The sequence below is a fragment of the Desemzia incerta genome (genome assembly GCF_900115825.1).
Taxonomy (GTDB): domain Bacteria; phylum Bacillota; class Bacilli; order Lactobacillales; family Carnobacteriaceae; genus Desemzia; species Desemzia incerta.
The window spans coordinates 57,672-173,014 of the sequence record NZ_FOXW01000002.1 but is presented as its reverse complement, the minus strand read 5'-3'; the positions used below and the strand labels follow the sequence as shown (position 1 = coordinate 173,014).

At 37.4% G+C, this 115,343-nt stretch carries 108 protein-coding genes, 1 pseudogene and 2 other annotated features; of the genes and pseudogenes, 91 read left to right on the top strand and 18 right to left on the bottom strand.

The window, feature by feature from the left end; genetic code table 11:
- Positions 1–21 precede the first annotated feature (21 nt).
- From BM137_RS03470 to BM137_RS03425, 10 genes are all read left to right on the top strand, one after another.
- Positions 22–297, top strand: coding sequence for a post-transcriptional regulator (locus tag BM137_RS03470; protein WP_092479899.1), 276 nt, complete (start codon positions 22–24; stop codon positions 295–297).
- Between the two features lie 89 nt (positions 298–386).
- The gene (gene dinB, locus BM137_RS03465) at positions 387–1,529 is read left to right on the top strand and encodes a DNA polymerase IV (protein WP_092479767.1); all 1,143 of its coding nucleotides are present in this window, start codon (positions 387–389) and stop codon (positions 1,527–1,529) included.
- Between the two features lie 174 nt (positions 1,530–1,703).
- Entirely contained in the window at positions 1,704–2,387 is a 684-nt protein-coding gene (locus BM137_RS03460; protein ID WP_092479766.1) for a metal-dependent hydrolase, read from the top strand.
- A gap of 30 nt (positions 2,388–2,417) precedes the next feature.
- Complete coding sequence (locus tag BM137_RS03455) at positions 2,418–3,758, top strand: DRTGG domain-containing protein (protein WP_092479765.1); 1,341 nt, start codon at positions 2,418–2,420, stop codon at positions 3,756–3,758.
- 49 nt (positions 3,759–3,807) lie between these two features.
- The gene (locus tag BM137_RS03450) at positions 3,808–4,764 is read left to right on the top strand and encodes a DHH family phosphoesterase (protein WP_092479764.1); all 957 of its coding nucleotides are present in this window, start codon (positions 3,808–3,810) and stop codon (positions 4,762–4,764) included.
- A gap of 322 nt (positions 4,765–5,086) precedes the next feature.
- Positions 5,087–7,207, top strand: coding sequence for a transglycosylase domain-containing protein (locus BM137_RS03445; RefSeq protein WP_092479763.1), 2,121 nt, complete (start codon positions 5,087–5,089; stop codon positions 7,205–7,207).
- 125 nt (positions 7,208–7,332) lie between these two features.
- The gene (locus BM137_RS03440; protein ID WP_092479762.1) at positions 7,333–7,686 is read left to right on the top strand and encodes a YlbF/YmcA family competence regulator; all 354 of its coding nucleotides are present in this window, start codon (positions 7,333–7,335) and stop codon (positions 7,684–7,686) included.
- Between the two features lie 148 nt (positions 7,687–7,834).
- A complete protein-coding gene (locus BM137_RS03435) occupies positions 7,835–9,082 on the top strand; it encodes a metallophosphoesterase family protein (RefSeq protein WP_092479761.1) in 1,248 nt (415 codons plus the stop codon).
- Positions 9,072–11,927, top strand: a complete 2,856-nt coding sequence (locus BM137_RS03430) for an ATP-binding protein (RefSeq protein ID WP_092479760.1) — start codon at positions 9,072–9,074, stop codon at positions 11,925–11,927. Before BM137_RS03435 ends, BM137_RS03430 begins: the two co-directional genes overlap by 11 nt.
- Before the next feature lie 79 nt (positions 11,928–12,006).
- Positions 12,007–12,975 (top strand): 3'-5' exoribonuclease YhaM family protein, encoded by a 969-nt coding sequence (locus BM137_RS03425; RefSeq protein WP_092479759.1) that lies wholly within the window; start codon positions 12,007–12,009, stop codon positions 12,973–12,975.
- Between the two features lie 199 nt (positions 12,976–13,174).
- Here BM137_RS03425 and BM137_RS03420 read toward each other — a convergent pair whose 3' ends face one another.
- The 3 genes from BM137_RS03420 to BM137_RS03410 all read right to left on the bottom strand — a co-directional run bounded on the left by BM137_RS03420 (position 13,175) and on the right by BM137_RS03410 (position 15,179).
- Positions 13,175–14,125 (bottom strand): peptidylprolyl isomerase, encoded by a 951-nt coding sequence (locus BM137_RS03420; protein WP_092479758.1) that lies wholly within the window; start codon positions 14,123–14,125, stop codon positions 13,175–13,177.
- Between the two features lie 245 nt (positions 14,126–14,370).
- Positions 14,371–14,748, bottom strand: coding sequence for a YtxH domain-containing protein (locus BM137_RS03415; RefSeq protein WP_092479757.1), 378 nt, complete (start codon positions 14,746–14,748; stop codon positions 14,371–14,373).
- A gap of 2 nt (positions 14,749–14,750) precedes the next feature.
- Entirely contained in the window at positions 14,751–15,179 is a 429-nt protein-coding gene (locus BM137_RS03410; RefSeq protein WP_092479756.1) for an HIT family protein, read from the bottom strand.
- A 149-nt stretch (positions 15,180–15,328) separates the two neighbouring features.
- On the opposite strand from BM137_RS03410, the gene BM137_RS03405 reads away from it, so the two are divergent.
- From BM137_RS03405 to trmB, 5 genes are all read left to right on the top strand, one after another.
- The gene (locus tag BM137_RS03405) at positions 15,329–16,069 is read left to right on the top strand and encodes an ABC transporter ATP-binding protein (protein WP_092479755.1); all 741 of its coding nucleotides are present in this window, start codon (positions 15,329–15,331) and stop codon (positions 16,067–16,069) included.
- Positions 16,066–17,304, top strand: coding sequence for an ABC transporter permease (locus BM137_RS03400; protein ID WP_092479754.1), 1,239 nt, complete (start codon positions 16,066–16,068; stop codon positions 17,302–17,304). The genes BM137_RS03405 and BM137_RS03400 overlap by 4 nt, the downstream gene beginning before the upstream one ends.
- Before the next feature lie 80 nt (positions 17,305–17,384).
- Positions 17,385–18,260: a D-amino-acid transaminase gene (gene dat / locus BM137_RS03395; protein WP_092479753.1), complete on the top strand. Its 876-nt coding sequence runs from the start codon at positions 17,385–17,387 to the stop codon at positions 18,258–18,260.
- 301 nt (positions 18,261–18,561) lie between these two features.
- Positions 18,562–19,347 (top strand): phosphotransferase family protein, encoded by a 786-nt coding sequence (locus BM137_RS03390; protein ID WP_092479752.1) that lies wholly within the window; start codon positions 18,562–18,564, stop codon positions 19,345–19,347.
- A 130-nt stretch (positions 19,348–19,477) separates the two neighbouring features.
- The gene (gene trmB, locus BM137_RS03385; protein WP_092479751.1) at positions 19,478–20,137 is read left to right on the top strand and encodes a tRNA (guanosine(46)-N7)-methyltransferase TrmB; all 660 of its coding nucleotides are present in this window, start codon (positions 19,478–19,480) and stop codon (positions 20,135–20,137) included.
- Between the two features lie 73 nt (positions 20,138–20,210).
- On the opposite strand, the gene BM137_RS03380 is transcribed toward trmB, so the two are convergent.
- Entirely contained in the window at positions 20,211–20,549 is a 339-nt protein-coding gene (locus tag BM137_RS03380; RefSeq protein ID WP_092479750.1) for a PepSY domain-containing protein, read from the bottom strand.
- A gap of 185 nt (positions 20,550–20,734) precedes the next feature.
- Here BM137_RS03380 and pepA point away from each other — a divergent pair, with 185 nt between their 5' ends.
- The 6 genes from pepA to BM137_RS03350 all read left to right on the top strand — a co-directional run bounded on the left by pepA (position 20,735) and on the right by BM137_RS03350 (position 28,318).
- The gene (gene pepA, locus BM137_RS03375) at positions 20,735–21,814 is read left to right on the top strand and encodes a glutamyl aminopeptidase (protein ID WP_092479749.1); all 1,080 of its coding nucleotides are present in this window, start codon (positions 20,735–20,737) and stop codon (positions 21,812–21,814) included.
- 18 nt (positions 21,815–21,832) lie between these two features.
- A complete protein-coding gene (locus BM137_RS03370) occupies positions 21,833–22,144 on the top strand; it encodes a thioredoxin family protein (RefSeq protein WP_092479748.1) in 312 nt (103 codons plus the stop codon).
- Between the two features lie 27 nt (positions 22,145–22,171).
- The gene (locus BM137_RS03365) at positions 22,172–22,639 is read left to right on the top strand and encodes a universal stress protein (RefSeq protein ID WP_092479747.1); all 468 of its coding nucleotides are present in this window, start codon (positions 22,172–22,174) and stop codon (positions 22,637–22,639) included.
- Between the two features lie 5 nt (positions 22,640–22,644).
- Positions 22,645–23,253 (top strand): YtpR family tRNA-binding protein, encoded by a 609-nt coding sequence (gene ytpR / locus BM137_RS03360; RefSeq protein WP_092479898.1) that lies wholly within the window; start codon positions 22,645–22,647, stop codon positions 23,251–23,253.
- Positions 23,254–23,428: 175 nt separating this feature from the next.
- Positions 23,429–26,518, top strand: a complete 3,090-nt coding sequence (locus BM137_RS11445; RefSeq protein ID WP_244887636.1) for a DNA translocase FtsK — start codon at positions 23,429–23,431, stop codon at positions 26,516–26,518.
- 135 nt (positions 26,519–26,653) lie between these two features.
- Entirely contained in the window at positions 26,654–28,318 is a 1,665-nt protein-coding gene (locus BM137_RS03350) for an FAD-dependent oxidoreductase (RefSeq protein ID WP_092479746.1), read from the top strand.
- 55 nt (positions 28,319–28,373) lie between these two features.
- Here BM137_RS03350 and BM137_RS03345 read toward each other — a convergent pair whose 3' ends face one another.
- On the bottom strand, positions 28,374–29,774 hold the full coding sequence (locus BM137_RS03345; protein WP_244887635.1) for an FAD-binding oxidoreductase: 1,401 nt from the start codon (positions 29,772–29,774) through the stop codon (positions 28,374–28,376).
- A gap of 204 nt (positions 29,775–29,978) precedes the next feature.
- Positions 29,979–30,803: an aldo/keto reductase gene (locus BM137_RS03340; protein WP_092479745.1), complete on the bottom strand. Its 825-nt coding sequence runs from the start codon at positions 30,801–30,803 to the stop codon at positions 29,979–29,981.
- Positions 30,804–31,312: 509 nt separating this feature from the next.
- Between BM137_RS03340 and murC the strand changes: the two genes are divergently transcribed.
- The 18 genes from murC to lplA all read left to right on the top strand — a co-directional run bounded on the left by murC (position 31,313) and on the right by lplA (position 52,659).
- Entirely contained in the window at positions 31,313–32,644 is a 1,332-nt protein-coding gene (gene murC, locus BM137_RS03335) for a UDP-N-acetylmuramate--L-alanine ligase (protein WP_092479744.1), read from the top strand.
- Between the two features lie 218 nt (positions 32,645–32,862).
- A complete protein-coding gene (locus BM137_RS03330; protein ID WP_092479743.1) occupies positions 32,863–34,095 on the top strand; it encodes a carboxylate--amine ligase in 1,233 nt (410 codons plus the stop codon).
- A 166-nt stretch (positions 34,096–34,261) separates the two neighbouring features.
- On the top strand, positions 34,262–36,922 hold the full coding sequence (gene polA / locus BM137_RS03325; RefSeq protein ID WP_092479742.1) for a DNA polymerase I: 2,661 nt from the start codon (positions 34,262–34,264) through the stop codon (positions 36,920–36,922).
- Positions 36,923–36,951: 29 nt separating this feature from the next.
- Positions 36,952–37,806, top strand: coding sequence for a DNA-formamidopyrimidine glycosylase (mutM, locus tag BM137_RS03320; RefSeq protein ID WP_092479741.1), 855 nt, complete (start codon positions 36,952–36,954; stop codon positions 37,804–37,806).
- Between the two features lie 40 nt (positions 37,807–37,846).
- Complete coding sequence (coaE, locus tag BM137_RS03315) at positions 37,847–38,446, top strand: dephospho-CoA kinase (protein WP_092479740.1); 600 nt, start codon at positions 37,847–37,849, stop codon at positions 38,444–38,446.
- A gap of 212 nt (positions 38,447–38,658) precedes the next feature.
- Positions 38,659–39,126 carry a transcriptional regulator NrdR gene (gene nrdR, locus BM137_RS03310; protein WP_092479739.1) on the top strand — a complete coding sequence of 156 codons (468 nt, stop codon included), beginning with the start codon at positions 38,659–38,661 and terminating at the stop codon, positions 39,124–39,126.
- A gap of 24 nt (positions 39,127–39,150) precedes the next feature.
- A complete protein-coding gene (locus BM137_RS03305) occupies positions 39,151–40,599 on the top strand; it encodes a replication initiation and membrane attachment family protein (protein ID WP_092479738.1) in 1,449 nt (482 codons plus the stop codon).
- A 3-nt stretch (positions 40,600–40,602) separates the two neighbouring features.
- Positions 40,603–41,544 (top strand): primosomal protein DnaI, encoded by a 942-nt coding sequence (gene dnaI / locus BM137_RS03300; RefSeq protein ID WP_092479737.1) that lies wholly within the window; start codon positions 40,603–40,605, stop codon positions 41,542–41,544.
- Between the two features lie 483 nt (positions 41,545–42,027).
- Complete coding sequence (gene thrS / locus BM137_RS03295; protein ID WP_092479736.1) at positions 42,028–43,974, top strand: threonine--tRNA ligase; 1,947 nt, start codon at positions 42,028–42,030, stop codon at positions 43,972–43,974.
- A gap of 65 nt (positions 43,975–44,039) precedes the next feature.
- Positions 44,040–44,182, top strand: a sequence feature (ribosomal protein L20 leader region).
- Positions 44,183–44,210: 28 nt separating this feature from the next.
- Positions 44,211–44,735 carry a translation initiation factor IF-3 gene (gene infC, locus BM137_RS03290; RefSeq protein WP_092479735.1) on the top strand — a complete coding sequence of 175 codons (525 nt, stop codon included), beginning with the start codon at positions 44,211–44,213 and terminating at the stop codon, positions 44,733–44,735.
- A 23-nt stretch (positions 44,736–44,758) separates the two neighbouring features.
- Positions 44,759–44,959, top strand: a complete 201-nt coding sequence (rpmI, locus tag BM137_RS03285; RefSeq protein WP_092479734.1) for a 50S ribosomal protein L35 — start codon at positions 44,759–44,761, stop codon at positions 44,957–44,959.
- Positions 44,960–45,061: 102 nt separating this feature from the next.
- Complete coding sequence (gene rplT / locus BM137_RS03280) at positions 45,062–45,421, top strand: 50S ribosomal protein L20 (RefSeq protein WP_092479733.1); 360 nt, start codon at positions 45,062–45,064, stop codon at positions 45,419–45,421.
- Between the two features lie 197 nt (positions 45,422–45,618).
- Positions 45,619–47,292 carry a peptide ABC transporter substrate-binding protein gene (locus BM137_RS03275; RefSeq protein WP_092479732.1) on the top strand — a complete coding sequence of 558 codons (1,674 nt, stop codon included), beginning with the start codon at positions 45,619–45,621 and terminating at the stop codon, positions 47,290–47,292.
- A 129-nt stretch (positions 47,293–47,421) separates the two neighbouring features.
- The gene (locus BM137_RS03270) at positions 47,422–47,703 is read left to right on the top strand and encodes a DUF1232 domain-containing protein (RefSeq protein ID WP_092479731.1); all 282 of its coding nucleotides are present in this window, start codon (positions 47,422–47,424) and stop codon (positions 47,701–47,703) included.
- Positions 47,704–48,026: 323 nt separating this feature from the next.
- The gene (locus BM137_RS03265) at positions 48,027–49,109 is read left to right on the top strand and encodes a M42 family metallopeptidase (protein ID WP_092479730.1); all 1,083 of its coding nucleotides are present in this window, start codon (positions 48,027–48,029) and stop codon (positions 49,107–49,109) included.
- 99 nt (positions 49,110–49,208) lie between these two features.
- Positions 49,209–50,615, top strand: a complete 1,407-nt coding sequence (hemG, locus tag BM137_RS03260; RefSeq protein ID WP_092479895.1) for a protoporphyrinogen oxidase — start codon at positions 49,209–49,211, stop codon at positions 50,613–50,615.
- 219 nt (positions 50,616–50,834) lie between these two features.
- Positions 50,835–51,575 (top strand): MBL fold metallo-hydrolase, encoded by a 741-nt coding sequence (locus tag BM137_RS03255; protein WP_092479729.1) that lies wholly within the window; start codon positions 50,835–50,837, stop codon positions 51,573–51,575.
- A gap of 64 nt (positions 51,576–51,639) precedes the next feature.
- Complete coding sequence (gene lplA, locus BM137_RS03250) at positions 51,640–52,659, top strand: lipoate--protein ligase (protein WP_092479728.1); 1,020 nt, start codon at positions 51,640–51,642, stop codon at positions 52,657–52,659.
- A gap of 145 nt (positions 52,660–52,804) precedes the next feature.
- Here lplA and trpS read toward each other — a convergent pair whose 3' ends face one another.
- Complete coding sequence (gene trpS / locus BM137_RS03245; RefSeq protein WP_092479727.1) at positions 52,805–53,809, bottom strand: tryptophan--tRNA ligase; 1,005 nt, start codon at positions 53,807–53,809, stop codon at positions 52,805–52,807.
- 515 nt (positions 53,810–54,324) lie between these two features.
- Here trpS and spxA point away from each other — a divergent pair.
- The 4 genes from spxA to pepF all read left to right on the top strand — a co-directional run bounded on the left by spxA (position 54,325) and on the right by pepF (position 58,969).
- Complete coding sequence (gene spxA, locus BM137_RS03240; RefSeq protein WP_092479726.1) at positions 54,325–54,723, top strand: transcriptional regulator SpxA; 399 nt, start codon at positions 54,325–54,327, stop codon at positions 54,721–54,723.
- Between the two features lie 275 nt (positions 54,724–54,998).
- The gene (locus BM137_RS03235; protein WP_092479725.1) at positions 54,999–55,676 is read left to right on the top strand and encodes an adaptor protein MecA; all 678 of its coding nucleotides are present in this window, start codon (positions 54,999–55,001) and stop codon (positions 55,674–55,676) included.
- A 222-nt stretch (positions 55,677–55,898) separates the two neighbouring features.
- A complete protein-coding gene (locus BM137_RS03230) occupies positions 55,899–57,062 on the top strand; it encodes a competence protein CoiA (RefSeq protein ID WP_092479724.1) in 1,164 nt (387 codons plus the stop codon).
- 86 nt (positions 57,063–57,148) lie between these two features.
- A complete protein-coding gene (gene pepF / locus BM137_RS03225) occupies positions 57,149–58,969 on the top strand; it encodes an oligoendopeptidase F (protein ID WP_092479723.1) in 1,821 nt (606 codons plus the stop codon).
- A 134-nt stretch (positions 58,970–59,103) separates the two neighbouring features.
- Here pepF and BM137_RS03220 read toward each other — a convergent pair whose 3' ends face one another.
- Together BM137_RS03220 and BM137_RS03215 are read right to left on the bottom strand one after the other, a co-directional pair.
- Positions 59,104–59,742: a DsbA family protein gene (locus BM137_RS03220; RefSeq protein WP_092479722.1), complete on the bottom strand. Its 639-nt coding sequence runs from the start codon at positions 59,740–59,742 to the stop codon at positions 59,104–59,106.
- A gap of 179 nt (positions 59,743–59,921) precedes the next feature.
- Positions 59,922–60,521 (bottom strand): CYTH domain-containing protein, encoded by a 600-nt coding sequence (locus tag BM137_RS03215; protein ID WP_092479721.1) that lies wholly within the window; start codon positions 60,519–60,521, stop codon positions 59,922–59,924.
- Between the two features lie 162 nt (positions 60,522–60,683).
- Here BM137_RS03215 and yjbM point away from each other — a divergent pair, with 162 nt between their 5' ends.
- From yjbM to mgtE, 4 genes are read left to right on the top strand one after another with little or no spacing between them, the layout of a single operon-like run.
- The gene (yjbM, locus tag BM137_RS03210; protein WP_092479720.1) at positions 60,684–61,271 is read left to right on the top strand and encodes a GTP diphosphokinase; all 588 of its coding nucleotides are present in this window, start codon (positions 60,684–60,686) and stop codon (positions 61,269–61,271) included.
- A 45-nt stretch (positions 61,272–61,316) separates the two neighbouring features.
- Positions 61,317–62,129: an NAD kinase gene (locus tag BM137_RS03205; protein ID WP_092479719.1), complete on the top strand. Its 813-nt coding sequence runs from the start codon at positions 61,317–61,319 to the stop codon at positions 62,127–62,129.
- Complete coding sequence (locus tag BM137_RS03200) at positions 62,119–63,006, top strand: RluA family pseudouridine synthase (RefSeq protein WP_092479718.1); 888 nt, start codon at positions 62,119–62,121, stop codon at positions 63,004–63,006. Before BM137_RS03205 ends, BM137_RS03200 begins: the two co-directional genes overlap by 11 nt.
- 33 nt (positions 63,007–63,039) lie before the next feature.
- Positions 63,040–64,401 (top strand): magnesium transporter, encoded by a 1,362-nt coding sequence (mgtE, locus tag BM137_RS03195; protein ID WP_092479717.1) that lies wholly within the window; start codon positions 63,040–63,042, stop codon positions 64,399–64,401.
- 88 nt (positions 64,402–64,489) lie between these two features.
- Here mgtE and BM137_RS03190 read toward each other — a convergent pair whose 3' ends face one another.
- Positions 64,490–64,924 carry a GNAT family N-acetyltransferase gene (locus BM137_RS03190; protein WP_092479716.1) on the bottom strand — a complete coding sequence of 145 codons (435 nt, stop codon included), beginning with the start codon at positions 64,922–64,924 and terminating at the stop codon, positions 64,490–64,492.
- Between the two features lie 256 nt (positions 64,925–65,180).
- Here BM137_RS03190 and BM137_RS03185 point away from each other — a divergent pair, with 256 nt between their 5' ends.
- The 5 genes from BM137_RS03185 to BM137_RS03165 all read left to right on the top strand — a co-directional run bounded on the left by BM137_RS03185 (position 65,181) and on the right by BM137_RS03165 (position 73,014).
- Complete coding sequence (locus BM137_RS03185; RefSeq protein WP_092479715.1) at positions 65,181–67,316, top strand: type IA DNA topoisomerase; 2,136 nt, start codon at positions 65,181–65,183, stop codon at positions 67,314–67,316.
- Positions 67,317–67,446: 130 nt separating this feature from the next.
- Positions 67,447–68,481 (top strand): M42 family metallopeptidase, encoded by a 1,035-nt coding sequence (locus BM137_RS03180; protein ID WP_092479714.1) that lies wholly within the window; start codon positions 67,447–67,449, stop codon positions 68,479–68,481.
- A gap of 74 nt (positions 68,482–68,555) precedes the next feature.
- Positions 68,556–69,680 (top strand): AI-2E family transporter, encoded by a 1,125-nt coding sequence (locus BM137_RS03175; RefSeq protein WP_092479713.1) that lies wholly within the window; start codon positions 68,556–68,558, stop codon positions 69,678–69,680.
- A gap of 124 nt (positions 69,681–69,804) precedes the next feature.
- Positions 69,805–71,178, top strand: a complete 1,374-nt coding sequence (locus BM137_RS03170) for an FAD-dependent oxidoreductase (RefSeq protein ID WP_092479712.1) — start codon at positions 69,805–69,807, stop codon at positions 71,176–71,178.
- Between the two features lie 252 nt (positions 71,179–71,430).
- Positions 71,431–73,014, top strand: coding sequence for a peptide chain release factor 3 (locus BM137_RS03165; protein ID WP_092479711.1), 1,584 nt, complete (start codon positions 71,431–71,433; stop codon positions 73,012–73,014).
- Positions 73,015–73,143: 129 nt separating this feature from the next.
- On the opposite strand, the gene BM137_RS03160 is transcribed toward BM137_RS03165, so the two are convergent.
- Both BM137_RS03160 and BM137_RS03155 read right to left on the bottom strand, forming a co-directional pair.
- On the bottom strand, positions 73,144–73,419 hold the full coding sequence (locus tag BM137_RS03160; RefSeq protein WP_092479710.1) for a DUF1827 family protein: 276 nt from the start codon (positions 73,417–73,419) through the stop codon (positions 73,144–73,146).
- Positions 73,420–73,601: 182 nt separating this feature from the next.
- A complete protein-coding gene (locus BM137_RS03155; protein WP_092479709.1) occupies positions 73,602–75,833 on the bottom strand; it encodes an ATP-dependent Clp protease ATP-binding subunit in 2,232 nt (743 codons plus the stop codon).
- 229 nt (positions 75,834–76,062) lie between these two features.
- Between BM137_RS03155 and BM137_RS03150 the strand changes: the two genes are divergently transcribed.
- The 36 genes from BM137_RS03150 (at position 76,063) to cspD (ending at position 109,961) form a co-directional block, all read left to right on the top strand.
- Complete coding sequence (locus tag BM137_RS03150; RefSeq protein ID WP_092479708.1) at positions 76,063–76,251, top strand: hypothetical protein; 189 nt, start codon at positions 76,063–76,065, stop codon at positions 76,249–76,251.
- Between the two features lie 178 nt (positions 76,252–76,429).
- A complete protein-coding gene (locus tag BM137_RS03145) occupies positions 76,430–76,696 on the top strand; it encodes a phosphocarrier protein HPr (RefSeq protein ID WP_092479707.1) in 267 nt (88 codons plus the stop codon).
- Positions 76,696–78,417 (top strand): phosphoenolpyruvate--protein phosphotransferase, encoded by a 1,722-nt coding sequence (gene ptsP, locus BM137_RS03140; protein ID WP_092479706.1) that lies wholly within the window; start codon positions 76,696–76,698, stop codon positions 78,415–78,417. Before BM137_RS03145 ends, ptsP begins: the two co-directional genes overlap by 1 nt.
- Before the next feature lie 236 nt (positions 78,418–78,653).
- Positions 78,654–79,847, top strand: coding sequence for a glycosyltransferase family 4 protein (locus tag BM137_RS03135; protein ID WP_092479705.1), 1,194 nt, complete (start codon positions 78,654–78,656; stop codon positions 79,845–79,847).
- Positions 79,848–79,851: 4 nt separating this feature from the next.
- Positions 79,852–80,877, top strand: a complete 1,026-nt coding sequence (locus tag BM137_RS03130) for a glycosyltransferase family 4 protein (RefSeq protein ID WP_092479704.1) — start codon at positions 79,852–79,854, stop codon at positions 80,875–80,877.
- An 83-nt stretch (positions 80,878–80,960) separates the two neighbouring features.
- The gene (locus BM137_RS03125) at positions 80,961–81,830 is read left to right on the top strand and encodes an NAD(P)-dependent oxidoreductase (RefSeq protein WP_092479703.1); all 870 of its coding nucleotides are present in this window, start codon (positions 80,961–80,963) and stop codon (positions 81,828–81,830) included.
- 348 nt (positions 81,831–82,178) lie between these two features.
- Positions 82,179–82,412: a YkuJ family protein gene (locus BM137_RS03120; RefSeq protein ID WP_092479702.1), complete on the top strand. Its 234-nt coding sequence runs from the start codon at positions 82,179–82,181 to the stop codon at positions 82,410–82,412.
- A 379-nt stretch (positions 82,413–82,791) separates the two neighbouring features.
- A complete protein-coding gene (locus BM137_RS03115; RefSeq protein WP_092479701.1) occupies positions 82,792–84,309 on the top strand; it encodes a Mur ligase family protein in 1,518 nt (505 codons plus the stop codon).
- 165 nt (positions 84,310–84,474) lie between these two features.
- Positions 84,475–85,020, top strand: a complete 546-nt coding sequence (locus BM137_RS03110) for a YqeG family HAD IIIA-type phosphatase (protein WP_092479700.1) — start codon at positions 84,475–84,477, stop codon at positions 85,018–85,020.
- A complete protein-coding gene (gene yqeH, locus BM137_RS03105) occupies positions 84,998–86,131 on the top strand; it encodes a ribosome biogenesis GTPase YqeH (protein WP_092479699.1) in 1,134 nt (377 codons plus the stop codon). The genes BM137_RS03110 and yqeH overlap by 23 nt, the downstream gene beginning before the upstream one ends.
- 31 nt (positions 86,132–86,162) lie before the next feature.
- Positions 86,163–86,474 carry a ribosome assembly RNA-binding protein YhbY gene (gene yhbY / locus BM137_RS03100; RefSeq protein ID WP_092479698.1) on the top strand — a complete coding sequence of 104 codons (312 nt, stop codon included), beginning with the start codon at positions 86,163–86,165 and terminating at the stop codon, positions 86,472–86,474.
- A gap of 36 nt (positions 86,475–86,510) precedes the next feature.
- On the top strand, positions 86,511–87,155 hold the full coding sequence (locus tag BM137_RS03095) for a nicotinate-nucleotide adenylyltransferase (RefSeq protein ID WP_092479697.1): 645 nt from the start codon (positions 86,511–86,513) through the stop codon (positions 87,153–87,155).
- Positions 87,145–87,753 carry a bis(5'-nucleosyl)-tetraphosphatase (symmetrical) YqeK gene (gene yqeK / locus BM137_RS03090; protein WP_092479696.1) on the top strand — a complete coding sequence of 203 codons (609 nt, stop codon included), beginning with the start codon at positions 87,145–87,147 and terminating at the stop codon, positions 87,751–87,753. Before BM137_RS03095 ends, yqeK begins: the two co-directional genes overlap by 11 nt.
- A 10-nt stretch (positions 87,754–87,763) precedes the next feature.
- Positions 87,764–88,120, top strand: a complete 357-nt coding sequence (gene rsfS, locus BM137_RS03085) for a ribosome silencing factor (RefSeq protein ID WP_092479695.1) — start codon at positions 87,764–87,766, stop codon at positions 88,118–88,120.
- A gap of 1 nt (position 88,121) precedes the next feature.
- Positions 88,122–88,859, top strand: coding sequence for a class I SAM-dependent DNA methyltransferase (locus BM137_RS03080; protein ID WP_092479694.1), 738 nt, complete (start codon positions 88,122–88,124; stop codon positions 88,857–88,859).
- A 57-nt stretch (positions 88,860–88,916) separates the two neighbouring features.
- Positions 88,917–90,128 (top strand): nucleotidyltransferase, encoded by a 1,212-nt coding sequence (locus BM137_RS03075; RefSeq protein WP_092479693.1) that lies wholly within the window; start codon positions 88,917–88,919, stop codon positions 90,126–90,128.
- Between the two features lie 106 nt (positions 90,129–90,234).
- Positions 90,235–90,810 (top strand): YceD family protein, encoded by a 576-nt coding sequence (locus BM137_RS03070; RefSeq protein WP_223155920.1) that lies wholly within the window; start codon positions 90,235–90,237, stop codon positions 90,808–90,810.
- 51 nt (positions 90,811–90,861) lie between these two features.
- A complete protein-coding gene (rpmF, locus tag BM137_RS03065) occupies positions 90,862–91,041 on the top strand; it encodes a 50S ribosomal protein L32 (protein ID WP_092479692.1) in 180 nt (59 codons plus the stop codon).
- 152 nt (positions 91,042–91,193) lie between these two features.
- The gene (locus BM137_RS03060; RefSeq protein WP_092479691.1) at positions 91,194–91,568 is read left to right on the top strand and encodes a DUF3397 domain-containing protein; all 375 of its coding nucleotides are present in this window, start codon (positions 91,194–91,196) and stop codon (positions 91,566–91,568) included.
- 314 nt (positions 91,569–91,882) lie between these two features.
- Complete coding sequence (gene mraZ, locus BM137_RS03055) at positions 91,883–92,314, top strand: division/cell wall cluster transcriptional repressor MraZ (RefSeq protein WP_092479690.1); 432 nt, start codon at positions 91,883–91,885, stop codon at positions 92,312–92,314.
- A 28-nt stretch (positions 92,315–92,342) separates the two neighbouring features.
- Entirely contained in the window at positions 92,343–93,305 is a 963-nt protein-coding gene (rsmH, locus tag BM137_RS03050; RefSeq protein ID WP_092479689.1) for a 16S rRNA (cytosine(1402)-N(4))-methyltransferase RsmH, read from the top strand.
- Positions 93,306–93,333: 28 nt separating this feature from the next.
- On the top strand, positions 93,334–93,714 hold the full coding sequence (gene ftsL, locus BM137_RS03045; protein WP_092479688.1) for a cell division protein FtsL: 381 nt from the start codon (positions 93,334–93,336) through the stop codon (positions 93,712–93,714).
- Positions 93,711–95,870: a penicillin-binding protein gene (locus BM137_RS03040; protein WP_092479687.1), complete on the top strand. Its 2,160-nt coding sequence runs from the start codon at positions 93,711–93,713 to the stop codon at positions 95,868–95,870. Before ftsL ends, BM137_RS03040 begins: the two co-directional genes overlap by 4 nt.
- 93 nt (positions 95,871–95,963) lie before the next feature.
- Positions 95,964–96,929, top strand: coding sequence for a phospho-N-acetylmuramoyl-pentapeptide-transferase (mraY, locus tag BM137_RS03035; RefSeq protein WP_092479686.1), 966 nt, complete (start codon positions 95,964–95,966; stop codon positions 96,927–96,929).
- A gap of 27 nt (positions 96,930–96,956) precedes the next feature.
- Positions 96,957–98,336 carry a UDP-N-acetylmuramoyl-L-alanine--D-glutamate ligase gene (murD, locus tag BM137_RS03030; protein WP_092479685.1) on the top strand — a complete coding sequence of 460 codons (1,380 nt, stop codon included), beginning with the start codon at positions 96,957–96,959 and terminating at the stop codon, positions 98,334–98,336.
- 26 nt (positions 98,337–98,362) lie between these two features.
- Positions 98,363–99,451 (top strand): undecaprenyldiphospho-muramoylpentapeptide beta-N-acetylglucosaminyltransferase, encoded by a 1,089-nt coding sequence (gene murG / locus BM137_RS03025; protein WP_092479684.1) that lies wholly within the window; start codon positions 98,363–98,365, stop codon positions 99,449–99,451.
- Between the two features lie 30 nt (positions 99,452–99,481).
- Positions 99,482–100,384 (top strand): cell division protein FtsQ/DivIB, encoded by a 903-nt coding sequence (locus BM137_RS03020; RefSeq protein ID WP_092479683.1) that lies wholly within the window; start codon positions 99,482–99,484, stop codon positions 100,382–100,384.
- A gap of 181 nt (positions 100,385–100,565) precedes the next feature.
- On the top strand, positions 100,566–101,894 hold the full coding sequence (gene ftsA, locus BM137_RS03015; RefSeq protein ID WP_092479682.1) for a cell division protein FtsA: 1,329 nt from the start codon (positions 100,566–100,568) through the stop codon (positions 101,892–101,894).
- 41 nt (positions 101,895–101,935) lie between these two features.
- A complete protein-coding gene (ftsZ, locus tag BM137_RS03010) occupies positions 101,936–103,195 on the top strand; it encodes a cell division protein FtsZ (RefSeq protein WP_092479681.1) in 1,260 nt (419 codons plus the stop codon).
- A 3-nt stretch (positions 103,196–103,198) separates the two neighbouring features.
- Entirely contained in the window at positions 103,199–103,894 is a 696-nt protein-coding gene (locus tag BM137_RS03005; RefSeq protein ID WP_092479680.1) for a YggS family pyridoxal phosphate-dependent enzyme, read from the top strand.
- A gap of 23 nt (positions 103,895–103,917) precedes the next feature.
- Positions 103,918–104,403 (top strand): cell division protein SepF, encoded by a 486-nt coding sequence (locus tag BM137_RS03000; protein ID WP_092479679.1) that lies wholly within the window; start codon positions 103,918–103,920, stop codon positions 104,401–104,403.
- Between the two features lie 20 nt (positions 104,404–104,423).
- A complete protein-coding gene (locus tag BM137_RS02995; RefSeq protein ID WP_092479678.1) occupies positions 104,424–104,714 on the top strand; it encodes a YggT family protein in 291 nt (96 codons plus the stop codon).
- Between the two features lie 13 nt (positions 104,715–104,727).
- Positions 104,728–105,510, top strand: a complete 783-nt coding sequence (locus BM137_RS02990; protein ID WP_092479677.1) for a YlmH family RNA-binding protein — start codon at positions 104,728–104,730, stop codon at positions 105,508–105,510.
- Between the two features lie 34 nt (positions 105,511–105,544).
- Positions 105,545–106,240 carry a DivIVA domain-containing protein gene (locus BM137_RS02985; RefSeq protein ID WP_092479676.1) on the top strand — a complete coding sequence of 232 codons (696 nt, stop codon included), beginning with the start codon at positions 105,545–105,547 and terminating at the stop codon, positions 106,238–106,240.
- Positions 106,241–106,256: 16 nt separating this feature from the next.
- Positions 106,257–106,480 (top strand) — a binding site (T-box leader).
- A 91-nt stretch (positions 106,481–106,571) separates the two neighbouring features.
- Positions 106,572–109,364 carry an isoleucine--tRNA ligase gene (ileS, locus tag BM137_RS02980; protein ID WP_092479893.1) on the top strand — a complete coding sequence of 931 codons (2,793 nt, stop codon included), beginning with the start codon at positions 106,572–106,574 and terminating at the stop codon, positions 109,362–109,364.
- A gap of 396 nt (positions 109,365–109,760) precedes the next feature.
- Positions 109,761–109,961 (top strand): cold-shock protein CspD, encoded by a 201-nt coding sequence (cspD, locus tag BM137_RS02975; RefSeq protein ID WP_092479675.1) that lies wholly within the window; start codon positions 109,761–109,763, stop codon positions 109,959–109,961.
- Between the two features lie 115 nt (positions 109,962–110,076).
- Here cspD and BM137_RS02970 read toward each other — a convergent pair whose 3' ends face one another.
- From BM137_RS02970 to BM137_RS11365, 4 genes and pseudogenes are all read right to left on the bottom strand, one after another.
- Positions 110,077–110,325, bottom strand: coding sequence for a GlsB/YeaQ/YmgE family stress response membrane protein (locus BM137_RS02970; protein WP_092479674.1), 249 nt, complete (start codon positions 110,323–110,325; stop codon positions 110,077–110,079).
- A gap of 121 nt (positions 110,326–110,446) precedes the next feature.
- Entirely contained in the window at positions 110,447–111,673 is a 1,227-nt protein-coding gene (locus tag BM137_RS02965) for a toxic anion resistance protein (RefSeq protein ID WP_092479673.1), read from the bottom strand.
- Positions 111,674–111,690: 17 nt separating this feature from the next.
- A pseudogene (locus tag BM137_RS11370) lies at positions 111,691–112,140 on the bottom strand (5-bromo-4-chloroindolyl phosphate hydrolysis family protein); the annotation flags it as partial.
- A 12-nt stretch (positions 112,141–112,152) separates the two neighbouring features.
- Positions 112,153–112,398, bottom strand: a complete 246-nt coding sequence (locus BM137_RS11365) for a hypothetical protein (protein WP_244887633.1) — start codon at positions 112,396–112,398, stop codon at positions 112,153–112,155.
- A gap of 227 nt (positions 112,399–112,625) precedes the next feature.
- Here BM137_RS11365 and BM137_RS02955 point away from each other — a divergent pair, with 227 nt between their 5' ends.
- The 3 genes from BM137_RS02955 to BM137_RS02945 are packed head-to-tail and all read left to right on the top strand — an operon-like array spanning position 112,626 to position 114,167.
- Positions 112,626–113,195: an NUDIX hydrolase gene (locus tag BM137_RS02955; protein WP_092479672.1), complete on the top strand. Its 570-nt coding sequence runs from the start codon at positions 112,626–112,628 to the stop codon at positions 113,193–113,195.
- Positions 113,188–113,439: a cell wall synthase accessory phosphoprotein MacP gene (gene macP / locus BM137_RS02950; protein WP_092479671.1), complete on the top strand. Its 252-nt coding sequence runs from the start codon at positions 113,188–113,190 to the stop codon at positions 113,437–113,439. The genes BM137_RS02955 and macP overlap by 8 nt, the downstream gene beginning before the upstream one ends.
- Positions 113,440–113,477: 38 nt before the next feature.
- The gene (locus BM137_RS02945) at positions 113,478–114,167 is read left to right on the top strand and encodes a 5'-methylthioadenosine/adenosylhomocysteine nucleosidase (RefSeq protein ID WP_092479670.1); all 690 of its coding nucleotides are present in this window, start codon (positions 113,478–113,480) and stop codon (positions 114,165–114,167) included.
- Positions 114,168–114,222: 55 nt separating this feature from the next.
- On the opposite strand, the gene BM137_RS02940 is transcribed toward BM137_RS02945, so the two are convergent.
- The gene (locus tag BM137_RS02940) at positions 114,223–114,696 is read right to left on the bottom strand and encodes a GNAT family N-acetyltransferase (protein WP_092479669.1); all 474 of its coding nucleotides are present in this window, start codon (positions 114,694–114,696) and stop codon (positions 114,223–114,225) included.
- 29 nt (positions 114,697–114,725) lie between these two features.
- Positions 114,726–115,172, bottom strand: coding sequence for a DUF1694 domain-containing protein (locus BM137_RS02935; RefSeq protein ID WP_092479668.1), 447 nt, complete (start codon positions 115,170–115,172; stop codon positions 114,726–114,728).
- Positions 115,173–115,343 lie beyond the last annotated feature (171 nt).

The following is a 115,343-nucleotide window of genomic DNA, read 5'->3' as shown; positions in this document are numbered from 1 at the left end:
GAAATGAGGTGTAGAATGATAATGATGGATACTGAAAGTCAGTTTTCTCAGTATGAACCGTGGTTAAAATTAAAAGCAAAAGAATTGGACTACTTAGGTTACCCAGAAATCAAGGTTGAAGATTTATGGAACTACTTAGTAAAATTTTGCTGGAAAAGAAAGCAGCCAGAGCATTATCATGCTTGTGTACAGCAGATCATGGCTATCCAGCCCAATCATTATTTAGATTTTGCATCTCTGGAAGCACAAGTAAAAGTGTCTTCTTTAGAAGAAATGGATTTAAATGCTTTCTTTTAAAACATAACCAGGTCCGATCAAAAATGGTCGGATTTTTTGTTATCTAATTGCTTCAATGGAACGAATTACGTAGGAAGGAGTATTGAAGGATGGACATAGGGATCTTGCATTTTGATGAACCTCAGCGCGATACATCAAGAAAAATCATTCACATAGATATGGACGCCTTCTATGCTTCTGTGGAAGAACGAGAAAATCCCAGATTGAAAGGGCAACCAGTTATCATTGCACGACATCCAAAAGAAACTGGCGGTAAAGGGGTAGTGGCTACTGCCAATTATGAAGCTCGTAAATATGGTGTGCATTCTGCAATGAGTTCCCAAAAGGCTTATGAGCTTTGTCCCAATGGAATATTCATACCTGGGAATTTCGATCTCTATCGAGAAATATCTGCTCAAGTGCGAGAAATATTTAAGCGGTATACGGATATGATTGAACCTTTGTCTCTTGATGAAGCTTATTTGGATGTGACACAAAACAAAATAGATATGAAAAGCGCTACTTTATTAGCCAAAAGAATCCAGTACGAAGTTTGGAATGAAGTTCATTTAACTTGTTCAGCTGGTGTTTCATACAATAAATTCATTGCCAAATTAGCTTCAGATTACCAAAAACCTTCTGGTACTACGGTTATTCCGCCGGATGAGGCATTAGATTTTTTAAAAAATCTTCCAATAGAGAAGTTTTATGGAGTAGGGAAAAAAACCGTTGAACGAATGCATGAATTAAAGATTTTTACTGGAGAAGATTTGTATCAGTTAGACCAGATGGCGTTGATCCATTATTTTGGAAGAATGGGGTATTCGTTGTATCGAAAAGTTCGCGGTATCGATGATGCTCCTGTACGAGTTAGTCGAGAAAGAAAATCAATTGGCAGAGAGTATACGTACAATCAAGTGCTGCGAACAGACGAGGAAGTCATTGCTGAATTGAGAAGACTGTCTACGAAAGTCTATGAATCTCTCGTCAGTCATCAAAAGCACGGCAAAACAGTCGTATTAAAAATACGTTATGCAGATTTTGAAACGATTACGAAACGAATGACATTGCCGAATTATCTAATGAACGAAAAAGATATATTCTTTTACGCCGAAAGTATGTGGTATGAGATTGGGAAAATTGAAAATGAAGTACGTTTGCTGGGAGTGACCATCACCAATCTAGACCCTATTACTTTCGAAAATATTGTATTGCCATTATGGGAACAAGAGAATGATTCTAAAAGACCTTGAGACAAAGGATGACAAAAGAAGAATGAACTTTTTCTTCTTGACTGTGATCCCTTATCAAGGTTTTTTTTGTTTGTATTCTTCTAAAGACCTTTCTAGTTTTTACTACCATTGAATGGTATAATAAAAAAAATGATACAGTTAGTTGAAATCTGTACTACTAAGGAGAGGGAATTGATGAAGTTATCTTGGCATGGGCAATCTTGTATAAAGATAGTAACTGACTCAGGGCACTACATTCTTATTGACCCTTTTATAACTGGAAATAATATGAGCGACTTAGATCCAAATACAGTCGAAGCAGACGTTATCATTCTGACTCATGCACACGAAGATCACATTGGAGATACGGAACCGATTGCTCAAAGAACAGGTGCATTGATCGTATCAACCGTAGAAATCGCCGCTTTTTTTGAGGCAAAGGGATTGAAGACGCACGGGATGCAAATGGGCGGCAAGCATTTGTTTGAGTTTGGTGAAGTCAAGCTCACCCAAGCCATTCATGGTTCTTCTTATGAGATCGATGGAAAACCGTTTACCTTAGGTTTAGCAGCTGGAGTGTTGTTTACGGCAGATGGACAGACCATTTACCATGCAGGCGACACAGCATTGTTTAGCGACATGAAATTGATCGGTGCATATAAAAAAATTAATGTAGCATTTTTACCAATCGGAGACAATTTTACAATGGGGCCTGAAGATGCTGCAATAGCGGCACAATTTGTACAGGCAGAAAAAGTTGTTCCGATCCACTACAATACTTTCCCATTAATTGAACAAGACGGAAAAGGGTTTTGCGACAGTCTTCCAGAGGAACAAGGGTTGTATTTGGAAGTGGGACAAGAATTCGAACTCACATAAATCAGATTAGACATAAATAGGGGTTATCAAATGGCGACGAAGCACAATCAAATATTAAATCATATTGAAAATCTGCCTGTAGGGGCAAAAATATCGGTGCGTTCTATAGCTAAGCACTTAGGCGTCAGTGAAGGAACGGCATATAGAGCAATTAAAGATGCAGAAAATGAAGGGATGGTTTCTACTATCCAACGTGTAGGAACTATTCGTATCGAACGGAAAACAACGGACAGTATTGAAATCTTAACGTATGGAGAAACGGTCAATATCATTGAAGGTTCCGTACTAGGCGGAGAAGCAGGATTAGATAATCCATTAAGAAAATTTATTATTGGAGCCATGGAAGAAGAGGCTATGATTCGATACATTACTCCAGGTTCATTAATGATTGTAGGGAACCGGGAGAACGCGCAGCAATTGGCGTTGAAGCATGGAGCGGCCGTGTTGATAACGGGAGGTTTTGATGCCTCTCCGGAAGTCATCAGATTGGCTAACAGAATGAATCTGCCCGTTATTGGAACGAGTTATGATTCTTTTACAGTAGCTACTATGATCAATCGTGCTATGGCGGACCAACTCATCAAAAAAGAAGTTATGTTGATCGAAGACATCTTCATCCCATTGTCTGAAACCATCTACTTAACAATGGAAGACACGATCAAAGAATACCGAGATTTAAACAAACAAAGCCAGCATTCACGTTTTCCTGTTGTGAATAAAAATATGCGGGTTATTGGAATCGTTACGGCTAAAGATGTGATCGGTAAATCCGACACCGTTAAAGTTGAGCGTGTAATGACCAAAAATCCGGCCTCAGTCAAAACCCATATGAGTGTAGCCAGTGTAGCCCATTTAATGATCTGGGACGAATTAGAAGTGATGCCTGTGGTGCAAGATGATTTGACGTTGATCGGGATCATTTCAAGGCAAGATGTAATGAAAGCTATGCAAACTACTCAACGTCAACCGCAGATGGGCGCGACGATTTCGGATCAAATTGTTGAACAAGTCGAGAAAGTTGCAGAATTAGAATCTACAGACGATTCGCAAGAAAACGAGCTGTCTAAATACAGTTTCAGAGTCACTCCTCAAATGACAGATCCAGTAGGGAATTTGTCTATCGGAGTATTGAGCGAAACGATTTCTTATGTAGCTACGTTAAGCTTAGAAAGCATTAAAAAAAGAAATGCCGTAATTGAACAATTTAATTTGTTTTCCATCAAAATGATTCAAATGGGCAGCGAATTGATCATTAAACCGAAGCTGTTCGAAGTCGGTCGACGATCATCAAAATTAGATGTAGAAGTTTATCACGAGAATATTCTTGTGGCTAAAGCTGTTGTCGTATGCCAGATTATGCAACGCACTTAAAAGAGAAAATACTGTCTGGTGACTGTTCAGCAGACAAAGGAGAGAAAAAATGTCTAAATCAATTTATGCTCAGATTTTTGAAATGATCAAACAATACCAAACGATTATCATACACAGACACATGAGACCAGATCCGGATGCGATCGGTTCTCAAGCAGGATTAGCAGAATTGCTGAAAGCTTCTTTTCCAGAAAAGAAAATCCTGACAGCAGGAGAAACTGTTGGAGATCTTGGGTTTTTGGCTGAAATGGATAAAGTAGAGGATGCAGATTATTCTGGGGCATTAGTGATCGTAACAGATACGGCTAATACTCCGCGTATCAGCGACAAAAGATACTCATTGGGAGATGCCCTGATCAAGATAGATCATCATCCTAATGATGATTCGTACGGGGATATTGTATGTGTCAATACCGAAGCAAGCAGCTGCAGTGAAATCATTGCAGATTTTTACCTGAGCCATGAAAGTCAGTTGACCCTATCAAACGAGGCTGCACGATTGCTTTATGCAGGTATCATCGGAGATACTGGGCGATTTTTATACCCTTCAACGACACCAAAAACCATGCGTATAGCAGCTGCTTTAATGGAATATGACTTTGTACCAAATGAAATCAGCAACCAGTTGAACACGATGCCAAGAAAAGTAGCCCACTTGTCCGGATATGTATTGCAAAACTTGGAAATCAGTTCTACCGGGGTAGGTAAAGTCGTTTTAACAACGGACTTAATGAATGAATTTGGTGTGACCGATACAGAAACGGCTCAGATAGTTTCTTTGCCGGGTACGATAGATGAAGTGTTAGTTTGGGGGATTTTTGTAGAACAATCAGAAGGTTATTTTAGATGCCGACTACGTTCAAAAGGTCCGGTTATCAATGAAGTGGCTAAGCGTCATAATGGTGGAGGGCATCCTTTAGCCAGTGGAGCGAATGCCAAAGATTTGAATGAAGTAAATCAAATCCTCTCAGAATTTGAGGACTTAGCAAAAGACTGGGAAAAATAAAATAGTATAGGTACGGAACAAGTCAAGTTGTGGTAGAAAGAAGAGGAGAGGGGATCATCTGCCTCTTTTTTCTTTGTAACAGAAAGGTTTTGATTTTCTTAATTTTTTTGTCATAAATTAGTCAAGAGATTGAGATTGGTGGCATAACAGCAGGTTTATCTTCCTAGTACTGCATGGGCAGGCTCTATTAAATATAAAACCTCATTACTTAATGCACACCTCCTACTTGAGGAGGATGTTTTTTAAATTTGTTTTTGGTAAACTATTTTTGACTCATGGGAAACGAGCAGGCTAAAAGCGGATAGGAAATGAATAATAAGGAATGAATGAGATGGAAGAAAAATTAAAAATTTACTTAACTAAATTTTGGAAATGGATATCCCCTTATTTGATTCAACTTAAGAATCATTTTATTCGCATATGGAGAAAATTTCATATTGGGAAAATATTGATTTTATTGGGACTGATCATTTCTTTATTTGCAACGATTTCGTTATATATCTATGCAAAAGTAGAAGACGTGGAAGATTTAAAAGCAGGGATTGAACAAGTTACGACCGTTTATGATCGCAATGAAGAAGAAGCGGGGACTTTGTATTCTCAAAGAGGGTCTTATGTCTCTATCAAAGAGATGTCTCCTGAATTGATCAACGCTGTAATAGCAACAGAAGATACCCGTTTTTATAAGCACAAAGGATTTGACATCATTGGGATCGGTCGAGCGGCTGTCCAGTATGTGTTGAAAGGCGGTCAAATCAGCGGTGGGGGAAGTACAATCACGCAGCAATTGGCAAAAAATAGTTTTTTGACGTTAGATCAAACTTTGATCCGGAAGTTGAAAGAATTATTTTTGTCGATTGAGATTGAAAAAGAATACACCAAAGATGAGATTTTAGAAATGTATTTCAATAAATCTTATTTCGGAAACGGGGTTTGGGGCGTTGAAGATGCGGCTCATAAATACTTCGGCAAGTCTGCTGCTGAATTGAATTTGGCAGAATCGGCTACATTGGTAGGGATGCTGAAAGGACCTTCGAATTACAACCCGATCGATGACATGGAGAAAGCAATAGGCCGAAGAAACATTGTGTTAGATTTGATGGTAAATAATGAAACGATCACTCGAGATACTGCAGTTGCGGTCCAGCAAGAAAATTTAACCTTGGTCGACAATTACCAAGAATCAAATGGGTACAAATACCCGTATTATTTTGATGCTGTGATCAGTGAAGCAATAAAACATGGATTTACGGAAGAAGAAATATTAGGTGGCGGATATAAAATTTATACGTCATTAGATCAAACGTACCAACAAGAAATGGATCAAGTTTATGAAAAAGATGGGTATTTCGAAGATGCAAGTGACGGAACGTTATTGCAAAGTGCTTCAATTATGCTGGATTCTAAAACAGGCGGAGTCTTGGCCGTTATAGGCGGAAGAGGAGAGCATTCGTTTAGAGGTTATAATCGTGCTACTCAATCTACATTGCAGCCTGGATCAGTCTTAAAACCCTTGTCTATATACACACCGGCTTTAGAGAAAAATTACGACTTGGATTCTATTCTTCCAGATGAAGAAGGACTGAAATTCGGAGAAGACAATTATTCGGTTTCAAATGCAACCAACCAGTATTTAGGAGAAGTTCCTCTTTACAAAGCGGTAGCCGATAGTTTGAATGTTCCAGCAGTATGGTTGTTGAATGAGATTGGTTTGAACGCAGGAATCAAGAGTTTATCTAAATTTGGAATCAAAGTGACTAATGAAGAAGACAAAAATTTATCCGCTATTGCATTAGGCGGAATGGATAAGGGCGTTTCGCCATTAGATATTGCCAGCGCCTATACCGGATTAGCCAATGGTGGGATCCGTAGTAAAGGGTATTTCATCACAAAAATCGTTGATTCTACAGGAGCTGTAGTGGTGGACAACGAGAAGCCAAAACAAAATAGAGCAACCTCTCCAGAAGTGGCTGAAAAAATGACCAGTTTATTGATTGGCGTATTTACAAACGGTACTGGAGAGCGCAATAAACCAGCTGGCTATACGATAGCTGGTAAAACGGGAAGTACTCAGTTGACGTTTGAGAATGAATACAATGGAACTAAAGATCAGTGGACAGTAGGTTATACTCCGGACATCGTATTGACGACATGGATGGGCTTTGATCATACGGATGAAGAACACCACATGACGACCAGCAGTGCTGCTTTAGGTGTAGGTCCGTTGTTCAAAGCGCAAATGGAACAGCTGCTGCCTCAGACACCTCTAACAGCGTTTGAAACGAAGAGTGCTGAAACACTTGTAGCAGAAGAAAATCCGCAAGAGGATTGGAAAGAAGACATCAAAGAATCAGTTGATAACTTGAAAGAAAAAATCAACGATGGGGTTTCTACTCTAAAAGAAAAAACATCCGGTTGGTTGAATGGTGTCTTTGGGAATTAAACTCTTTTGAAGTATTAACTTTTTATGTGAAATAACCTCTATTTCTAGTGCAATGACTGTTGAAATGTTATAGTTAGTGAGATGTAACGGTTCACAATATTTTATCAGGAGAGTGATTGACTATTATGAGTACAAATGTTTATGATACAGCCAACCAATTAGAGAGAGAATTAAGAGAATCTGAAAACTATGTGCAATTGCAAAATGCATTATCAGCAATTAAATCAGATGCTGAAGCAAGCAGCGTTTTCCAAGAAGTTCAAGGCATCCAAATGAAATTGCAACAAAAACAACAAAGCGGTCTAGAAATCACTGAAGAAGATATCCAAGAAGCACAAACGATTTCTGAAAAAGCTGGCGAAAATGAAAAGGTTCAAAACTTGATGCAAGCTGAGCAACAAATCAGTTCTATGATTGATGATCTGAACCGCATCATTATGCAACCAATCCAAGATCTATACCAAGGTCAAGCTGAATAAGACCGATTTGGATTATAACTGTCCATTCAGTAAAAAGCTGTCTCTTATGAGACAGCTTTTTTTGCAGATTATTTTTCACTAAAAAGAACATATGTGCGCATCTTTTCTGTATAATAGATGTATATAAAAAAAGAAAGAGGTAAAGTAAATGGTGCGATTTATTCATGCAGCCGATTTGCATTTAGACAGTCCTTTTAAAGGAATCAAAAGCTTGCCTGCGTTTATCTGGGAAGCGATCTACCAATCAACTTTTCAAGCTTTGACTCGTTTAGTGGATTTGGCTATCAAAGAACAAGTAGACTTTATTTGCTTAGCCGGAGATATCTATGATGGCGAAGATCGCAGTGTAAAAGCTCAAGCTTATTTAAAAAAAGAAATGACACGTTTAAAAGAAGCGCATATACCTGTCTACTTAATCCACGGAAATCACGATTATATGGAGCAGCAAGGATTACACTTGGATATGCCAAGTAACGTGATGATTTTTAAAGAAACAGTCGAAACACTGTATCACGAAACGGATCAGCAAGAACGAATTGCATTGTCGGGATTCAGTTACAACAAACGATGGATAACAGAAAAGAGAATCGCTGATTATCCAGCAAGACGACCTGATGTAGATTACCACATCGGTCTGTTGCACGGTTATCAAGAAGGAAATTCCTCTGAACATGATCGTTATGCGCCATTTCATTTGAGTGAATTAAAGAGTAAACAATACGATTATTGGGCATTAGGACACATTCATAAACGACAGGTCTTGTCTGAGCGCCCTTTAATCGTTTACTCAGGAAACACGCAAGGAAGAAACCGGACAGAAAGTGGTCCTAAAGGGTGTTATATAGTTACACTGGAAAACCGCACTGAGGATACACAGTTTCATTCTTTAGCGCCGATTGAATGGGAAACGGTTGAAGTTACGCTAAAAGGCAAACAGACACTGCAAGAAGTCTATCACGTGCTGAATGAAGTCATTTCTCAGTACCAGCAATCTACCCATAGTACTCTGTTGACGATTGAATTGACGGATACAGAAAGTTTGATGGAAGGAGTCTTACGGAAACTTCATCAAGGAGACTTGCTGGAAGGACTGCAAGAAATAACTCATTCAACACCGTTTGTTTTTGTCCATCAGCTATCGATTCAACGAAAAAAAGAAGCGAATCTGCCTTCTTTGATTCAGCTGTTTCCTGAAGAATGGCATCAAACCATCATGGAGCTCCAAGAAGATGAACTGTTTAATGAAGTGACACAGAGCTTTTTCGATAGTCAAAGAGTTGAGGGAGTTCTGCGACCACGAAATGAAACCTACCGCAAGAAAATCGTTCAATTAGCTGAACAAGAGATACGTCAGCAATTGGGTGGTCCTGAAGGAAGTGATTTAAATGAAGATTAAAGAGATAGAAATATATGGTTATGGAAAATGGGTCGACAAATCATTCACCGATATCGGTTCGCTGCAAATTTACTACGGGAAAAACGAAGCAGGAAAAACAACGTTGATGTCATTTGTCCACAGTGTTTTATTTGGTTTTCCGACGAAACAAAGTTCTGAATTACGCTATGAGCCAAAAGAGAGCACACGATATGGAGGACGTTTGACCGTAACAGATACCCCCTATGGAGATGCAGTGATAGAACGAGTAAAAGGAAAAGCCAATGGAGATGTGACCGTTACGTTGAGCAGCGGGGTCGTAGGCTCAGATGAATTATTGGAAACCATTTTATATGGGATAGATAAAAAGACCTATCAAACCTTATTTTCTTTTGATTTGGACGGGTTGCAGCACATGCAAAAAATGAATCAAAAGAAATTGAACCGCTATTTTTTGAGTATCGGTACCTTAGGTAATGAGCAGTTGCTGCGTGTAGCCGATAAATTTGAAAAAAAAGCCAACGAATTGTATAAGCCGACAGGACGCAAACCCAAAATTAACCAAAAGATTCGACAAGTTGAAGCCAAACGAAAGCAAGTGCAAGCAGCTAAAGAAAAGAATCAGCAATATATGGAGTTTTATCAGCTTAAATCTGAATTAGAGGAAAAAATTCAACAAAGTAAAGATAAGCGGGATGAGCTGCAAGAAAAAATCCAAGACTATCAACGACTAAATGCGAATTGGAATCATTATGCAGAAATGCAGTCTATCCAGCAACAGATGACTAAAGAGAAATTGACGGAGTTGCCTGAAGAAGGGTTGTACCAACTCAATAATTTGCAAGAGCGTATTGGAGAAATCAAAGAGAAAATCACTGACATTCACGAGGAATTGCTGACGATTCAAAAGAAACAAGAACCTTCTAGAAAGTTGCGGTTCTATTTCAACAACGAGACCACAGTAGAAGAATTACTAGCAGAATTAAATGATATCCAACAACAGGCTATCGAACAAGAACAACTGCAGGTAGAAGTTCACCAACTGGAGCAGCAACTCATCCAGAAAAAATTTGATTTAGGTCTAGCTCCGGATAGTTCGATTCCTGAACCCTTGTCGGATCAGGTAAAACAGCGATTCTACGAATTGGAAGAGTTGATGAAAAGAGTTGAACAAGAACAAGCAGAGGCAAAAGAAAAAGAACAATATTTAAACTACCAAAACCAAAGTTTATTTCAGCAGTTGGATTCACTTGAGCAACGATTGTGGAGCCAAGAAAAGTTTCAAGATGCTGAAAAAGAATATAAAAAAAGAAATGTCGAAGAAACAGCATATACTACTAGCAGAGCGACATCGAACCAAGCTCTTAGCACTAAGAGCAAAAGTCCTGTTTTCCTGATATTAGGAGTTTTAGCTGTAGCAATCGGGTTGCTTATCCATAATATGATGGGATACGGGCTGATTGGCATAGGAATTTTATCGATAGTATGGGGATTGAAAAGAAAATCACCGACAGCTGTTGAATCATCGGTAACTCCATCTAAAACAGCAGATGACGAATTTTCCGCTAGTTCTTATGAAGAGTTTATCCAACAAAAGGAGCTCAAGAAACAATGGCGAGAAAAATTAGCTGAAAATGATCAAGTTACTTATGATCTCAATCAGATCAGAGAATTGATCGTTCGATTAGAACATGAATCGAACGAGCTGCAGAAAGAAGAGAACGGATTAAGAACTGAATATGGGTATCCTGCCTCTTTTTCTGTTGTTGGCAGCGGAATGGATGCAGATCCGTTTCAGTTTATAAGAGAGTTGAATGCGGATATTCGCTCGAAAGAAAAACGAATAGCGGAGTTGGAACAATTTATCGGATATTGGAGCGAAAAAGCGAGTCTGTTAGAGGCTGTCGTTTTCCTAGACTGGAATTCGTTACCCAGCATCATAAATGGGTTGGTAAATTATAAAGAAGAGGTAGCCAACGAGAGAATCCAGCGCAATCAGTTGCTCCAGTCAGAAAAGGAAGTTCACAACCGGTTGCAGCATTGGGATAAACAACAAAAAGAATTGGAGACACAGCGGATGGAACTGTTCCGTTCCATCCAAGTGAAAGATGAAGATGAATTCCGGAAAAAATACATCCTATTCCAAAATTTGACGGATAAAAAAGACCGGTTGAGTGTCCTTGAAACTCAATTGATTGATGATTTGAATTTGTACAATCAATTCAAAGATCAAGCAGAATTGACAGAAAGCATCCAGAAACATTCTCTTGCGATTGAAAATAGGAAACAAACCGAAGAAGAGATGCTGAATGAAAAAATCAATTATGAATTGTCTATGCAACGTCTTGAAGAAGGTGGAGAGTATTCTGTCTTGCTTCAAGAGATGAGTATTTTAGAAAATGAACTGCAAATGATTGTAGATGAATGGTCAAGTTATAAAGTTGCGTCTACCATGATTGAGAGAACATTGAATCTGGCTAAAAAAGATAGATTCCCTCAAACCATTATAGACACTGCAGCATTTTTCGCCTTATTAACCAGAGGAAATTACCAAAATGTTTATGTAGAAGAAGAACGACTTCTCGTACAACGTAAAGATGGGGCGTTGTTCGATGCAGCAGAGTTGTCTAAAGGGACTGCTGAACAATTATATGTTGCCTTACGTTTCGCCTTTGTGAAAAACACTAGTGATTTGGTCAAGCTTCCTTTGTTGATTGATGACGGCTTTGTCAATTTTGATTCTCAGAGAAAAAATGAAATGTTCGAACTGATGAATCAAATGAGTCAAACGACTCAAATCTTATATTTTACCTTTGATGAGACTATAGATCAAAGTTATCCACAAGAAACGATAGAAATGCTATAATGAAAGTGTTGAGTCGATGAATGGAAATTAGACGAGAAGAATGAGCTGAAAATGAAATAGTATTTAGAGGAGGGGCACGATGTCAGAAAAAAATTTATATGAATACAATGTTGATGATTCATTTGAGATATTTTTATTGGTCAAATCAGCTGAAGTACGAGTAGCGAAAAATGGGAAAAAGTTTATTGCCTTTACGTTCCAAGATAAAAGTGGACAAATGGACGGCAAATTTTGGGATGCTTCTTCAGAAGATATTGAGAAGTATGTCGCAGGTGCTATTGTTAAAGTGTCAGGAAAAAGAGAACTTTATCAAGGAAATCCGCAAATCAGAATTTTTAAATTGCGTTTAGCTTCATCTGGAGAGCCGGACAAAGCAGAGCAGTTTATTGAAAAAGCACCTATCAAGAAAGAAGACATGGTAGAAGAATTGAACCAAACATTATTCGAGATCACCAATGCTCATTGGAATCGAATCGTGCGTCACTTGCTGACGAAGTACCAAAAAGAATACTTTGAAGCTCCAGCAGCTAAAAGATTTCATCATGCATTCCATGGGGGGTTGGCTTTTCATACTTTGTCTATGCTGAGATTGGCAAAAACAGTAGCCAATCAATATGAGAACATCAATAAATCTCTATTGTATGCCGGAGTCATTATCCACGACTTAGGAAAAGTATTGGAATTGACGGGCCCTGTGTCTACAGAATACACCCTAGAAGGAAACTTGATTGGACATATTGTGCTGGTAGATGAAGAAATTTCTAAAGCTTGTGCGACGTTGAAAATCGATGAGCGTATCGAAGACGTGTTGTTGTTGAAACATATGGTTCTAGCACATCATGGGAAAATGGAATTCGGGTCGCCGGTTCAGCCAAAATTGAGAGAAGCTGAAATCCTTTATCATTTGGATCATTTAGACGCTACAATCAACATGCTGGATAACGCACTGAGTCGTACGGAACCGGGCAGCTTTACGGAGCGCATTTTCGGCTTAGACAACCGGTCGTTTTACAACCCTTCTCAAACAGAACCCATCGTAAATGAATAAAACGAAAAAAGGAGCTGGGAAATAATTCCCAGTTCCTTCTTCTTTTACGAATATTGCTTTCGTAAACGCGCTCAAAAAGGCAGCCCCGACATCCACTTCACGAATAATGTTCGAATGGTCTACGACCATCCTGTGCTTATTCGCTCCGGTGATTCGGGGCTAAACGCCTTTTTTCATGCTCTCTTTTTGATAGATTAAATTATTCTTCGCTAGACTCAGCAGGTTCACTAGATTCTTCAGCAGGTGCTTCAGTTGATTCACCAGATTCGCCAGATTCACCTTGAGCATCTTCAGGCAATAAGAAAGTATCCATTGTTCCTTTTAAGTCTTCATCATTGATTTGAATATTTGCATCTTGAAGAATAGTAGAAAGAATAGAGAATACATATTCGTCATTTGCTAATTTTTCATTGATGATATTTTCTTTTAGGACATCAGTTTCTTCTTCTAATGATCCTTTTTCAGGTTTTTCATCCATTTTAATTACGTGGAAACCATTTTCCGTTTGAACAGGTTCTTGAGTAATTTCGCCTTCTTCTAAAGCAAAAGCAGCTTCTTCGAATTCAGCAACCATTTGTCCAGTAGTGAAAGTCATTTGACCGCCATTTTCAGCTGAACCTGGATCAATTGAATTTTCTTGAGCTAGAGTAGCAAAATCAGCCCCATCGTTTAATTGCTCAATCAATGATTTAGCTTGATCTTCTTCAGCTACTAAGATATGAGAAGCAGTAACTGGTGGAACATAAGCTTCATATGCAGTTTTTAATTCTTCATCCTCAATTTTAGTATTGTCTTTAACAGCTTCTTCAACTAACAAGCTGTAACGGATCAAATCTTTGTATGAATCTGCTGTGTAACCAGAAGAACTCAATACGTATTCAAATGTTTCGGCGCCGCCGTATGCTTCAGCCTCTTCTTCAAAAGCAGTATCTACCGCTTTATCATCAACAGTTTCTCCATAAGATTCTGTTAATACATCGTTAATGATCATTTGTTGAAGGGTAGCTGCTCCTTGAGTTTCTTTCATTTCTTCGTATAGTTCATCTTTTGAAATTTTTCCTGCTGTAGAAGAAGCCACTGTATCATCAGCGCAACCAGCTAATGCTAGACCTGTTAAAATAGCTGTCGCTGTCAATAACATTTTTTTCATTTAAACACATCCGTTTCATTATTTTCGTCGTTAATCAAATTAACAACCTCGCTTACTAATATAACACAATCGATTTGATAAAAAAATCTCAACTCACAAGTTTTCGTTTAAAATCAATGAAAAATCACAAAAAACTCATACTCTTTCATTAAAAAGTCTTTTTTCAAAAACTTTGGGTACTTGTACATAAAAAAAGAATGAGACCAGAAAATAGATCTCATTCTTTCAATCTATAGTTATCTTGTTTAACTGGCAGAGCTTTTTTGATCTGCTGAGGAAGAAAACTGTTCTGTAACGTCTTGAACGTCTTCATTTAACTTGTTGGCTTGCTCTTGGATTCTACGTAATCTTGGTTCTGCTTCGTAAGAAAATTCTTGTACGGTTTCATTCATTTCTTTAGAAAAATCCGTTGCAAGAGATTTACCTTCATTTGTTAATTCTGAGATAGCACTTTTTAAATCTTTTACTTTATCTGTGACATCCTGTACAAGAACAGTAGTATCGTCTAAGTAGCTTTTCATTGCTTCTCTATTTTCTGTTCCTTTACGAGGTGTTTTCATTAAGCCGTAAGCACCGCCTACTAATGCTCCAAATAACATACCGCTTCCTAATCCTAATTTCATCTTTATTCCTCCATTCTGGTTTGAATCGCATTTTTAATAGTGTCTAATTCCTCAGGAGAGTGTTTTTGAGAATTGTCTCCGAACTCAACACTGAAAGTATCTGTTTCAGTGTATCGAGGGATTAAATGGATATGGCTGTGAAAAACAGATTGATACGCTAACTCACCGTTATTGTTCAGGATATTCATCCCTTTAATTGATGGATCTGAATCTCTAAGACCTCTAGCAATTTTAGGAATGCGAGAGAATGTCTGTGCTGCTAATTCTTCATCGTATTCATAAATATCGGCTACATGTTTTTTGGGAACGACTAAAGTATGCCCTTTAGTCACTTGAGTGAGGTCCAAGAAAGCGACAACTTCATCATCTTCATATACTTTTCTACTAGGTATTTCATTCTTGATAATCTTGCAAAAAATACAATCTTCCATTCAAATCCTTCTTTCCAACATCAGTATTTATAACATCTGGAATGTCAATTTCGTATAAGTCAAATGTATCATAAAAGCGATTTAATGTGAAATAAGAGGAGTGTCTTATGGTACAATAAATAAAATAATACAGCACAGGAGGCACCTGCATGAGTTTAGAAGTCACAAACGTAACTGGAGGGTACAACCAGTTTCCGGTATTAAAAGATGTATCATTTGAAATTGGCAACGGTCAATTGATTGGGTTAATTGGACTGAATGGGGCCGGTAAAAGTACTACTTTAAAACACATTATCGGTTTAATGGATCCTTTCAAAGGAGAGATCAAGATAGACCAGCTGACCATTAAAGAAAGTGCTTCTGATTATCGAAAAAAATTCGGTTATGTCCCAGAAACACCCGCCTTATATGAAGAATTGACTTTAAAAGAACATATTGAAGTGACGGCTATGGCTTATGATCTTCCAATGGAAGAAGCGATGAAGCGAGCAGACTACTTATTAAAAACGTTTCGTTTAGAAAAGAAACTGGACTGGTTTCCTGCGAACTTTTCTAAAGGAATGAAGCAGAAAGTAATGATCGTTTGTGCTTTCTTGGTAGAACCTAGTTTGTATATTATTGACGAGCCTTTTTTAGGTCTTGATCCGTTAGCGATCCACGCCTTATTGGAATTGATGCAAGAAAAGAAAGAAGCCGGGGCATCTATCTTAATGTCCACCCATATCTTAGCGACTGCTGAACGTTACTGTGATGGATTCATTATTCTCCATGAAGGAAAAGTACGAGCGGCTGGATCATTAGAAGATTTGAGACAAACATTTGAAATGCCTGAAGCAAACTTAGACGAGATTTATATTGAATTGACTAAAGAGGAAGGTCGTTTAGTATGAGTATCATCGATATATGGAAACGCCGAGTAACAGAACACCAAAAAAAGATGATGAAATATTTAAAATACGTGCTAAATGATCATTTTGTGATTGTTTGCTTATTCTTATTAGGAGCTCTTGGATATGCTTATTCTGAAATGCTGAAAAGTGTCTCCACCGATTTTGCTTATGGAAAAGTTTTGGCATGGATCGTTTTTTCGATCCTAATCTTTATCGGAAACTTAGCCACGCTTATTCAACCGGCAGACAGTGTGTTTTTATTGCAAAAAGAGGCCGAAATGGAAGGGTATTTTAAAAAAGCAAAAAGCTACAGCTTGATTCTGCCGTTGATTGTTATCGGGTTTATTTCAGCAGCGGTCATGCCATTATTAGTAGCGACCAGTTCGTTTGCTTTCTCCGATTGGATCGTATTTTTTGCTTCTATGGTCCTTATAAAAGAAGTCGAATTAGATGCTCAAATAGTCAAAATCAAACAAGTAGAAAAAAAAGAGCGGAATCTAACGACATTGATTGTAGGAATCTTATCCATTGTCAGCAGTTTTTTAGGGCTGTATGTCCACCCATTCGTTGGATTAGCAGGCGCTCTTATGAGCAGTGTGCTGTGGCATGGAAGAATCAATCGCTGGTTAAGAGTTTCTAGATACCAATGGGAGTTTTTGGTTCAAAAAGAATCGACTCGTTTAAAAAATATCTATCAGTTCATCAATTTGTTTACAGATATCCCTGCATTGAGAGGGACGGTCAAACGCAGAGCCTATTTGGACAACATCATGGGTCGAATGGAATTAAAACAAGACAACACGTATCTCTATTTATTCTCTAAAGCTTTATTGAGAGGGACAGAATACAGCGGTTTAGTCATTCGCCTAAGCTTGATCGGATTGGGAGTAGTGGCTTTAATAACGTATCCCATATTAGTGATTGTCATGAGTTTATTGTTTCTTTATCTGACAGGGTTTCAGTTGATTCCGTTGTATTACCATTACGATGATCATTTACTTTCTGTATTGTATCCCGTTGAAAAGAAACAGAAATTGAAAGCCATGCAGAAGATTTTGTTCACACTGTTAGTTGCTCAAAGCGGTTTATTTTTTATCGCTACTAGTCTGACCATGCCATTTCTCACTAGTTTAAGTGTATTTGGACTGAATAGTTTATTCAGTATCTTATTTAGTCAAGTCTATTTCCCGGCTCGAATAAAAAAGTTGTTGAATAATGAAAGAAATCTAGTCTGACTCGTTAAAAAAATAATGCATTCGTAAATAAAATTTGATAGTATAAAAAGGAAATAAATTTTCAGGGAGAAGGAAATCAAGTGAAAGTCATTTGGAATGATCAAATTGTCGATAGAACTGAAGTGAAAATCGATCTAGAAGATAGAGGTTACCAATTTGCAGATGGGATTTATGACGTGGTTCGAGCTTACAATGGCAAGTTCTTTACGTTGGATGAACACATCGATCGTTTCTTTTCTGGTATGAGCAAAATCGACTTAGAAGCCCCTTTTACTAAAGCAGAATTGAAAGAACGTTTAGCAGAATTACTGAATGTAAATAAAGTAGATACAGGGAATGTTTATTTCCAAATCACTAGAGGAATCGCTTCTCCTAGAGATCATGTTTTTCCTGAGCCGACTGTTGTTCCTCCAGTATTTACAGCATCGACAACAGTAGTACCTAGAAATGAAGAAAAGATGTCTAAAGGGATTACGGCAGCAGTCGTACCAGACACTCGCTGGTTACATTGTGACATTAAATCTATCAGTTTATTAGGGAATATCATGGCAAAACACACGGCTCATAAAAAAGGTTTTGATGAAGCCATTTTACATCGAGACGGAATCGTGACAGAGTGTTCGTCTTCTAATATGTGGATGGTCAAAGACGGAACTATTTATACGCATCCAGACGGAAACTTGATCCTTCCGGGAATTACAAAAATCGTTTTGCTGAGAGCCGCTGCTAAAGCAGGTATTCCAGTAATCGAAAAAGAATTTACGTTAGAGCAATTAAAAGAAGCAGATGAAGCTTTTTCTTCCAGTACAACTATTGAAGCTATGCCAATCGTTGAAATCGATGGCACAGCGGTAGGGACAGGTGAAAGAGGACCTGTCGTAGAAATGCTGCAACAGTTTTATATAAAAGAAATTGAAGCACAATGTGGAAGTATTATGGAGAATTCCTTAATCTAATCCTTTAAAATAAGTCCCTTACGATAGAAGTTGAGAAAGTAAAAGGCTTCTTGTGAGGGACGTTTTTTATAGAATGACCAATAATTGAATCGCAATTTAACAAATAAAACGAAAATTCGTCTAGTGGAAACCGTTGCATGAAGAGAAGTTCTGTAATTTTCAATTTGTTGCTTGACTGAATGTAGTTTTGTATCTAAAATAGATAACGAAGAGTAGGATGGATGTCTGAGCTGATATCTGTCTTTTTTTGTCCAAAGAGTAGATAGTTGCTTTTTAAATTATAGCAAGGAATGATTTTGGTATGGACTTAGAATATAATTCTGGATGGAAATTGCATCCAATCGGTGGTGACACTGGACAAGCTTATATGGGAACCAAGGCTGAGGAGAAGCTTTTTTTGAAGCGTAATTCATCACCTTTTTTAGCTGCGCTTTCTGTTGAAGGCATCACACCAAGATTGATTTGGACGAAACGTATTGGAAATGGTGATGTGTTAACAGCACAAGAATGGCTGAATGGTCGGACCTTGGAGAAAGAAGAAATGTCTTCTTTAGCTGTAGCTCAATTACTAAGCCGTATTCACAATTCTGAAAACTTACGAAGAATGTTGACTCGAGTTGGAGGTCAAGAGATCAGGCCAACTGATCTGATGCAAGATTATCAAAGGAATCTTCCATTGGATTTAAAAAATCATTCATTATTAGCTGAAGTATTTAACCACTTGATGCACACGATTCCTTTCACGGATTCGTCATTGTTGCGTGTCTGCCATGGAGATGTGTATCGTAAAAACTGGTTATTATCTGATGAAAATCGGTTATATTTAGTAGATTGGGATTCTGCCATGTTGTGTGATCCTGCTATGGACTTAGGTGTTTTATTATGTCAGTACATAGACAGATCATCATGGGAAGAATGGCTATCTCATTATGGAATAACGTTAACAGAAGAGTTAACAGAGAAAATGACTTGGTATGCAGCAATGAATTACTTATCTCAAATCAAGCAACACCATAAAAAAGCTCGGTTCCATAAAATGAATCAAGACATTATCCGATTGCAAGAATTGATGCAACATAAAAAATAAACGATTATAGAACTTATTTATCGTTATCATCATTCAATTATAGACAAATAAGAACGAAGGAGCCAAGACGATTACGTCCAGCTCCTTTTTCCTTGAAAACACTAATCTAAAAAAAGACAGGAGAAATACTATGCGTTTAAGAAATAAACCAGAGGCGCCAACTAAAATTGCCAGCTACCCTCAATACATCCCAGAGACTCCAGAGGATTGGAAAGGCAAATGGCAATCTCGTTTTAAAAATGATAACCCAATCCATATTGAAGTTGGGACTGGAAAAGGTCGTTTTATTTATGAAATGGCCAAATTGCATCCAGAGATCAATTACATCGGAATCGAAATTCAAATGAGTGTTATTGTCACAGCTCTAGACAAGTTGATTGAAAATGAATTGCCGAATCTTCAATTGTTGCAAGTAAACGGCGGAGAATTAACACAGTATTTTGCTGAAAATGAAATCAACCAAGTTTACTTGAACTTTTCTGATCCATGGCCGAAGAAAAAGCATGAAAAAAGACGATTGACGTATCAATCTTTTCTTTCTGTTTATGAAGAGATTCTTGTACCAAAAGGAGAAATTCATTTCAAAACAGACAACCAAGGATTATTCGAATATTCATTGGCTAGTTTTTCTCAATACGGAATGATCTTGAAGCAAGTATGGCTGCATTTACATGAGAGTGATTTCGAAGGCAATGTGATGACAGAGTACGAGGAAAAGTTCTCCAATAAAGGGAACCGTATTTATCGAGTGGAAGCACAGTTCAAAGATAAAACAGCAACAGGAAACTAAGCTTTTATACAAGGAAATCCCCACTTTGGAGATACTCTCCGAAGTGGGGGTTTTTTAAAGTCGTTAACGAGAATCATAGTCTATAAATATCTAATACAGTTCCAGTATAGGCATCTGCGAGAAATTCGTATTGAACCAGTTGGTTTTCTTCAATCCGAGAGATACCTCCGTAATAAACTTTTGTTTTTAAAGCAAATTTTTGCATCGGGACTTTTGTCAATTCGATCCAAGAACCTTCGATAGGGCCTTCTTCTAAAAAGGCTTTTTTGATGCGTTTCAGGATTTTATCTCCGTTCAACGGTTTATTTTTTTTCACATAACCATTTAGCAAGTACCCGCTAACTATTCCGGCGCCGAACAAGACACCTCCACAGACACTTAAGGTCGTGGAAAAACCATTTTTGTGTGTCATAAAGTTACCTCCAGTTTCAATTTGTCTATGAGTATAGTATAGCTTATTTCATGGAAAAAAAGAAATTAGATAGTTCTACCTTAAAATTGAAGAGGATATCAGTTATAATTGATAAGAAAGATGCAATATAGACTTGAAAGGGGGGAGCGGCACAACTCTATTCGTAGATGATGTGACTGCAATTTATGGAACAACAAACATTTGATTTAATCAAGAAAATGACGGAATTACAAGGAACGAGCGGATTCGAACACCGTGTTCGTAAAGAGCTGCGTAAGCAAATCGAACCTTATGTGGACGAAATCAAGCAAGATGGTTTAGGTGGGGTTTTTGGAATTCGAAAGAGTAAAACAGAAGATGCTCCAAGAATCATGGTAGCTGCTCATATGGATGAAGTTGGGTTTATGATTTCTCAAATCACCAATGAAGGTCTATTCAGAGTTGTCCCACTTGGTGGTTGGAACCCTTATGTAGTTTCAGCACAACGATTTACTCTTCAAACTGCTAAGGGAGACTATCCATGTGTGTCTTCTTCTGTACCGCCTCATTTGTTAAGAGGAACAGACGGTAAAGGCGGAGCACCAGATATAGCCGATATTTTGTTTGATGCTGGTTTTGACTCAAAAGAAGAAGCAGAATCTTACGGTGTACGTCCGGGTGATGCCATTGTTCCTGCTGTAGAAACGGTTAAAATGGCAAATGGCAAAAAGATTCTTTCTAAAGCTTGGGACAACCGTTACGGAACTACCGTTGTAGTAGAATTATTGAAAGAACTAGCTGGTGAAGCTTTACCGAATACCTTGATCGCAGGAGCAAATGTTCAAGAAGAAGTTGGTTTGCGCGGTACTAAAGGCGCTGTTAATATGCTGAAACCGGACTTGTTTTTTGCAGTAGATTGTTCTGCAGCAGATGACTTAACAGGTGACAAATCTAAATTCGGACACTTAGGAGAAGGATTCTTGTTGCGTCTGCAAGATCCAGGAATGATTACTCTTAAAGGAATGCGTGAATTCTTATTGGATACAGCTGAAACAAACAATATTCCTTATCAGTATTTTGTCTCTAAAGGCGGTACGGATGCTGGAGCGGCTCAAGTAATGAACAATGGGGTTCCTAGCGCGGTAATTGGAGTTTGCGCTCGTTATATCCATACTCATCAAACAGTCTTCCATATTGATGACTACGCAGCGGCTAAAGAAATGCTGACCCATATCGTACGTACACTAGATCGCAGCACTTTAGAAACAATCATGAAAAATAATTAAACGAAAAGAGCGGATTTTATGCAAAAATTAATGACTATTGAAGAATTTGAACCGTTAACCGCTAAAGGCAAGACAATCTTTTTCTTCACAGCAGACTGGTGCGGAGATTGTTCGTTCATCAAACCCGTTATGCCTGAAATCGTAGAAAACCATCCGGATATGACATTTGTTGAAGTTGATCGCGACAAGTTTATTGATTTATGCGGAGATCTTTCTATTTTTGGCATCCCAAGTTTTGTAGCTTTTGAAAATGGAAGTGAAATTGGACGCTTCGTTAATAAAGATCGCAAGACAAAAGAAGAAATAGAATCATTTATCTCAACATTATAGACTGAAAACTAAATTGGAGGGATTATCATGACAGAAGTTATTCAAGAATACAGAAGAGTTATGGTTGCAGTAGACGGAAGTGATTCCGCAGAGAGAGCTTTTAAAAAAGCCACAAGAATCGCTGTACGAAATCATAGTGATTTAGTAATCGCACATGTCGTTGATACCCGAACCTATAGTATGGGAATGCCAGCATTATATACTGAGGGCATTGTATCAGAATCAGAAGTAATGACTGAACAACTAGAAAAATACAAACAAGAAGCACAAGCACAAGGAGTCTCAAATGTCAGCGTAGAAATCGCAAAAGGGCACCCTAGAACCTTATTAGCTGAAGAATTGCCTAAACGTCATAAAGTAGATTTGATCATCGTCGGACAGACTGGATTGAATGCTATTGAACGTTGGATGATTGGAAGTGTCAGCGAGTATATTTTACGCACAGCTCCGTGTGACGTTCTGATTGTAAAAAATGAATTAGAAAATGAGGAATAATAATGATCGTAAGCAGTTATAACAAAGAAGGCGTTGGAGATACGTTACTCCTGATGCTGAAAAACAGTGAAAAAGAAGCCCAAGGTTTTGAACGCAAAGGGAATATCGCTCGTATATTCGATGCTGAATCAAACGAAACTGTAGGATACAATTTTTTTAATGTTTCTGAAACCATGACAATTGAAGGAAACGGTCCTGTAGTGCTATCTGAAAAAGATGTTGAACTATTGAATCAAGCGTTAGCCGAATCAGGATTTGAAGAAACACTAACGGCTGACAACACGCCTAAGTTTGTTGTAGGACATGTTAAAGAATGTGTGCCGCATCCTGACTCAGATCATTTGTCGATTACGCAAACTGAAATTGACAATGGTGAAGTAGTACAAATCGTTTGTGGAGCTTCAAACATTGCTGAAGGCCAAAAAGTAGTTGTCGCTAAAGTGGGAGCTATTATGCCAAACGGTTTAGTGATCTGGGATGGCGAATTACGTGGTGAACCAAGCTATGGAATGATTTGTTCAGCACGAGAATTAGAACTGGAAGATGCACCAAACGAAAAAGGAATCTTGGTTTTACCAGAAACTGCTGTTACTGGAGAAGCATTTAAAGGTTAAGATCAAAATTGTCATAGGCTGTCGACTAATGAATTTTAGTTGACAGCCTTTTTTATAGAGGAAAAAAGCAGTGAACTTAAAAAAATCGAATCAGAGAACTTTCGAACAAGCCTACTAACTATACTCAAATTATGATAAAATGGCTGAGTACCAAGTCAGAAGGAGGAGAGCGACTATGGCCAAATACCAAGGCCCAGTCTTTCATAGACGACTTCAATCAGAGAGAACTGTTCAGAAAACGACTCCTCGTGAAGTTAGAAAACAACAAGAAAAAAGTCCTACAAACGATATTCCGTTTTTTAAACACCATGAAGCTAAACCAGCCACTGAACCAACATTGTCTAAAAAGGGTTTGACTCATAAAGTCACCCCTTATCAAGAAGATCGAAGTTCAACACCATTTAAAGTAAAAAAAGTACCTTCTCCTTTTTATGGTTACCAAGAAAGAAGAGAAGAGAAAAAAGAATCCATTCAGTATGCAATCATTTATCAAAATCTAACAAAAGAACATGAAGACTTTCTCCTGTTTGAAGACTATTTGTCTGAATTAGGAAAAGAACAATTTGAACAAACGGACAGCAGTTCTGAACAAGAAGTGCTTGAAACTCCAAAAGCGGAAAAGGATCTTTTGCTGTTGGAGGAAAATGATGAAATCGACTTGAATGAAGAAATCACAGAAGACTCTTCAACCGTTGAAGACGACGCGTCAGACGAACTTTTAGTGCCTAAAGAAGAGGAAGAAGTGTCGAATGATTTTCTTGAAGAAGAATCATTTGTGTCTGAACAAGTTCCAGAAAACAATATGCTGAAAGAAACCAAAAAAAGAGGTTTATCTCGCTCTTTAGCAGGGATGATTCAAGAAGAGCAAGATGAGAGATTGAATAAAGGGAAAAACATCGCTCGCTATTTTGAGGAATCGAATTCAAGAGAAAACTCTCAACCTGCAACAATTTCAGAGTTGTTGGCAAGAGCTAATCAAGGTGAAGATCCTAAAGAATTGGAAGCTATTTTAGATACTCCGATGACGGCTGAAAATCAACCTGTTGCAACAAAAGTTGACACAGAATTTGAAGAAGAGGTTGTCGAGGAATCCATTCAAATCGCAGAACCAGCAGCAGAGGAAATCGCAGAATCAAATCAAGAAGAATCCTTTGATGACTCAGCTGCCTTTACTGAAAAGATTGAAAAAGTCCATCAAGAAGAAGAGGGAAATGAGCTAGAGTCGGTTATAGAAGAGCCTTCTCAAATGGAGACAGAAGTTTCTTTAGAAACATCAGCATTGGATGTTGAAGAAGTAGAGAATACTCCAATAGAAGTGGAACAAGAAGAATCAGCTAGCGATTCGACTGCTGCATATCCTGCCACAATCACTGAATTGTTGGCTCAGATGACTCAAGGTGGAGCGTATACGGATGAATTAGAAAGCTTATTGGAAGACCCAACTCCAGATTCTGCTGTTTCGAAAGAGGAATTTGTTCCATCAAAAGAGCCTGTTGTAGTGGATGCAGAAATCATTGAAGTAGAAGAAAACGAAACTGAACAATCCATCTTATTAGAAGAATCATCGAATGAGGTGAATGACCTTCAAGAGGGGAAGGAAGAATCTCCACTTCTTTTAGAAGAATCAAAAGCTGATGTGATGATCCCGGAAGATACAACCAAAGAAGATGAAACTTCACGTTCCATCGAGGATAGCTTTACTAATGAACCTGATACACTTTACACAGAACCTGAAGAGGCTCATCAAAGTGAAGTCATTGACCAAGAAGAAAACGAAGAAGAGAATCAAGAAATGGATACAGAAGAATGGAAACCTGTGGAAGGCAGATTAGCTGCAGAGAACCAATCCTTACACTACCAATTTCCTTCATTAGATTTGTTGAATGAACCGATTACTTTTGAACCGAATGCTATAGATGATTGGGTATTAGAACAAGCCGAGTGTTTGAACGAGACATTGGAAGCTTTCAATATTGAAGCTCAAGTTGTAGGATGGACGATAGGTCCTGCTATTACGCAGTTTGAATTGCAATTGGGTCGAGGCGTGAAAGTAAATAAAATCACGAATCTCTCAGATGATCTAAAACTGGCTTTAGCAGCTAAAGATATTCGAATAGAAGCTCCAATACCTGGTAAAAGTACAGTCGGGGTAGAAATCCCCAACTTGAAATCCCGTCCGGTTATGATCTCTGAGGTGATTGAAAGTGAAGCATTTGAAAACAGTGATTCCCCATTGACGATCGCAATGGGAGTCAACCTGGCCGGCGAAGCGGTTGTATCTACCATCGATAAAATGCCGCATGGTTTGATTGCAGGAGCCACCGGTTCAGGTAAGAGTGTCTTTATCAACTCTTTATTGGTCAGTTTGTTGTATAAAGCAACCCCTAATGAAGTGAAACTGATTTTGATTGACCCGAAAGCAGTTGAATTGGCGCCATACAATGATTTGCCGCACTTATTATCTCCTGTAATCTCGGAACCTAAAGCAGCAAATGAGGCGCTGAAATGGGCTGTAAATGAGATGGAAGAACGGTATCAGAAATTAGCTGCCGGCGGAGTTCGCAATATTGAGCATTTCAATAAAAAGGCTGAAGCAAGAGGGGACCATGCCTTAAAAATGCCTTACATCGTTATTATCATCGATGAGTTAGCCGACTTAATGATGGTAGCCAGCAACGAAGTCCAAGAGTCGATTGCTCGAATCACTCAAAAAGCTCGAGCAGCAGGAATCCATTTGATCGTAGCGACACAACGTCCGAGTGTTGATGTCGTGACCGGAACGATTAAAAACAATATTCCGACTCGAATAGCTTTCATGGTTTCCAGCCAAGTGGATTCCAGAACCATTTTGGATACAGGCGGAGCCGAAAAGCTGCTTGGAAGAGGGGATATGTTATTCCAAGGAAATGGTGCCAGCCAACCAGTCAGAATCCAAGGGACATATGTTGAGGAAGAAATTGACGGTATTGTAGATTTTGTAAAAGAACAACAAGAACCCAATTATCTCTTCCAATCAGAATCTCTTTTAGCCAAAGCTGAGGCGCTGGAAGGAAAAGACGAATTATTGGACGAAGTATTGCCGTTTATTATAGACGAAGGAACAGTATCGGCTTCTTCACTGCAAAGAAAATTCAAAATCGGGTTTAACCGAGCGTCAAACTTGATCGATGCATTAGAAAGCAAAAATTTAATTTCAGAAAATAAAGGGTCCAGACCAAGAGATGTGTTTTTAACAAGGTCTGATTATGAAGAAAAGTTTCTATAGATGAGTAAACGAGGATTCCCAATTTAAATGGGAATTCTCGTTTTCTTTTTGCATCAAAGTCCTTTGACAATAGCTGGAGACTCATTTATATTTGAAATATATGATATGGGATGAAAAGAAAAATGAGGTGCAAGAATGAGAATAGTGATTATTGGATCGGTGGCAGCTGGTACATCTGTTGCGGCTAAAGCAAGAAGAAATACAGAAGAAGCAGAAATCGTTGTCTACGATCAAGGAAAAGATATTTCGTATTCAGTTTGCGGGATTCCGTATCAAATCGGAGGAGAGGTTGAATCAATCGACACTTTGGTTCCTCGTAATGCAGAGTGGTTCAAAAAGAGATACGCTGTAGACATTTTTACAGAGCACCAAGTCACAAAAGTCAATCGAGAAGAAAAAAACATTATGGTCACTGATTTAAAAACGGGAGAAGTAAAACAAGATCATTATGATGTGTTGGTTTTTGCTACAGGAGCATCTCCTTTTACTCCGCCTCCGTTTGACCAAACGAGCTATGAGAATGTATTTCAAGTACGCAGTATTCAAGACAATCGTGATATCCATCAGTTTCTCTCTACCCATCAACCTAAAAAAGCATTGATTGTCGGAACCGGATTTATCGGTTTGGAATTGACGGAACAGCTGACTCACAAAGGACTTGAGGTGACGATCGTCCAATTAGAGGACCAAATCATGCCTTCGATGGACGCGGATATGACGTTTAGAGCGGAAGAATATTTGCGCACTAAAGGTATTATTCTTCACTTAGAGGATACAGTCAAAGAAATCCTAGGAGAGAAAACGATTGAAAAAGTTATTACTGCAAATGGAGCAGCTATTGATACAGACTTAGTGATTTTAGCTGCCGGAGTAAGGCCAAATACTCAGCTGGCTCAAGAAATCGGTGTGGCTTTAGGAGATTCTAGAGCTATTGCTGTGAACCGGAAAATGCAGACCAATATTCCTGATATATACGCAGTAGGTGATGCAGCAGAAAGCTTTTCAGTGATTACTGGAAAACCTGTTTATCGTCCGCTAGGTTCAACCGCGAATAAGATGGGCCGTATCGCTGGGGACGTGATAACCGGTGGGGAATTAGAACATAGAGGAGTGCTGGGAACAGGAATATTCCGATTATTTGATATGCAAATAGGACAAACCGGATTGACCGAAAAAGAAGCAACCAAGGAAGGTTACGAGATTGAAGTGCTTTTCAGTATCAAACCGGACCACGCCCAATACTTGGGTGGGAAGGAACTGACAATAAAGGCTATTGCAGATAAAAAGACTGGACGTCTGTTAGGTGCTCAAGCTATGGGGGAAAATGGAGTAGACAAACGAATTGACGTGATAGCCACAGCCATCAGTTTTGGAGCTAAAGCAGAAGATTTGTTTCATTTAGATTTAGCCTATGCACCGCCATTTGCTACGACAAAAGATCCTGTCCTGTATACTGGAATGGCTCTGGAGAATGCTTTGCATCGCAATCCATTGATCACCCCTAAAGAATTGATGGAAAAACAGCAGAACAATGTATCGATGCAGATTATTGATACACGCGGGAAAAAAGATTATGAGACATTACATGTAGAAGGTGCGATTCATATCCCGTTAGCTGAATTAAGAGAACGTTCAAAAGAATTGGATCCTCAACTTCCTACAGTTGCTTATTGCAATAAAGGTGTTACAGGAAATGCTGCTCAGAATCTTTTATTGAATAAAGGGTTTAAAGAAGTATACAATCTTTCTGGCGGCAATAAGAACTACCAACTGTATAAAAAAATGAAACAGCAAAAATAAAAGCAAAAAGAATGGAGACCAGAAATGAGGTCTCCATTCTTTTTTATACTTTAGATTAAAATAATTTTGTAGGATTCAAGCGATTTTCTGGATCAAAGACTGACTTGATCTTGCGCATCATTTCAATGTTGATATCAGCAGTCATTTCTTTGAAGTAAGGCTTTTTGATCACTCCAATACCGTGTTCAGCTGAGGGCAGACCGCCTAACTCGTTGATTTTAGCGTACAATTTGTGTAGAACGTCATCACGTTTCGTTTCCCATTCTGTTTGATCGGTGACTTTTCCTCGAGCTACACACGTATGTAAGTTGCCATCTCCTGCGTGTCCAAAACTGATCATACTTAATCCGCTTTCGGCTTCTAATTCTTTTGTGTATTGATATAAAGCAGCTAATTGATTGATAGGCACTACTTCATCCATCGTTACTTGCTCGGTGTAATTGACAACAGCTGTCAATAATGTGTCGCGTAAAAACCAAGCTGTTTTTTCATCGGCAGGGTCAGTTAAAGGTAATAATTCAACTAAGTTGTGTTGTTTGACCGTTTCTTCCAATAAAGTCATACGGCGTGCAATAGACTCACTGCTGTCGCCGTCAAGTGTCATCAATAGAAACGCTTGTCCATTTTGAACAGGGAAGAGCATGTTGTTTTCTCTTTCACTGATGGCGATTCCCTCTTTTTCGAAGAACTCCAAGGCAGTTGGATCCACACCATGTTTTAAAATATCCAATACTGCGTTAGTGGCATCTTGTAAATTTGAGAAGGCAACGATAGCAGACAGACTTGCTTTAGGAATAGGGATGACTTTTAGTTTTATTAATGTTGTGATACCAAGAGTACCTTCAGAACCAATGAACAAATCTTTCAAATCGTATCCAGAACTGCTTTTAATGTTTAAAGAGCCCAGTGTCATTTCTTCGCCATTAGCTAAAACAACATCCATTTCTCTTACATAATCTCGTGTAACACCGTATTTTACGGCTCTCATCCCACCAGCATTGGTAGCGACATTCCCTCCAATAGAAGAGTGTTTAGATCCTGGATCAGGCGGATAAAAATAGCCTTTCTTTTCGATAAATTCTTGAATTTCGCCCAGTAAGACTCCTGGTTCAACTGTTAGAGTAAGGGTTTCTTCATCCAGTCCGATGATGTGATTCATCAAATGAACGTCAATGACCAATTCACCTTTCATCGGTGCAGTAGCACCGGATAGTCCCGTTCCAGCTCCGCGAACGATGATTGGTAATTCTACTGATTGAGCAAATTTGACCAATTGAATGATTTCTTCTTTAGTTAGAGGTAAAGCAACAGCGTACACTTTGCCTGTTTCTTTAACGTACTCGTCAGATAAATAATCCTCCGGGATAGATTCTCCTACCAATAAACGATTCGGATCGGAAATGATGTCTGTTAATAGAGACAATTCTTTTTCAGGTATAGCACACACTTTATTCACTTTCAAAAAACTCCTTTCGAAATACATACTAAATGGCTTGGAAACCATTTCATTAACACTTTAGCAATCTGTTTTTGATCTGACAACTGCAAGTTGACGAAAAAACTCAAAAAGGTGATGTTTCTCATTTAAATAAGAAAAGAACTCACTGGAACAGAGCCAGTGAGTTCTTTCAACTTCTGCAAGTAAGGGTTTTTGTTTTGTCTACGATTGACGTACATCTTTAACAGCATCTAATAAAGCTACGTCTTCTTTTGATAACGTAAAGTCCAGCTGCATGTTTTCAACAATACGTTCTTCATGTGTTGATTTAGGTAATGGCAGAGTGTTTTTTTCTAAACAGTAACGTAAACAAATTTGAGCTGGAGTAACATCATATTTTTCTGCCAATTCAGTGATTTCTTTACCATTTAATAATTCACCTGTAGCAAGAGGTGAGTAAGCTTCTACAACAATGTTGTGTTCATGACAGAAATCGACTAATTCTTTTTGAGCTTGGTAACGACCAATGTAGAAAGGAATTTGGTTAGCCATCGGCACGATATCGCACTGATCAAGAATCGGTTGCAGATCTGAAATTTCGAAGTTGGACACCCCGATAGCCTTTATCTTGCCATCGTTGTACAATTTTTCCATTGCTTTCCAAGATTGTACGTTGCCTTCACTACAGTCTTTTCCTTTTTCTTCCCAAGGCCAAGGAGCATGGATCAGATATAGATCCAAGTAATCTACGCCTAATTTAGAAATTGTTTTTTCAAATTCTTCCAAAGTAGACTCGTACCCTTTAATGCTCGCACGTAATTTACTGGTAATGAATACTTCTTCTCGTTTCAAACCGAAATCTTTGATCGCTTTTCCAACGTTTTCTTCGTTTTGATAAGCAGCAGCTGTATCAATGTGGCGGTATCCAGTTTTTAAAGCAACAGTAACTGGTTCATACACCTCATCATTAGGAATCTGCCAAGTACCAAAACCAATATGTGGAATCTCTATACCATTGTGAAAAACAAATGTGTTCTTTTGAGCCATGCGAAAAATCCTCCTTTTAATGTGTTCGTTAACAATTTATACTTTACTCCAATGAAACGATTTTCGCTAGTATTTTACATAGTAGGAATGGAATTCATTTTGCATTAGAGACAGGCTGAAGCGCAACTAAAGATAAAATTGGTAGGAAAAAGCCTAAATAGAGCATAGTTGTTCATAGAATCGTCTTAACTCCGATACACATTTGCAATGAAGGCGGTTTATTATTGGGAAGACGTTACAACAATAAGTTTTTTAGTATTTTTGAGTTTCAGTCTGATTTAAATCGTGGTATACTGTATCCGTTCTGAGCCTATACAAAAGATAAGTAAGGCTTGATTTATGACAAGACAACCTATGGAAATCAGCTGAGGAATAGAGAGAATGTAAGGTGTGTTTTCTCAAAAGTTGATTTATTTTTCTATGTAAAAAAAAATGAGATGAACAAAAATCAAAGTGTTGGATCTGACCAGTTTTTATTAGTTGATTCACAGTATGGAGGATATGAACAGATGAATGAAGAAATGACGTATCATTTTGTAGGAATAAAGGGGTCTGGAATGAGTGCTTTAGCTTTGATCATGCATGACAAAGGCTTCAAAGTTCAAGGTTCCGATATTGAAAAATACTTCTTTACTCAAAAGAATCTTGAAGAATCTCACATTCCTATTATGCCTTTCGACAAACAAAACATTCAAAAAGGACAAATCATTATCGCAGGAAATGCTTTTCCAGACACACACGAGGAAATCGTTGCGGCAAAAGAACTTGGTTTAGAAGTCATTCGTTACCACGAATTCTTAGCTGAGTTAATTAACAATTATACCAGTATCGCTATTACAGGTTCTCATGGTAAAACGAGTACCACTGGTTTATTATCCCACGTTATAGGCAATATAGAAGAGACGAGTTATTTGATCGGAGATGGAACTGGGCACGGAGTACCTGATGCTGACTTCTTCGTGTTGGAAGCATGTGAGTACCGTCGCCATTTCTTAGCCTACAAACCAGACTACGCGATCATTACCAATATTGACTACGATCACCCTGATTACTTTACAAGTTTAGAAGACGTAGTAGATGCTTTTCAAACGTTGGCCAATCAAGTTAAAAAAAGCATTATTGCTTGTGGAGATGACGAACAGCTGCAAAAACTACAAGCAAGTGTTCCAGTTGTGTATTATGGCTTTGAAGACAACAATCAATTCCAAGCAAAAAATCTGACTCGTTCTACAACGGGTTCTGAGTTTGATGTTTATAATGACAATGAATATTTTGGTCATTTTGAGATTCCTACTTTTGGAAAACACAATGTCTTGAATGCTTTAGCAGTGATTGCGATTTGCCATTACGAGAACATTGATATGGAACAAGTAAAAGAGAATTTGATGACCTTTAAAGGTGTGAAACGCCGCTTTACAGAGAAAAAGATGGAAGATATGACGATCATTGATGATTACGCTCATCATCCTTCAGAGATTCGTGCTACAATTGATGCTGCTCGTCAAAAGTACCCGGATAAAGAAATCATTGCAGTCTTCCAACCTCATACATTTACGCGTACAGTAGCATTGATGAGTGAATTTGGAGAAGCTTTAAGCTTAGCCGATAGCGTTTATTTATGTGATATTTTCGGTTCGGCAAGAGAAGAAAAAGGCGAAGTCAAGATCGAGGACTTAGCTGCGAAAATCGAAAGTGGAGCGCCGATTCTTACAGAGGACGATATGTCTCCTTTATTGGCCCATCATGATGCAGTCGTTATTTTCATGGGTGCAGGTGATGTCCAAAAATTCGAAACAGCTTATGAAACGATTTTAAGTCAAACTTCTTTAAGCAATCAGTAAAATCAAATAAAAAGGGATAGAATTATCTATCTCTTTTTTTCTATCATCAAGATGAGATTATTTATGTAGTCAAAAGTTGCTTATCTTGACTGTTTTGTTAGCCTAATTTATAATTAGCAAGGTTAACGGACAAAACGAATTTAGATAAGCAACAGTTACATTGACGGAGAACTTACGCAAATCACCGTTTAAATATGCTAATAAGAGGAGAAGACAGAATGAAAGAAACTGACAAAAAAAAATTCCTTCCTATTATTATAGGTACCGACTTGAATTGCTATACCATGTCGATTTCTTTTCACGAAGAATATGGAATAAAACCAATTGTTGTAGGAAAAGCACCTATTCCTTATACAACAGGCAGTACGATCATCGAGAAATTTTATTATACAGATAAAATCGATGATACAGCTTTTTTTATCGACTACTTGAAGAAACTGGCTAAAGAATACCATCAATATTATGAAAAGCTGATATTGATTGGAACAAACGATACTTATGTCACTTTTATCATTAATAATAAAGAGGCCTTATCTGAAGATTTCGTTTTTAGCTACATTGATAAAGAGTGGGTTCCTAAATTATTCTTGAAAAAGAATTTTTACCAATTATGTGCAGAGCATGGTCTAGATGCTCCATTGACTTTCTTTTACTCTTGTAAAGACGAAACACCTTTTAATGAAAAAGTGCCTTTCCCATTAATTGTTAAGCCAAGTAATGGTATTGAGTACTACAAACATCCATTTGAAGGAATGCAAAAAGTATTCAAAGTAAATAATGAAGACGAGTTGCATCGTGTAATCAATAAAATCAAAAATAGTGGTTATACAGATGAGTTGATCATCCAAGATTACATTCCCGGAGATGATACTTACATGTGGGATGCTGTATATTATGCAGATCGTAAAGCGAGTCCACAATTGATCTCATTTGCGCAAGTGGTCCTTCAAGAACCGACTAAATCAGGTGTAGGGAATTATACCTCTTTGATCGTACGAGAAAACAAACCGATGATGGATAAGTTGGTCAAATTTATGCAAGCTATCAATTATACTGGATTTGCTAATTTTGATATCAAATATGATGAGCGCGACAATACGTTTAAAGTATTTGAAGTCAATATTCGTCAAGGACGTTCAAGTTACTACTTGACTCAGAGCGGACATAATATTGCCAAGATGATCGTTGATGACGTGATTTACCATAAAGAAAAAGAATTACAATATGTACAAAGCGATCATTTGTTTGCTGTGATTCCAAAAGGTGTTTTGAAACGTCATGTTTCGAACCCGGAAGTAGCCGCTGAAGTTCGAAAATTGATCAAAGAAGGCAAATACAAAAATCCTTTGTTTTACAGACATGATAAAGGATGGAAGCGCAAGGCGTTCATGACTTTACGTCAAATCAATTACTTTAAAAAATACAAAAATTTAAATTGGGAAAAGAACTAATCAAAAAGAGACTAGGAAACTGGTCTCTTTGTTTTTTGTCCTCGTGTAGATGGAGTACATGGTTCGATTCTCGCTATCTATTGTCATTTTTGATAGAATAATAAAGAGAAAAACTATATTGGCGCAGTAAAAAAGCAGCTAAATAACATTTATGAGGAGATATAAAATGGCTAAAAAAAATAAATTAGTACTGATAGACGGCAGCAGTGTGGCTTTCCGCGCATTTTTTGGGTTGCATGGTCAATTAGAGAAATTCAAAAATCATTATGGACTGCATACAAATGCACTGTATGGTTTCCATAATATGATCCAAAGCGTATTAAATACAGAAAAACCGACTCATGTTCTGGTAGCATTCGATGCTGGAAATACAACATTCCGGACAGAATATTTTCCAGAATACAAAGCTGGTCGTTCTAAAACACCGCGCGAGTTCACAGAGCAAATGCCGTACTTAAGAGATTTGTTGAAAGGATTCGGGATAGCACATTACGAATTAGCTAACTACGAAGCTGATGATATCATTGGAACTTTATCGGTACAGGCTGACCCAGAAAAATTTGATGTTGTAGTGATTTCTGGTGATCGAGATCTAACTCAATTAGCAAAAGAAAATGTTCGTGTAGATATTACGAAAAAAGGCGTTTCCGATCTGAAACCTTATACAGTGGAATCGATCAAAGAAGAGATGGGGATCACTCCTTTACAAATCATTGATATGAAAGGTCTGGCAGGAGACAGCTCGGATAATATTCCTGGTGTCACAAAAATCGGAGAAAAAACAGCTTTAAAATTATTAGAAGAATTTGGTTCAGTTGAAGGCGTTTATGAAAATATCGACAGCATGAAACCAAGTAAACGAAAAGAAAATCTGATCAATGATAAAGAAACAGCATTCTTGAGCAAACGTCTAGCAACGATTGATACGAATTCACCGCTTGAAATCGCTATTGAAGATGTAGAGTATAAAGGTGCAGATTTAAAAAAATTAGCCGAATTTTATAAAGAAATGGACTTCAAATCTCATTTGAGCAAATTAGACACTTCAGAATTAGATGAAGAGAAAGAAGCTAAGCGAACAGAAATCAATTTTGAAGTGGTGACAGAAGTTACCAGTGAGATGTTTACAGATGATATGGCTGTTTATGTACAGTTGTTGAGTGATAACTACCACACAGCTGAAGTGGTTGGTGTAAGTTGGGGAAATGAGGACCACATTTATGTAGGTGCCGCTGAAGACATATTAACGTCTCCTTTATTTAAAGAATGGGCAGAGAATGAGTCTCTTACTAAAGCTACATTTGATGCCAAACAAACGTACGTAGCATTGAATCGCTATGGCATCAAATTAGCAGCAGTAAAATACGATGTTTTACTAGAAGCATATTTGCTTGACGTTAAAGACAACTCTAACGATTTAGCTGCGATTGCAGAAGAATACAACTATCATGATGTAGCAAATGATGAAACTGTTTATGGAAAAGGTGCAAAAATTAAAGTCCCTGAGGACATCACGGAAATGCACACACATTTGGCACGTAAAGTGAAAGCAATTGCTGTTTTAGGTCCTGATTTAATGGAACAATTAGAGAATAATCACCAAAAAGAACTTTTTGCGGATATGGAGTTGCCGCTGGCTAAAATCCTTGCAGATATGGAAATACAAGGAATCACAGTGAACGGTCATCGTTTAGAAGAAATGAGAGAAGAGTTCTCTGCTCGGTTGAAAGAGATCGAACAAAAAATCTATGCTGAAGCAGGGGAAGAATTTAACATCAATTCTCCTAAACAATTAGGCGTGATCTTATTTGAAAAAATGGGCTACCCGGTTATCAAGAAAACGAAAACGGGATACTCTACTGCAGTTGACGTGTTGGAAAAATTGCAAGACCAAGCTCCAATCGTTGAATACATTCTAGACTACCGTCAAATTGCTAAAATCCAATCTACTTATGTGGAAGGATTGTTAAAAGTGGTTCGTGAAGATACAGGCAGAGTCCATACGCGCTATATGCAAACTATCGCACGTACTGGTCGTTTGAGTTCAGTAGATCCCAACTTGCAGAATATCCCGATACGCTTAGAAGAAGGGCGGAAAATCAGACAAGCCTTTGTCCCACGCGAAGAAGGGTGGAAAATTTTTGCTTCTGACTACTCTCAAATCGAATTGCGGGTATTGGCTCATATCTCTAATGACGAGCATATGAAAGAGGCCTTTATAGAGGAACAAGATATCCACACAAGCACAGCGATGCGTGTATTTGGTGTTGAAAAGCCGGAAGAGGTAACGTCTAATATTCGTCGTCGTGCCAAAGCTGTCAACTTCGGAATCGTTTATGGTATCAGTGATTACGGTTTATCTCAAAATCTTGGGATCACAAGAAAAGAAGCACAACAGTTCATCGATACTTACTTTAAAAAATATCCAGGTATCGAAACGTATATGCACGAGGTAGTTCGCGAAGCCAAAGAAAAAGGTTTTGTAGAGACATTGTTTAATCGCCGCCGCTATCTGCCGGAAATCAATTCGCGTAACTTCAACTTACGGTCTTTTGCGGAAAGAACAGCAATTAATACGCCGATTCAAGGAAGTGCAGCTGATATTTTGAAAGTAGCAATGATCAAAATTGCTCAAGCTTTAAAGGAGTCTGATTTAAAAGCTACTATGTTACTGCAAGTACATGATGAGCTGATCTTTGAAGCGCCTGAAGAGGAGATTCCAGCATTACAGAAATTGGTTGAAGATGTGATGGAACATGCGGTTGAATTAAATGTACCTTTAAAAGTAGAAAGCGACTTCGGTCAAAGTTGGTATGATGCCAAATAAGTTTTTTGCACGAATGGAGGAAATACAGGTTGCCAGAATTACCAGAAGTAGAAACGGTCCGTAAAGGGCTGGAAAACTTAGTAGAAAAAGCCGTTATTCAAGAAGTAGAAATTTTTTGGGAGAGAATCATAACTGGATCCAGAGTTGGCGAATCGTTTAAAAAAGCATTAGTCGGTGAACAACTACAACAAATTAGACGCAGAGGAAAGTTCTTGCTGCTGGATTTTGATCGCTATACACTTATTTCCCATTTGAGAATGGAAGGTAAGTATGAAGTGGTGCCCACTGATGAACCACTCAAATTGCATACACATGTCGTCTTTCATTTGAAAGATGGAAGAGATATCCGTTATTTAGACGTGCGAAAGTTCGGTCGTATGGAATTAGTGTTGCGGGGACAAGAAGAAACGGTTGCCGGGATTCAGCGTTTAGGTCCTGAACCTTTTGCAGATGTATTTTTGTTAGAACCTTTTCAAGCTAAACTAAGCAGAATCAAAAAAGCTGTCAAGCCTGCATTATTGGACCAAAACCTCGTAACGGGTCTGGGAAATATTTATGTAGACGAAGCTTTGTTTCAAGCTGGTATCCATCCTTTAAGACCGGGAAATTCTTTGACACCCAATGAAGCAGCTGTATTGCATCAATCTATCATCGAAGTGTTGGGAAAAGCTATTCAAGCTGGAGGAACAACGATAAGAACTTATTTAAATGCCTTAGGAGAATCAGGGAATTTCCAGCAAGATCTGAAAGTTTATGGTCAAACTGGAGAACCGTGTGTTCGTTGTGGAAACCCGATTCAAAAAACTAAAGTCGCTCAACGCGGGACACACTTCTGTGCTCATTGTCAAAAACTGACAGAAGAAAATGTATTACCTGTAATGTGATCTAAGAATGTACGTAAGCAGTAGGGATGGAGGAGCAGCGATGTCTCTTATTTTAGGATTAACAGGCGGAATTGCTACTGGAAAATCAACCGTCAGTAATCTCTTCAAAGAGAATGGGATTCCAGTAGTTGATGCTGATGTTGGAGCTCGGGAAGTCGTAAAAGCAGGGACCGAGGGTTTAAAACGAATTGAAGTAGTCTTCGGCCATCAAGTGATTTCAAACGGGCAGCTAGATAGAAAAGCTTTAGGCAAAATTGTCTTCGAGAATCCAAAGGAGTTAGAGAAACTGAATCGGATTCTGGGAGATTTGATCGCAGAGTGGATTCATGATGAAAAAGAACGGTACATCGAAGAGAATCATCCGCTGGTCGTTTTAGATATTCCATTATTATTCGAAAGTGGTTATCAGGAGGTGGTTGACCAAGTCATGGTGGTAGCGACTACTCCAGATGTCCAATTACAGCGATTGATGGAACGGGACCAAATTGATGAGCAGACAGCTCGCCAGAAAATAGCTGCTCAAGAACCGATCATGGATAAAATGTTAAAAGCCGATTTCGTGATTGATAATAATGGAACTAAAGAGAATACTCGAATACAAGTAATGAATTGGTTAGAGAAACAACATTTTTTACATTAAGACCAAAGACTAGCCCCGTAGATCGACAAACCATGCGGCTAGTCTTTTTGTATACTGTTAAAACGAAACAATTAGGAAATGAAATGATTATCCTTATATATTCAGCATTTAGAGTGTTTTTAAGCAACTAAATGTATGGTATAATAATTCATATAATAAGGCGAAATGCGAACTTTTTAATAAAAATACAGCTTAAAAAAGGATGATGAACAGTGCAATGCCCTCGCTGTCAAAATAATGGAACCAGAGTCGTTGACAGTCGTCCTGCAGACGAAGGACGAGCTATAAGACGTCGCAGAGAATGTGAATCGTGTCGATACCGTTTTACAACTTTTGAAAGAATCGAACGTGTTCCGTTATTAATCGTGAAAAAAAATGGAGACCGTGAAGAATTCAATCGCGAAAAGATCCTAAAGGGCATTATCCGGTCATGTGAAAAAAGACCTGTGCCTATGGACCAAATGGAGAAAATGGTCAATGAAATTGAAAACGAACTGCGCAATTTGGGAGAGAATGAAGTTTCTTCTACCGTTATCGGAGAACATGTCATGGAAAAATTAGCAGAGGTTGATGATGTGGCGTATATTCGTTTCGCAAGTGTGTACCGTCAATTTAAAGACATTGATGTATTTATGGAAGAAATGAAAGAGTTGGAACGAAAAAAAACCGAGAAGAAATAAATGGTACGAAGGGAGTAATCAAACATGTCGTATCCTTGGAAAAATCTTAGTCCAAAAGATGGGTTTATGGTAAGACAAAGTAGTTTGCTTTCGGATATCGACCAACAGATACTCACCTTTTTGTATCAACCTTTGATCGGATCGACGGCTTACAGTTTATACATGACTTTATGGACTGAAACAGAAAAAGACACCTATTGGAGTGAAGGAATTCTTCATGCAGAATTATTGGCTTTGCTGAATATTGGAATGCCTGAAGTGTATCAGGCTAGAATTCGGTTAGAAGCTATCGGCTTACTGAAGACATTCGTACAAACGGAACCTGAAAAATTGTATGTTTATGAACTTCAAAAGCCCCAATCCAGTAAAGCTTTTTTTGAAGAAGACTTGTTTAGCTTGTTATTATTGGAGAGGGTGGGCGAACGGAAATTTAAACAACTCAGAAATCGATTTTCGGTAGAACCTGTAGATCAAAACTCCTTTTTAGAGATCACAAGATCGTTCTTAGATGTTTACCATTTGAATACGAATCAAATAAAACAGCATGAAGAACTGTTCAAAACTTCAGGGACATTGATCGGTGATGCGTCGACGTCAAAAATTACTTTGGATTCAGATTCATTTGATTGGAACTTTTTCTTTAACAGTCTTAACCAACACTATGTCAATCGGTCATCAGTGACTGCGGATATCCGAGAAACGATCTTGACGCTGCATCATATGTATGGAGTAGATGAGTTGGCGATGCAGCAATATATATTAGAGGCATCCGATATCAACACAGGAACGATTGATGCTCGTTTATTAAAGAAAAACGTTGTGGATGATTTCCATCGCAAAACGAATGAGAAAGTACAGCTGAATGATGTGGTCCAACAAGAGATGGAAGAAATAGCTACTACACAAGTACAACATCAGCAAAACTTGAAGGGACAAGGCTTTTCTGATTACGATATTGCGATTATTGAATCCAGTCATCAATATTCTCCAGCAGAATTTATGAGAAGCATCAAAGAACAGAAAAACGGGTACATTTCTAAACCAGAAGAGTGGACGTTGGAAGACGTTGTTAAAAAATCTCGATTACCAAACGCCGTGATCAATATTTTGATCCATTATATTTTGGTCATACAAGGGAATGTGGTCTTCGAAAAGGGATTGGCTTATAAAATTTCAAATGACTGGGCTCAAAATAAAATCACGACTCCTGAAGCGGCTTTGAAAAAGGTGCGTGATATGTACCAAGAAAATGCGGATAAATATAAGAAAAACCAAGAGCGGAAACAAGCAGCCGGTTCTCGTTCAAACAACAGTTATTCGCGAAATAAACATACTGTCCGAAAAGAAAAACTGCCTGAATGGGCTAAAGAAGGATATAAAGCACCCGAAGAGACTGCAATAAGTCCAGAGGTTGAGAAACAACTTCAGGAAAGATTGGCACGTATTCGAAATATGCAAAAAGAAGGTGAGTAAAAAATGGATGATATAGGAAAGAGCCTGACAAAAATCATCAAGGAACGCAAATGGAATGAAGAATTCAATCAATTGATGAAAGAAGTCATGAGAGATCCGGATGTAGTCAGTTTTATCCAAGAACATTCTGAGATGTTGGATAACAGTGCGATAGAAAAAAGTGCTGCTAAATTATATGAATTTGTCAATGAAAAGAAAAAGTATCAAGAGAACAAAGAAAATCAATTGGCTCCAGGATACCAGCCTAACTTAATTATGAACCATCACTACATTGATGTAACCTATGTACCTACAGCTGAACTAGTAGCAAAACAACGGGAGAAAAGCATCAAAAACCTAATTCATTCAATGGATATGCCAAAAGGGATACGGGAAGCAACACTGGATGACTTTCAGAATACCTCCGAAAGATTGCAAGCTAAAATGGAAGCTATGGATTTTATTGAAGCCTACTTGACAGCTCCTAAAAAATTTCATCGCGGGTTGTATTTGCAAGGTTCGTTTGGTGTAGGGAAAACGTATTTGCTGGGAGCCATAGCACACGATTTAGCAGAGAGTGGATTCCCATCTACATTGATGCATTTTCCTTCGTTTGCAGTGGAAATGAAGCAATCTATTGGTGAAAACACTACCGGTGAAAAAATAGAAGCCGTTAAACGAGCTCCTATTTTGATGTTGGATGACATCGGAGCAGACTCCATGTCTAGTTGGATTCGTGATGATGTGCTGGGAGTTATTTTACAGTACCGCATGCAAGAACAATTGCCGACGTTCTTTTCGTCTAACTTAGATATGAAACAATTGGAAGAGCATCTGACGTTTTCTCAACGTGGAGAAGATGAGCCGTTAAAAGCTCAACGTATTATGGAAAGGGTGCGCTTTTTGGCGAAAGAAGTCACGATGCAAGGTGTTAATAGACGTCAGCAGCAATACGAAAATAATTAATCAATGAAAATCCGACTCCGAATCTGCTGGGTCGGATTTTTGTGTGCACAAAGAAAAAGCAGTTGAATCGCTAAAATTAAATCTGTCAAATCATTGTAGTACTCAAAAAATCTTCTCAAAAATGCTTGCGCCTAAACGGTAAACGTGGTTTAATGTATGTGATATAAAAATCGTTGAGAAAGACACCAATAGAAGCGGCACGTTTTACAGAGAGGGAAAGAATTGCTGAGAATTTCCTAAAATGGACTTGTATTGACCACTTTCGAGAGCGGATGTGAACTTACAGTAGCATCCAGCCGTTTAGCTAGCGTTATTTAGCCAAGAGAGCCTGATACCTACAAACGTAAGTGTTTGCGCTAAACTTGGGTGGAACCACGTAAATTTGACGTCCCATTTATGATTTGTATGAATCATAAATGGGACTTTTTATTTTTTCTAAACGTATTTCAACGAAATCTATTACAGGATATGGAGGAACGTATTATGTCAACGATTAACGTAACATTTCCAGATGGAGCAGTAAAAGAATTTCCTTCTGGATCAACAACACAAGAAATTGCAGCAAGTATCAGCAAAAGCCTTTCAAAAAAAGGACTAGCTGGTAAATTCAATGGTGAATTGGTGGATTATGATCGTCCATTGGAAGTTGATGGGAACATTGAGATCGTAACACCAGAACATGATGACGCATTGCAGATTTTGCGTCATTCTACAGCTCATTTAATGGCAAATGCTCTTCGCCGTTTATACCCAGATATCCACTTTGGTGTAGGACCAGCTATTGAGACTGGTTTTTACTACGATACAGATACGGAACAACCGATCACTGAAGAAGACTTACCTAAGATCGAAGCAGAAATGATGAAAATCGTTAAAGAAAATAATCCGATTGTCCGTAAACAAGTTTCTCGTGCTGAAGCATTAGAGTTATTTAAAGAAGATCCATATAAAGTGGAATTGATCACTGCGCTTCCAGAAGACGATATTATTACCGTTTACGACCAAGGTGATTTTGTAGACTTGTGCCGCGGAGTTCACGTACCTTCAACTGGACGTATTCAAGTCTTCAAGCTATTGTCTTTAGCAGGAGCTTATTGGAGAGGGAACTCTGACAATAAAATGATGCAACGTATTTACGGTACTGCATTCTTTGACAAGAAAGATTTGAAAGAATTCTTGCAAATGCGTGAAGAAGCGAAACAACGTGATCACCGTAAATTAGGAAAAGAACTCGACTTATTTATGATTTCGCCTGAAGTTGGTTCAGGTCTACCATTCTGGCTGCCAAAAGGTGCTACGATTCGTCGTACGATCGAACGCTACATCACAGATCGTGAAGTGAGTTTAGGCTACCAACACGTTTACACACCTATTATGGCTGATGTGAACCTATATAAAACTTCTGGTCACTGGGATCACTACCATGAAGACATGTTCCCGCCAATGGACATGGGAGATGGCGAAATGCTCGTTTTGCGTCCGATGAACTGTCCGCATCACATGATGGTTTATAAAAATGACATTCACAGTTACCGCGAATTGCCGATTCGTATCGCTGAATTGGGCCAAATGCACCGTTATGAAAAAAGTGGAGCATTATCTGGATTACAACGTGTTCGTGAAATGACATTGAACGATGGACATACATTTGTGCGTCCTGATCAAATTCAAGATGAATTCAAACGCACACTAGAATTGATGTTGGCCGTTTATGATGACTTCGATATCACTGATTACCGTTTCCGTTTAAGTTATCGTGATCCTAACAATACTGAGAAATACTTTGATGACGATGATATGTGGAACAAAGCTCAGACAATGCTTAAAGCAGCTATGGATGATATGGAATTAGAGTACTTCGAAGCAGAAGGCGAAGCAGCTTTCTATGGTCCTAAATTAGACGTTTTAGTAAAAACAGCTATTGGTATTGAAGAAACTCTTTCAACTATTCAACTAGACTTCTTGCTTCCAGAACGTTTTGATTTAACATACGTAGGTGAAGACGGAGAAAACAACCACCGTCCAGTTGTTATCCACCGTGGAATCGTTTCTACAATGGAACGTTTTGTGGCTTACTTGATCGAAGAATACAAAGGAGCTTTCCCAACATGGTTGGCACCAGTTCAAGCAACTATTATTCCTGTTAACTTGGATCTTCATACAGGATATGCTGCTGAAATCAAAGAACGTATGCAAAAATTAGGTATGCGAGTAGAACTTGATGACCGTAACGAGAAAATGGGATACAAGATTCGTGCATCTCAAACTCAAAAAATTCCATACCAAATCGTTGTGGGAGATAACGAGTTGAAGGATCAATCTGTAACTGTCCGCAGATATGGACACAAAGAAACTCATGTCCAAGGACTAGATGCATTTATGCAAATGATCGGTGATGAAATCAGAACATTTGGTAAAGTAACACGATAAATAGTTCTATCTTCGAAAAAGGTGTTGACATTCGGCTCAAATAATCATATAATATAGAAGTTGAGAAAACAAAGCAGAAGCACCCGCTTCTCGCCTTAGTTGACGAAAAGTCTCTGGGCTAGATATAAACGAAGATGTCTTACGCACGGCGTAAGTACGTATTTATTTATGGGCGGGTTCAGAAATGAACCCGTCTATTTTTCTGCTGATCTTTCTCTCAAATTTTACGGAGGTGAATGACCATAGCAAAAGATATGATGTTAAATGAAAACATTCGTGCACATGAATTGCGAGTTATTGGTAGCGATGGTGAACAAATTGGTGTGATCTCAAAAAGTGAAGCCTTAAAGATTGCTGAAGAAGCAAACTTGGATTTACTTGTTGTTTCTCCAAATGCAAAACCGCCTGTTGCTCGTGTAATGGACTATGGTAAGTATCAATACGAACAGCAAAAGAAAGAACGCGAAGCTCGTAAAAATCAAAAAACCATTAGTGTAAAAGAAGTTCGTCTAAGCCCAACTATTGATATTGGTGACTTTAATACGAAACTTCGTAATGCACGTAAGTTCCTTGAAAAAGGAGATAAAGTGAAAGCTTCTATCCGTTTCAAAGGACGTGCTATTACACATAAAGAAATCGGGAAAGAAGTTCTTGACCGTTTCTATAAAGAAGTAGCTGATATCGCTGTTTTAGAAACAGCAGCTAAAATGGAAGGTCGCAGCATGTTTATGATGTTAGCACCTCAAACTACTGATAAGTAAGAAGACTTTAGGAGGATATACAGATGCCAAAACAAAAAACACACCGTGGTTCAGCAAAACGTTTCAAAAGAACAGGTAATGGCGGATTAAAACGTCATCACGCTAAAACGAGCCATATGTTTGCAAACAAATCGCAAAAACAAAAACGTAAATTGCGTAAATCAGCAATGGTTTCAAAAGGCGATTTCAAACGTATTCGTCAAATGCTTTCACAAATGAAATAATTTATTTCATAACGATAAAAGGTTCTCTTGTAACAGAGAACAACTAAAATCATATTTTGTTAAGTTTTCCTAGTAAGGGATTGCTTAAAGGAGGAAATTATTATGCCACGTGTAAAAGGTGGATCAGTAACACGCCAACGTCGTAAAAAAGTTTTAAAATTAGCAAAAGGTTATTACGGTTCTAAAAATACTTTATTCAAAGTAGCTAACCAACAAGTAATGAAGTCTTACTTGTATGCATACAGAGACCGTCGTACTACAAAACGTAACTTCCGTAAATTATGGATTACTCGTATCAATGCAGCTGCTCGTATGAACGACATGAGCTACAGCACATTAATGCATGGTCTTAAACTTGCTGGAATCGATATTAACCGTAAAATGTTATCTGACATCGCTATTACAGATGCAGCAGCATTCACAGCTTTAGCTGAACAAGCTAAATCAGCATTAAACAAATAAATCGATTTTAAAAGTACCTTCGTTAAGAAGGTGCTTTTTTTTTTGTCTAATAAGCGTCCTCTAAGTGCTTGTTAAGATTTTTGAACTATTCAATAAAGCATTGTAAGCAGTAAAGTTTGATGATAATATCAATAGGTAGAGCAGAGGTGAACCAAGTAATTTAGTAAGGTAGCCTTTTAGATTAGGGAGAATGTAAAATGAGAAGCGTTAAAAAATTGAAAAACGTTCTTGTGCCGTTAGTTGCTGTACTGATTTTTATGGGAGCATGTGAGAAGCAATCTGGTAACCCATATCTAACAGAAGAGTATACGAACAGACACAATAACGAAAATGTATTAAACTTAACAGAGTCATCTGAAATACCCACAATGGATACGGTCATGCAGCGAGACATCGTTAGCGGAAACGTGATGAACAATGTTTTTGAAGGACTTTATCGACAAGGAAAAGACGGAGAGATCGTTCTTGGAATGGCAGCAGAGGAGCCTGTTATTACCGAAGATGGGCTGACCTATACATTTAAGATCAAAGAAGAGGCAGTTTGGTCAAATGGAGAACCGGTCACGGCCCACGATTTCGTATTTGCTTGGAGACGGTTAGTCGATCCTGAAACGAAAGGTGTTGGCAGCCATTTGATTCAAGATATCGTTAAGAACGCCAATGCAATCATATCCGGCGAATTGGATTCAAATGAACTGGGTGCAACAGCTTTAGACGATAAAACATTACAAGTAGAACTGACAAAACCGTTCACTTACTTCAGCAATTTGTTGACTCTTCCAGTTTTCTTCCCGCAAAAAGAAGAGTTTGTAATGGAAATGGGATATGAATATGCTAGGTCGAGTGAAACTCTCTTATATAATGGACCTTTTGTACTAAAAGAGTGGGATGGCACAGGGTTGAGCTGGGTATATGAAAAAAATGAACAGTATTGGGACCGCGACTCAGTTAATTTGAACACTATCAATGTTGATGTAGTGAAAGAAACTTATACAGCATTGAATTTATACAATAATGATTTAGTGGATCATATCATGCTGACTGGTGAATTCATTGAGTTAGAGAAGGATCATCCGGAGTTAGAATACATCCCAACCTCTTCGGTTTATTATTTGAAATTTAATCAAAACAAAGATGGTGAACCTACACCGTTGGCGAACGAGAATATTCGAAAAGCTCTTGCTAAAGCTATTGATAAATCAGGTTTTGTCGAAAAAGTTTTGCGCAACGGGTCAATCGAGGCAGATGGGTTAGTTCCTGAACGTTTTGCATATGACCCTGAGACTGGTACAGACTTTAGGAAACAAAACGGCTATTTAATGCCTTACAATAGACAAGAAGCAGTAGAGCTATTTAAAAAAGGATTAGAAGAATTGGGTGTAGACAAACTTTCATTAGAAATTATTGGGGACGATACTCAAGTAGGCAGAGATTCGTTGGTTTATCTGCAAAAAAACTTAATGGATGTTTTTCCTGAGTTGCAAATCAATATCTCTAATAAGCCTTTTTATGCTCGATTAACGGCAGACGAAGAACAAAATTACGATATTCAGTTAGCTGGATGGGGTGCGGATTATGCAGATCCAATCAACTTTCTAGGATTGTTTACAACGAACAATGGAAACAATAATACTGGTTTTTCAAGTGAAAATTATGATGCTCTCATTGCAGACGCTGAATCAGTTGAAATATCGCCGAGCCAACGATGGAAGTTATTGTTGGAAGCGGAAAAACAACTATTAAACGAAGGTATTATCGCGCCTATTTATCAAGAATATAAAGCTGTTTTACAAAAGGACAAAGTAGACGGCATTATTGCTCATCCTGTTGGAGCAGAGTACACCTACAAATGGGCCGATATCGTACAGTAACTTACTTTAAGTTCAAAAGTCATCCTTTAGTCTGATTATTTATTGTGTATAGTGACTTATAATAATGACATAGCAAAGAAACTGAAAACGTCTTTGTTGTAAAATATTATAGGCAAAGGACAATGTACAATGAAAATGAGAAAAAAAACGGTGAAGACTCCTGTAAACAAAATCAAGTCATTATGTCTGGCGCTGTTCAACTCTAATGTAAAAGGTAAAAAGAAACTTGCTGTATTAGGGATGATTCTTTACATCATCAGCCCAATAGATATCATTCCTGATTTTGTTCCACTAGCAGGTTACGCAGACGATATTTTATTGCCGATTCTCTTTTTGGTCATAGACAAAATGTTGAGTGACGAAACTCCATCAGAACATCCAACTCCTATAAAAGAAGCAGAAAAAGCTTAATGACGATACAGTCCGAAATGATTTTCTTATAAAGAGAAAATCATTTCGGACTTTTTTTTTAGAAATGAATAAAGTTTTCTTTCTTTACATCATAAAAAAGACAAATAAAGAGACAGAAACTAGAAAAAACTTTATAGTATAGAAGAAACGATTGTTTTTAAAAAGGTTTTAAATTGGAATCTAATTTGTTTCAAAAAATTGCCTATAAATTAGAACTAGATGTTCACAATTAAAGAAATTTAATTCAGTGGTATTTAACCAAAACGAAATAATACATGATATAATAAAGAGGATGATGTGAAAAACAGATGGAGGGGTCCAATTTGGAAAATACAGATATCGATTTTTTAAAAGAACTAACGGATGCTAAAGGAGTCCCTGGAAATGAGGGACAAGTTCGTAAAGTATTTAAAAAGTATGCAGATCCTATTGCAGACTCGATTACATATGATAATTTAGGCAGTATTATTGCTAAAAAAACAGGGGATCAATCAGGACCCAAAATTCTTTTTGCCAGTCATTTAGATGAAGTAGGCTTTATGGCGACTTCTATCACAGATGATGGTTTTATCCATTTTACTCCTCTAGGCGGATGGTGGGCAAATGTCATGTTAGCTCAACAAGTAGAGATCACTACAAGTTCTGGTAAGGTAGTCCATGGAGTTATTGGTTGTAAGCCGCCTCATGTTCTCACAAAAGAAGTACGTGAAAAAGCCTACGATATAAAAGATATGTTTATTGATATAGGAGCTGGAAGCAAAGAAGAAGTTGCTTCTTGGGGTGTGAAATTAGGAGATATGATTACTCCTTATACTGAGTTTAGAAGACTGAACGATTCGAAGTTTTTATTAGCAAAAGCTTGGGACAATCGTATTGGAACAGCTGTAACATTAAAAGTTTTGGAAAATTTGAGTCAATCGGACCATCCTAACATAGCTTATGGAGTAGGTAATGTCCAAGAAGAAGTGGGGTTAAGAGGAGCAAAAACAGCTACTCATTTAGTTAATCCTGATATTGCGTTTGCGTTAGATACTGGAACGGCTGGTGATACACCAGGTATGACAGCTAAAGAAGCAGACTCTAAATTGGGAGAAGGTCCTCAAATCATTTTATATGATGCTTCTATGGTTGCTCATAAAGGATTACGCGATTTTGTTATTAAAATAGCAGAAGAATTGAACATACCTTATCAGCTGACAGTCATAATGGGTGGGGGAACCGATGCTGGAAGTCAGCACGTTTCTCACAACGGAATCCCTTCTCTAGCTGTGACGGTACCGGTTCGTTATCTGCATTCTCATACATCCGTTATTCATGAAGAAGATTACATGAATACGGTAAAGTTGATGACTGAAGTCGTTAAACGATTAGATGCTGAAACAGTAAAAAGTATTACGTTCGACTAGTGAAAAATATGCATTAAAACTCTGAATAGTTAATAAAGTAAGTATTTTTAGAGAAGGTTGTTGGTAAATGAATTCGAGTTGTTGGCAGGTGATAATAGCATGAAGCGAGCAAAAAAAAGGATTGCAGTGATCGGTGGAGGTATAACGGGTCTGACGGCTGCTTATCGTATCAAACAGAAAATTGAGGCGGAAGATTTACCATTTGAGCTGATTATTTTAGAGAGTTCTCTTAGAGTCGGCGGTAAAATCTACAGTATGAAAGTAGAGAATCAATACCTGGATTTAGGTGCAGAATCTATTGATACTCGCTATCCAGAAGCCTTGGAATTAATTAAAGAATTGGGAATTGAAGACCAACTTGTCTATAGTGAAGGCGGTAAACAAGATCTATTCTACTATAATGAGTTGCACCATAATTCTTTTCCGACGTATAAAGGTATCCCGATGAACAAAATGGATATTTGGAAAAGTAAAATGCTTTCTTTTAACGGGAAAGTGGCTACGTTTAAAGATCGTTTCTTGCAGCCAGAGCAGTTAACAGAGGATATTGAAGTGAGCAGTTTCTTAAAGAGAAGACTTGGTGATGAAATTGTTGAGCTGATGTTAGAGCCTTTCTTTTCAAAAGTTTACGCCAACGATATTGATGATATGGGTGTTAGAGCTAATCGTGAAACGGTTTTTGAGTTAGAACAAAAGTATGGAACGATTGAAAAAGCCTTACAAGAGCATCCCGAACTAGAAGATCGTTCAGGAAATTATGCTACATTTGCTCATGGTCTTTCAGTATTAACCGATAAACTTGAAGAAATCCTAAAGCCTCATATCCAGTACAGTAAAAAGGTAGTTGAAATCAAACCTGGTGTAGAGAATACATACATTCTCAATATAAATCTTAAAGAAGAGGTTCGTGTAGGTGCGATTTGTGTCGCAACACCAACAACTGAGTATACAAAGCTGTTTAAAGATAAAGAACTGAATAAACAATTTTCTCAAATCAAAACCGCTTCTATTGGATATATTGTTTTTAGTTTTAACCCAGAATCGATCAAGAACTATCCTGATGGTTTTGGGATATTGACTCCTAGAAGAAATGATTCATTTGTTTCTTCCATTACTTTTCTAGGAAAAAAATGGCCAAGTTTATACGGCTCTAAAGAAGTGTTGCTTGGAGTGAATTTTGGTCGTAAAGGTGAAGACATGATTGTTTCGTTAAGCAATAAAGAGATCGAAGAAAAAATCTTAGCCGATTTAGAAATGATCCTTGGCGTAACAGAAAAACCAAATTATCGTATCATCAAACGTTGGCCAGACGCCATTCCTCATTTTTCTGTTCACCAAGAGCAGACGATGAAAGAAGTTGTTGGTCCAATGTTGGAAGAGAAATATCCTGGTGTCTTAATAGGCGGAAACGGTTTAGAAGGTTTCGGTTTAAACCACTGTATCAGACAAGGAAACGAAATTGGTGAACAGTTGGTAGAAGTGATAAAAAAACAGAATTGTCTTTAATACAAGATTGAAAGCGAGAAAACATTCAAATTTAACGATTTGAATGTTTTTTTTATTTCATATTTTTCTGAAATACTGTAAAGTAGTGTTTGTGAATTTAATTCTAAAGTAAGATTTTAGTTATGATAAATGAAACGAACAAAACCAAAACAAAGTGGTTGTTTGATTTTTAACCCCCACTGGACTAAAGTGGAGGAAAGAAAATTGGGAGGTAAGATGATGGAACTGACAATTTTAGGTTATTGGGGAGGTTATCCCACAAGAAATGGAGGAACCAGCTCTTATTTGATTGAATCTGATGGCTACCATTTATGGTTAGATGCAGGAAGTGCATCGCTGATTGCGTTAGAAAACCATATAGATCCATTAGATATAGATGCTGTTTTGATTTCTCATTATCATCATGACCATATAGCGGATTTAGGGGTATTCCAGTTTACTCGTCAATTGAAGGGGATAGGTGAGAACCGTGCCCCAATTGTACCTATCTACGGTCATGAGGAAGATAAAGAGAATTTTGATCGATTGACAATGGACCGCGTTTCAAAAGGAATAGCCTACAGAGAGAATGAGGCTTTTACAGTGGGGCCTTTTGAGATTACAGCTATGAAGACCTTGCATCCTGTACCTTGTTTTGCCCTTCGCATCGAAGAAGTCAATACGGGGAAAGTGTTGGTCTTTACAGCAGATTCAGGTTATCTAGAAGGCTTTATCCCTTTTTCAAAAGATGCTGATCTGTTGCTGGCTGATACAAATTTCTTTCATGGAATGGAGAATCATCGAGTGCATATGACAGCAACCGAGGTAGGGAGAATAGCAAAAGAAGCACAAGTTAAAAAATTAGTGTTGACTCATTTGCCCCAACAAGGTGATTTAGCTTTATTGAAAGAACAAGCTGCAGCAGAATTTGGTTCTCAAGAAGTCCTATTAGCAGAGAAGGATCTGCTGATTACCATTTGAAGCAACGGAATAGAGATTCATGAATTAGTAGGATGAAGTGATTATAAGAAAAGGGGAATGCAGTGTGTATTACGTAAAAAATGAGCGCAATGGAGAAGAAATAACAGATCCTAGATTAAATTTAGCGATTGAATATTATTTATTGAATGAAATTCATCTCGATGAACCGATTTTGTTGTTCTATATCAATGAGCCTTCCATTATAATAGGAAAAAACCAAAATGCATATGAGGAAGTAAACCGCGATTATGTAGAACAAAACAATATTCATGTCGTGCGTCGTTTTTCTGGCGGCGGTGCTGTTTACCATGATTTCGGAAATCTGTCTTTTTGTTTTATCACAAAAGATGATGGGGATTCTTTCCGTAACTTCAGCAAATTTACTGAACCGGTAATTACAGCCTTGCATAAAATCGGGGTCGAAGGTGCTGAACTAAAAGGACGGAATGATTTGCTGATCAATGGACAAAAATTTTCTGGTAATGCAATGTACTCCAAAAATGGGCGTATGACAGCTCATGGAACGATCATGTTTGACAGCGAAATCGATGCAGTAGTAAAAGCTTTAAAACCAAAAAAAGAAAAGTTGGAATCTAAAGGAATCAAGTCTGTTAGAAGTCGCGTAACCAACATCAAACCATTTATGTCTGATGAATTCCAATTTATGAATACGAAGCAATTCCGTGAAAGATTGTTATTGAACATTTTTGAAGTCGACTCTGTTGAAGAGGTTAAAGAATTCAAATTAACAGAAAAAGACTGGGATAAAATAGAAGAGTTCTCGAAACAATACACTGGAAATTGGGAATGGAATTATGGGAAATCACCCGACTTTGACATTGAAAGAAGTCAACGATTTGCTATAGGATCTATCGATGTGAAATTGAACGTTGAAAAAGGTATCATCCAAGACATCAAAATATACGGAGATTTCTTTGGACTAGGAGAAATTTCTGATGTGGAAGAAAAATTAACCGGCATTAAATACGAAGCAAAAACGATTTCCGCAGCATTTGATGAAATAGACATCAAGAAGTATTTTGGAGATATTACTAGAGAAGAATTAGTCCATTTGATTTATTAAAAAAAGGACTGAACAAAGTTTACCGCCCAAAAATTGGGCATGACTTTGTTCAGTCTTTTTTATTTTGAAACAAGTGTAACTTTTCTGTGTTTGTTCACCCTTGATTGCTGTGGATTAATGACACAGATCTTTTTAATAGCGATTATTATCTTTTTCTGCCTAATCCAACAGCATTTTTCATTTTTCTTAGAGTTTTGTTTGCTACTAATCTTGCTTCTTCAGCGCCTTTGTCTAAAATAAGATCTAATTCTTCTGATGCCAATAATTCATCGTGTCGTTGTTGGATAGGTTCTAAAACAGCCACAACAGCTTCAGCTAGATCTTCTTTAAATTGACCATAACCTACACCTTCATAGCGTTTAACGATGGTATCGATAGATTCGTTTGTGAAAGAAGAATAAATTGTCAGCAAATTAGAAACTCCTGGTTTATTTTCCTTGTCATATTCAATAACACCACTTGAATCAGTAATAGCACTCTTGATTTTTTTTCGTATTACTTTAGGTTCATCCAACATAGAGATAAATCCTTTTTGGTTTTCATCTGATTTGCTCATTTTTTTGGTAGGATCTTGTAAGCTCATAATTCTACCACCTGCTTCAGGAATATGCACTTCAGGCAACGTTAAAATAGCGTTATTATTTCCATAACGATTATTAAAGCGTTCGACAAAATCGCGAGTTAATTCTAAATGTTGTTTTTGATCTTCCCCTACAGGAACTAAGTCGGCTTGGTATAAGATGATATCCGCTACCATTAGTGGGGGATAAGTTAGTAATCCGGCAGATACACCAGCTTTTCCATTTTTAGCGGATTTGTCTTTGAACTGAGTCATTCGTTCGAGTTCCCCAATCGTGGTGTTGCATTGAACGATCCAAGCAGCTTCTGCATGAGCAGAAACTTCTGATTGAATGAATACTGTAGCTTTCTCTGGGTCTAATCCAATAGCTAAGTATAAAGCCGCTAAACTCTTTGTTTGCTTTCTCAATTGCAGGCGATCTTGAGGAACTGTTATAGCATGTTCGTCTACAATGCAATAGAAGCAGTTAAATTCTTCCTGTAAAGGAATGAATTGTCTCATAGCTCCAATATAATTTCCTATGGTAGGCGTACCACTAGGTTGAATACCTGAAAAAATAGTTTTTGTCATTTCTTACACTCCCTGTATCTATACAATTCTTGCTCCCTAGATATCATAACAAAAAAAGAGCCGTTTGTTATGAAAAATAGGAAATATTTGCTTAAAACCTTGAAAATTTAGGTCTTTCCTTAAATAAAAGGAAAAATTATTAAAACTTGTTAGGTGTCTACTATTTCGAAAAAAATGATAAGTGAAAATGGAAATTGTTTTAAGAAAGTTGACATTAAAGGGTTTTCACTAAAAAGGCGGAAAAAGTTCAGAATGTAATAATAACTTATTTATAATTATTATAAATATACACAAGTATAAAATAACGTTGATTTAAAAAGGTTTGCAGATTATTATTGTGAACGGAATAATAAAAGTGACTAAAATATACAAAAATAATAACTAAATTTGACAAAAAAATGTCAAAAAGGGGTAGACTTTGTATAAATCATTCGTTATAATAATCCTTGTAAGTTAGCAAGTGATACATCAACCATTGATAAAAAAACTAGCTCATTACAAAGGAGAGAATACATATGGTTACTTTATTTACATCACCAAGCTGCACATCATGTCGAAAAGCGAGAGCGTGGTTAGAAGAAAATGATATTCCTTATGTAGAAAGAAATATTTTTTCTGAAGGGTTAACGATTACAGAAATCAAATCCATTTTACGTATGACAGAAGACGGTACGGAAGAAATTATTTCGACTCGTTCAAAAGCTTTCCAAGAATTAAACATCGATTTAGACGATATGAATTTACAAGAATTATACGATGTGATCCAAGAAAACCCTGGTTTATTACGTCGCCCTATCATGGTAGACGAAAAACGTCTGCAAGTAGGTTACAATGAAGATGAAATTCGTCGTTTCTTGCCAAGAGAAGTTCGTGCATTAGAGTTACAAAAAGCACAACTAATAGCAGGAATTTGAACACAAAAGGTTAAGCAAAGGTTAACGACTCAAAGAAATGTCGTATCCATAAACATTGAGTAATGAAGTTGATTTTTACTGTTTGTCTAAAAGCGAAAATTTAACAGAGCTTGAACCAATAATCTTGGTCCAGCTCTATTTTTTTACCCTCCAGCTAGTAGTTTACAGTTTTTTGGCTTTACATTTAAATAATTTCCTATACAATAAATCTATAGATATAAATGAGCTTTTAGCTAGCAATTCAATGGAATTGCATAGAAAGTAGGTGCAGGACTATGGAAATGGAACGTATTAATGAAGATACCATTCGAGTAGAAATTGATAATTCTGATTTAGAAGAAAGAGGAATTAAATTTTTAGATCTCTTAGGAAACCGTAAACAAATTGAAAATTTCTTTTATAGTATTTTGGAAGAAGTAGATATTGATGAACAGTTCCATGAATCTGATGCCATAACTTTTCAAGTTTTACCTAAAGGAAATGGACTTGAATTATTTATTAGTAAAGAAGGCCCTTCTGCTGACCATTTGGACTTATCTGATGCTGAAAATTTTAGTAAAGATGAGATAACTCAGTACATTCAAGACCGAATTACTTCTGATAATCAAAATTTAGATACTGATATGGATGAAATCGATATGTATTTAGGTGATCCATCAAATCAAACGAAAGAATTGGTTGTGGAATTTGAAGATTTTGAAGATCTAATCAGTTTATCAAAAATATTGTATTTGAATAACGCTGTGTCAAATGTTTATTATTACAACAATCGCTACTATTTAGAAATCGTCCTCTTCGTAGATGGGGCGCAAATCTTCAATATGGAACGCGAAACAGCTTTAGTGCTGGAATTTGCTAAGAAAACCAATGTAACCAGTGGTATTCTTGAAGAGTACGGCAAATCAATCATTGAAAGAAGTGCATTAGAGACACTTCGCTACTTTTTTAAGTAAACTAGAATACTATGTGCAAAACACCTGATGAGAATTTGTTTTCTCATCAGGTATTTTTGTGTATAGAAAATCAAGGGGTCTTCTCTATACCGCCTCCTAAAAGCATGAGCGTCTTTCTTTATATATAATTAAAAATTGTCAAAATATCATTTTTTATAAGAAAAGTCTATTTTTTTGCGCATATTATCCATAAGGAATCATGATGAATAAGGAGTGATAAGGATGTATGTAGCTTTAACGGTTAAAAATGAACACATTACTGCTGACCAAATCAATAAAGGGAATAACCAGGAGGTGCAACACGTTTATTTCTGTCCAGGTTGTCATGAAAAAGTATTTTTAAAAAGCGGCAAAGTTATTCAAGCGCATTTTGCTCACTTCAGACATAGCAACTGTTCGCTTTTTTCAGAAGGAGAGACTCAAGAACATTTAGCAGGAAAAAAATTATTATTTGAATGGTTCTCAAATGAAAATATTCCTTGTCAATTAGAAGCCTATTTGCCGGAGTTGCATCAAAGACCGGACTTATTGATTTGGCCAGAGGCAGACCGACCGATAGCGATAGAATTTCAGTGCAGTCCGTTATCATTTGAAAAAATGTTGGAGCGAACAGAAGGGTATCGAAAAAACGGGTATGAAGTTCTATGGATTGCCGGCAGCAAATTTCAATTAAAAAGACAGGTGACTCCTTTTCAACAACTATTTCTGAGACATCATCCACTTTTAGGGATTTATTTTATTTGTTTAAGAGAAGATAAACAGTTATTCGAAATCTATGCCAATATATCCGTTGACCAGCCAGGCGGTTCGGTCAGAAAAAGGGTAATGCTCGTTGATTTGGCCGGATTAAAAAAATGGTTCGATATGTCCGAATCAACGGTTCCAACAAATGAAATAACCCATAATTTTTCTTACCAAAAAAGCCATGAATACTTAATAAAAGGAAGACTCTATCAAAATCCAAAGATGGTCGAATTTCAAAAATATATTTATTATCATGGATATTCACTGATTTCCCTACCTAAAGAAGTATACATACCTGTAGAGAATGAATGGATCATTAAAACGATCCCACATTTCTGGAAAATGATTCTTCTAGAATGGATAAAAGAAAAGGGCAGCGGAAAAATATTTTCAAAGGAAGAATTGGATACAAAAATAGAGGATATGAAAAAAAATAAAGAATTCCATTTTTGTCTTTTACCTTTTATTGAAAATACAATAAAGGAAAAAGTGTTCTATTCTTATTTATCAAAACTGGAAAAACAGACTGTTCTTACTTCGTTGAATGCAAGGGAATGGCGGATTAATAATCTGCCTTATACATACAAATACGAAAGTGAGAAACTAGACGAATTTGAAAAATTGGACAAAAAAGAGCTGTAAAACAGAAAAAAATGCAGCTCTCACTTTTTTTATGTGAAAATTATGTTAAGATTAGAAAGTGATGAAAATTTAGGAGGTTATGTGCTATGAGTGAATCAAACAAATTACCAAAACGACATGAAGTACCAGAAGAACTGACTTGGGATCTAACAGTTATTTTTAATTCAGATGCTGAATTTGAAAAAGCCTACCAGGATGTTGAAGGAAGTTTAGCTAAAATAACTGGGTTTAAGGGTAAATTGCAAGAAGGTGCAACAACATTCCAACAAGCTGTCGAAACGTTATTAGATGTTTCTAACAAACTTGAAACAGTCTATGTATACGCTCATTTAAAAAATGATCAGGATACAGCTAATTCTACCTATCAAGGTATGTATGATTCAGCTTCTTTATTGGCAGCCAAATCTGGAGAAGCAATGGCTTGGTTTGAACCAGAAGTACTAGAAATTCCTGAAAATCAACTAAACAGTTATTTTGAAGAAAATAAAGAACTAGCTGTTTACCGTCACTTTATCGATCAGATGACTGATAACCGAGATCATATTCTATCTGCAAATGAAGAAGCTTTATTAGCAGGAGCTAGTGAAATATTTGGGGCTTCAAGCAAGACGTTTAGTGTGTTGAACAATGCAGATATCCAATTTCCTACTATAAAAGATGAAAACGGCGAAGATGTCCAACTATCTCATGGGGTATTTGGAGAATTGCTGGAAAGCACAAATCGTTCGGTACGTGAACAAGCTTTCAAAAAACTTTACAGTGTATATCAAGGATTAAAAAACACCTTTGCCAGTACGTTGGGATCAAATGTGAAATACCATAATTACAATGCGAAAGTGCACCATTATGGCTCTGCCAGAGAGGCTGCTTTAGCAAATAATCATATTCCGGAATCAGTTCACGATAATTTGATTGAAGTGGTAGCAGAACATTTGCCATTGCTTCACCGTTACGTAGCCCTTAGAAAAGAATTGTTGGGAGTAGACGAATTGCATATGTATGATATGTATACACCAATCACAGGAGAAGCTGGGATCAAGTATACATATGAGGAAGCCAAAGAGGAAACGATGAAAGCTCTTCAACCTCTTGGAAAAGAGTATGAGGCTGTCTTGGAAGAAGCTTTTGAAAACCGCTGGATCGATGTGGTTGAAAATACTGGAAAACGAAGTGGAGCTTACTCATCCGGAGCTTATGCGACCAATCCTTACATTTTATTGAATTGGCACGATTCTTTAAACAATTTGTATACGTTAGTGCATGAATTAGGGCACAGTGCTCACAGTTACTTTACGAGAAAAAATCAACCATATGTATATGGAGATTACTCTATTTTCTTAGCGGAGATTGCCTCTACAACTAATGAGAACATCTTAACAGAATATCTGCTGCAAACGGTAACGGATCCAAAAGTACGTGTGTACATTTTAAACCATTATTTGGATGGGTTTAAAGGAACTATTTTCCGTCAAACTCAATTTGCTGAGTTCGAACACACAATACATGAAGAAGCTAGAAAGGGAACTCCTTTAACAGCAGAGTTTTTAACGAACTATTATGGAGAACTAAATGCTCGTTATTATGGCCCTGCAGTAGAAAAAGATCCCGAAATTGCTTACGAATGGTCTCGCATTCCTCATTTCTACTACAATTATTATGTGTATCAATATTCAACAGGATTCTCTGCAGCTACTGCTTTAGCAGATAAAATCATGAGTGGAGAAGAAGGCGCATTAGATAAATACCTAACGTATCTAAAATCTGGTAATAGCGACTTTCCGATTGAAGTTATGAAAAAAGCTGGCGTGGATATGACAGAAAAAGACTACATTGAAAAAGCTATGGCTGTCTTCGAAAGACGTTTGAACGAATTAGAAGAATTAATAAAAGAAGTAAAAGCAGACTAAACTTAGCCATTAAAAGTGGTGTATAAAAAAGAGATGGACACTGTTGTCCATCTCTTTTTTTTGTAGTTGGTTATAAAACAAGTTAAACCATAAAAAAAGACTTCTTAAAGAAGTCTTTTGATGTAGCCTGTCGGTTAATTTAACACTCTTAATGTTGGAAATACATTTTTTTTCATCACTGTGTCTAGTTGGTTAGGAGAGATGTCATACAAGTTATTTAGTAAAGAATAAGAAACTTCATGTTCTAGTAACAAACCATACTCATACAATGATTCATTGAACATCACACAAGAAGGTGCAGTTTCAACTTTCATGTCTCGCGCTACTTTTTGATCAGCTGAGAAAGCCGTTTTTGCAAAATCAGATTGTTTATCGTCGAAAAACATAGGAACATCGATTTTTGATTTTTCAGCCATCTCTACAAGTAATTCTTCAGAATAAGTGCGACCTTGATTCAATACAGCATCTTGCAAATTCAATAAGAATTTGCGGCCTTTTTTCTTTCCTTGCATAGAAGCAGCAATAAAAGATAAAGACATATCGTAAGTTTGAGCAAATAATTTATTTCTGGTTGTTAAATCTGTTTCTGAAAGATTATGTTTATACATAAAATGGTTAAAGCTAGATAAATTCAATAATGGCATGATTTGGATAGAAACTTTTTCTTGTCTGGTTTCAGCAAAAGCTAATATGTTTTGCAAATTTTCAAAACTTTCTTTTTCTAATGGATTAATAAATAAATAAAACTCGATTATTTTTTTTGTAGTAAGCATGTCGTCACCTTATATAGTTTATTTTTTTGTTTTAGTTACCTCAACTCTTTGTGGCAACATAGACACTTTATCAAAAATAGACGAAAAGTGATAATGGACTGAATCAAAAAATGGAAAAAAAAGACAAGCTTGTAACAAACTTGCCACAAATTTTACAAAAACCCCGGAAAAACAGCCTTTTAAGGCTTCACATTTCGTTCGTTTTCGTCCATTGCCTCTTTCATACGCGCTATTTTATTTTTTCCTATTCTTCTTGGGATTGCGTATTTTTCTAAAAACTGATTGAAAAAGTCTAACCCTTCATGATGATCTTGTGCTTCAAATTCTAATTCATAATCTAATTTTCCTGCATAGGTACTTTTATCAAGAACAACCAGACCTTCTGGTACGGATGTTTCGAATCTTACAGTCTTTAAAGAACCAATAATGCGTAAATCTTCTATTAAAATGTTCATTTCTGTTAATTTTCTGCCTACCATACCATCCTTTTTGATGGTGCTGCCAGCTAAATAAGCATGTGCTTCCTCTAATGTCATCTGGTCGGTTGTCTCCAACAAATGCAGTCCAAGAGGAGTTTTTAAGGTCAACTCAGCTGATTGGGGCAGCAATCTGATTCTCAATCCTGAATTCAGTTTTCTTAACCGACTATCTGCCGTATCAAAATAATGATTTTCTTGCGAAAAAAAGTCTTTTTCGCGCGCATTGAAAATATTCAGCAACTCATTATATTCTGATTTGCTTAGTAGATTTTTGAATTCTATTTCCAATTCTTCGCTCATACGATTCTCTCCTTAATGACGATTCCTTTTTATTGCATCTAAAGTATTTTACCATAGTTCAGCCTTACTTGAAGTTTCTTCTTTGTTTTAAAATGTGTTAAACTAGTACTATTGAGAATTAGAAAGTAAATCGATAAGAAATAGGTAAAGAAGGTTGCAGCTATGATTGAGAACTGGTCAGAATTTTTATCGCCTTATTCACAAGCCGTAGAAGAATTGAAAGTGAAATTAAGAGGGATACGCAGACAATACCATACAGAAAATATACACAACCCTATTGAATTCGTCACAGGACGAGTCAAACCTATAGACAGTATTTTAGGAAAAATGGTGTTGCGGGATATACCTTATGAAAAACTTGAAGATGAAATGCAAGACATTGCTGGATTGCGTATTATGTGCCAATTTGTAGATGATATAAGAGACATAGTGGCATTGATCCAAAAACGAAATGATATGAAAATTGTTGAAGAAAAAGATTACATTTCTCATAAAAAAGATAGTGGATACCGTTCGTATCACATCATCGTAGAATATCCGGTGCAATTGATAGATGGCGAAAAAAATGTGTTAGTGGAAATACAAATCAGAACATTAGCCATGAACTTTTGGGCAACGATAGAGCATTCGTTGAATTATAAATACCAAGATGATTTGCCGAAAGATTTAAGAGTTCGTCTCGAAAGAGCAGCCGAAGCAGCTTTCAGGTTGGATGAAGAGATGTCTCAGATTAGAGAAGAAATTCGTTAAAAACGAAGGAGAAAGTAAAATGGCAGAATCAGGAGGAGGCTAACCGTGAGAGTAGGAATAGTGAGCAATGATAGTGAGAAATCAGTTGCATTAGTAAAGCAATTTCGAGAAACCGCACTTCAAGCTGGTTTGACTTTAGACAATAAGAATCCAGATGTTGTCGTTACGGTAGGGGGAGACGGAACGTTGCTCTCTGCTTTTCATCGTTACGCCCATTTATTGAACCAAGTACGCTTTGTAGGTGTTCATACTGGGCATTTAGGCTTTTATACAGACTGGCGAGATTACGAGATTGAGGAGTTGGTCCAAAGTTTAGTAAGAGATAAGGGTGAGAGTGTCAGTTATCCTCTATTGGATGTGTCTGCAATTTATCAAGGAAGAAAAGAACCTGCCCATTTTCTTGCACTAAATGAATCGACGATCAAACGATTGGATGGAACGATGGTTTGTGACGTATACATCAAAGATGAATTTTTTGAACGTTTTAGAGGAGACGGAATGTGTATTTCAACTCCAACAGGCTCTACAGGATATAATAAATCCGTAGGCGGCGCTGTTATCCATCCGCGAATCAATGCTCTTCAAATCGCAGAAATTGCCTCAATAAATAATCGAGTTTTTCGTACATTGAGTTCACCGATGATCATCCCTACTGATGAATGGTTGACTTTGAGACCCGTAACCTCTGAAGGATTTGTCTTAACCATCGATCATTTGACATCCTCAGAAAAAAATATTGTAGAATTATCTTATCGTGTAGCGAAAGAACGAATCCATTTTGCTCGATACAGACATACCCATTTCTGGAATCGTGTAGAAGCAGGTTTTATAGGAGCGAATAAACAGAATGATCTTTAAATGGCAATACGAAAATGAACAATTGATACAAGTAAAATCTTTTTTAAAACAACAGGGCATTTCTAGAGGTTTGTTAGCACAAGTAAAGTTTCATGGCGGAAAAATAGAAGTGAACGGTCATGAGGTAAATGCTGTGTATAAATTAGGAAAAAATGATATAGTAAAGGTTACTGTCCCAGATGACGAAGGTACACCTAATATTCTTCCTTCGGATTTGCCAATCGATATCGTTTTTGAAGATGATCATTTTTTGATCGTCAACAAACCAGCTGGAGTAGCGTCTATCCCATCAAATGTACACCCAAAAGATACGATGGCTAATCGCGTGAAAGGCTATTTTATTCAAAAACAATATTCCAACAAAGTCATTCATATAGTGACTAGGCTGGATAGAGATACATCCGGCTTGATGTTTTTTGCTAAGCATCGTTATGCCCACGCACTGATCGATCAAGCATTGAGAGACAAAGAAGTCATCAAAAAATATACAGCTGTCGTTTCGGGTCGGTTAAAACAGGCTCATGGATATATTGATGCGCCTATCGCTCGGACAAGTGATTCAATCATCACGAGGAGAGTCCATGAAAGCGGAAAAGCAGCTTTAACTGAATATTGGGTGAAGAAAGAATATTCAGACAGTTCGCTGGTAGATATTCAATTGCATACAGGCAGAACTCATCAGATCCGTGTTCATTTTAGTTGGATGGGACTCCCGCTGATCAGCGACACTCTTTACGGCGGAAAAGAAAATCCATGGATCAAGCGCCAAGCTTTGCATTGCCGTGAGCTGACATTTCACCATCCATTTTTAGAGAAGTCAGTCACGATCACCGCTGAATATCCTGAAGATTTCCAAGCTTGGAAACAACAACAATAAACATGCGTTACCTAGTAGAAAGGAAGAATTTTCGTGAATGATAACTCAGAAAAAATCGAAGACAAATTACAATTTTTAAGAGAATACTTAATAGCTGGGGATATCAATAATTTCAGAAGGTACTTTCTTTCGCTACATACTTATGATCAAGGGCAATTCTATTTGTCATTAGCCAATGAAGAGAGAAAGAAAATCTATGCGTTTCTTTCGCCAGAAGAAATGGCTGACTTGTTCGATACCATCGAAGAAGATGAAGAATTCATCGAAGACTATTTACAAGAGATGAATATCCAGTATGCAGCAGATATGTTAAGTGAGATGTACACAGATAATGCCGTAGATATTTTAAACCAGTTAGAGCAAGAACAGCAAAAAGAATACTTAGATCTGATGCCTTTAGATGAAGCAGAAGAAATCAGCGATCTGTTAGTCTATGAAGACAACACCGCTGGATCAATCATGACGACTGAATTTGTTTCTATCGCGGCAGGATTGACGATCAAAGAAGCTTTATTAGAAGTGAAAAGACAGTCTGAAGAAGCAGAGACAATTTATTATCTATATGTAGTAAATTCGAAAAAACAACTTGTAGGAGTTTTATCCTTGAGGGATTTGATAACTAGAAAAGATGATGAGTTAGTAGAAAACGTTATGGGCACCAGATTGATTTCAGTCCATGTGACTGACGATCAAGAAGAAGTCGCTCATACTATTCGGGACTACGACTTACTGGCTGTTCCGGTTATAGACTTAGTGGACCGTTTAGTCGGTATTATTACGGTTGATGATATTATCGATGTTATTGATGAAGAAGCAAGAAGCGACTATTCTGGTTTGGCCGGGGTAGACGTGGATGAAAGATCAGAAAATCCTTTTGTGGTGGCTTCTAAGAGGTTGCCTTGGTTAGTAACATTGTTGTTCCTTGGTATGGGAACTTCAACATTAATCAGCAATTATGAAAATATGGTCAGTGAAGTCAGCATATTGGCCGTCTTTATATCTTTGATTACAGGAACTGCTGGGAATGCAGGTACTCAGTCACTAGCGGTAGCCGTTCGAAGACTAGCAGAAAAAGAAGATAAAAGCAGAACGATTGGGCGGATGATTTTAGGAGAACTCTCATCTGGATTGATTACAGGTTTAGTGACTGGGATAACTGTTTTCTTGCTGGTAGGAATATGGCAATCTAATATGGTTTTAGGGTTGGTTATCGGTGTAGCCATGTTATTTGCCATTACAATCGCCAATTTGGCGGGAAGTTTCATCCCTGTTTTGATGGATAAATTAGGTTTTGATCCTGCAGTGGCTAGTGGACCGTTCATTACCACTTTAAGCGATTTAACGAGTGTGTTTATTTACTTCAATATCGCTGCTTATTTTTTAACAGCCTTATAGACATGATGCTTTTTGATAAAAAATTAAAGCGAAAAAAGGAAGCTGAGACTGTCTCAGCTTCCTTTTACTTTATCGAATCATCGTCAACTCACAATTGTTTTGCCATTGCATGATGAGGTATCCCTGCATCCATAAACCCATTTGGATCTGTAATAATAAAGCCTAATTTTTCATAGAATGGAATGGCGTAATCTTGAGCTTCTAAGATCATCGCTTTTCCTTCAAGAGAAGAAACATATCTTTCGACTTCTTGCATAAGCTGCATACCGACTTTCTGGCCACGTAATTCAGAGTCTACCGCTACGCGTTGTACCTTGTAAGTATGGGGACTTTTTTCATAAATACGTGCAGTAGCGATAGCATGTTGATGGTTGTATCCAACAACATGGATTGTTTTACTTTCCAGTTCGTCGATTTCCAATTCTACCGGTACTTTTTGTTCTTCTACAAAAACTTTTGTCCGTAGAGCTAAAGAGTCTTTATAGATAGAAGATTCAATATCTGTTGTCCATTCAAAGTTCATTTGCCCTGCCTCACTTTTTTCTATTTGATAAATAGAGTAACATAAGGAAAGTAAAAGAACAATTTCAAAGTGAAATGAGCGAAGATCATATGATTCATAATCAATGCTATTATTTTAGTAAAAAAGCAGTTTTTATAAAAAAAGCCGCCGTAAATAAAGTATTATATAAGTAATGAATCTTTTTGATGAGTGCAATAAGGTCACTCAAATGGTGACGTAAGTAGATTAAAATTTCCAATTGAAGGTAGTGAGAAGTATGAAAAAAGTCGTCCTGGCAGAGAAGCCTTCCCAAGCACAAGCTTATGCTGAATCCTTTGGGAAATATACTAAAAAAGATGGTTATATCACCTTGTCTGCATCAAATGAGTTTGTCATCACCTGGGGATACGGACATCTGATCGAATTAGCCCCTCCGGAGACCTATAAAAAAGAATGGAAAAAATGGAGCATGAAAGAACTGCCTATTATCCCAGAAAATTTTCGTTTTAAAGTAGGGGCTGGAAAGGCGAAACAATTTACAGTGGTAAAAAAATTGTTAAAAGAAGCTGATGAAATCATTATTGCTACAGATAGTGATCGAGAAGGAGAAAATATTGCCCGATCTATTATTCATCAAGCGAAGGCCGAGAATAAAATCATTAAACGGCTGTGGATCAATTCACTGGAGACGGAAGAAATTCAAAAAGGTTTTGCTCGATTAAGAGACGGTAAAGAATTTTATTCTTCTTATATCGAAGCTCAAACAAGGCAGGTTAGTGATTGGCTTGTAGGCATCAATTTGTCTCGCTTTTATACCTTATCTTTACAAGCTAAAGGAATCAATGAAGGAGTTTTTAGCGTAGGTCGTGTACAGACTCCAACATTGTATATGATTTATCAACGGCAAAAAGAAATCGAAAAGTTTGTTCCACAGCCGTTTTTTGAATTGCACGCAGAAGTTACAGCTGAAAAAGGTGTATTTCAAGCAAAATACCATAAAAAATTCTCATCCAAAAAAGAACTGTTAGACGTGATTCAAAAACATGGCTTATCAGCACACAACTCCGGCAAGATAACAGATGTAGAGACAAAAAGAATCTCTCAACCATCACCTTTATTATTTTCATTAAGCGACTTGCAAAGTTTGATTAACAAAAAATATAAAATCAGTCCTTCTGATACATTGAAACATGTTCAGTCGTTGTATGAAGCCAAATTATTGAGTTATCCCAGAAGTGATTGCAGACACATCACTGGGTCTGAATTTGCTTATTTGCTGGAAAAGAGAAAAGACTATGAGCAGTTGCTGAACTATAAAATAGAACAGCCGAATACGAGTAAGAGAAAACAGTATGTGGACGATTCAAAAGTCCAAGAACATTATGCTATTATCCCGACTAAGAAAATACCTGCTCAAAAGCAACTAGATAAATTGTCTGCTATACAAAAACAAATTTACTATACTGTTTTAAAACGGACGCTAGCGATGTTTGAAACGAACTACGTGTATGATGAAACGAAAGTCACAGTTGACATCAAACAGCTTGATTTCGTGAGTAAAGGAAAAGTGGTCTTAGAAGATGGGTGGAGAAAACTAGAATATGCGTCTACTAAAAAAACAAGTAAAGATGATCAGGTGGAACTCCCGCCATTAAAGAAAGACGAACCAGTAGAAACTGAATTGAAAACGTCAAAAGGAATGACCACACCGCCTAAGTTTTATACAGAAGGTACACTCATCACAGCAATGAAAACGTGTGGAAAAGAATTAGACAATGCGGAAGAAAAAGAGATCCTAAAAGAAACAGAAGGAATTGGAACAGAAGCGACTAGAGCAAACGTTTTGGAGACGCTAAAACACCAACAGTATATTGACGTTAAAAAGAATACGGTTACGGTTACCGCGAAAGGTGAAATCTTATGTGAGGCGGTAGAAAATACGTTGTTAAGCAGTCCAGAAATGACTGCGAAATGGGAAACCTATTTGAAAAAAATCAAAAGTGAAGAAGGAACTCAAAAAGCTTTTTTGGCCAATATAGAACAGTTTATTCAACACACATTGACTTCAGCTGTTGAAACGTTGAATACACATGATTGGTCTGACAAAGCGACTGCGGGAAAAACTGACAGAGAGCCTATAGGTATTTGTCCTAAGTGCAGACAAACGATCATCGATAAAGGGAAGATTTATGGCTGTACGGGGTATAGCAAAGGTTGCGGGTTCTTGATCCCCAAAAAGTTCGTAGGTAAGACACTCTCACCGGCAACCGTCAGAAAACTACTGGAACAAGGAGAAACGCAAGTGTTAAAAGGATTCAAAAAGAAAAGTGGTCACTTGTTTTCAGCAGCCTTGATGATAAATGAAAAGCAAGAATTGGCTTTTAAACCATTTGATAAAAAAGAAACAAGCTAAATTTGTTTGGGAGATCAAGTAGTCTGAAGGGGAGATACTATTTTCGGACTACATGTATACCGTCTTTCTTTCTCTAACACTTTAGCTTATACTGAAAATAATAAAAAATAGAATAGAATGGAGCAATAGGATGACTGAGCAAACAATCGACAAAGTGAAACAGTTAACGAATATCCCTTCCCCAACAGGAAATACGTATGAAATCATTTCTGTGATCAAAGAAATGATGGAAAAAGAAGGATACACACCTGTAATCAACCGCAAAGGCAGCTTGATGATAACGGTTGAAGGAGAAAACACAGAACAAGAGAGATTTATTACAGCCCATGTTGATACATTAGGAGCAATGGTACGAGCTGTCAAACCAGATGGAAGATTAAAAATCGACTTGATTGGAGGGTTCCGCTTCAACGCGATAGAAGGAGAGTATTGTACGATCCATACTACGAGAGGTGAGACCTATAAAGGAACCATACTTATGCATCAAACTAGTGTGCATGTCTATAAAGATGCTGGAGAAGCTGCAAGAAATCAAGATAATATAGAAGTAAGAATCGATGAAAAAGTTACTACAGCGGAAGAAACTAAAGCATTAGGGATTTCTGTAGGAGATTTCATCAGTTTTGATCCGCGTACGGAAATTACAGATTCAGGATTTATCAAATCACGTCACTTGGATGACAAAGTGAGTGTAGCTATTTTGCTGCAATTTCTATCAAAAATAGTCAAAGAAAAGATCACTCTTCCGCATACGACACATTTCTTTATTTCAAATAATGAAGAAATCGGATATGGCGGAAACTCCAATATCTCAGATAAAGTTGTTGAGTATTTAGCGGTAGATATGGGAGCTATGGGAGATGACCAGCAAACAGATGAATATTCCGTTTCGATTTGTGTAAAAGATGCCAGTGGGCCTTATCATTACCAATTCAGAAAGCAATTGACTCAACTGTGTGAAAAGCATCAAATTCCTTATCAATTGGATATCTATCCTTTTTATGGCAGTGATGCTTCAGCAGCGATGAAAGCCGGGGCAGACGTTCGTCATGCTTTAATTGGGGCTGGAATTGATGCCAGCCATGCGTACGAAAGAACGCACAACGATTCAATCAAAGCCACTGAAAATCTGGTAGAACGCTATTTGTTATCTATCATCGAGTAATTGAATTTTGTACTATTTTATATCGCCAGTAGTTAGATCAACCATTATGTTTTAAGAAAGAGGAAAAAAATTAAATGAATAAACTTAAGGACTCCCGATTAATGTTTTGGTCTGTATGGTTGTTAGTCGTCGTAACAACCTTCTATATCATGACCCAGATCGATTTCGTGTTTTATCCCGTAACAACGTTTATCGCGACATTGTTTTTACCCATTTTAACCGCTGGTTTTTTGTACTATCTATTGAATCCTATAGCTTCCTTGCTGGAAAAAATCAATATCAAGAGGAAAATTGCTGCTCCCATTGTGTTATTGGCGTTCATTAGTGTGGTAGTGATTTTAATTTTGACGTTGATACCAGCTATTGTTACTCAAGTAGCGCAACTATTAGAAAGTCTGCCTAAAGTTGTCTCTGACCTTGAAACACAATTGACAAAATGGGAAGAGCAGCAATGGTTTCAAGAAATCAACGTAGACGAATTGATCGATTCGTTTGGATTAAGCATCAAGAACGTCTCGAATTTCCTGATTACCAATGTTACTTCTAGTCTGAGTTCTTTAGTAGGCATAGTGGCAAATACAGCTATTTTCGTAGTAACTGTTCCAATCATTTTGTTTTACATGTTCCGGGATGGTGAAAAATTGCCTCAAGCGATTTCTCGGTTCTTGCCTGCAGAATACCGAACAGAAATGATCGGCTTACTAGGTCAAATGAATCAAACGATTTCTTCTTATATAAGTGGGCAAGCTTTAGTTTGTTTATTTATTGGTATCTTTACTTATCTAGGCTATATGCTGATCGGTTTGCCGTATGCTTTACTGTTTGGATTGATTGCTGGGGTAACCAACATTATTCCTTATTTAGGACCATTTATTGGAGCGGCTCCGGCAGTTGTCTTGGCCTTAACGATCTCTCCGGTTCAAGCAGTAAAAGTAGCTTTAGTGGTTCTGGTGATTCAACAAATCGAGAGCAATTTGATTTCGCCGAATATTATTGGTAAATCTTTGGATATCCACCCATTAACAATTATCATCATCCTTTTGGTCGCAGGAAACTTAGCAGGAGTCTTGGGAATGATTATGGCCGTTCCTACGTATGCGGTAACAAAAACGATCATCATCTACTTACACAACATGTATAAATTGAGAAAAGAGTTCAGATACGCAAATTTGAAAAAAAATGCACGAACTTCTGACTAAAACCATTGACAAGTTTGTGAAGAGTGTAGTATTCTATGAGCTGTGCTTAAGAATAATAAATGTTCTTAACATAAAATACCGTTGAAAATGATCCGTATAAGTGATCTAAATAGGAGGATTCATAGTGAAAGTAGTCGTTGTAGGATGTACGCATGCTGGAACATCAGCAGTAAAAACAATTCTTAATGAGCATCCAAATACTGAAGTAACAGTTTTTGAACGAAATGATAATGTGTCATTCTTATCATGCGGAATCGCATTGTATGTTGGTGGCGTTGTGAAAGATCCAGCAGGTTTATTCTATTCAAATCCTGAAGAATTAACTGAAATGGGCGCAACTGTGCACATGGAACACAATGTTACAAATATCGATACTGTTGCTAAAAAAGTTACTGTAGAAAATATGCAAACTGGTGAAGTCTTTGAAGAATCATACGACAAATTAGTGAATACAACAGGTTCATGGCCGATTGTTCCACCAATCTCTGGTATTGAGTCTAAAAACATTTTATTATGTAAAAACTACAACCAAGCTAATGAAATCATTCGCCAAGCAAAAGACAAACAAAAAGTTGTTATTGTTGGTGGAGGTTACATTGGTATTGAATTAGTGGAAGCTTTTGCTGAATCTGGAAAAGATGTTACGTTGATTGATGGATTAGACCGTATTTTAAACAAATACCTAGATCCAGAATTCACAGATATCTTAGAACACGATTTGCAAGAACGTGGAATCAAATTAGCACTAAACCAAACTGTAAATGGCTTTGAAGCGAATGAAAATGGAGAAGTAACTAAAGTTGTCACTTCTGAAAATTCATTTGAAACTGAAATGGTTATCATGTGTGTTGGTTTCCGTCCAAACAATGAATTGTTAAAAGACAAAGTAGATATGTTGCCAAATGGCGCTATTATTGTTGATGAATACATGAGAACAAGCGATAAAGATATTTACGCTGCTGGAGACAGCTGTGCAGTTCATTACAATCCAAATGGTGGATCTGCATATATTCCATTAGCAACTAACGCTGTTCGCATGGGAACTTTAGTTGGTAAAAACATTGTTGAACCAAGTGTTAAATACCGTGGAACACAATCTACATCTGGATTGTACTTGTTCGGTTTCAACATCGGTTCTACAGGAGTAAACGTAAACAGTGCTTCTCATTTCGGATTAGATGTTCGTTCAGTTGTAGTTGAAGACTACTACCGTCCAGAATTCATGCCGACAAATGAAAAAGTATTGATGAAATTAGTTTATGAAGTTGGAACAAACCGCATCGTTGGTGGACAAGTAATGTCTAAATATGACATCACTCAATCAGCTAATACATTGTCATTAGCTGTACAAAACAAAATGACTATCGAAGATTTGGCATATGTTGACTTCTTCTTCCAACCAGTATTCGATCGTCCTTGGAACTACTTGAACTTGCTTGCACAAGCAGCAGTAGAACAAGAAAGAAAAATCGCAACAGGTACAGAAGTAACTGTTTAATCCTTAATTTAAAAAGAAAAAAATGACTGGAGTCTTACTTCAGTCATTTTTTTGTTCTTAAGTTTTTATTTTCCTCACATCGAAGCTATTCTAGGATTTAGATTTATCTCGCTCTCGTTTTTAAATTATGTTATAATTAATTAGTTGTAGATAGTAAAGCTTGATTAGTGCAGAAAAGATTCTTAAGGATGATTGAATCAAGAGATTCTGCTTATATAAAAATTAAAAGAAATTTAAAAGAGGGATTTGAATATGAAGCAAACATTAAAAGAAGAAGTGGCATCTCGTAGAACTTTTGCGATTATTTCTCACCCGGATGCTGGGAAAACGACGATTACCGAGCAATTATTGCTTTTCGGTGGAGCGATTCGTCAGGCGGGTACTGTAAAAGGGAAAAAATCTGGAAAATTTGCTAAATCAGACTGGATGGAAATTGAAAAACAACGTGGGATCTCAGTAACCAGTTCAGTGATGCAATTTGATTATAGCGGCAAAAGAATCAACATTTTAGATACTCCTGGACATGAGGATTTTTCTGAAGATACTTACCGTACTTTGATGGCTGTGGATAGTGCAGTAATGGTTATTGACAGTGCCAAAGGGATTGAGCCGCAAACAAAGAAATTATTTAAAGTTTGTCGCATGAGAGGTATTCCTATTTTTACCTTCATCAATAAATTAGACCGGGATGGAAGAGAGCCGTTAGATTTGATTGATGAATTGGAAGAAGTGTTAGAAATTGATGCTTACCCAATGAATTGGCCGATTGGTATGGGGAAAGGTTTATTAGGATTATACGACCTTTATAATAATCGTGTAGAAGTGCATCGCCCTGAAATCAATGGCTTAAATGGCGAATCTTATGCTCCATTAGATGAAGATGGGGAGATCATTGGAGATCATCCATTAAAACAATACAGCTTATATACGCAAGCACTTGAGGATGCCCAATTGTTAAGTGAAGCTGGAAATGAATTTTCGAGAGAAAAAATTCAAGCCGGAGAATTGACGCCTGTATTTTTTGGTTCTGCATTGACCAATTTTGGTGTGCAAACATTTTTAGATACTTATCTAGAATTTGCGCCTGGTCCATCTGCTCATGAAACAAAAAATGAAGAACAAATAAGTCCATCAGAAGAAAAATTTTCTGGATTTGTCTTTAAAATTCAAGCGAATATGGACCCAGCTCATAGAGACCGAATCGCATTTGTACGAATTTGTTCTGGTAAGTTTGAACGTGGAATAGATGTCACTTTAGCAAGAACCTCTAAGAAAATGAGATTGTCTAATTCGACACAATTTATGGCTGAGACACGCGAGACAGTAGAGCATGCTGTTGCAGGAGATATCATTGGGTTATACGATACTGGAAACTTCCAAATTGGAGACACGATTTACGAAAACAATTTAAAAATTGAGTTTGAAGATTTGCCCCAATTTACTCCTGAATTGTTTATGAAAGTTTCAGCTAAAAATGTAATGAAACAAAAATCATTCCATAAAGGTGTTCAACAATTGGTGCAAGAAGGTGCTATTCAATTGTATAAAACATACCACACGGAAGATTATATTATCGGTGCTGTTGGTCAGCTGCAATTCGAAGTGTTCCAACACAGAATGCTAGGTGAATACAATTCAGAAATCATTATGTCTCCAATGGGGCATAAAATCGCTCGTTGGATCGATGTCGATGATTTAGATGAGAACATGTCGTCTAGTCGAAACATCCTAGCGAAAGACCGTTTTGGCAACCCGTTGTTCTTGTTTGAAAATGAATTTGCAATGCGTTGGTTCTCAGACAAATATCCCGATGTTGAATTAAAAACATTGTTGTAAAAAAATATAAAAAAATGACCGCTGAATCATTCAGCGGTCATTTTTTTATGAGTGGAATGAGACAGTCAACTTAAACAAATGAAAATGAATGCTGGCTTCTGTCTGTTGGGATTATACCGATAAATAAGGTCAGCGTTTAATAGAAATTTCTACGAGATGCGGAGCTTCAAAGATTTCTACCTCGCTTGGATCGGCTTCTAAAATACGTTCAATAGCGTATTGGATTTCAGTACTCTTTATATTTCGTTTCTTATTTTCAAGAATAACATCTTCATGTGTAGGCGCGCCGGAGAAAATTACTGTGGTGGGACCTAATGAAAAGACTTTTATAAAAACGGCATCAGTATTTTCTAACTGACTACTTACTAAAAGAGAATGGCTATTGGTTACATCGATTAGTTTCATGTTGTCCACCTCGTTCTTCTTTAAAATTTTATTATTTGGTTTTATTATAAACCTCACGAAACCTTTTTTCAAAATATTATTTACTATTTGAAAGAAAAAATGCCCTTTGAAGATAAGAAGTCTTTATTCTTACTTCAAAGGGCACGGTATTGAAAACCTATAGTGAGAAGTTGTATCAAAAATTATTCTGTTGTCTCTGATGAAGAATCTTCGCTTTCTTCTCTGACCTCAACGATTTCTTTTTCCTTTATAGTGATTTCATCTTCTTCAATCGTACAAATCAAGTCTTTAGCATTTGGATGATCCAAATAGAAATCAGCTACACGGTCTTCTATTTGTTCTTGGATCACTCTTCTTAGCGGACGAGCGCCCATCTTAGGATCATATCCAAGATCTACTAATTTTTCTTTCGCTTGTTGATCGACATCTAAGGTGATGCGTTGATCTTGAAGCATGCGATTCACATCTAGAATCATCAAATCAACAATACGTAGCAAGTTTTCTTTACTCAACGTATTAAATTCGATGATGCCGTCAAAGCGGTTGATAAACTCTGGTTTGAAGTAGTCTGTTAAATGGTTCAAGACTGAACTTCGGTTTGCTTGATTAGTAGCCGCAAATCCGACACTAGCCTCAACTTCGCCTTGTCCAACATTACTTGTCATGATAATGATCGTATCTTTAAAGCTTACAGTTCTTCCTTGTGCATCCGTCAAACGACCATCGTCAAGAATTTGCAAGAACATGTGCAATACATCTGGGTGAGCTTTTTCAATCTCATCCAACAACAAAATGCTGTATGGGTTACGGCGAACTTTTTCAGTTAATTGACCAGCTTCTTCGTAACCAACATAGCCTGGAGGAGAACCGATCAATTTAGAGACACTGTGTTTTTCCATGTATTCACTCATGTCAAAACGTACATATGAATCCTTGCTGCCGAACAATTCAAATGCTAATTGCTTAGCTAATTCTGTTTTTCCGACACCAGTTGGTCCGATAAACAAGAATGAACCAATAGGTCTGCCTTTTTTATTGAAACCAACGCGGTTTCTGCGGATAGCTTTAGCAATTTTTTCAATAGCAGCATCTTGACCGATGACATGTTTTTTCAAGTCAGTATCTAAGTTGCGCAATTGAGTTTGTTCTTTTTCTTTTAAGTCACCAACAGGGATGTTTGTTTTTAATTCAATGATATTGATCATATCTTGCTCAGTAACGACCGGTTTTTCTGAATCTGGTTGTTGTTGATCTCGCATTGCTGCGTATTTAGCAGCTTGGTCTCTATAAAATGCAGCTTTTTCATAGTCTTCATTTTGCAGAGCAGCTTGTTTTTCTTGAGCAGCTTCAGCAATTTTTTCTTCTATGATCTGCGGATCAATAGTTTGGATGGTCAGGTTCTTCTTAGAACCAGATTCATCTAACAAATCGATTGCTTTATCCGGCAAGAAGCGATCCTGAATATAACGGTCAGATAAGTTGATTGCGCTTCGTATAGCCTCATCTGTATATTTTACTTGATGGTATTCTTCGTATTTCTTTTGAATCCCTTTTAAGATACTAAAGGTCTCATCAAGGGTAGGTTCATCTACACGCACTGGTTGTAAACGACGCTCTAAAGCACCGTCTTTTTCGATCGAACGGTATTCTCTTAGCGTGGTAGCACCAACTAATTGAAGTTCGCCTCGAGCTAGGGCAGGTTTTAAAATATTCCCTGCATCCATACTGCCGTCTGCACTACCTGCGCCTACGATTTCATGAATCTCATCAATAAACAAGATAATGTTATTATTTTGCTTCAATTCATTCATCAATTGTTGCATACGCTCTTCAAATTGACCACGAATACCCGTTCCTTGTACTAATGAAGCAACATCTAAACGGATGACTTCCTTGTTCATTAATTTTTGAGGAACATCGCCGTCTACGATTTTTTGCGCTAAACCTTCAACAACAGCGGTCTTACCAACACCAGGATCACCGATCAATACAGGATTATTTTTTGTACGGCGGTTCAAGATTTCTAATACTCGTTCGATTTCCTGGTCTCTGCCGATAACTGGATCAATGGCTCCTGATTTTGCTAAGTCGGTCAAGTTAGTACCGTATTCTCCCAGTAAACCCGATTTTCTTCTGGTTGGAGGCTGATTGCCTCTGCCGCCTCCAGTTTGAGTAGGAGGGACGTCAGAATTAGGATATTCTCTTGTTCCGCCTTGCATAGAACGGAATAAATCATCTAAATTTCCAAACCCAAAAGGATTTTGAGGTGGGCGGTTATTTCCCATTCCGCGAGCTTGTGCGTTTTTCAATTCTTGGTAGCAGTTTTGGCATAGGTCTAATTGACCTTTTTGACCATTCATACTAGTATACAAATGAATAGTAGCTTCATTTTGATGGCAATTTTGACATAACATAATTTACACAACCTTTCAAAGATTGATTCATCAGCCAGACGTGAATTTGACTTTGTCTGACCTTTATGAATTTATTATACACTGACCATTCCTGACTTTCAAGTTTTTTTCTCGTGAAAATTAGTTGCCTGCTGCATAAATAAGTTTTTATTTACAAAGCTAAGATACAACTATTTTCTGTTTTATGAAAGTGATACACTAGACACAACAGAAAAATGAGGTGGTTAAGTTGACTAAAGAAGAAATGCAGCAAAAACTTTTTGCATTAAGTAATGGGGAAGTGGAAAAAATCATTATTCCAAAAGATGAGTTCATGATTTTTTTAGAAGCATGGAATCAGCATCCAGAAAAAAATAACGTTATAGGTGAAGCTGGATTAGGTGGAAACGTTGTCTATAGACGTAAAACGAGAGAATAGATTAAATTTATCTCCGATTTAGCGTTTACAATGTAAAAAGAGTTGTGAAATGATTGAAAAAATGGTAATCTAATTTTTGAAAGGGTTATTTTTAACTATGTCTTTTACTGTTTAACAGTATTATAGATGAAACTGACTCTAAATAAAAAAATATTTGAAATAAAGGGGAATAACCATTATGGAAAAACGCGAATTTCATATCGTAGCTGAAACAGGAATCCATGCACGTCCAGCTACATTATTAGTACAATCAGCAAGCAAATACAACTCAGATATCAACCTTGAATACAAAGGTAAATCTGTAAACTTGAAATCAATCATGGGCGTTATGTCTTTAGGTGTTGGCCAAGGCGCAGACGTTACGATTTCTGCTGAAGGAGCAGACGAAGCTGAAGCAATTTCTGGAATCGCAGAAACAATGAAGAAAGAAGGATTATCAGAATAATGGTAGACGTACTGAAAGGGATTGCAGCTAGTGATGGTATTGCTATTGCAAAAACCTATATGCTTATCGAGCCGGATTTAACTTTCACCAAAAAATCAGTTGAAGATTCAGAGAGTGAAATTCAACGTATTACTGATGCATTGGCTAAAGCTAAAGAAGAGTTGAGCTTGATTCGTGAGAATGCAGCGAAAAGTTTAGGCGAAGAAGAAGCTCAAGTTTTTGATGCGCATTTGATGGTCCTTTCAGATCCTGATTTGATTGGAACGGTCGAAAGCAACATCAAAGACAACAAAGTAAATGCTGAGAGTGCGCTTCAAGAAGCTACTGATACATTTATTTCTATCTTTGAAGGAATGGAAGACAATCCATATATGCAAGAACGAGCAGCTGACATCAAAGATGTTCGCAAACGCGTTTTAGCTCATTTATTAGGTGTGAAATTACCTAGTCCTTCAACAATAGATGAAGAAGTGATTGTGATCGCACATGATTTAACACCAAGTGATACTGCTCAATTAAACCGTAAATACGTTAAGGCTTTCGTAACTGATATCGGAGGTCGTACTTCACATTCTGCTATTATGGCTCGTTCTCTTGAAATTCCAGCTATCGTTGGTTCAAAAGATATTACAAGTCGTGTAGTAGATGGGGATGAAATCATCGTTGACGGTTTAGAAGGTCAAGTATTCATTAAACCAGATGCTGACACAATCAACACTTACTCTGTAAAAGCTGAAGAATTTGAAAATCAAAAAGCTGAGTGGGAAAAATTAAAAGAAGAAGATACTGTAACAGCCGACGGGAAACACATTGAATTAGCTGCGAATATTGGTACTCCTAAAGATTTAGACGGAGTTCACAATAACGGAGCTGAGGCAGTTGGCTTGTACCGTACTGAATTCTTGTATATGGACTCATCAGATTTCCCAACGGAAGATGATCAATACACAGCTTACAAAACAGTGTTAGAAAGTATGGGAGAAAAACCAGTCGTTGTTCGTACAATGGACATCGGTGGAGATAAAGAACTTCCTTACTTAGATTTACCTCATGAAATGAACCCGTTCTTGGGATATCGTGCAATCCGTATCAGTTTAAATGAATCTGACATGTTCAGAACACAATTGCGTGCTCTATTACGTGCATCAGTTCATGGCAACTTGCGTATCATGTTCCCAATGATCGCTACTTTAGGCGAATTCCGTGAAGCTAAAGCTATTTTATTGGAAGAAAAAGAAAACTTGATCAAAGATGGTGTTGAAGTTTCTGATTCTATCCAAGTTGGTATCATGATTGAAATTCCTGCTGCAGCTGTAATTGCAGACAAATTTGCTAAAGAAGTAGATTTCTTTAGTATTGGAACGAATGACTTGATCCAATACACAATGGCTGCTGACCGTATGAATGAGCGCGTTTCTTACTTGTATCAACCTTACAACCCTTCAATCTTACGCTTGATCAAGAATGTTATTGATTCAGCGCATAAAGAAGGCAAATGGGCTGGTATGTGTGGAGAAATGGCTGGGGATCAAACGGCTGTTCCATTATTATTAGGTCTTGGTTTAGACGAGTTCTCAATGAGTGCATCAAGTGTGTTAAAAACACGCAGCTTAATGAAAACATTGGATTCAACAAAAATGGCTGAATTGGCAGACAGAGCAATCAATGAATGCGACACTGCTGAAGAAGTTGTTGGTTTAGTTGAAGAATATCTAAAATAAAACCATAAAGATAATAATTATAAAACACTTGGTTTAGGAATTCCTAAACCAAGTTTTTTTTTGTATAAAGTGCTTTTTCTACTGCTAAAGATGGATTATTTCTTTATCCATCTATGTTAAGGTAAGATTATGATGAGCAATCCATCAAAAAACAATGAAAATGAAATATTTACTTTATTTGCACTGTTTTTTTTACTGAAAATCCGTATAATCTTATTAAAGGAGTGAAAATAAAAATGAGAATAGGAATTTTCACTGATTCGTATTTCCCCCAAGTCAGTGGGGTAGCGACATCTATCCAAACATTAAAGGAAGAATTGGAAGCTCATGGACATGAAGTAGTAATTTTTACAACGACAGATCCTAAAGCTGATAAATATGAACCGGGTATCGTGCGATTTGCTAGTATTCCTTTCTTTTCTTTTAAAGATAGACGTGTGGCTTTTCGCGGCATGTTGACTGCATTGAAAAAATCCAAAGAGTTGCGCCTTGATTTAGTTCATACGCATACTGAATTTAGCTTGGGGTTAACTGGCAAATACGTAGCGCGGCAACTGGGGATTCCTTGCGTGCACACGTATCACACGATGTATGAAGACTATCTGCATTACGTGGCTAAAGGGAAAGTTTTGCGTCCATCACATGTAAAAGTCGTTTCCAAATATTTTTGCAATCAAACGGCTGGAGTAATTGCTCCAAGTGAAAAAGCCAAAAATAAATTGTTGTTCTACGGCGTAAAACAAGACATCCGAGTGATCCCTACAGGTGTCAATTTGGAAAAATTAAGAGCCCCATCAACACGAAATATTCGCGAAGAATTGGCTATTGAAGAAGATGAATTGGTGTTGTTATCTTTGAGTCGTTTAGCGCATGAAAAAAATATAGAGGCTATCTTAAAAGCTTTTCCGACTGTGTTAGGCGAATATCCGACCGCTAAATTAATTGTAGTTGGCGACGGGCCTATTCGTAGTGAATTGGAGCAGTTGAGTGAGGCGTTGAACATCGCTCCATCTGTTCGTTTTACTGGAGAAGTCCATGTAGATGAAGTGAATGCTTACTATCAAGCTTCGGATTTGTATGTTAATGCTTCTACATCTGAATCTCAAGGTCTGACATACATTGAAGCGATCGCTGCTGGAACAAACATTGTAGCTAAGTCTAGCCCTTATACGGATATGTTGATCTATAGCGGCAAGCTGGGTAAAACATACCGGTATGACGAAGAATTAGGTCAGACGGTTCTAGACTATCTAAAGAATAGGGATGCTCAAAAAAGTAACCCTATAGATCGTAAAAACTTGCTTCAATCGATTTCGTCAACGGTGTTTGGTGAAGAAGTCCTGAAATATTACCGAGAAGCGATGCAATCTTATCAGCTGGAAAAACCGGTTGAGCCAAAATATTACCGAAAATCAGTTAGGAGAGGTTAAAGTCATGCTTCATATAAATATGTTTTCTTCTGCTGATAAAGTAAAAGGTCAAGGTGTAGGCAGTGCTTATATTGAATTGCTGCAATTGTTAAAAACATACCATAAAGATTCTATCGATCTTTCTATCAATCGGTTTTCGAAATCAGCTATCAGCCATTATCATACAATCGATTTACATTTTTATATCAGCACTTTTTTTAGGAAGCGATTTGGAAGAAGAATAGGTTATGTTCACTTTTTGCCTTCCACACTAAAAGGCAGTATTCATTTGCCAAAACTCATAGAAGAAGTATTTTATAAATACGTCATATCTTTCTATAAAAGGATGGACCATCTAGTAGTGGTTAATCCTATTTTTATTGACGAGTTAAAAAAATACGGCATTGCGGAAAACGATATTACATATATTCCAAATTTTGTAGCGGAAAAGGACTTTTTTGTCTATTCTTCTGAGCGAAAAAAACAGGCGAAAGAAAAGTTGGGAATCAAACCTGACCGATTTGTAGTATTTGGAGCCGGACAAGTCCAAGAGCGAAAAGGCGTATACGACTTCGTAAAACTAGCTGAAGAAATGCCTGATGTTCAGTTCATTTGGGCAGGAGGATTTTCATTTGGGAAAATAACAGACGGGTATGAAAAGTTTAAAAAAATCATGGACCATCCGCCTGAAAATCTGCTCTTTACCGGCATACTCAACCGAAGTGAAATGCGAGACTATTATAATCTAGCTGATGTCTTTTTATTACCGTCGTACGAAGAGTTGTTTCCAATGTGTATTTTGGAATCTTTAGCATGTCATACACCTGTTGTGTTACGTGATCTGCCATTGTATGAACCAGTATTAAAAGGCTACTATCACCCTGCTGCAGATAAAACTGCGATGAAAGAAACGATTGATCGACTAAAACAAGATGAAGATTTTTATCAAAGCGTAAAGAAAAAAGCGGTTGAAGGCAATGCTGCTTATTCAGAAAAGCGCTTGGCTCGCATATGGTTAGAGTTTTACAGCCAGCAGGACCAACTTCAGTAAGAAAGTCTGCAGCGCTTTTCGCAGTGTTCTATTGAATCCGTGTTATACTACTACCAAGGGATAAGAGGAGGAGATAAGTACTTATGAAAAAAAGAATTGGGTTTATTGGAACGGGTGTTATGGGGACATCCATTGTTAAACATTTATTAAAAGCTGGCCACGAGGTACAAGTCTACAACCGTACCAAAAATAAAGCGACTGAGGTCATAGAGTTGGGTGCGAAATGGAAAAGTACTCCAGCTGAAGCAGCGCAAAATGCAGATCTGGTCTTTACTATTGTGGGTTACCCATCCGATGTGGAAGAAGTTTATTATGGAGAAAACGGAATTTTCCAGACCGCTGCGTCCGGGCAAGTGTTGGTCGATATGACAACTAGTACACCGACATTAGCGAAAAAGCTCTATGAAACCGGTCAAGAAAAAGGTATAGGTATTTTAGATGCACCGGTCTCAGGAGGAGATTTAGGTGCGAAAAACGGAACTCTGACCATCATGGTAGGCGGAGACCAAGATGTATTTGAAAGACTGGAACCCATCTTTAATTTATTTTCCAGCAAGGTCAATCTTCAAGGACCGGCTGGCAGCGGACAACATACTAAAATGGCTAACCAGATCATGGTTGCGGGCACGATGACAGGCATGACAGAATTGTTAGTGTACGCAAAGGCAGCTGGATTAGATATTGAAAAAGTAGTCGATACTGTTGGAGGCGGGAGCGCCCAAAACTGGTCATTGACCAATTATGCTCCACGTATTTTAAAAGAAGATTATTCTCCTGGATTCTTCGTTAAACACTTTGTTAAAGATTTAAAGATAGCTTTAGAAGAAGCGCAAAGAATGAACCTGAATTTACCTTCTACAGCCTTAGCAGAAAAACTCTATGAAGAATTGGAAGGTAAAGGTAAAGGGAATGACGGTACACAAGCATTAATCAAACTATGGTGGGAAATGTAAAGATATTGAGAAAAGCGTCAGCAGTCATTTTTTTTCTGCGGGCGTTTTTTTTGTGCAAAAAACTGATCGGGGTCCTCTTGTGAATCGAATGTATTCAACAAGTACAGCAGATAAGAAACAGTTTTCTCATTTTTTTGTCATGTTATTTTCAACTTTTTTACTGAAAGATATCATTTTTTTATCATAATTAAAGAAAAGAAGGGTTTGTCAGTAAAGTAAAAAAGCTTTGTTTATAGGAATACTCCAAAGTGCTGGATTTTTTTTTTGTAAAACAGAAGTGAGTATAGTGTTATTTACATTGAAATCTGTTAGAATAGTACTGAGTCAAGTTTGAAAGGGGCACGAACCATGAAGTCTTCACAATTAACTGCCATTATACGCAGATTAGAAGCTATGCAAGAAGGATCAGATGGAGAAGTACAAGTCCGTCGCTTTGAAAAAGAAGGCGCTGAGCGTTGTCTGATCAATTATGATGGTAAATCAGGAGTTTATGAACTAGAAGAAATAGCCACTGGTCAAGTTTATCAATTTGATGATATTGATATTGTAGCCATAGAAATATTTGAACTACTTCAAGATTAAGCAATCAACCGATGCAGAAATAGTGGTATTTCTGTGTCGGTTGTTTTATTTTGTCTAAAATAATGGAAAATCCCTTTCGGACATCCGCTTGGTGTTTAAAAGGGCAGTTCAGCATGCTCCGACATATTGACAGGCTAAAAAGCAAGATAAGGCTGAAAAGAATATCCTTAACTAATTTTCAAGTAAATAATAAAATATTTTGTTATAATAAGGAGAAGTTTGTTAGACTTAATATGTCTGGAGATTAGAAGAAGTAGATATCTATCATTTTAATGGAACATTGAAACAGGTAGGAGATGCTGATGAGGTTTTGGTATGAAAAAGATTCGATTGATGTACTAAAATCAGCCATTAGCTGAATAAAGGGAGATATGGAAACATGAGAACTTTAAAAGTACAAGACTATATTGATCAATTAGTTGAACAGGATATTTTAGTCAATACAACGGTTGTTCGAGATTCTGCTATTGCTAACAGCGCTATTTTGCAAATGACATATGATTCACGAGAAGTTAGTGAACCTTCTTTGTTTATCTGTAAGGGTGCTACGTTTAAAATAGAATATTTAAAACAAGCCGTATCTTATGGAGCTGTGGCTTATGTCAGTGAAGTAGACTACGGTATAGATGTACCAGTTATATTAGTAAAAGAGATACGCGAAGCTATGGCGGTGTTAAGTTCTCTTTTCTATGACTTTCCTGAAGAGCAGTTGACGCTGATAGGGGTAACAGGAACAAAAGGAAAAACAACTACTACAAATTTTATGCGTTCTATTTTAGATGACTATTTAGTAGCTAACCAAAAAAGAACATCTGGTTACTTTTCGTCTGTTGAAAATTACGATGGAGTCACAAAAGCACCTTCACGCATGACGACTCCTGAAGCCATGGTCTTGAAACAAAATTTCAGAACAGCTGTAGATTCTGGAGTCGAGTTTTTTGAGATGGAAGTCTCCAGTCAAGCGCTAAAATACGATCGTACTAAAGGGTTAATGTTTAAAATTGGTATATTTTTAAACATTTCTGAGGACCACTTAAGTCCAGTGGAACACAGTGATATGGATGACTATCTAAATTCAAAATTATTATTATTTAAACAATCTGAGACGGTTTGTTTAAATTTAGATACGGATTATTTTGAACGAATCGAAAAAGCTTCTCGCCAAGCGAGTAATGTGATCACGTTCAGTCAGCGAAATGAAAAAGCAGATATTTACGGCTTTAATGTACAAAAAGAGCACAATCATATCACATTTGATGTTCGCACGCCGACATACACTGAAAAAGTTTCTTTAGGAATCGCAGGACTGTTTAATGTGGAGAACGCATTAGCAGCTATTGCGGCAATGTATGTCTTAGGAATTCCTATAGAATACATTAAGTCAGGATTGCTAAAGGCACGAGCTAAAGGACGTATGGAGTTGTACACCAGCCAAGATAAAAATTTGGTTGGGATAGTAGATTATGCCCACAACCGATTGAGCTTTGAGGTATTGTTTGATTCATTGAAACAAGAATATCCGCACCACAAACTGATTTCAGTATTTGGGTGTCCTGGAGGTAAAGCTTACAACCGACGAAAAGAGATGGGAGAAGTAGCCGGTAAGTTTTCAGATAAAGTTTATATTACTGAAGACGATCCTGCTAATGAACCACTTATTGAGATATGTGAGCAGGTCGCTGAAGCTGTAATTGCTGAGAATGGTTGTTATGAAATCGTTGAAGATCGGGCTGAAGCTATTCAGAAAGCTATGAGTCATGTTGATGGACCTACAGTTGTAGCAGTCGTAGGTAAAGGCGCAGAAACGAATCAACGTGTCGGGAATGGGTATGTAGATTACGAAGGTGATACTTTCCACGTGATCAAAAGTTTAGAAAGATACAATAAAGAGCGTTAAACAAACTGAGATGGCCTTTCTTCCTACAAATAGATTGATGCTTATTGGAAGGAAGAAGATGTCTAGAGAAAATTGATATTCTCAGCTTTTCGCGTATAATAAAAACATAGAATACTATGGGAGTACTCAATACAGTGCTCCCATTTTAATGAGTAGGGAGATGTTATGTTAAATATATTTAAACCTACCTGGATGGTAGAAGCAATCTATCAGATCACTCCGGAGCAGTTGAGAGAGCACAATATAAAAGCCGTTTTGACAGATTTGGACAACACACTGATCGCTTGGAACAATCCAAATGGTACGGAAGAATTGATTGCTTGGATTCAAGTGATGAAGGAAGTAGATATACCAATCATTATTCTGTCGAACAATAGTGATGAACGTGTCAAACGTGTAGCAGAATTATTGGGTGTACGCTATGTTCCTCGCGCTATGAAGCCTTTATCAAAAGGGTTTAATGAAGCTGCTGAGGGGCTGAAATTGCCTAAGGAACAGATTTTAATGGTAGGAGATCAAATCATGACAGATATTTGGGGAGCGAATATCGCCGGTATCCGTAATGTGCTTGTCAAACCCATTCTAAACTCTGATGCATGGAATACGCGCATCAATCGCTTTTTTGAATTGCACATTATGAATTATTTGATCAAGAAAGACCCAGATATGAGATGGAGGACATCAATACATGACAAAGACAGAGTTAAATAACGAAGAAGAGATTCGTTGTATTGGCTGTGGTGCAATATTACAGACAACAGACAAAACTAAACCTGGATATACACCTGCAGCAGCTTTAGAGAAAGGTTTAGAAACGGGAGAAGTTTACTGTCAACGTTGTTTCAGATTGCGTCATTACAATGAAATACAAGACGTTCATTTGACAGATGACGATTTCTTAAAATTACTAAACGAAATCGGCTCTAAAGATGCCTTGATTGTAAACGTAGTAGATGTATTCGATTTTAATGGAAGCGTCATTCCGGGGCTGCATCGATTCGTTGGGAAAAACCCTGTATTGCTTGTGGGGAATAAAGTGGATCTATTGCCTAAGTCGCAAAAAAGAGGCCGTTTGACTCAGTGGTTGCGTGAAAGAGCGCATGAAATTGGTTTACGTCCAGTAGATGTAGTCTTGACTAGTGCGATGAAAACTAACGAAATAGATGAGTTGAAAGAAGCCATTGAAAAATACCGTAATGGAAAAGATGTTTATGTAGTCGGTGTGACCAATGTTGGGAAATCAAGTATCATCAATCAAACTATCAAAAGTTCGGCAGGGGTTCAAGATTTGATTACTGTTTCTCAGTTTCCAGGTACTACATTAGATCAAATCGAGATTCCTTTAGACAACGGCAAAGCTTTGATTGATACACCGGGAATCATCCATCGTCACCAAATGGCTCACGTATTAGGAGCGAAAGACTTGCGATTGATCGCACCTAAAAAAGAAATCAAACCGAAAGTCTATCAATTGAACGAAGCACAAACCTTGTTTTTTGGTGGAGTAGCTCGTTTTGATTTCATCAAAGGTGAAAGAAGTTCCTTTACTTGTTACGTCTCAAATGATTTAACTATTCATCGGACAAAATTGGAAAAAGCGGATGAATTGTATGCAAAACAAAAAGGAGCTTTATTGCAGCCGCCGCGCATGGAAGAAAAAGATGCTTTTCCTGAGCTGGTTCGTTTTGAGTTCTCAATCAAAGAAAAGTCAGACATTGTTTTTGCCGGTTTAGGATGGATCACTGTAGCCAAGCCAGGTGTAGTGGTAGCCGGATGGGCGCCTAAAGGCATCGATGTTTTAATCAGAAAGTCAATTATTTAATGTCAATCGAGTATAGAAATGGAGAGTTACTATGAACTTATCAGGTAAGCAAAAAAGTTTTTTAAGAAGCAAAGCACATCATTTGAACCCTATTTTTCAAGTAGGTAAAAATGGGATGAATCCAGAAATGTTAGTACAGATCGGGGAAGCTTTGGAAAAAAGAGAATTGATCAAAGTCTCGTTATTGCAAAATGCAGATGAAGACGTTTCTGAAGTTGCAGAAGCAATCGAACAAGCAGTCCACTGCGAAGTCATCCAAAAAATCGGTCGTGTGATCGTGTTGTTTAAACCATCTTCACAAGAGAAATACCGCAAGATCTCATTAGATATCCCTAAAAAATAATCTTTAGAGTTTACAGTAAGAAGGAGTGGAAGTTGTGTGAGAGAGTCATTTTTTTCTGGGAAACAAACTCAAGTTTTAAGTGAAGTATTAACTGAAACGGAAACAAAGAAAAGAGTGGGTATTCTTGGAGGAACATTCAATCCTCCACATCTGGCACATTTGGTTGTTGCAGATCAAGTATGCCAACAATTAGGGTTGGATAAAGTCTACTTTATGCCGACTGCTAATCCTCCTCATGTGGATGCTAAAAAAACCATTGACGCTAAACATAGGGTAAATATGGTGAAACGAGCTATCTCAGACAATCCTCAATTTGATATTGAAACGATTGAGGTTGAGCGTGGCGGAAAAAGCTACACTTACGATACGATGTTGGAATTGATTCAACGTCATCCTGATACAGAATATTATTTTATTATTGGAGCAGACATGGTCAACTATTTACCTAAATGGTACAAGATTGACGGATTGATGCAGCTGGTTCAGTTTGTAGGAGTAAAACGTCCAGGATACGTGATCGATACTCAATATCCTTTGATATGGGTAGATGTTCCGGAAATAGAAGTGAGTTCTACTTCAGTTAGAAAAAACATTGCCAGAGGCTGTACAGTTAACTACTTAGTGCCGGCAGCAGTTTTAGACTATATTCAACAAGAAGGGTTGTATAGAGATGAAAAGTGAGGTTGATGAGCTGATCTATTCAAACCGCTACTTCGCTCTGACCCGTGAAGAATTGAAGGGACAAGCAAGGATTCAAATGAGTGCTAAACGCTTTAAGCATGTGTTGGGAGTAGAAGCAGCAGCAGTCCGATTAGCTGAACAATATGGAGCATCCATAGAAGCAGCTAGTATTGCAGCACTATGCCATGACATGGCAAAAGAAAAACCTGACCAAGAGATGAAAGAGTTGATCAAAGAAACTGGATTGCCCAGCGAAATGATAGATTATGGCAGCAACATTTGGCATGGACCTTGCGCAGCGGAAATCGTAAAAAGAGAGTATCATCTTTTTGATGAGGATATCTTAAACGCTATTCGTTACCATACGGTTGGCAGAAGTGAAATGTCTTTACTAGAGCAAGTGATTTATGTAGCTGATTATATCGAAGCTGGAAGACAGTTTCCAGGTGTGGAAGAAGCTCGCCGCTTGGCTGACGAAGACCTAGAAGCAGCGGTATCATTCGGAACGCAGCAGACGTTAGCTCATTTGATTCAAACAAAGAAAAAGATTTACCCAAGAGCCGTAGCTACTTACAATAGATGGGTAGCTGACAAATAGGAGGAAAAACATGATTGAAACAAATATGGAATTATTAAAAACAGTAGTTAAAGCGGGTGACGATAAAAGAGCTGAAGATATTATGGCGATGGACGTTGCAGGAATCTCTCTTTTAGCCGATTATTTTGTAGTGATGCACGGAAATAATGATAGACAAGTTGCAGCTATTGCTGAAGGAATCGTAGACAGTGTAGAAAAAGCTGGATACACAGTGAAACACGTAGAAGGAAAAGACTCTGCTAAATGGATTTTGATCGATTTAGGAGATGTTGTCGTTCACGTATTCCATTACACAGAACGTTCATTCTACAACTTGGAAAAATTATGGAGTGACGCACCACTAGTTGATATTTCTGGAATGATGTAACATGAGTTACAACATTTTTGCCCAAGTGTATGATGATTTGATGGATGAAGAATTGTATGATCAGTGGGTCTTATTCACGAAGAAAAATCTTGTCGAACATCATCAAAATGTACTAGACCTAGCTTGTGGAGCAGGTCATTTGGCCATTAAGATGCAGCAAGAGGGGTTAAAAGTTACAGGGTTGGATTTGTCTGCGCAGATGTTGGAAATAGCTGAAAAACGCTCAAAAGAAGCTGGAACAGTTATTCCATTCGTGCAAGGAGACATGACCGATTTAACAGCTTTGGAGCAATTTGATGCCGTTACGTGTTATTGTGATTCGATTTGTTATTTGCCTGATGAAGAATCTGTTCAGACTGCTTTTAATCAAGTTTATCAACATTTGACGGAAGATGGGGTGTTTCTATTTGATGTCCACTCTGTTTATCAAATAGATGAAATCTTTCCTGGCTATACCTTCAATGATCAAACAGAAGAAGTGAGTTTTCTATGGAAAAGTTTTGCGGGAGAGTATCCGCATTCCATTGAACACGATTTAACTTTTTTCGTTTATCAAGATGAGATAGATTTATACGAACGATTCGATGAAACTCATAAAGAGCGGACATATCAACTACAGACTTACGTTGATATGTTGAAGAAAGCTGGATTTGCTTCTATAGAAGTATCGGCTGAGTATGGAGAAGAAGAGATAACAGAAGAGAGCACACGATGGTTTTTTGTTTGTCATAAAAAATAATCAACAGAGCTTTAGAAATAAGATAGAAGACGACAGTTTAGAAAGGCAGACGATCTAGTGAAGAGTTGCGGCATTATTGCAGAATACAATCCCTTCCATAAAGGACATCAATATCAGATAGAAGAAGCGAAGAAAAAAACTTCCGCTGACGTCATGATTGTTGTAATGAGCGGTAATTTCTTGCAACGGGGTGAACCCGCCATAGTGGATAAATGGAAGCGAGCAGAAATGGCTTTGGCTTCAGGAGCAGATATTGTGATTGAGCTGCCTGTAGCGTTTAGTGTGCAGCCGGCAGATTATTTTGCTAAAGGTGGAGTAGCCCTGCTGCAAGAAATGAGATGTGATGTGTTGTCTTTTGGTACAGAAAGCGGAACAGCAGAAGAATTTCAACAATTTGCAGCTGATTGGCTCAAAAATGAAGAACAAATCGAAGCAGCATTTCAGCAGTTCAAAAATAACGGCGGCACTTATTCAGAGCAGATGCAGCAAGCAGCAGAGTCTGTCTTATCAAAACACAGCCTTGACTTGCAGTTGCCCAACACTATCTTAGGGTTGGCTTATGCCAAAGAAAACAGCCGATACCGTCATCCTATGTTATTGGAACCTATCCAACGTCTCGGAGCAGGTTACCATGAGAAACAGCTCCAAAAAACGTCTTTTCAAAGTGCTACAGCGATTCGAAAACAGCTTCTCGAACAACAGATTTCCGGTCAGATATCCAATGTTGATAAACAAGCACTCAAAGCGGCAGTTCCAGCTAAAGTGTTCAACATATTGGTAGATAGTCAGCTTGTCGACTGGAATGCCTTTTGGCCCTTTTTAAAGTACCAACTGATCGTCCAATCAGAAGAACAATTGAGACAAACGTATCAAATGAACGAGGGTATTGAATACCGATTGAAAGAGTTCGTCACACAAGCCGAGAATTTTGAGCATTTTGTAGAATTGGTGAAAACCAAACGCTACACATGGGTTCGGTTGCAGCGGTTGTTCACTTATGTCTTGCTGCAATTCACAAAAGATATTGCAGACGAAGCTCTAGATGGACCAAAAGCGATTCGAGTTTTGGGTTTTTCCGCCGCTGGTCAGCAATATTTAAGCCAGATCAAAAAGAGTGTTTCGATTCCGATCATTAGTCGTTTGCATCAAAAGAATAAGGATTTGTGGGAAATAGATATTCAAGCAGGAAAAATTTATCAACTAGCAACTGGAGAAGTAACGAAAGAACAAGATTTTCATCGTTTGCCTTTGCGAAAAGTGGAAGCATAAACGCATGAAATCAATCAAAAAGAACTTAGAGGTGTAAGGTAAAATATCTTGACAAAGGTTTTTATCACTAGTATAATAAATTTTGTTGCTTTAGGAGTGAAGAGAAATGAAAATGAAGTGGTCACTAAACGAATTAAAACGATATCTAAATGAACCTTTTGTCTTTAATGATGAGGTGGATTTAAAAGAATCCTTGTTAAAAAGAGAAAGTGAAATATTAGACGTTTCACCGATTCATTTGGATGGAATCTTAACTGTTAATGATGATGAATTGATTCTTCATATGAATGTTTCATTACAATTAACACTTCCTTCTGCAAGATCACTAAAACCTGTATTATTTCCAATGGAATTTGTGATAAATGAAGTGTATATTCCAAAATCAGCATCTAATGAAACTGCTGCTAGAGAAGATGAAGTTGTGATTTATTTAGAACATGACTGGATCGATTTAGCAGAAAGTATCGAGGATACGATTTTGCTTAATCTTCCTCTTCAAGTATTTACTGAAGAAGAAAAAGAAGCAGAAGATATGCCAAGTGGAAATAGTTGGAAAGTAATTTCAGAAGAAGATTACTATTCAAAAGAAAAAAAATCTGAAGACGCTATTGATTCGCGTTTTGCGAATCTGAAAGATTTTTTTAAAGATGATGAATCTAATAGTAATCCAGATGAAGACTAACTTGTTTCATGTTAGTTAAAAATGAAACAATTGTTTAAGGAGGTGTATAGAATGGCAGTACCAGCAAGAAGAACATCAAAAGCTAAGAAAAACAGACGTCGTACTCACTTTAAATTAGAAGTTCCAGGTATGAACGCTTGCCCTAATTGTGGTGAATTGAAAAAAAGCCATCACGTATGTGCATCATGCGGTTTCTATGATGGAAAAGAGGTATCATCTAAAGAAGCATAATAACTTTCTGTTATTGCGCTCTTAAGATAAAAATAATCTTGAGATTTTCTCAGGATTATTTTTTTTGCGAAGTTTCAACTAATTTGTTAGAGTAATAAAGATGAAAATAGTGTACAATTTGAATAACTTATTCATAGATGGAGGGCAAGTAAATGGTGTTGGATTCAGTATTTGTTATGCGAATCGTGTTATTTTTAGTACCGATTCTTTTATTCCTATTATTCAATAAAAAAATCAATCGACATTTTCGAAGACAACGTCTGACTCTCAAGCTGGCAGACTTGCTTGTTCCTTACTTAATAGTAGGTATTCATATATTAAGTATGCTGACACTTGGATTGACTGTTTTCCCATACTTTTTAATCTTTATTTTTTCCTTAGCAATAGTCTTGCTCTTGTATTTAGCTGTGAAAAAAGGCGAGATTCTATATGGGAAGTTTTTTAAGAGCTGGTGGCGCTTTGTTTTTATTAGTTCCATCATTACATATTATGGATTAGCAGCTACAAGCATTATCATAAGTGTTTAGAAAGCGAAGAACGATGAGATCTTAATCTCATCGTTCTTTTTTTGTATCCTAGAAACGGAAAACCCACCCCATATTATAGACTTATTTTCAAGAAAATTGCTCTATAGACCAAAAGGAAAATAATTAGAAAAAGTAATCAGTTTGTTACAAATGAAATGTAGGAACATTTTAATTTTTAAGTGTTGCCACGCCAGTAATGACAACGGTTTATGAGATATGAAAAAAAATCACAAAAATTTCGGAATGTGGTGGTGGAAAGTGGGGGATTGTGGTAGACTGAATTTAAATAGGGATGATAGGGGTGACCAAAGTACATGCTTATCGGTGAATATCAGCACAATATTGATGCAAAAGGCCGGTTGATCATGCCAGCTAAATTCAGAGATGACTTAGGCGAGAGATTTATTATTACTCGTGGGCTTGATGGCTGTTTATTTGGTTACCCGCAAGAAGAATGGTCTGAACTAGAAGAAAAGCTAAAACAATTACCGCTTGCTAAAAAAGATGCACGTCAATTTACGCGTTTCTTTTATTCCGCCGCCACAGAATGTGAGTTGGATAAGCAAGGCAGAATCAACATTCCTCAAAACTTAAGACAATACGCAAAATTAGACAAAGAATGTCACGTTATAGGAGTATCGGAACGGATCGAAATTTGGAGCAATGAAAGATGGAGCCAGTATGCTGTTGAAGCAGAAGAATCCTACGAAGACATTGCTGAAAGTATGATCGATTTCGGATTTTAACCGATAAGAAATTGAAAGGGAGATATAGATGCCAGAATTTAAACACGAAACAGTCTTACTACACGAGACGGTAGATGGATTGTCCATTTCTCCTGAAGGAACATATGTCGATTGTACCCTTGGAGGAGCTGGACACAGCGAATACCTGCTCTCTCAATTAAATGAAAAAGGGCATTTATATGCTTTCGATCAAGATGAAACAGCCATTGCTAATGCAAAAGAAAAGTTGAGCCATTATGTAGAAAAAGGAATGGTAACGTTTATCAAGTCGAATTTCCGTTATATCACAGAAGAATTGAATGCTCTTGGCGTTCATTCGGTGGATGGGATTTTATACGATTTAGGAGTATCTTCTCCGCAGTTGGATCAAGCCGAACGAGGCTTCAGCTATCATCAAGATGCACCTTTAGACATGAGAATGGATACCCAATCTCCGTTAACTGCAAAAGAAGTAGTTAACGACTGGCCTTACGAGAAATTAGTCAAAATCTTTTACCGTTACGGAGAAGAAAAATTCTCTAAACAAATCGCACGCAAAATCGAAAAAGCCAGAGAGACAGCTCCAATTGAAACGACGGGCGAACTAGTTGAATTGATCAAAGAAGCTATTCCAGCACCTGCTCGCAGAAAAGGCGGTCATCCAGCCAAAAGAACCTTCCAAGCAATCAGAATAGCTGTAAATGATGAATTAGATGCTGTGGAAGAGTCTTTAGAAAAAGCTATTGATCTATTAAATGTGAATGGAAGAATCAGCGTGATCACTTTCCACTCTCTAGAAGACAGAATTGTCCAATCCATATACAAAGATCGTGCCAGAGGACCTCAATTGCCGCCCGGATTGCCGGTGTTGCCTACAGAATATATGGCAGAATTGAAAATCATTACACGTAAGCCTATATTACCTAGTGAAGAAGAACTGGAACAAAACAACCGAGCTAGAAGTGCAAAATTAAGAATCGCAGAGAAACAAGTTAAAACAGAAAGCAACTAATTACTTAGATGGGAAAGGAAGTTATTGTATGGCAGCAGAAAATAATTTAGCAAGGGATTTACATAGCGTAATGCCTCAAACAGCACCGCAAGTCCAACCTAAACAACAACCTATTCAGACTCCTGAGCCAAAACAACAGCGTCATTTAAAAGTTGAAAAGGTATTATTAGTTGTGGCTAGTATGATCATCTTTGCTTTAGGAGTAGCTTGTGTGTCGTTGGAAATCATGGTTGCTACTGCGAACAGAGAAGTGCAAGATACAAATCGAGCTATTGAAGAAGTTGCGGTTATGAATACTAATTTAGAGCAAGAAGTACAAGAATTGTCACGTTACGATCGAGTGTATGAAATTGCTAAAGCTCACGGGTTGGAAATGAATGAAGAAAATGTTAGGAATGTTACGAAATGAAAAAAAGAAGTCCCTTAACAAATAGAAAATTAATTGCCATTTTCTTATTTTTTGGATCTATCTTAGCATTTGTCATATTTGCTGGACGATTCTCATATATAATGGTCAAAGGGGAAGTTAACGGGGAAAATTTAGAGACCAATGTGAATAATCTATATACAAGAAGTAGTGTCCTTGAAGCTAACCGTGGTACCATCTATGATGTAGGGGGGAATCCGGTCGCTATGGATGCTACTTCTTATTCATTATATGCTGTACTGACAGATGAGTGGTCGAATAATAAGAAAAATCCTCAACACGTAACCAATAAGCAGAAAACTGCTGAGATCCTAGCCCAATACATTTCAATGAGTGAAGAAGAAATCTTCAAGAAGTTGAGTCAAGATTTGAGCCAAGTTGAATTTGGGACAGCAGGGAAAAATTTATCCTACGAAATCAAAAGCGACATCGAAAAACATGATTTGTCAGGTATCTTTTTCAAAGAGACTCCTACTCGGTTGTATCCCAACGGAATATTCTCTTCTCATTTAGTTGGTGTAGCACAGCTTCCGACAACTAAAGAAGGTGAAGTAAAAGTCGATGAAGAAATGGTCGGTATTATGGGGATCGAACAAGCTTACAATGACCAATTGACTGGAACGGATGGAAAATTAAAATATCAAAAAGATAGTTTCGGTTACGCATTGCCTAATGAAGACGCTGAGGTGATTGATCCAGTTGATGGAATGGATATTTATCTGACGCTAGACAAACGTATGCAGGTTCTGTTAGAAAGTTTGATGACGGAAGTAGATGAAAAATACAATCCAGTGGCTTTGACAGCAACGCTGATGGACCCGAAAACAGGTAAAATCATAGCGACTTCTCAGCGACCTTCTTTTAATGGAACGACAAAAGAAGGTATCAGTGATTTATGGATGAACTTACTAACCGAATACACTTATGAACCGGGATCTACTTTAAAAGCCTTGACGTTAGCTTCCGCCATAAACGAAAAAGCTTTTGACCCTAACGCTTATTTTGAGTCCGGTATGATCAAAGTGTCCGGGATACCTATTCGAGATGTCAATCGTACAGGATGGGGGACGATCACTTATTTAGAAGGACTGGCTCGTTCCAGTAACGTTGCGTTTGTAAAAATTGTCGAAAAAATGGGTGCAGATGTCTGGAAAGAGTATATGGATGCTTTTGGTATAGGAAAATCAACCAATTCAGGATTGCCTCATGAAAATAAAGGTTCAAATAATTATAAGAGAGCTATTGATCAAGCAAATACGGCTTTTGGACAAGGATTGACCGTCACGCCGCTGCAAATGATGCAAGCCTTTAGTGCTATTGCAAATGGTGGACAAATGATGAAGCCTCAATTTATTGATAAATATGTTGATCCCAATACGGGAAAAGAAACCATCGTAGAGCCGGAAGTAGTTGGGAACCCTGTTTCAGAAGAATCTGCTCAACAAACGTTAGAATACTTAAAAGAAGTTGTGTATAACGAGAATGGGACGGGGAAAAAGTATGCAATCGATGGATATGAGATTGCAGCTAAAACCGGGACCGCTCAAATTTACAACCCTAAAACGAAGAGCTATTTCAGTGGGGGGCACAATTTCTTATATTCAGTAGTTGGAATGGCACCAGCTGATGATCCTGAACTAGTGTTGTATATCACAATGGAACGTCCTACAATCACTGATTACACGGTTGCTCCTTCTGATGCTTTAGCTTCAATTTTTAATCCCGTGATGAAGAGGGGATTGGAATACCTGCATTTGAACGATACTGCTCAAGAAGCATTAGACAATCAAATCAAGATGCCTAAAGTAACCAGCGAGCCTAAAAATGACGTGTTAACAAAATTAGAAGAAATGGGTTTGAACGTGACCGTTGTTGGAAATGGTGATACAATAGTACAGCAATTGCCATTGACTGATGAAGTGATCATTGATGAACAACGAGTCATTCTGATGACAAATGGAGCAATGACTATGCCTGATATGACGGGATGGTCGAAAAACGATGTGTTGAAGGTTTCTGAAATCACAGGTATAGAATTTACCTTTGATGGTGATGGTTACGTTACGCAGCAAAGTTTAGAACCTAATGCTCTTTTGACAGAAGAAAGTCTAATTGAAATCAAACTGGAATCTCCTTAATCATAAGGAGATTTTAGTTGTAAAGTAAACAGGTCTTGACTTCGTAGCAGGAAAAAGGCAATCTGTTAAAAAGTAAAAATTAGGAGCGATCATATGCAGTGGGAAGAAATGCTGATTTCAGCAGTAAGCAGTTTTGCAATAACAATAATTTTAATGCCTTTTATCATAGGGTATTTTAGAACAAAACAATTAGGACAGACAACTAGAGAAGAAGGTCCGACATGGCACGAAGTAAAAACAGGAACTCCAACAATGGGAGGAGTCGTCTTTTTGATTTCTGCCAGTGCAACGATTATATGGACAGCCATCTGGCAGAATGCATTTACAGTCAGTTTAGGCTTGTTGGTATTTATTCTGATGTTATATGGATTATTAGGATTTTTAGATGATTACATCAAATTGATCAAAAAAAGAAACTTAGGTCTTACGTCAGCGCAAAAATTCATCGGCCAAGTAGTAGGCGGAGCTTTATTCTACATTGTTTACCGAATGCAAGGATTGCCTAGCGAGTTGAATTTGTTTGGATTAGCTGATGTGAGTTTAGGCTGGTTTTATGGGTTAGTCATCATTTTTTGGCTGGTTGGATTTTCAAATGCAGTCAACTTGACAGATGGATTAGACGGGCTGGCTACTGGAACAAGTATCATAGCGTATTCAGCATATGCAATAATAGCGTTCCACCAAGAACAAATAGATGTATTAATCTTTTGTTTAGCAGTAATCGGTGGGTTAATAGGATTTTTAGGGTTCAACAAAAAGCCTGCGAGAATATTTATGGGTGATGTAGGTTCATTAGCACTTGGTGGCGGACTTGCTGCTGTATCTGTATTATTGCATCAAGAATGGACATTATTGTTGATCGGCCTGATTTTTATCGTAGAAACCTTATCGGTCATTTTGCAAGTGGGATCGGTTAAGTTAAGAAATAAACGTGTATTCAAAATGGCGCCTATTCACCACCATTTTGAAATGAGCGGCTGGAGCGAATGGAGAATCGTCATTACTTTTTGGACGATTGGTTTACTAATGGCCCTAATTGCTTTATGGATCGTACTTTAACAATTAAACAGCAATGGAGGATTTTGGGTGAAAAATGTAACGACATATAAAAATAAAAAAGTATTAGTATTAGGTTTAGCCTTAAGTGGTGTGAATGCTGCAAAACTTTTGCACAAATTAGGCGCATTGGTCACGGTTAATGACTACAAAAGTTTTGAAGACAATACTGAAGCACAAGAACTTTTAGAAGATGGGATGCGAGTAGTAACAGGAGGGCATCCAGTCGAGTTATTAGATGAAGACTTTGAATTTGTAGTGAAAAATCCTGGAATTATGTACAATAACCCAATCGTTGCTAAAGCAATGGAAAAAGGCATTCCGGTACTGACAGAAGTTCAATTGGCTTATGAAGTGGCGCAATGTCCTATTGTAGGAATCACAGGAACAAATGGAAAAACAACCACAACGACGATGATCGCTGATTTGTTAAACAGCAAACAACAGCGTGGGAAAGCCTACGTGGCAGGGAATATAGGAACTCCTGCGAGTTTAGTGGTTCAAGATGTAGCCGATGAAGATGCTATTATTATGGAATTATCCAGTTTCCAATTATTAGGTACAACGACGTTTAAACCACATATAGCGGTAATCACCAATATTTATTCAGCTCACTTGGATTATCATGGAACGAGAGAAGAATATGTGGCAGCTAAAATGCAAATCACAAAAAATCAAACCGAAGAAGATTATCTAGTCGTAAATTGGGATCAACCGGAGTTAAGAGAATTGGCACTTGCCAGCAAAGCTACTGTTATTCCTTTCTCGAGACAAGAAATGGTAGAAAACGGCGTATTCCTTAGTGGAGAGACCATTTACTATTTAAATGAACCAATCATGAATAAAAAAGATATCCTAGTTCCAGGAGAACACAATCTGGAAAATGCCATGGCAGCTATTGCAGTTGCTAAATTGATGGGACAAGAAACACCTGTCATCAAAGAAGTGTTAGCGTCATTTGCCGGCGTAAAACATCGGACTCAATTTGTTAGAGACTATAAAGGCAGAAAATTCTATAACGATTCAAAAGCAACGAATACATTAGCAACCATTAATGCTCTAAATGGATTTACGCAGCCAGTAATTTTGGTAGCTGGTGGATTAGATCGTGGAAATGATTTTGATGATTTGGTGCCGCATCTCAAACAAGTCAAGGGGTTAATCGTTTATGGTGAAACGGCTGCTAAGTTGACTCAAGCTGGAGAAGAAGCTGGTGTACCATCGATTGTAACCGTGCAAAATGTTGAAGCAGCAGTACCAGTCGCTTATGACATGAGTGAAGAGGGAGATGTTGTTCTCTTGTCGCCAGCATGTGCTAGTTGGAATCAATACCGCAGTTTTGAAGTGCGGGGAGATGCGTTTATCGACGCCATTGAACAACTGATTGCCAATATAGAAGAGGGGGAATAGACCTTTTACACAGGTCTTACATTTACATGAAAGTACTATTATCAGGCGGAGGAACAGGAGGCCACATTTATCCTGCTTTAGCCTTAATGAGAAGATTAAAGAGTATCGATCCCACTACAGAGTTTTTATATGTTGGAACAGAGCGTGGATTGGAGAGTACGATCGTGCCAAATGCTGGCGTCCCTTTTAAAGCTATTAAAGTAGAGGGGTTCAAGCGTTCTTTATCCTTAGATAACATAAAAACTGTTCAACTGTTTTTACAAGGAATTTTTAAAGCTAGAAAAATCGTTAAAGAGTTTGCACCTGATGTAGTGATTGGTACTGGAGGATATGTGTGTGGTCCAGTAGTGTACGCAGCAGCGAAACTAGGGATTCCTACAATCATCCATGAACAAAACAGTATAGCTGGTGTAACAAACAAATTCTTAGCTCGCTACGTGGACAAAATCGCCACTTGTTTTGAAGAAGCACAGTCAGAGTTTGGTAAAAATTCTTCTAAAGTAGTTTATACAGGTAATCCTAGAGCTCAAGAAGTAGCTGGTATTCAGCCGTCTGATGCTTTGAAAGAATACAATCTTAAACCTGGAGTTCCAACTGTACTGATTTTTGGAGGCAGTAGAGGAGCGAAAGCAATCAATACGTCTTTTGTTGAGGCAATACCTGCTTTTTCCAAGAAAGACTATCAAGTATTATTTGCGTCTGGAGAAGTCCACTACGATACAATAGTCGAACAAATTGGAGAAGCGACTGAAAACATTTCAATTGTTCCTTATATCCCTAATATGCCAGAAATATTTGCCAATGTTTCAGTAGTAGTTTCTAGAAGTGGTGCAACGACACTAGCAGAAGTTACTGCACTGGGGCTTCCTAGTATCTTAATTCCAAGTCCAATCGTGACTAACGATCATCAAACAAGCAATGCGAACAGTTTAGTGAAGCATGATGCGGCTAAAATGATCGCTGAAAAAGATTTGACTACAGAAACATTCATTCAAACGATTGATGAATTGATGAATGATCCAGAAAAAAGAATAGAAATGTCTCGACAAGCTGAAAAAATCGGAGTTCCAGATGCTGCAGACCGATTGATTCAAGTAATCAAAGATATTGTCTAATCAAATCCATTGGAAGGAGGATGATCCAAGATGAATTCATTCAAAAAAAATAAACCCAAAATGAATAGCAATTTTCCTGGAGACTCCTCCTTGAACAATGCAAGAAAATCTTCTAATTCTGCGCGCAGTTTGGAAGAAAATTTACCCAAATTGAAAAAACAGCGCCGAAGTAAAATGTATCGACGGTTGATTCCGTTACTTTTGCTGTTTTCATGTGCAATCTTAATTGTCGTATATTTCATTTCTCCGTTAAGTAAAGTAGGCACAATTTCGGTGGATGGAAGCAAAAACGTGACTGATCAACAAGTGATCGACTCTAGTCAACTGTCATCTGGAATGCCATTGTGGACTACTTTATGGAATGATGAAGAAACAGAAAAAGCTGTGTTGGATATTCCTCAAGTAAAATCAGCTGATGTAAAACGTCAAGGGTGGAACAATATCGTGGTTACAGTAGAAGAATACAAAATGATCGCCTATTCTCATATAAAAGATGATTATTTCCCGATATTGGAAAACGGAAAGATTGTAAATGAAAGCAAGAAAGTCTCAATGGGCAACAATCCCATCTTCAAAGATTTTTCAGAAGGTAAAGCATTGGATATATTGATCGAGCAATATAAATTGCTGAATACCAGTGTACAAAACGGTATCTCTGAGATTGAACATACTCCGACGGAAACAGATGAATATTTAATCAAAATTTATATGAATGACGGAAACCAAGTAGTAGCTACATTGCCCAGCTTTGCTGAGAAAATGAATTATTATCCAGATATGGTGCAAAAAGTTGGAGACCAAAATGGTCTGTTCAATCTTGAAGTTGGGGGCTATTTCACACCTTTTGAATCTGACACATCTGATTCAAAAGAAAAGTCTGCAGAAGAAAATCCTGAGGTTTCTCAAGAGATTGAGGAAGTGGTCGAAGAATGAGATAAGTATCAAATGAAATTCTTAGACTCTTAAAAAAATAAATCAAGATTTTTTTTAAAATAATCAGTAAACTAAAGGAATAGCTTCAAAAAATAGCGTAAAGTATGGTAGAATTGATTTTGTATAAATCATCATTAAAAATAGATAAAAGTTGAAATTTAAAGCTAGGAGGTTTCAATGTATGAGGAATTCTGAGATGTATGTTAGTTTAGATATTGGAACCACTTCAATAAAGGTTGTTGTAGCCGAGTATATTAATGGACAAATGAATATTATTGGAGTTGGAAATGAAAAATCTGAAGGTCTAAGCAGAGGTATCATAGTGGATATCGATAAAACTGTGGAATCTGTGAAGAAAGCGATTAAACAAGCAGAAAAAAAAGCTAATGTTGATATTCGCAACGTTATCGTAGGAACTCAAAGTACATCTACAGAAATTGAAACCTGTCATGGAATGATTGCAGTATCAGGTGAAAATAAAGAAATTACAGACGAAGATGTACGAAATACGATCAGCGCAGCAATGGTCAAATCCGTTCCTCCAGAACGTGAAATATTGGCTATTATTCCAGAAGAGTTTATCGTAGATGGATTTGATGGTATAAAAGATCCTAGGGGAATGATCGGTGTCAGACTTGAAATGCATGCCACAATGATCACTGGACCTAAAACCATTGTACATAACATTAAACGTTGTGTGGAAAAAGCGGGATTAAACATTGAAAACATTGTTCTCCAGCCTTTGGCAGCCAGTAAAGTAAGTATGTCAAGCGGTGAAAGAGATTTTGGAACGATATTGATTGACATGGGAGGCGGCCAAACTGCTGCTTCAGTTATTCATGACAATCAATTGAAGTTTTCATTTGTTGATCCTGAAGGTGGAGAATATGTCACAAAAGATATTTCCATTGTATTGAATACAAGCTTAGAGAATGCCGAAAAAATAAAGCGTGACTTTGGTTATGCTACTTCTCTTGAAGCTTCAGAGGATGAGGTCTTCCCGGTCGAAGTGGTCGGTAAAACAGAACCAGTAAAAGTGAATGAATTGTATTTATCTGAGATTATAGAAGCTCGTCTGGTCCAAATATTTGAGACTATAAAAGAAGAGTTGGACTCAGTCAGAGCTAGAGAGCTGCCTGGGGGTATCGTTTTAACTGGAGGAGCATCTTCTATACCAGGTATGGTAGAATTGGCAAAAGAGATATTTGAAGTGAATGTAAAATTATACATTCCAGATCATATGGGAATCAGATATCCTTCCTTTACAACCGGTATTGGGTTGATCGAATATCAAGCAAAACTAAATGATATTCAAAAGATTGCCAACCAAACTGCAACAGGATTCAATCAAAATCCTTCTTTTTCACAAGAACAGACAGTTGTTCCAATGTATGCAGAAGAAGATGCAGGGGAATATGTTGAAAAGAAACAAGTAGTTAAAAAGCAAAAGAACCAAGAAGAAAGCATGTTTTCAAAAATGAAAAAAATGTTCAATAACTTCTTTGATTAAACTAAAAAAATGAAACCAATCAGATAGTAGGAGGAAACAAGATGGACTTAGAATTCGATACAGCACCAGTAAGTGGAGCTGTCATTAAAGTAATTGGTGTGGGTGGAGCAGGTAACAATGCAGTAAACCGTATGATCATGGATAACGTAAAAGGCGTGGAATTTATTGTAGCCAACACAGATTTACAAGCTTTGGCAAATTCAAACGCTGAAACAAAAATTCAACTTGGACCTAAACTGACACGTGGTTTAGGAGCAGGGGCAAATCCAGATATTGGCCATAAAGCCGCTGAAGAAAGTGCAGAACAAATCGCAGACTCTCTAAAAGGAGCAGATATGATCTTTGTTACTGCAGGAATGGGTGGAGGTACTGGTACAGGTGCTGCACCTATCGTTGCTCGTATTGCTAAAGAGCAAGGAGCTTTGACTGTTGGAGTGATTACACGACCATTTTCATTTGAAGGACCAAAACGTGGCCGTTTCGCTGCTGAAGGTTTAGCTCAAATGAAAGAATACGTAGATACATTAGTAACGATTTCAAACAACCGTTTATTAGAAATCGTGGACAAAAAGACACCTATGTTGGAAGCCTTCCGTGAAGCAGATAATGTATTGCGTCAAGGAGTACAAGGAATCTCTGATTTAATCACTTCTCCTGGATACGTAAACTTGGACTTTGCGGATGTTAAAACCGTAATGGAAAATCAAGGATCTGCTTTAATGGGTATTGGTACAGCAAGCGGAGAAAATCGTACTGTAGAAGCAACTAAGAAAGCTATCTCTTCACCATTGTTAGAAGTTTCTATTGATGGAGCAGAATCAGTATTGTTGAACATTACAGGGGGATCAGATTTGACATTATTTGAAGCGCAAGATGCTTCAGACATTGTTTCAGCGGCATCTACTACTGAAGTGAATATTATCTTTGGTACTTCAATCAATGAAGAATTAGGAGACGAAGTTGTGGTAACTGTTATTGCTACAGGAATCGATACAACGGAATCAGACAAGCGGTTAGCTCAAAACACGCGCAATCGTGTTCAACCATCTTCAAATCGCGGACAACAAACCAATGACTCAAACCGAGAAACGAGAGAAAAAGATCCGTTTGCTGATTGGGATATCCGTCGCGAACCGAATACACGCAGCCGTACAGTACAAACAGAAGAGCCAGCTTCTTTCAATGAAGAGGATAATCATGATTTCAATTCATCAAACCGAGAGACAGCGCCAGAAGAGAAAAAAGAAATGCCTCAAGACAGCCTAGATACACCTCCTTTCTTCAGAAGAAGACGGAAGTAAAAAATGAACACCATTGAACAAAATGTTCACAGCATAGAAGATCAACTAGGAAAATCACTTAGAGAAGCTCAACGTGATAGAGTTGGTCTTCGTGTTGTAGTCGTAACAAAATATGTATCCATTGAACAGGCTAAAGAGGTAGTATCATTAGGTTACAAAGATTTGGGAGAAAATAGACCAGAAGGTTTGATCGCGAAACAAGAAGCTTTACAAGACGACAGTATTGTCTGGCATTATATTGGATCACTTCAGACTAGAAAAGTAAAAAAAGTGATCAATCGTATTGATTATTTACATTCTTTAGATCGTATGTCTTTGGCGGAAGAAATAGAAAAACGAGCTGAAAAGCCTGTTTCTTGTTTCGTACAAGTGAATGTAGCTGGAGAAGACTCTAAAAGTGGTTTTTCTCCTGATGAAGTGATGGATTTCATTCGTTCTTTGGCACAATTTGAAAAAATAACTGTTATTGGTTTGATGACGATGGCTCCTAAAAATGCTGATACACAAACTATTCGAAAAACATTTAGTGAGTTAAAACAATTGCGAGACGAAGTTCAATTGCTCGGGTTGTCCTACGCTCCTTGTACGGAATTAAGTATGGGGATGAGTCAAGACTATCCAATCGCTATAGAAGAAGGTTCTAATTTTGTCCGTATTGGGTCAGCTTTTTTCAAAAATACTACTGTTGACGAAGATTAATTTTTGAATGAGGAGGGTTTACAATGGGAATGATAAACCGATTAAATGATTTTTTTGGGCTGGGTGATGAAGAAGAAACTTTTCAAGTCGAAAACAATGCACAAGAAAATAATGAGATGAAAAATAAACAAAAACCTCAGTTTCCAAACAGACAAGGAAGTAATCCGGCGATGAATACACGAAGAGAAGTTAAGAAAAACAATAATGTAGTTGCTTTGAGCCAAGTTCAACAACAAGGAAAAATCATCGTAGTTGAACCAAGAGTCTACTCGGAAGTAAAAGATATTGCAGATTTACTGTTGTCGAATCAATCTGTTATTTTGAACTTTAGCCGTATTGAAAAAAGCGAAGCCAAAAAAATAGTGGATTTTTTGATGGGAAGTATCTATGCCATTGAAGGAGACATGCAACGTGTTGGAAATGAAATTTTTCTTTGCACACCAAAAAATGTTGAAATCGATGGTGTGTTAGAACAAACCAACACCTTTGATGATCTTGAGATTTACTAAAAGAGAGGAAATACCATTCAGTGTTAAACTTACTATTTGTACTTCATGATGTATTATCTGCTGCTCTAGAAATTTATTCCGTATTACTGATTATTTATATACTGATGTCTTGGTTTCCGAATGCTTATCAATCTACTTTTGGGCAGTTGTTGGCTCGAATTTGCGAACCTTATTTGGAAATATTCCGCAGATTCATTCCGCCAATCGGTATGATCAGTATATCTGGAATAGTAGCGTTATTTGTATTGAATCTGGCAAGTTCAGGTTTAGATAGTATCTTCGTGTTCATTTATCGATTAATACTTTCATAAGGGGTAGGTCACAATGATTGAAAATGTTTATCAGCATTTCCGAAAAGATGAAATACCTTTTATTGATATGGTAATGGATTGGGTCAGAGAAGTTGAGGACCAATATACACCGGTACTGACAAATTTTTTAGATCCTCGCCAATACTATATATTGGAAACGATCATCGGTAAAAGCAGTGAAATCAAGTTGCATTCTTTTGGAGGATACGAATCCTCTGAGAGAAACCGAGCATTTATTTGTCCGACTTACTTTGAACCGAAACAAGAAGATTTCAATATCCGCTTGTATGAAGTAAAGTACCCAGCGAAGTTTGCCACCATGTCTCATGGGAAAATATTGGGTACTCTGCTTTCTACCGGTATGAAAAGGGAATATTTCGGAGATATTATTTCGGATGGAGAGAGATGGCAATTTTTTATTGACGACTCTATCGAGAACTATGTGGTCTCTCAAATCGATAAAATTGGGAGAGTCGCTGTTCGGTTAGAAGAAAGACGCTACACCGATATGATCGTTCCTAAAGATAGTTGGACGATTGTCCACGATACCGTTTCATCTATGCGTATTGATGTGCTTGTTTCAAGTATTTTCAAGATTTCTAGACAACGTGCCAAACAAATGATAGAATCAGGGCATATTAAGGTCAATTGGACTGAAATGCAACGTCCGGATTTTGTGTTGGACTTACAAGATATTGTTTCAGTTCGCGGGTTTGGACGTTTCCAAATACAAGAAATTGAAGGAAAAAGCAAGAAAGACAAATGGAAACTTGAATTAGGCGTTTTATTTAAATAACAGACTAACAACTTTACTATTGGAGGTGTCAATAATGGTACTAACACCATTAGATATACATAATAAAGAATTTCCGGTCAAAATGCGTGGTTACGACCAAGATGAAGTAAATGATTATTTAGATCAAATCATCAAGGATTACGAAGCCATTTTAAAAGACAAAAAAGAATTGGAAAAGAACTTGAAATTTGCTGAAGAAAAAGTGGCTTATTACAATAATCTTCAAGAATCTTTGAATAAATCCATTATTGTTGCTCAAGAGGCTGCTGACCGTTTGAAAGAAAACTCTGATAAAGAAGCAGCTATCATCATTCAAGAAGCTGAAAATAATGCAGATCGCTTATTGAACGATTCCGTTGAAAAAGCTCGTAGAATCACTGCTGAAACAGAAGAATTGAAAAAACAAAGCCGTGTATTCAAGCAACGTCTTCAATTGATGATTGAATCTCAATTGGAAATGGTAAAAAACAACGAATGGGATGAGTTGCTGAAAAGCGATGTAGAAGAAGTTATCGAAATTCCAACGGTTAAAGAATTTCTGAAAAAGACAGAAACTAATGAGAAACGGTTGCCAGTAGATGTCGAAAAAGCTATAATAACAGATGATGATTCTGAAAGAACGGAATCCATTGAAGTTCATTCTGAGACTGTTTCAGAAAAAACTTCGTCTGAAACAGATGAAGCGGACTACGAAGAAGGCAACATGCCTGCTGTAGAAATGCCTTTATAATCAACCATTTGAATAATGAATAGCGAAGATTGGAACAGAAAGCGACAGTAAGTATACTTTTCAGCGAGTTAGAGATAGTGTAAGTCTAACAAGTCCCTGCTGTCGTAAGATCCTCCATGAGTATTGATTCGAACTAGGAGTAGAATCAATCGTGTGATTGGCGTTAACAATTACTAGAGGAGAAAAGAGGGAACTCTTTTCTTGAACTATGGGTGGTACCACGAAGATTTCGTCCCTTTTGGGAGGAGGTCTTTTTTTTATGCTCCAAAAGTTAGGCAATGGTGTTGATCAAAGGAAACAAGGAAAAACAAAGAAGAGGGGAATTCTTACAATGAAAATGAAAGAAACATTGAATTTAGGAAATACTAAATTCAAAATGCGAGGAAACTTGCCAGTACGAGAAGTGGAATGGCAACAAGAGTGGAAAGATGCTGGTGTATATGAAAAACGTCAAGAAAAAAACTCAGATAAACCAACTTTTATCTTGCATGATGGACCTCCATATGCAAACGGCGATATCCATATGGGTCACGCTTTAAACAAAATTACAAAAGATATTATCATCCGATCAAAAAGCATGAGCGGTTTCCGTTCTCCTTACGTTCCTGGATGGGATACACATGGACTGCCTATTGAACAAGCTGTCACAAACAGCGGTGTGAAACGGAAAGAAATGTCGGAAGCAGAATTCCGCAAGATTTGTGAGGAGTATGCTTGGAAACAAATCAACCAACAAAGAGAAGATTTTAAACGTCTTGGAGTAGCTGGTGATTGGGACAATCCTTATGTGACTCTAGATCCTAAATTTGAAGAACAACAAATTCGTTTATTCGGACAGATGGCGGAAAAAGGATACATCTATAAAGGTTTGAAACCTATTTACTGGTCACCATCTAGTGAATCTTCATTAGCTGAAGCTGAAATTGAATACCAAGATGTTAAATCACCAAGTATCTATGTTTCTTTCCCAGTTGTTGACGGAAAAGGAATTTTAAATGGTGACACATCATTCGTGATCTGGACAACTACACCATGGACGATTCCAGCAAACTTAGCTATCGCTGTGAATGCAGATTATGTGTACTCTGTAGTTGAAGTTGATGGCAAAAAATATGTATTGGCTAAAGACTTAGTAAACGATGTAGCAGCCACATTAGGTTGGGAAAATGTTGAAACCGTATCTGAAGTGAACGGAAAAGACTTAGAATTGATGACAGCACAACATCCATTGTATGATCGTACATCTCTAGTAATTGTGGGAGATCACGTTACACTAGAAGCCGGTACTGGTTTAGTTCACACGGCTCCTGGACACGGGGAAGATGACTATATTGCAGGTCAAAAATACAAACTAGGTGTTCTTTCTCCTATTGATGATAAAGGATGTTTCACTGATGAAGCACCAGGCTTAGAAGGTGTTTTCTATGATACTGCCAACAAACAAATTACGGAATGGCTTGAAGAAAAAGGAAACTTGTTGAAAATGAGCTTCTTTACACATAGCTACCCTCATGACTGGAGAACAAAAAAACCAGTTATTTTTAGAGCAACACCTCAATGGTTTGCTTCAATCGATAAATTCCGTCAACAAATTTTAGATGCTATTGAAAATGATGTAACGTGGTTGCATCCATCAGGAAAACCAAGATTGTACAATATGGTTCGAGACCGCGGTGATTGGGTTATTTCACGTCAACGTGTATGGGGCGTGCCTCTGCCGATTTTCTATGCTGAAAATGGCGAACCGATTATTACTCCAGAAACCATTGATCATGTGGCTTCATTAGTGAGTGAGCATGGATCGAATGTGTGGTTTGAACGGGAAGCAAAAGATTTATTACCAGAAGGCTTTACGCATCCAGCTAGTCCAAATAATGAATTTACTAAAGAAACAGATATCATGGATGTATGGTTTGACTCAGGATCATCTCATGCAGGTGTATTGAAAACTCGTCCAGAGTTATCATTCCCAGCAGACATGTATCTAGAAGGCTCAGATCAATACCGAGGCTGGTTTAACTCTAGTTTGACAACCTCTGTGGCGGTTAACGAAGAAGCTCCTTACAGAAGCGTCCTTTCTCAAGGTTTCGTAATGGATGGAGAAGGCCGTAAGATGAGTAAGTCTATCGGAAATGTTATTGTTCCAAATAAAGTAATCAAACAAATGGGTGCAGATATTATTCGTTTGTGGGTTTCAAGCGTTGATTACGAATACGATGTGCGCGTCTCAGATGATATTTTGAAACAAGTATCTGAAGGTTACCGTAAAATACGTAACACGATGCGTTTCTTAATGGCTAATACATCTGATTTTGATCCTGCAGTCAATGCCGTTGCTTACGAAGAGTTGAATGCTTTAGACCAATATATGTTGATTCGTTTCAACCAAATCGTAGAAAAAATCAAACATTCTTATGAAACGTATGATTTCAAGGGGATTTACCAAACAGTAATGAACTTCTGTACAGTTGATTTGTCTCAATTCTATTTAGATATTGCTAAAGATATTGTTTACATCGACTTAGAAGATGGACACGATCGTCGTGCTATGCAAACAGTCTTTTACGATATCTTAGTGAAGATGACAAAATTATTGACACCAATCCTTCCGCATACTAGTGAAGAGATTTGGAAACTCCTTAAAGAAGACGAAGAATTTGCTCAATTGGCAGAATTACCTGAAGTAGAACGTTTCAACAATCAAGAAGAAGTGTTAAAAGATTGGAAAGCATTCATGAATGTGCGAGATGAAGTATTGAAAGCTTTGGAAGAAGCACGTAATGAAAAAATCATTGGTAAGTCATTTGAAGCAAAAGTAACTCTTTACCCAACAGCAGAAGTAAAAGAGTTGTTGAATAGTTTAGACGCAAATATTGGGCAATTATTGATCGTTTCTGATTTAGAAATTGCTGGTGATTACGAGTCAGCACCTGAATCAGCTCATAAATTTGCAGATGTAGCTGTTTCTATTGAACATGCACACGGAGAGACGTGTGAAAGATGCCGCATCGTCAGTGAAGAAGTGGGATCATTTGAGGAGGCTCCAACACTTTGTGGTCGTTGCTACCATATCGTGAAGGAACACTATCCAGAAGCGTTAATACCTGAAACAGAAGCAGAATAGACCAGTAAGCTCCATTAAACAGTTCAATCTGTTTGATGGAGCTTTTTTATTGAGTACGAAAGTGAAAAGAGGGCAATTAATTTGAGGTAGGTGGTGAATGAGAACTATTTTGATAGAACGTTTCCAAAGTAGTTGAAAACTCATAATCAATAAAAAGCTGTTGTTCGCTGTTAAAATGCAGATGATAGCCCTTGCAAATAAAAAACAACTGCGTTATAATTGAAAATGTAATAGATTTTGTTTTTAAAAATGAGAAAGTTGATTTTATGTCACATCAATAACTAATCAAGAACGACGTTTATATTTGTATAAATGCACTTTGATCGTTGAGTTACATAAATAGACCTCTATAGAAAAAAGATCTGTTGCAATAAGATATAGTGGAGGTAGTTAGTTATGGAAAAAGGAACTGTAAAATGGTTTAACGCTGAGAAAGGTTTTGGATTTATCGAAGTTGAAGGCGGAGACGATGTATTCGTACATTTCAGCGCAATCACTGGCGATGGTTTTAAAACTTTAGAAGAAGGACAAGCGGTAGAATTTGAAATTGTTGAAGGCAACCGTGGACCTCAAGCAGCTAACGTTGTTAAATTATAATTAAAAAATCAAAAAGAATGGAGACTTCATAGTTTCCATTCTTTTTATCGTTTTACATTAAAATAAAAAAGATATACTCCGAAGAGTATATCTTTTTTATTTTATTAGGGAACAATTACCCTTTGCGTCTTCCAGTAATGAAAGAGAAGATTAATATTAGAACGATAGCACCAATCAGCGCTGGGAAGATGTAAAATCCTCCGATATTCAAACCCCATTGTCCTAATAATGATGTACCTAACCAAGATCCGATAAATCCAGCAATGATGTTACCAACGATACCAAACGGTACGTCGCGTCCAACGATCATCCCAGCAACGGCTCCTAAAATACCACCAACGATTAATGACCAAATAAATGACATAAGTTCCACTCTCCTAAGAAATAAAGTATTTGTAATGAACTATTACAATACCTAGTATAGACACTAATTGTTCAAAGTTCAAAGGATATGCTCACATCACATGGAAAGGGGAAGAAAAAAATTAATCTTTACTTGTGATTTCTAGTAATTGATCGCGCAGAGTAGTCTCCATAGTGGTTAACTCACGTTCTGCTTCTTTACGTTTGATACGGCCTTCTTTTTGGATTTCCAAAGTTTGTTGCAGCGTATCGATCAGGTCAGTTTGAGTTTTTTGCAAGGTTTCTAAGTCAATAATACCTCGTTCATTTTCTCTAGCTGTTTCAATAGCAGAAGTTTTCAATAGTTCAGAGTTTTTCTTTAATAAGTCATTAGTGGTTTCAGATACTTGGCGTTGTGCTTCAACAGCATCTTTTTGTCTCAATAGGGTCAATGCAATAACAATTTGGTTTTTCCATAAAGGAATAGCGGTATTGATAGAAGATTGAATTTTTTCAGACAATGCTTGGTTTGTATTTTGAATCAAACGGATTTGCGGAGCTTGTTGGATCGTCATTTGACGAGCTAACTTCAAGTCGTACACTCGTTTTTCAAGACGATCAAGAAATTGATTCAAATCATTTACATGTTGAACATCCATTTGATCAGAACTGTTTTCTGCTTTTGCTACAGCTTCAGGAATCAACTTAGTTAAAAGTTCTTCTGCTTTTACTTCACCGGCAGCAATGTAGATATTCAACGCTTCAAAATAGTCTAAGTTTTTTGTGTACAATTGTTCCAACATAGCGTTATCTCGCAACAGCAAATCTTTTTCTTTGTTTAACTTACCAGCGATTTTATCGACTTGAGCACCGATTTTTTGGTATTTAGCGGTTACTTCATATATCGAGCGATTGATCTTCCCAAAAAGTTTTTTGAAAATATTGTTGTCTTCAGCTCTTAAATCATCTGGGTTAGCTTCATTCAAACGATACATCAATTCATTCAAGGTTTCTCCAATATCTCCAGTATCTTGATTTTGGACATGATCCAGCATGGAATGAGAAAATTCCCCTAGTTTTTTTTGCGCAGCTGCACCATAAGACATGACCGATTCAATATTGCTTTCGTCGATTTGACCGGCTAATGCATAAGCTTGCTGTTGTCTTTCTTTAGGCAGTTTATCGACCAAGCGTTCAGTCTTTGTTTCTTTTTGTACATCATTCTCAATAGAAGGATCTGCAGCTACAGGAGCTGCAGGTGTTTGGAATGGATTAGCTAATAAACTCTCTAATTCAACGTTTACGTCTTTGACCGTTGATGGCGTTTCGTTTTCTTGGGTATTAAATGATTCTTTGTTTGTATCGACCATACTCTCAACTCCTAATATTATAGTTCCTCATCATTGATTTCGTCTGTGGAATGATTATCTCTTGTAATGGCTTTCTTTGCAAGTTCCATCTCTAATTCTATGTCTTCAATTTCTTCAGATTTGAAAGAGACGTAATCTTTAGCAATCAGATTACACATACCATCAATCGTTTCGGCACTTTCTGATAAAACAGAAAAAGTTGATTTGTGCTTCACTTCATGATTATCCACCTCAATGTATTTAGCGGTCAAATCTTTTAACGAAGGAAGGTGCACGTATAAGAATTTATCTACTTCATGCAAACGTTGAGGTTCTTCAGTGATTTCTTTAAATAAAGCTTTCGCTAAATGGATCGTATTGTTGCGTTTTTCAATAGCAGTCAACTTAGTAGATTTGCGCATATTTTGTTCTAGTTCTAATATATTAACTTTTGCTGTTTGCATCGTTTCTCTAAAAAATTTCATTTCATCCTTAGAAAGTCATTTGGATTTATAAAATGCTTCTTTTTCGGGAGTCAATTTCCGGAGTCGCTGCACTTTTGTTTTTGCCGGCTTATCTGATTTGTCTTTTTTAAAGTATAAAAAGCTTCCGATAATCAAACTGATGATCAAGGATGGCCAAAAACCAAAATCAAATACCAGCAAGACTAAGAAAACCACAATGGTACTTGCAGTCGTAAAAGTGTATTTCAAAATATCTCCAAAATTTTTAATAAAATTATCCATTTTTTGTCCACCTCTTAAAATAGTTTAAAAACATCTCTATGAGTCATTTATCTTACATTTATTCTAGCATAAAAAGCAGCTGAAAATATATGCGACTTAAGAATGAATTATTACTCTAAGTATAAAGCAAACTAGGGATTCTTTCGACTGTTAGATATTCTGGTTCTTGTTTTTTTCAGAGTTCAACGTTATCATAGAACGAGATGTTGACAAAGGGAGGAAAAGTCATGAAATTTGAAGAAAAGACATTATCCAAGGAATCTATTTATAAAGGGAACATTACAGAATATACAGTAGAGTCTGTAGAGTTGCCCAATGGAAAAGTGTCTACGAGAGAAATCGTCAGACATCCTGGAGCAGTCGCGATCATGCCGTTTACCTCAGAAGGAAAAATGATATTCGTAGAACAGTTTCGTAAACCGATTGAACAAACGATTTATGAAATTCCTGCCGGAAAAATAGACGATACAGATACTGATCCGGAAGAAACAGGGGTCAGAGAGTTAAAAGAAGAAACAGGATATTATGCCCACGAGTTCGAGTTCGTAAAAACGTTCTATACGACTCCTGGTTTTACAGATGAAGTGATTCATTTGTATCGAGCTTCGTCTTTAGAAGAACAAGAAGAAGCAGCATTAGATGAAGATGAATTTTTAGAGTTGATCGAGCTGTCTTTTGAAGAAGCTTGGCAAGCTTATGAAGATAGCAAAATCATTGATGCTAAAACCATCATGGCTTTACTTTATTGGAAAATCGAATTGTTGCAAACCAACAAAGAGGGTGAGAACAATGGGTAAAAGTTTAAGAGAGCAAGAAAGAGAAAAGCAGCAGCAAGAATTGAAAGCTCAAAAAGAACGGGAAAAGAAACGGTTAAAAGCTGAAAAGAAATACCAAAAAGAAAGAGAAAAACAAGGATTTGCTACTAAAAGCCGTAAAAGTGAAAACGATAAAATAAGAGATGCTGGAAAGAAACTTAACTTAGCCATATTGGCAGTGGCTGCTTTACTGGCAATCGTTTTAGTGATTGTTTTTGTTGTATAAAAAATAGATGCGTCCTAGACATGAGGAGAAAATAGAGTATGAGAATCGGTATCATTGGAGCAATGGAACAAGAAACCATTACATTAAAAAGTAATTTAACAGATCGTCAAGATTGGTCTACAGCAGGAGCAAATTTTTCTTCTGGAAAGATGTGGGGTCATGACATTATCTTAGTTCAATCAGGAATAGGAAAAGTCAACGCTGCGATAGCAACTACATTATTGATCAATGATCACCAGGCAGATGTTGTATTCAATACAGGTTCTGCAGGCGCGATTGATGGAAGTTTAGCGATAGGGGACGTTGTGATCTCTACTGAATTAGCTTATCACGATGCTGATGCACGTGCTTTCGGCTATGTTATGGGACAAGTTCCTCAAATGCCGGCGCGTTATAAAGCAGATCAACAAATGATCGAAATTACAGATAAAGCTGCGAAAAAAGTCGGATTGAAATCAGTTAATGGTGTTATCGTAACCAGTGATTCATTTATAGCGGATAAAAACGTCATCAAAGAGATCAAAGCGAACTTCCCGGATGCTCTTGTTTCAGAAATGGAAGGAGCCGCTGTAGGGCAAGTATGCTACCAATTCAATAAGCCGTTTGTAATCGTACGAGCTGTTTCTGATACTGCAGATGATGAAGCAGGAGTGGTCTTTGACCAATTTATTATTGAAGCGGGTAAAAAATCAGCAGAGATGGTCATTGAAATCATCAAAAACATCTAAAAGAAGATGATCAAAAAGGGCACAGCGTTTTGCTGTGTCCTTTTTGACGTTTTGTTTAAAGTTTCTTCTGAGCGATTTCATTGTAAATAGAAAAACCGTTTTTTTGGTAAGTCTCTTTTGCAATCGTGTTATTTGCCCAATAATGCAGTTCCACATACGGGATCTTTTTTTCTTTCGCATAATCATCTGCGAATTGCAGCAATTCACTGCTGAGACCTTTGTTTTGGTAATCCGGCAAAACGGCTATATGTGAAATATATAATCGTGTATAGCCATAACGAAAAGGAGTTTCTTTGATTTCTTGTTCGCTTAACCATAAATAAGCACTGACAGGTTGATCCTGTTTTGAATCATCCAGCCACAGAAAAACCTTTTCTTTTGGATTTTGAAAAACTGTTTCAAAATGCTGAGCTATTGATTCCTCATCATATGGTTTGAAAAAATCAGGGTATAATGCACGATGTTTTTCTTGCATGGTTTTTCCCAGCTGTCCCATCAAATTAAAATCTTTTGTTTCTTTGATTTGCATGTTTAAATCACTCCTGTATAAATTAAGAATTAGGAGAAAAAGCGTTTAAAGAATGACTTTTTCTGACTTTTTTGTTGAGGCTCACTCTTTAGAGGAAGAGGGTATTTCTCGGCAAGGTCAATAATGGGTTCATCTACAGCAGTCGAAGCAGTATAAATGATTGCATAAGGGGTGGTTTGTGCATATTCATTGGCTATTAGAGTGAATGGAATCCCCATATGTTTACTTTCTTTGATATAGCCGTCAAAGAAACTCATACCAAATGTACCATTCAACAGCAAATGGCCATCTGGATGTTTTTGAAATTCATCTTGGAAAGCTTGAAGTGCATTCTCTTGGGAAAGCTGCTCTAGTCGTGCAGTCAAATAAACTCTTTCTCGTAAACTGCCCATGAATTCTTTTCGTTCTGAAATCAACGTTTGTTTAACACCATATTGTCCTTTTTGCAAGTAATCATTGGCATCTTTATTGACCATGTATAACACCTCATTCAAAAATAATTCGTCTCATTACCAATAGTACCACATTTTGCTGATTAAAAACAAAAACTGGGACGTAGATAAATGAAAACACAAGTGTGAAATAAAGGGGAAACAAAAAAGCTTGGAAATCTATGAAAGATTTCCAAGCTTTTAAGAAAGATCGTC

What these genes read in the sequence shown, in the direction of transcription:
- BM137_RS03470 (WP_092479899.1), top strand. Translation starts at nt 22, where the DNA reads ATGATGGATACTGAAAGTCAGTTTTCTCAGTATGAACCGTGGTTAAAA.
- dinB (WP_092479767.1), top strand. Translation starts at nt 387, where the DNA reads ATGGACATAGGGATCTTGCATTTTGATGAACCTCAGCGCGATACATCA.
- BM137_RS03460 (WP_092479766.1), top strand. Translation starts at nt 1,704, where the DNA reads ATGAAGTTATCTTGGCATGGGCAATCTTGTATAAAGATAGTAACTGAC.
- BM137_RS03455 (WP_092479765.1), top strand. Translation starts at nt 2,418, where the DNA reads ATGGCGACGAAGCACAATCAAATATTAAATCATATTGAAAATCTGCCT.
- BM137_RS03450 (WP_092479764.1), top strand. Translation starts at nt 3,808, where the DNA reads ATGTCTAAATCAATTTATGCTCAGATTTTTGAAATGATCAAACAATAC.
- BM137_RS03445 (WP_092479763.1), top strand. Translation starts at nt 5,087, where the DNA reads ATGAATGAGATGGAAGAAAAATTAAAAATTTACTTAACTAAATTTTGG.
- BM137_RS03440 (WP_092479762.1), top strand. Translation starts at nt 7,333, where the DNA reads ATGAGTACAAATGTTTATGATACAGCCAACCAATTAGAGAGAGAATTA.
- BM137_RS03435 (WP_092479761.1), top strand. Translation starts at nt 7,835, where the DNA reads ATGGTGCGATTTATTCATGCAGCCGATTTGCATTTAGACAGTCCTTTT.
- BM137_RS03430 (WP_092479760.1), top strand. Translation starts at nt 9,072, where the DNA reads ATGAAGATTAAAGAGATAGAAATATATGGTTATGGAAAATGGGTCGAC.
- BM137_RS03425 (WP_092479759.1), top strand. Translation starts at nt 12,007, where the DNA reads ATGTCAGAAAAAAATTTATATGAATACAATGTTGATGATTCATTTGAG.
- BM137_RS03420 (WP_092479758.1), bottom strand. Translation starts at nt 14,125, where the DNA reads ATGAAAAAAATGTTATTGACAGCGACAGCTATTTTAACAGGTCTAGCA.
- BM137_RS03415 (WP_092479757.1), bottom strand. Translation starts at nt 14,748, where the DNA reads ATGAAATTAGGATTAGGAAGCGGTATGTTATTTGGAGCATTAGTAGGC.
- BM137_RS03410 (WP_092479756.1), bottom strand. Translation starts at nt 15,179, where the DNA reads ATGGAAGATTGTATTTTTTGCAAGATTATCAAGAATGAAATACCTAGT.
- BM137_RS03405 (WP_092479755.1), top strand. Translation starts at nt 15,329, where the DNA reads ATGAGTTTAGAAGTCACAAACGTAACTGGAGGGTACAACCAGTTTCCG.
- BM137_RS03400 (WP_092479754.1), top strand. Translation starts at nt 16,066, where the DNA reads ATGAGTATCATCGATATATGGAAACGCCGAGTAACAGAACACCAAAAA.
- BM137_RS03390 (WP_092479752.1), top strand. Translation starts at nt 18,562, where the DNA reads ATGGACTTAGAATATAATTCTGGATGGAAATTGCATCCAATCGGTGGT.
- trmB (WP_092479751.1), top strand. Translation starts at nt 19,478, where the DNA reads ATGCGTTTAAGAAATAAACCAGAGGCGCCAACTAAAATTGCCAGCTAC.
- BM137_RS03380 (WP_092479750.1), bottom strand. Translation starts at nt 20,549, where the DNA reads ATGACACACAAAAATGGTTTTTCCACGACCTTAAGTGTCTGTGGAGGT.
- pepA (WP_092479749.1), top strand. Translation starts at nt 20,735, where the DNA reads ATGGAACAACAAACATTTGATTTAATCAAGAAAATGACGGAATTACAA.
- BM137_RS03370 (WP_092479748.1), top strand. Translation starts at nt 21,833, where the DNA reads ATGCAAAAATTAATGACTATTGAAGAATTTGAACCGTTAACCGCTAAA.
- BM137_RS03365 (WP_092479747.1), top strand. Translation starts at nt 22,172, where the DNA reads ATGACAGAAGTTATTCAAGAATACAGAAGAGTTATGGTTGCAGTAGAC.
- BM137_RS11445 (WP_244887636.1), top strand. Translation starts at nt 23,429, where the DNA reads ATGGCCAAATACCAAGGCCCAGTCTTTCATAGACGACTTCAATCAGAG.
- BM137_RS03350 (WP_092479746.1), top strand. Translation starts at nt 26,654, where the DNA reads ATGAGAATAGTGATTATTGGATCGGTGGCAGCTGGTACATCTGTTGCG.
- BM137_RS03340 (WP_092479745.1), bottom strand. Translation starts at nt 30,803, where the DNA reads ATGGCTCAAAAGAACACATTTGTTTTTCACAATGGTATAGAGATTCCA.
- murC (WP_092479744.1), top strand. Translation starts at nt 31,313, where the DNA reads ATGAATGAAGAAATGACGTATCATTTTGTAGGAATAAAGGGGTCTGGA.
- BM137_RS03330 (WP_092479743.1), top strand. Translation starts at nt 32,863, where the DNA reads ATGAAAGAAACTGACAAAAAAAAATTCCTTCCTATTATTATAGGTACC.
- polA (WP_092479742.1), top strand. Translation starts at nt 34,262, where the DNA reads ATGGCTAAAAAAAATAAATTAGTACTGATAGACGGCAGCAGTGTGGCT.
- coaE (WP_092479740.1), top strand. Translation starts at nt 37,847, where the DNA reads ATGTCTCTTATTTTAGGATTAACAGGCGGAATTGCTACTGGAAAATCA.
- BM137_RS03305 (WP_092479738.1), top strand. Translation starts at nt 39,151, where the DNA reads ATGTCGTATCCTTGGAAAAATCTTAGTCCAAAAGATGGGTTTATGGTA.
- dnaI (WP_092479737.1), top strand. Translation starts at nt 40,603, where the DNA reads ATGGATGATATAGGAAAGAGCCTGACAAAAATCATCAAGGAACGCAAA.
- thrS (WP_092479736.1), top strand. Translation starts at nt 42,028, where the DNA reads ATGTCAACGATTAACGTAACATTTCCAGATGGAGCAGTAAAAGAATTT.
- infC (WP_092479735.1), top strand. Translation starts at nt 44,211, where the DNA reads ATGACCATAGCAAAAGATATGATGTTAAATGAAAACATTCGTGCACAT.
- rpmI (WP_092479734.1), top strand. Translation starts at nt 44,759, where the DNA reads ATGCCAAAACAAAAAACACACCGTGGTTCAGCAAAACGTTTCAAAAGA.
- rplT (WP_092479733.1), top strand. Translation starts at nt 45,062, where the DNA reads ATGCCACGTGTAAAAGGTGGATCAGTAACACGCCAACGTCGTAAAAAA.
- BM137_RS03275 (WP_092479732.1), top strand. Translation starts at nt 45,619, where the DNA reads ATGAGAAGCGTTAAAAAATTGAAAAACGTTCTTGTGCCGTTAGTTGCT.
- BM137_RS03270 (WP_092479731.1), top strand. Translation starts at nt 47,422, where the DNA reads ATGAAAATGAGAAAAAAAACGGTGAAGACTCCTGTAAACAAAATCAAG.
- hemG (WP_092479895.1), top strand. Translation starts at nt 49,209, where the DNA reads ATGAAGCGAGCAAAAAAAAGGATTGCAGTGATCGGTGGAGGTATAACG.
- BM137_RS03255 (WP_092479729.1), top strand. Translation starts at nt 50,835, where the DNA reads ATGGAACTGACAATTTTAGGTTATTGGGGAGGTTATCCCACAAGAAAT.
- trpS (WP_092479727.1), bottom strand. Translation starts at nt 53,809, where the DNA reads ATGACAAAAACTATTTTTTCAGGTATTCAACCTAGTGGTACGCCTACC.
- spxA (WP_092479726.1), top strand. Translation starts at nt 54,325, where the DNA reads ATGGTTACTTTATTTACATCACCAAGCTGCACATCATGTCGAAAAGCG.
- BM137_RS03235 (WP_092479725.1), top strand. Translation starts at nt 54,999, where the DNA reads ATGGAAATGGAACGTATTAATGAAGATACCATTCGAGTAGAAATTGAT.
- BM137_RS03230 (WP_092479724.1), top strand. Translation starts at nt 55,899, where the DNA reads ATGTATGTAGCTTTAACGGTTAAAAATGAACACATTACTGCTGACCAA.
- pepF (WP_092479723.1), top strand. Translation starts at nt 57,149, where the DNA reads ATGAGTGAATCAAACAAATTACCAAAACGACATGAAGTACCAGAAGAA.
- BM137_RS03220 (WP_092479722.1), bottom strand. Translation starts at nt 59,742, where the DNA reads ATGCTTACTACAAAAAAAATAATCGAGTTTTATTTATTTATTAATCCA.
- BM137_RS03215 (WP_092479721.1), bottom strand. Translation starts at nt 60,521, where the DNA reads ATGAGCGAAGAATTGGAAATAGAATTCAAAAATCTACTAAGCAAATCA.
- yjbM (WP_092479720.1), top strand. Translation starts at nt 60,684, where the DNA reads ATGATTGAGAACTGGTCAGAATTTTTATCGCCTTATTCACAAGCCGTA.
- BM137_RS03200 (WP_092479718.1), top strand. Translation starts at nt 62,119, where the DNA reads ATGATCTTTAAATGGCAATACGAAAATGAACAATTGATACAAGTAAAA.
- BM137_RS03190 (WP_092479716.1), bottom strand. Translation starts at nt 64,924, where the DNA reads ATGAACTTTGAATGGACAACAGATATTGAATCTTCTATCTATAAAGAC.
- BM137_RS03185 (WP_092479715.1), top strand. Translation starts at nt 65,181, where the DNA reads ATGAAAAAAGTCGTCCTGGCAGAGAAGCCTTCCCAAGCACAAGCTTAT.
- BM137_RS03180 (WP_092479714.1), top strand. Translation starts at nt 67,447, where the DNA reads ATGACTGAGCAAACAATCGACAAAGTGAAACAGTTAACGAATATCCCT.
- BM137_RS03175 (WP_092479713.1), top strand. Translation starts at nt 68,556, where the DNA reads ATGAATAAACTTAAGGACTCCCGATTAATGTTTTGGTCTGTATGGTTG.
- BM137_RS03165 (WP_092479711.1), top strand. Translation starts at nt 71,431, where the DNA reads ATGAAGCAAACATTAAAAGAAGAAGTGGCATCTCGTAGAACTTTTGCG.
- BM137_RS03160 (WP_092479710.1), bottom strand. Translation starts at nt 73,419, where the DNA reads ATGAAACTAATCGATGTAACCAATAGCCATTCTCTTTTAGTAAGTAGT.
- BM137_RS03155 (WP_092479709.1), bottom strand. Translation starts at nt 75,833, where the DNA reads ATGTTATGTCAAAATTGCCATCAAAATGAAGCTACTATTCATTTGTAT.
- BM137_RS03145 (WP_092479707.1), top strand. Translation starts at nt 76,430, where the DNA reads ATGGAAAAACGCGAATTTCATATCGTAGCTGAAACAGGAATCCATGCA.
- ptsP (WP_092479706.1), top strand. Translation starts at nt 76,696, where the DNA reads ATGGTAGACGTACTGAAAGGGATTGCAGCTAGTGATGGTATTGCTATT.
- BM137_RS03135 (WP_092479705.1), top strand. Translation starts at nt 78,654, where the DNA reads ATGAGAATAGGAATTTTCACTGATTCGTATTTCCCCCAAGTCAGTGGG.
- BM137_RS03130 (WP_092479704.1), top strand. Translation starts at nt 79,852, where the DNA reads ATGCTTCATATAAATATGTTTTCTTCTGCTGATAAAGTAAAAGGTCAA.
- BM137_RS03125 (WP_092479703.1), top strand. Translation starts at nt 80,961, where the DNA reads ATGAAAAAAAGAATTGGGTTTATTGGAACGGGTGTTATGGGGACATCC.
- BM137_RS03120 (WP_092479702.1), top strand. Translation starts at nt 82,179, where the DNA reads ATGAAGTCTTCACAATTAACTGCCATTATACGCAGATTAGAAGCTATG.
- BM137_RS03115 (WP_092479701.1), top strand. Translation starts at nt 82,792, where the DNA reads ATGAGAACTTTAAAAGTACAAGACTATATTGATCAATTAGTTGAACAG.
- BM137_RS03110 (WP_092479700.1), top strand. Translation starts at nt 84,475, where the DNA reads ATGTTAAATATATTTAAACCTACCTGGATGGTAGAAGCAATCTATCAG.
- yqeH (WP_092479699.1), top strand. Translation starts at nt 84,998, where the DNA reads ATGACAAAGACAGAGTTAAATAACGAAGAAGAGATTCGTTGTATTGGC.
- yhbY (WP_092479698.1), top strand. Translation starts at nt 86,163, where the DNA reads ATGAACTTATCAGGTAAGCAAAAAAGTTTTTTAAGAAGCAAAGCACAT.
- yqeK (WP_092479696.1), top strand. Translation starts at nt 87,145, where the DNA reads ATGAAAAGTGAGGTTGATGAGCTGATCTATTCAAACCGCTACTTCGCT.
- rsfS (WP_092479695.1), top strand. Translation starts at nt 87,764, where the DNA reads ATGATTGAAACAAATATGGAATTATTAAAAACAGTAGTTAAAGCGGGT.
- BM137_RS03080 (WP_092479694.1), top strand. Translation starts at nt 88,122, where the DNA reads ATGAGTTACAACATTTTTGCCCAAGTGTATGATGATTTGATGGATGAA.
- BM137_RS03070 (WP_223155920.1), top strand. Translation starts at nt 90,235, where the DNA reads ATGAAAATGAAGTGGTCACTAAACGAATTAAAACGATATCTAAATGAA.
- rpmF (WP_092479692.1), top strand. Translation starts at nt 90,862, where the DNA reads ATGGCAGTACCAGCAAGAAGAACATCAAAAGCTAAGAAAAACAGACGT.
- BM137_RS03060 (WP_092479691.1), top strand. Translation starts at nt 91,194, where the DNA reads ATGGTGTTGGATTCAGTATTTGTTATGCGAATCGTGTTATTTTTAGTA.
- mraZ (WP_092479690.1), top strand. Translation starts at nt 91,883, where the DNA reads ATGCTTATCGGTGAATATCAGCACAATATTGATGCAAAAGGCCGGTTG.
- rsmH (WP_092479689.1), top strand. Translation starts at nt 92,343, where the DNA reads ATGCCAGAATTTAAACACGAAACAGTCTTACTACACGAGACGGTAGAT.
- ftsL (WP_092479688.1), top strand. Translation starts at nt 93,334, where the DNA reads ATGGCAGCAGAAAATAATTTAGCAAGGGATTTACATAGCGTAATGCCT.
- BM137_RS03040 (WP_092479687.1), top strand. Translation starts at nt 93,711, where the DNA reads ATGAAAAAAAGAAGTCCCTTAACAAATAGAAAATTAATTGCCATTTTC.
- mraY (WP_092479686.1), top strand. Translation starts at nt 95,964, where the DNA reads ATGCAGTGGGAAGAAATGCTGATTTCAGCAGTAAGCAGTTTTGCAATA.
- murG (WP_092479684.1), top strand. Translation starts at nt 98,363, where the DNA reads ATGAAAGTACTATTATCAGGCGGAGGAACAGGAGGCCACATTTATCCT.
- BM137_RS03020 (WP_092479683.1), top strand. Translation starts at nt 99,482, where the DNA reads ATGAATTCATTCAAAAAAAATAAACCCAAAATGAATAGCAATTTTCCT.
- ftsA (WP_092479682.1), top strand. Translation starts at nt 100,566, where the DNA reads ATGAGGAATTCTGAGATGTATGTTAGTTTAGATATTGGAACCACTTCA.
- ftsZ (WP_092479681.1), top strand. Translation starts at nt 101,936, where the DNA reads ATGGACTTAGAATTCGATACAGCACCAGTAAGTGGAGCTGTCATTAAA.
- BM137_RS03005 (WP_092479680.1), top strand. Translation starts at nt 103,199, where the DNA reads ATGAACACCATTGAACAAAATGTTCACAGCATAGAAGATCAACTAGGA.
- BM137_RS03000 (WP_092479679.1), top strand. Translation starts at nt 103,918, where the DNA reads ATGGGAATGATAAACCGATTAAATGATTTTTTTGGGCTGGGTGATGAA.
- BM137_RS02990 (WP_092479677.1), top strand. Translation starts at nt 104,728, where the DNA reads ATGATTGAAAATGTTTATCAGCATTTCCGAAAAGATGAAATACCTTTT.
- BM137_RS02985 (WP_092479676.1), top strand. Translation starts at nt 105,545, where the DNA reads ATGGTACTAACACCATTAGATATACATAATAAAGAATTTCCGGTCAAA.
- ileS (WP_092479893.1), top strand. Translation starts at nt 106,572, where the DNA reads ATGAAAATGAAAGAAACATTGAATTTAGGAAATACTAAATTCAAAATG.
- cspD (WP_092479675.1), top strand. Translation starts at nt 109,761, where the DNA reads ATGGAAAAAGGAACTGTAAAATGGTTTAACGCTGAGAAAGGTTTTGGA.
- BM137_RS02970 (WP_092479674.1), bottom strand. Translation starts at nt 110,325, where the DNA reads ATGTCATTTATTTGGTCATTAATCGTTGGTGGTATTTTAGGAGCCGTT.
- BM137_RS02965 (WP_092479673.1), bottom strand. Translation starts at nt 111,673, where the DNA reads ATGGTCGATACAAACAAAGAATCATTTAATACCCAAGAAAACGAAACG.
- BM137_RS11365 (WP_244887633.1), bottom strand. Translation starts at nt 112,398, where the DNA reads ATGGATAATTTTATTAAAAATTTTGGAGATATTTTGAAATACACTTTT.
- BM137_RS02955 (WP_092479672.1), top strand. Translation starts at nt 112,626, where the DNA reads ATGAAATTTGAAGAAAAGACATTATCCAAGGAATCTATTTATAAAGGG.
- macP (WP_092479671.1), top strand. Translation starts at nt 113,188, where the DNA reads ATGGGTAAAAGTTTAAGAGAGCAAGAAAGAGAAAAGCAGCAGCAAGAA.
- BM137_RS02945 (WP_092479670.1), top strand. Translation starts at nt 113,478, where the DNA reads ATGAGAATCGGTATCATTGGAGCAATGGAACAAGAAACCATTACATTA.
- BM137_RS02940 (WP_092479669.1), bottom strand. Translation starts at nt 114,696, where the DNA reads ATGCAAATCAAAGAAACAAAAGATTTTAATTTGATGGGACAGCTGGGA.
- BM137_RS02935 (WP_092479668.1), bottom strand. Translation starts at nt 115,172, where the DNA reads ATGGTCAATAAAGATGCCAATGATTACTTGCAAAAAGGACAATATGGT.